The sequence below is a fragment of the Bradyrhizobium sp. HKCCYLRH2060 genome (assembly GCF_051168135.1).
In the GTDB taxonomy this organism is placed as follows: domain Bacteria; phylum Pseudomonadota; class Alphaproteobacteria; order Rhizobiales; family Xanthobacteraceae; genus Bradyrhizobium.
Window position 1 is genome coordinate 171,588 of the sequence record NZ_JBNPUK010000007.1, and the last position, 113,189, is coordinate 284,776.

At 65.6% G+C, this 113,189-nt stretch carries 102 protein-coding genes and 1 tRNA gene (2 of these 103 cut by a window edge); 57 read left to right on the forward strand and 46 right to left on the reverse strand.

Translation table 11 applies throughout. The features are described from left to right. The 3 genes from ACQR10_RS16310 to ACQR10_RS16320 all read right to left on the reverse strand — a co-directional run. Positions 1-581 carry the 5' end (the start) of a PepSY domain-containing protein gene (locus tag ACQR10_RS16310; protein WP_316216209.1) on the reverse strand. It extends 850 nt beyond the left edge of the window, so 581 of the gene's 1,431 nt are visible here — the first part of the coding sequence; its start codon is at positions 579-581; its stop codon lies beyond the left edge, outside the window. 7 nt (positions 582-588) lie between these two features. Then, positions 589-2,979, reverse strand: a complete 2,391-nt coding sequence (locus ACQR10_RS16315; protein ID WP_316216210.1) for a TonB-dependent receptor — start codon at positions 2,977-2,979, stop codon at positions 589-591. 340 nt (positions 2,980-3,319) lie between these two features. Then, a complete protein-coding gene (locus ACQR10_RS16320) occupies positions 3,320-4,189 on the reverse strand; it encodes an NAD(P)-dependent oxidoreductase (RefSeq protein ID WP_316216211.1) in 870 nt (289 codons plus the stop codon). 260 nt (positions 4,190-4,449) lie between these two features. On the opposite strand from ACQR10_RS16320, the gene ACQR10_RS16325 reads away from it, so the two are divergent. The 4 genes from ACQR10_RS16325 to ACQR10_RS16340 all read left to right on the forward strand — a co-directional run bounded on the left by ACQR10_RS16325 (position 4,450) and on the right by ACQR10_RS16340 (position 8,692). Next, positions 4,450-4,896 carry a VOC family protein gene (locus tag ACQR10_RS16325; RefSeq protein ID WP_315803058.1) on the forward strand — a complete coding sequence of 149 codons (447 nt, stop codon included), beginning with the start codon at positions 4,450-4,452 and terminating at the stop codon, positions 4,894-4,896. A gap of 132 nt (positions 4,897-5,028) precedes the next feature. Then, positions 5,029-6,153 (forward strand): Mrp/NBP35 family ATP-binding protein, encoded by a 1,125-nt coding sequence (locus ACQR10_RS16330; protein WP_316180639.1) that lies wholly within the window; start codon positions 5,029-5,031, stop codon positions 6,151-6,153. Positions 6,154-6,332: 179 nt separating this feature from the next. Then, complete coding sequence (locus ACQR10_RS16335; RefSeq protein ID WP_315803060.1) at positions 6,333-7,427, forward strand: TRAP transporter substrate-binding protein; 1,095 nt, start codon at positions 6,333-6,335, stop codon at positions 7,425-7,427. 176 nt (positions 7,428-7,603) lie between these two features. After that, positions 7,604-8,692 carry a TRAP transporter substrate-binding protein gene (locus ACQR10_RS16340; protein WP_316216213.1) on the forward strand — a complete coding sequence of 363 codons (1,089 nt, stop codon included), beginning with the start codon at positions 7,604-7,606 and terminating at the stop codon, positions 8,690-8,692. A gap of 98 nt (positions 8,693-8,790) precedes the next feature. Here ACQR10_RS16340 and ACQR10_RS16345 read toward each other — a convergent pair whose 3' ends face one another. From ACQR10_RS16345 to ACQR10_RS16360, 4 genes are all read right to left on the reverse strand, one after another. Further along, complete coding sequence (locus ACQR10_RS16345; protein WP_315803062.1) at positions 8,791-10,467, reverse strand: TRAP transporter large permease; 1,677 nt, start codon at positions 10,465-10,467, stop codon at positions 8,791-8,793. Positions 10,468-10,490: 23 nt separating this feature from the next. Continuing rightward, positions 10,491-11,072 carry a TRAP transporter small permease subunit gene (locus tag ACQR10_RS16350; RefSeq protein WP_315803063.1) on the reverse strand — a complete coding sequence of 194 codons (582 nt, stop codon included), beginning with the start codon at positions 11,070-11,072 and terminating at the stop codon, positions 10,491-10,493. 317 nt (positions 11,073-11,389) lie between these two features. Then, positions 11,390-12,280, reverse strand: a complete 891-nt coding sequence (locus ACQR10_RS16355; protein ID WP_315803064.1) for a cation diffusion facilitator family transporter — start codon at positions 12,278-12,280, stop codon at positions 11,390-11,392. A gap of 235 nt (positions 12,281-12,515) precedes the next feature. Beyond that, complete coding sequence (locus ACQR10_RS16360) at positions 12,516-12,788, reverse strand: hypothetical protein (RefSeq protein WP_316180645.1); 273 nt, start codon at positions 12,786-12,788, stop codon at positions 12,516-12,518. A 488-nt stretch (positions 12,789-13,276) separates the two neighbouring features. Here ACQR10_RS16360 and ACQR10_RS16365 point away from each other — a divergent pair, with 488 nt between their 5' ends. Beyond that, complete coding sequence (locus ACQR10_RS16365; protein WP_316216214.1) at positions 13,277-15,046, forward strand: tannase/feruloyl esterase family alpha/beta hydrolase; 1,770 nt, start codon at positions 13,277-13,279, stop codon at positions 15,044-15,046. Between the two features lie 124 nt (positions 15,047-15,170). On the opposite strand, the gene ACQR10_RS16370 is transcribed toward ACQR10_RS16365, so the two are convergent. The 8 genes from ACQR10_RS16370 to ACQR10_RS16405 all read right to left on the reverse strand — a co-directional run bounded on the left by ACQR10_RS16370 (position 15,171) and on the right by ACQR10_RS16405 (position 23,339). Then, entirely contained in the window at positions 15,171-17,432 is a 2,262-nt protein-coding gene (locus ACQR10_RS16370) for a DUF2235 domain-containing protein (RefSeq protein WP_316216215.1), read from the reverse strand. Between the two features lie 218 nt (positions 17,433-17,650). Continuing rightward, a complete protein-coding gene (locus ACQR10_RS16375) occupies positions 17,651-18,037 on the reverse strand; it encodes a nuclear transport factor 2 family protein (protein WP_315803067.1) in 387 nt (128 codons plus the stop codon). 228 nt (positions 18,038-18,265) lie between these two features. After that, on the reverse strand, positions 18,266-18,943 hold the full coding sequence (locus ACQR10_RS16380) for a spermidine synthase (protein ID WP_316216216.1): 678 nt from the start codon (positions 18,941-18,943) through the stop codon (positions 18,266-18,268). A 136-nt stretch (positions 18,944-19,079) separates the two neighbouring features. Continuing rightward, a complete protein-coding gene (locus ACQR10_RS16385) occupies positions 19,080-19,901 on the reverse strand; it encodes a DUF2182 domain-containing protein (protein WP_316180652.1) in 822 nt (273 codons plus the stop codon). 36 nt (positions 19,902-19,937) lie between these two features. After that, complete coding sequence (locus ACQR10_RS16390; protein WP_316216217.1) at positions 19,938-20,570, reverse strand: DUF1326 domain-containing protein; 633 nt, start codon at positions 20,568-20,570, stop codon at positions 19,938-19,940. A gap of 182 nt (positions 20,571-20,752) precedes the next feature. Further along, complete coding sequence (gene moaA / locus ACQR10_RS16395) at positions 20,753-21,784, reverse strand: GTP 3',8-cyclase MoaA (protein ID WP_316180655.1); 1,032 nt, start codon at positions 21,782-21,784, stop codon at positions 20,753-20,755. A 210-nt stretch (positions 21,785-21,994) separates the two neighbouring features. Continuing rightward, positions 21,995-22,387 carry a hypothetical protein gene (locus ACQR10_RS16400; protein WP_316216407.1) on the reverse strand — a complete coding sequence of 131 codons (393 nt, stop codon included), beginning with the start codon at positions 22,385-22,387 and terminating at the stop codon, positions 21,995-21,997. 265 nt (positions 22,388-22,652) lie between these two features. Then, complete coding sequence (locus ACQR10_RS16405; RefSeq protein ID WP_316216218.1) at positions 22,653-23,339, reverse strand: HAD-IA family hydrolase; 687 nt, start codon at positions 23,337-23,339, stop codon at positions 22,653-22,655. Between the two features lie 173 nt (positions 23,340-23,512). Here ACQR10_RS16405 and rpiA point away from each other — a divergent pair, with 173 nt between their 5' ends. The 5 genes from rpiA to ACQR10_RS16430 all read left to right on the forward strand — a co-directional run bounded on the left by rpiA (position 23,513) and on the right by ACQR10_RS16430 (position 28,433). Continuing rightward, the gene (rpiA, locus tag ACQR10_RS16410; RefSeq protein WP_316216408.1) at positions 23,513-24,205 is read left to right on the forward strand and encodes a ribose-5-phosphate isomerase RpiA; all 693 of its coding nucleotides are present in this window, start codon (positions 23,513-23,515) and stop codon (positions 24,203-24,205) included. 48 nt (positions 24,206-24,253) lie between these two features. Then, positions 24,254-24,775, forward strand: coding sequence for a DUF2059 domain-containing protein (locus ACQR10_RS16415; protein ID WP_316216219.1), 522 nt, complete (start codon positions 24,254-24,256; stop codon positions 24,773-24,775). A 33-nt stretch (positions 24,776-24,808) separates the two neighbouring features. Continuing rightward, a complete protein-coding gene (gorA, locus tag ACQR10_RS16420; RefSeq protein WP_316216220.1) occupies positions 24,809-26,194 on the forward strand; it encodes a glutathione-disulfide reductase in 1,386 nt (461 codons plus the stop codon). 152 nt (positions 26,195-26,346) lie between these two features. Continuing rightward, positions 26,347-27,141 carry a DUF4336 domain-containing protein gene (locus ACQR10_RS16425; protein ID WP_316216221.1) on the forward strand — a complete coding sequence of 265 codons (795 nt, stop codon included), beginning with the start codon at positions 26,347-26,349 and terminating at the stop codon, positions 27,139-27,141. A gap of 68 nt (positions 27,142-27,209) precedes the next feature. Then, positions 27,210-28,433, forward strand: coding sequence for a caspase family protein (locus tag ACQR10_RS16430; RefSeq protein WP_434912005.1), 1,224 nt, complete (start codon positions 27,210-27,212; stop codon positions 28,431-28,433). A gap of 85 nt (positions 28,434-28,518) precedes the next feature. Here ACQR10_RS16430 and ACQR10_RS16435 read toward each other — a convergent pair whose 3' ends face one another. From ACQR10_RS16435 to ACQR10_RS16450, 4 genes are all read right to left on the reverse strand, one after another. Further along, positions 28,519-28,737, reverse strand: a complete 219-nt coding sequence (locus ACQR10_RS16435) for a hypothetical protein (protein WP_316180663.1) — start codon at positions 28,735-28,737, stop codon at positions 28,519-28,521. 40 nt (positions 28,738-28,777) lie between these two features. Then, positions 28,778-29,188, reverse strand: a complete 411-nt coding sequence (locus tag ACQR10_RS16440; protein WP_315803078.1) for an SRPBCC family protein — start codon at positions 29,186-29,188, stop codon at positions 28,778-28,780. Then, positions 29,185-29,508 carry an ArsR/SmtB family transcription factor gene (locus tag ACQR10_RS16445; protein ID WP_434884380.1) on the reverse strand — a complete coding sequence of 108 codons (324 nt, stop codon included), beginning with the start codon at positions 29,506-29,508 and terminating at the stop codon, positions 29,185-29,187. The genes ACQR10_RS16440 and ACQR10_RS16445 overlap by 4 nt, the downstream gene beginning before the upstream one ends. 194 nt (positions 29,509-29,702) lie before the next feature. Continuing rightward, the gene (locus ACQR10_RS16450; protein ID WP_434912006.1) at positions 29,703-31,415 is read right to left on the reverse strand and encodes a jacalin-like lectin; all 1,713 of its coding nucleotides are present in this window, start codon (positions 31,413-31,415) and stop codon (positions 29,703-29,705) included. Positions 31,416-31,743: 328 nt separating this feature from the next. Between ACQR10_RS16450 and ACQR10_RS16455 the strand changes: the two genes are divergently transcribed. The 5 genes from ACQR10_RS16455 to ACQR10_RS16475 all read left to right on the forward strand — a co-directional run bounded on the left by ACQR10_RS16455 (position 31,744) and on the right by ACQR10_RS16475 (position 36,672). Next, positions 31,744-31,935, forward strand: a complete 192-nt coding sequence (locus tag ACQR10_RS16455) for a hypothetical protein (protein ID WP_316216225.1) — start codon at positions 31,744-31,746, stop codon at positions 31,933-31,935. Between the two features lie 42 nt (positions 31,936-31,977). After that, positions 31,978-32,706, forward strand: a complete 729-nt coding sequence (locus tag ACQR10_RS16460) for a sulfite exporter TauE/SafE family protein (protein ID WP_316216226.1) — start codon at positions 31,978-31,980, stop codon at positions 32,704-32,706. A 793-nt stretch (positions 32,707-33,499) separates the two neighbouring features. Next, on the forward strand, positions 33,500-34,888 hold the full coding sequence (locus ACQR10_RS16465) for a class II 3-deoxy-7-phosphoheptulonate synthase (protein ID WP_315803084.1): 1,389 nt from the start codon (positions 33,500-33,502) through the stop codon (positions 34,886-34,888). Next, entirely contained in the window at positions 34,888-35,241 is a 354-nt protein-coding gene (locus ACQR10_RS16470; RefSeq protein WP_315776898.1) for a diacylglycerol kinase, read from the forward strand. Before ACQR10_RS16465 ends, ACQR10_RS16470 begins: the two co-directional genes overlap by 1 nt. Positions 35,242-35,253: 12 nt before the next feature. Then, positions 35,254-36,672: a nitrilase-related carbon-nitrogen hydrolase gene (locus ACQR10_RS16475; protein WP_316216227.1), complete on the forward strand. Its 1,419-nt coding sequence runs from the start codon at positions 35,254-35,256 to the stop codon at positions 36,670-36,672. Positions 36,673-36,698: 26 nt separating this feature from the next. On the opposite strand, the gene ACQR10_RS16480 is transcribed toward ACQR10_RS16475, so the two are convergent. Beyond that, positions 36,699-37,862, reverse strand: a complete 1,164-nt coding sequence (locus tag ACQR10_RS16480; protein ID WP_315803087.1) for a DUF2865 domain-containing protein — start codon at positions 37,860-37,862, stop codon at positions 36,699-36,701. Positions 37,863-38,015: 153 nt separating this feature from the next. After that, the gene (locus ACQR10_RS16485; protein WP_316216228.1) at positions 38,016-38,324 is read right to left on the reverse strand and encodes a hypothetical protein; all 309 of its coding nucleotides are present in this window, start codon (positions 38,322-38,324) and stop codon (positions 38,016-38,018) included. Positions 38,325-38,714: 390 nt separating this feature from the next. Between ACQR10_RS16485 and cysS the strand changes: the two genes are divergently transcribed. The 4 genes from cysS to ACQR10_RS16505 all read left to right on the forward strand — a co-directional run bounded on the left by cysS (position 38,715) and on the right by ACQR10_RS16505 (position 42,844). After that, positions 38,715-40,124 carry a cysteine--tRNA ligase gene (gene cysS / locus ACQR10_RS16490; protein ID WP_316216229.1) on the forward strand — a complete coding sequence of 470 codons (1,410 nt, stop codon included), beginning with the start codon at positions 38,715-38,717 and terminating at the stop codon, positions 40,122-40,124. 113 nt (positions 40,125-40,237) lie between these two features. After that, positions 40,238-40,741, forward strand: coding sequence for a GNAT family N-acetyltransferase (locus ACQR10_RS16495; protein ID WP_315803090.1), 504 nt, complete (start codon positions 40,238-40,240; stop codon positions 40,739-40,741). Then, positions 40,738-42,351 carry a citramalate synthase gene (gene cimA / locus ACQR10_RS16500; RefSeq protein ID WP_316216230.1) on the forward strand — a complete coding sequence of 538 codons (1,614 nt, stop codon included), beginning with the start codon at positions 40,738-40,740 and terminating at the stop codon, positions 42,349-42,351. Before ACQR10_RS16495 ends, cimA begins: the two co-directional genes overlap by 4 nt. A 115-nt stretch (positions 42,352-42,466) precedes the next feature. Beyond that, positions 42,467-42,844, forward strand: a complete 378-nt coding sequence (locus tag ACQR10_RS16505) for a VOC family protein (protein WP_316216231.1) — start codon at positions 42,467-42,469, stop codon at positions 42,842-42,844. A 3-nt stretch (positions 42,845-42,847) separates the two neighbouring features. Here ACQR10_RS16505 and ACQR10_RS16510 read toward each other — a convergent pair whose 3' ends face one another. Further along, on the reverse strand, positions 42,848-43,450 hold the full coding sequence (locus tag ACQR10_RS16510; protein WP_315803093.1) for a TIGR00730 family Rossman fold protein: 603 nt from the start codon (positions 43,448-43,450) through the stop codon (positions 42,848-42,850). 245 nt (positions 43,451-43,695) lie between these two features. Here ACQR10_RS16510 and ACQR10_RS16515 point away from each other — a divergent pair, with 245 nt between their 5' ends. From ACQR10_RS16515 to ACQR10_RS16575, 13 genes are all read left to right on the forward strand, one after another. Beyond that, positions 43,696-45,669, forward strand: coding sequence for an ABCB family ABC transporter ATP-binding protein/permease (locus ACQR10_RS16515; RefSeq protein ID WP_316216232.1), 1,974 nt, complete (start codon positions 43,696-43,698; stop codon positions 45,667-45,669). A gap of 93 nt (positions 45,670-45,762) precedes the next feature. Then, positions 45,763-46,497 (forward strand): phosphatidylserine decarboxylase, encoded by a 735-nt coding sequence (locus tag ACQR10_RS16520; protein ID WP_316216409.1) that lies wholly within the window; start codon positions 45,763-45,765, stop codon positions 46,495-46,497. 87 nt (positions 46,498-46,584) lie between these two features. After that, complete coding sequence (locus tag ACQR10_RS16525) at positions 46,585-47,475, forward strand: CDP-alcohol phosphatidyltransferase family protein (protein ID WP_315803095.1); 891 nt, start codon at positions 46,585-46,587, stop codon at positions 47,473-47,475. A 110-nt stretch (positions 47,476-47,585) separates the two neighbouring features. After that, positions 47,586-48,305, forward strand: a complete 720-nt coding sequence (locus ACQR10_RS16530; RefSeq protein ID WP_316216233.1) for an RraA family protein — start codon at positions 47,586-47,588, stop codon at positions 48,303-48,305. A 289-nt stretch (positions 48,306-48,594) separates the two neighbouring features. After that, positions 48,595-50,784 carry a hybrid sensor histidine kinase/response regulator gene (locus ACQR10_RS16535; protein WP_315803097.1) on the forward strand — a complete coding sequence of 730 codons (2,190 nt, stop codon included), beginning with the start codon at positions 48,595-48,597 and terminating at the stop codon, positions 50,782-50,784. Continuing rightward, on the forward strand, positions 50,781-51,143 hold the full coding sequence (locus ACQR10_RS16540; RefSeq protein WP_315803098.1) for an Hpt domain-containing protein: 363 nt from the start codon (positions 50,781-50,783) through the stop codon (positions 51,141-51,143). Before ACQR10_RS16535 ends, ACQR10_RS16540 begins: the two co-directional genes overlap by 4 nt. Positions 51,144-51,307: 164 nt before the next feature. Continuing rightward, positions 51,308-52,081 (forward strand): motility protein A, encoded by a 774-nt coding sequence (locus tag ACQR10_RS16545; RefSeq protein WP_315714499.1) that lies wholly within the window; start codon positions 51,308-51,310, stop codon positions 52,079-52,081. Between the two features lie 36 nt (positions 52,082-52,117). Beyond that, the gene (locus tag ACQR10_RS16550) at positions 52,118-52,948 is read left to right on the forward strand and encodes a flagellar motor protein MotB (RefSeq protein ID WP_315803099.1); all 831 of its coding nucleotides are present in this window, start codon (positions 52,118-52,120) and stop codon (positions 52,946-52,948) included. A gap of 278 nt (positions 52,949-53,226) precedes the next feature. Beyond that, on the forward strand, positions 53,227-55,125 hold the full coding sequence (locus ACQR10_RS16555; RefSeq protein WP_316216234.1) for a potassium transporter Kup: 1,899 nt from the start codon (positions 53,227-53,229) through the stop codon (positions 55,123-55,125). Positions 55,126-55,276: 151 nt separating this feature from the next. Then, positions 55,277-57,199 (forward strand): potassium transporter Kup, encoded by a 1,923-nt coding sequence (locus ACQR10_RS16560; protein WP_316216235.1) that lies wholly within the window; start codon positions 55,277-55,279, stop codon positions 57,197-57,199. Between the two features lie 108 nt (positions 57,200-57,307). Next, positions 57,308-57,637 (forward strand): rhodanese-like domain-containing protein, encoded by a 330-nt coding sequence (locus ACQR10_RS16565; protein ID WP_315714496.1) that lies wholly within the window; start codon positions 57,308-57,310, stop codon positions 57,635-57,637. 9 nt (positions 57,638-57,646) lie between these two features. Beyond that, entirely contained in the window at positions 57,647-58,810 is a 1,164-nt protein-coding gene (locus tag ACQR10_RS16570) for an aminotransferase (protein WP_316216236.1), read from the forward strand. Positions 58,811-58,822: 12 nt separating this feature from the next. Then, entirely contained in the window at positions 58,823-59,929 is a 1,107-nt protein-coding gene (locus tag ACQR10_RS16575; protein WP_316180696.1) for a polyamine ABC transporter substrate-binding protein, read from the forward strand. Positions 59,930-60,031: 102 nt separating this feature from the next. On the opposite strand, the gene ACQR10_RS16580 is transcribed toward ACQR10_RS16575, so the two are convergent. The 7 genes from ACQR10_RS16580 to ACQR10_RS16610 form a co-directional block, all read right to left on the reverse strand. Further along, positions 60,032-60,409: a VOC family protein gene (locus tag ACQR10_RS16580; protein ID WP_315803104.1), complete on the reverse strand. Its 378-nt coding sequence runs from the start codon at positions 60,407-60,409 to the stop codon at positions 60,032-60,034. A 158-nt stretch (positions 60,410-60,567) separates the two neighbouring features. Beyond that, complete coding sequence (locus ACQR10_RS16585; protein WP_316216237.1) at positions 60,568-61,500, reverse strand: lipid A biosynthesis lauroyl acyltransferase; 933 nt, start codon at positions 61,498-61,500, stop codon at positions 60,568-60,570. 16 nt (positions 61,501-61,516) lie between these two features. Next, complete coding sequence (locus ACQR10_RS16590; protein ID WP_409997940.1) at positions 61,517-62,791, reverse strand: beta-ketoacyl-ACP synthase; 1,275 nt, start codon at positions 62,789-62,791, stop codon at positions 61,517-61,519. Between the two features lie 38 nt (positions 62,792-62,829). Beyond that, complete coding sequence (locus ACQR10_RS16595; RefSeq protein ID WP_315803106.1) at positions 62,830-64,035, reverse strand: beta-ketoacyl-ACP synthase; 1,206 nt, start codon at positions 64,033-64,035, stop codon at positions 62,830-62,832. After that, the gene (locus ACQR10_RS16600) at positions 64,032-64,502 is read right to left on the reverse strand and encodes a 3-hydroxyacyl-ACP dehydratase FabZ family protein (protein ID WP_315803107.1); all 471 of its coding nucleotides are present in this window, start codon (positions 64,500-64,502) and stop codon (positions 64,032-64,034) included. The genes ACQR10_RS16595 and ACQR10_RS16600 overlap by 4 nt, the downstream gene beginning before the upstream one ends. A 9-nt stretch (positions 64,503-64,511) precedes the next feature. Continuing rightward, positions 64,512-64,793, reverse strand: coding sequence for an acyl carrier protein (locus tag ACQR10_RS16605; protein ID WP_006609130.1), 282 nt, complete (start codon positions 64,791-64,793; stop codon positions 64,512-64,514). A 217-nt stretch (positions 64,794-65,010) separates the two neighbouring features. Then, positions 65,011-65,361: a hypothetical protein gene (locus tag ACQR10_RS16610; RefSeq protein ID WP_315803108.1), complete on the reverse strand. Its 351-nt coding sequence runs from the start codon at positions 65,359-65,361 to the stop codon at positions 65,011-65,013. A gap of 239 nt (positions 65,362-65,600) precedes the next feature. Between ACQR10_RS16610 and ACQR10_RS16615 the strand changes: the two genes are divergently transcribed. Further along, positions 65,601-66,227, forward strand: a complete 627-nt coding sequence (locus ACQR10_RS16615) for a ParB-like protein (RefSeq protein WP_315803109.1) — start codon at positions 65,601-65,603, stop codon at positions 66,225-66,227. A 5-nt stretch (positions 66,228-66,232) separates the two neighbouring features. Here ACQR10_RS16615 and ACQR10_RS16620 read toward each other — a convergent pair whose 3' ends face one another. After that, the gene (locus tag ACQR10_RS16620) at positions 66,233-66,817 is read right to left on the reverse strand and encodes a peroxidase-related enzyme (protein WP_316216238.1); all 585 of its coding nucleotides are present in this window, start codon (positions 66,815-66,817) and stop codon (positions 66,233-66,235) included. A 158-nt stretch (positions 66,818-66,975) separates the two neighbouring features. Next, the gene (locus ACQR10_RS16625) at positions 66,976-68,730 is read right to left on the reverse strand and encodes an ATP-binding protein (RefSeq protein ID WP_316216239.1); all 1,755 of its coding nucleotides are present in this window, start codon (positions 68,728-68,730) and stop codon (positions 66,976-66,978) included. Between the two features lie 488 nt (positions 68,731-69,218). Between ACQR10_RS16625 and ACQR10_RS16630 the strand changes: the two genes are divergently transcribed. The 3 genes from ACQR10_RS16630 (at position 69,219) to ACQR10_RS16640 (ending at position 71,515) form a co-directional block, all read left to right on the forward strand. Then, complete coding sequence (locus tag ACQR10_RS16630; protein ID WP_315714485.1) at positions 69,219-69,740, forward strand: Hsp20/alpha crystallin family protein; 522 nt, start codon at positions 69,219-69,221, stop codon at positions 69,738-69,740. Positions 69,741-69,910: 170 nt separating this feature from the next. Further along, a complete protein-coding gene (gene hpaD, locus ACQR10_RS16635; protein WP_315827378.1) occupies positions 69,911-70,828 on the forward strand; it encodes a 3,4-dihydroxyphenylacetate 2,3-dioxygenase in 918 nt (305 codons plus the stop codon). Positions 70,829-70,996: 168 nt separating this feature from the next. Beyond that, the gene (locus ACQR10_RS16640; protein ID WP_315803113.1) at positions 70,997-71,515 is read left to right on the forward strand and encodes a hypothetical protein; all 519 of its coding nucleotides are present in this window, start codon (positions 70,997-70,999) and stop codon (positions 71,513-71,515) included. A gap of 26 nt (positions 71,516-71,541) precedes the next feature. On the opposite strand, the gene ACQR10_RS16645 is transcribed toward ACQR10_RS16640, so the two are convergent. After that, positions 71,542-71,697, reverse strand: a complete 156-nt coding sequence (locus ACQR10_RS16645) for a hypothetical protein (RefSeq protein WP_315803114.1) — start codon at positions 71,695-71,697, stop codon at positions 71,542-71,544. Between the two features lie 232 nt (positions 71,698-71,929). On the opposite strand from ACQR10_RS16645, the gene ACQR10_RS16650 reads away from it, so the two are divergent. Then, positions 71,930-73,267 (forward strand): sulfotransferase family protein, encoded by a 1,338-nt coding sequence (locus tag ACQR10_RS16650; protein WP_316216240.1) that lies wholly within the window; start codon positions 71,930-71,932, stop codon positions 73,265-73,267. Positions 73,268-73,287: 20 nt separating this feature from the next. On the opposite strand, the gene ACQR10_RS16655 is transcribed toward ACQR10_RS16650, so the two are convergent. The 3 genes from ACQR10_RS16655 to ACQR10_RS16665 form a co-directional block, all read right to left on the reverse strand. Continuing rightward, a complete protein-coding gene (locus ACQR10_RS16655) occupies positions 73,288-75,516 on the reverse strand; it encodes a tetratricopeptide repeat protein (RefSeq protein WP_316216241.1) in 2,229 nt (742 codons plus the stop codon). A 229-nt stretch (positions 75,517-75,745) separates the two neighbouring features. Beyond that, positions 75,746-75,819 (reverse strand) — tRNA-Gln (locus ACQR10_RS16660). A gap of 181 nt (positions 75,820-76,000) precedes the next feature. Further along, the gene (locus tag ACQR10_RS16665) at positions 76,001-76,711 is read right to left on the reverse strand and encodes a TetR/AcrR family transcriptional regulator (RefSeq protein ID WP_316216290.1); all 711 of its coding nucleotides are present in this window, start codon (positions 76,709-76,711) and stop codon (positions 76,001-76,003) included. A gap of 168 nt (positions 76,712-76,879) precedes the next feature. On the opposite strand from ACQR10_RS16665, the gene ACQR10_RS16670 reads away from it, so the two are divergent. Further along, complete coding sequence (locus ACQR10_RS16670) at positions 76,880-79,159, forward strand: arylsulfatase (RefSeq protein ID WP_316216291.1); 2,280 nt, start codon at positions 76,880-76,882, stop codon at positions 79,157-79,159. A gap of 26 nt (positions 79,160-79,185) precedes the next feature. Here ACQR10_RS16670 and ACQR10_RS16675 read toward each other — a convergent pair whose 3' ends face one another. Beyond that, entirely contained in the window at positions 79,186-82,332 is a 3,147-nt protein-coding gene (locus tag ACQR10_RS16675; RefSeq protein WP_316216292.1) for a multidrug efflux RND transporter permease subunit, read from the reverse strand. Beyond that, on the reverse strand, positions 82,329-83,510 hold the full coding sequence (locus ACQR10_RS16680; protein ID WP_409997941.1) for an efflux RND transporter periplasmic adaptor subunit: 1,182 nt from the start codon (positions 83,508-83,510) through the stop codon (positions 82,329-82,331). Before ACQR10_RS16680 ends, ACQR10_RS16675 begins: the two co-directional genes overlap by 4 nt. 146 nt (positions 83,511-83,656) lie before the next feature. Here ACQR10_RS16680 and ACQR10_RS16685 point away from each other — a divergent pair, with 146 nt between their 5' ends. The 7 genes from ACQR10_RS16685 to ACQR10_RS16715 all read left to right on the forward strand — a co-directional run bounded on the left by ACQR10_RS16685 (position 83,657) and on the right by ACQR10_RS16715 (position 90,388). Continuing rightward, complete coding sequence (locus tag ACQR10_RS16685) at positions 83,657-84,118, forward strand: MarR family winged helix-turn-helix transcriptional regulator (RefSeq protein ID WP_315803121.1); 462 nt, start codon at positions 83,657-83,659, stop codon at positions 84,116-84,118. A gap of 375 nt (positions 84,119-84,493) precedes the next feature. Continuing rightward, positions 84,494-84,754, forward strand: coding sequence for a hypothetical protein (locus ACQR10_RS16690; RefSeq protein WP_434912007.1), 261 nt, complete (start codon positions 84,494-84,496; stop codon positions 84,752-84,754). A 259-nt stretch (positions 84,755-85,013) separates the two neighbouring features. Beyond that, the gene (locus tag ACQR10_RS16695) at positions 85,014-87,434 is read left to right on the forward strand and encodes a TonB-dependent receptor (protein WP_434912008.1); all 2,421 of its coding nucleotides are present in this window, start codon (positions 85,014-85,016) and stop codon (positions 87,432-87,434) included. A 2-nt stretch (positions 87,435-87,436) separates the two neighbouring features. Beyond that, on the forward strand, positions 87,437-88,126 hold the full coding sequence (locus ACQR10_RS16700; protein ID WP_434912009.1) for a Fe2+-dependent dioxygenase: 690 nt from the start codon (positions 87,437-87,439) through the stop codon (positions 88,124-88,126). Between the two features lie 11 nt (positions 88,127-88,137). After that, complete coding sequence (gene exbB, locus ACQR10_RS16705) at positions 88,138-89,097, forward strand: tonB-system energizer ExbB (RefSeq protein WP_434912010.1); 960 nt, start codon at positions 88,138-88,140, stop codon at positions 89,095-89,097. A gap of 6 nt (positions 89,098-89,103) precedes the next feature. Then, positions 89,104-89,583 carry a TonB system transport protein ExbD gene (exbD, locus tag ACQR10_RS16710; RefSeq protein WP_316180715.1) on the forward strand — a complete coding sequence of 160 codons (480 nt, stop codon included), beginning with the start codon at positions 89,104-89,106 and terminating at the stop codon, positions 89,581-89,583. A 16-nt stretch (positions 89,584-89,599) separates the two neighbouring features. Beyond that, positions 89,600-90,388, forward strand: a complete 789-nt coding sequence (locus ACQR10_RS16715) for a cell envelope integrity protein TolA (protein ID WP_315803127.1) — start codon at positions 89,600-89,602, stop codon at positions 90,386-90,388. Between the two features lie 21 nt (positions 90,389-90,409). On the opposite strand, the gene ACQR10_RS16720 is transcribed toward ACQR10_RS16715, so the two are convergent. The 7 genes from ACQR10_RS16720 to ACQR10_RS16750 form a co-directional block, all read right to left on the reverse strand. After that, positions 90,410-90,814, reverse strand: coding sequence for a hypothetical protein (locus ACQR10_RS16720; RefSeq protein ID WP_316180740.1), 405 nt, complete (start codon positions 90,812-90,814; stop codon positions 90,410-90,412). Between the two features lie 61 nt (positions 90,815-90,875). After that, positions 90,876-91,556 carry a site-2 protease family protein gene (locus ACQR10_RS16725; protein ID WP_316180718.1) on the reverse strand — a complete coding sequence of 227 codons (681 nt, stop codon included), beginning with the start codon at positions 91,554-91,556 and terminating at the stop codon, positions 90,876-90,878. Between the two features lie 54 nt (positions 91,557-91,610). Beyond that, entirely contained in the window at positions 91,611-92,000 is a 390-nt protein-coding gene (locus ACQR10_RS16730; protein WP_434912011.1) for a GFA family protein, read from the reverse strand. Between the two features lie 97 nt (positions 92,001-92,097). Continuing rightward, positions 92,098-92,844, reverse strand: a complete 747-nt coding sequence (locus ACQR10_RS16735; RefSeq protein ID WP_434881195.1) for an SDR family NAD(P)-dependent oxidoreductase — start codon at positions 92,842-92,844, stop codon at positions 92,098-92,100. Between the two features lie 126 nt (positions 92,845-92,970). After that, positions 92,971-93,705: an SDR family oxidoreductase gene (locus tag ACQR10_RS16740; RefSeq protein ID WP_434912012.1), complete on the reverse strand. Its 735-nt coding sequence runs from the start codon at positions 93,703-93,705 to the stop codon at positions 92,971-92,973. Between the two features lie 137 nt (positions 93,706-93,842). Continuing rightward, positions 93,843-95,666, reverse strand: a complete 1,824-nt coding sequence (locus ACQR10_RS16745) for an IlvD/Edd family dehydratase (protein ID WP_316216298.1) — start codon at positions 95,664-95,666, stop codon at positions 93,843-93,845. Between the two features lie 138 nt (positions 95,667-95,804). Then, complete coding sequence (locus ACQR10_RS16750; RefSeq protein ID WP_316216299.1) at positions 95,805-96,884, reverse strand: LacI family DNA-binding transcriptional regulator; 1,080 nt, start codon at positions 96,882-96,884, stop codon at positions 95,805-95,807. Positions 96,885-97,172: 288 nt separating this feature from the next. Between ACQR10_RS16750 and ACQR10_RS16755 the strand changes: the two genes are divergently transcribed. The 7 genes from ACQR10_RS16755 (at position 97,173) to ACQR10_RS16785 (ending at position 104,984) form a co-directional block, all read left to right on the forward strand. After that, positions 97,173-98,234 (forward strand): ABC transporter ATP-binding protein, encoded by a 1,062-nt coding sequence (locus ACQR10_RS16755; protein ID WP_315803134.1) that lies wholly within the window; start codon positions 97,173-97,175, stop codon positions 98,232-98,234. Between the two features lie 69 nt (positions 98,235-98,303). Continuing rightward, positions 98,304-99,626, forward strand: a complete 1,323-nt coding sequence (locus tag ACQR10_RS16760; RefSeq protein ID WP_315803135.1) for an ABC transporter substrate-binding protein — start codon at positions 98,304-98,306, stop codon at positions 99,624-99,626. A 247-nt stretch (positions 99,627-99,873) separates the two neighbouring features. Further along, the gene (locus ACQR10_RS16765) at positions 99,874-100,830 is read left to right on the forward strand and encodes a carbohydrate ABC transporter permease (RefSeq protein WP_315803136.1); all 957 of its coding nucleotides are present in this window, start codon (positions 99,874-99,876) and stop codon (positions 100,828-100,830) included. After that, positions 100,827-101,762, forward strand: coding sequence for a carbohydrate ABC transporter permease (locus ACQR10_RS16770; RefSeq protein ID WP_434912013.1), 936 nt, complete (start codon positions 100,827-100,829; stop codon positions 101,760-101,762). Before ACQR10_RS16765 ends, ACQR10_RS16770 begins: the two co-directional genes overlap by 4 nt. Before the next feature lie 271 nt (positions 101,763-102,033). Next, positions 102,034-103,017, forward strand: coding sequence for a D-erythronate dehydrogenase (denD, locus tag ACQR10_RS16775; protein WP_315803138.1), 984 nt, complete (start codon positions 102,034-102,036; stop codon positions 103,015-103,017). A gap of 72 nt (positions 103,018-103,089) precedes the next feature. Further along, complete coding sequence (locus ACQR10_RS16780; protein WP_315803139.1) at positions 103,090-104,259, forward strand: acetyl-CoA acetyltransferase; 1,170 nt, start codon at positions 103,090-103,092, stop codon at positions 104,257-104,259. Positions 104,260-104,429: 170 nt separating this feature from the next. Next, positions 104,430-104,984: a GNAT family N-acetyltransferase gene (locus ACQR10_RS16785; RefSeq protein WP_434912014.1), complete on the forward strand. Its 555-nt coding sequence runs from the start codon at positions 104,430-104,432 to the stop codon at positions 104,982-104,984. A gap of 84 nt (positions 104,985-105,068) precedes the next feature. Here the strand turns inward: ACQR10_RS16785 and ACQR10_RS16790 are convergent, their stop codons facing one another. Further along, positions 105,069-105,632, reverse strand: a complete 564-nt coding sequence (locus tag ACQR10_RS16790; RefSeq protein WP_434899110.1) for a DinB family protein — start codon at positions 105,630-105,632, stop codon at positions 105,069-105,071. A gap of 165 nt (positions 105,633-105,797) precedes the next feature. On the opposite strand from ACQR10_RS16790, the gene ybaL reads away from it, so the two are divergent. After that, the gene (gene ybaL / locus ACQR10_RS16795) at positions 105,798-107,540 is read left to right on the forward strand and encodes a YbaL family putative K(+) efflux transporter (protein ID WP_434912015.1); all 1,743 of its coding nucleotides are present in this window, start codon (positions 105,798-105,800) and stop codon (positions 107,538-107,540) included. A gap of 792 nt (positions 107,541-108,332) precedes the next feature. On the opposite strand, the gene ACQR10_RS16800 is transcribed toward ybaL, so the two are convergent. Next, a complete protein-coding gene (locus ACQR10_RS16800) occupies positions 108,333-108,758 on the reverse strand; it encodes a GFA family protein (protein WP_011926088.1) in 426 nt (141 codons plus the stop codon). 264 nt (positions 108,759-109,022) lie between these two features. On the opposite strand from ACQR10_RS16800, the gene ACQR10_RS16805 reads away from it, so the two are divergent. The 4 genes from ACQR10_RS16805 to ACQR10_RS16820 form a co-directional block, all read left to right on the forward strand. Further along, positions 109,023-110,228, forward strand: a complete 1,206-nt coding sequence (locus ACQR10_RS16805) for a CaiB/BaiF CoA transferase family protein (protein ID WP_316216305.1) — start codon at positions 109,023-109,025, stop codon at positions 110,226-110,228. Between the two features lie 4 nt (positions 110,229-110,232). Next, on the forward strand, positions 110,233-111,399 hold the full coding sequence (locus tag ACQR10_RS16810) for an acyl-CoA dehydrogenase family protein (RefSeq protein ID WP_315803143.1): 1,167 nt from the start codon (positions 110,233-110,235) through the stop codon (positions 111,397-111,399). Between the two features lie 346 nt (positions 111,400-111,745). Continuing rightward, positions 111,746-112,882, forward strand: coding sequence for a thiolase family protein (locus tag ACQR10_RS16815; RefSeq protein ID WP_434884404.1), 1,137 nt, complete (start codon positions 111,746-111,748; stop codon positions 112,880-112,882). Further along, positions 112,879-113,189, forward strand: the 5' portion of a protein-coding gene (locus ACQR10_RS16820) for a Zn-ribbon domain-containing OB-fold protein (protein WP_316216307.1). The gene runs 46 nt beyond the window's last position; 311 of the gene's 357 nt are visible here — the first part of the coding sequence; its start codon is at positions 112,879-112,881; its stop codon lies beyond the right edge, outside the window. The genes ACQR10_RS16815 and ACQR10_RS16820 overlap by 4 nt, the downstream gene beginning before the upstream one ends.

Sequence of the window (113,189 nt, forward strand, 5' to 3'; positions counted from 1 at the left end):
TGAACGACGCTGCCGACGTAGTTCCAGGCGCGTTCGAACCGAGTCGTGTCGAGCACGACCTCGCCGGTGCGCGAGGAGACATAGAGCTCGGTGCCGCCGGGATCGTTGAGCGCGATCCGGTGCAACGGACGATGCACGTCGAACCGGTTCGGTACCGTCCATTGGTCGTAGTCGTCCAGAGCTGCAACGGCGGCGCCGTCGGCTTCGAGCCCGCGCCGCTGCGCTGCCGCGCGTGCGATCGACAGGGCGATGTCGGGGGCGCTCACCTCGGCTGTGGCCAGCGTGTCGGCATGAATGGCCGTGCTGCGGCCGGCGGTCGAGATGACATAGACCGGGCCATCCATGCGCTGCACCAGGCGGATGCGGTCTGGATGGTCGATTCCAGCCTTGGCGAGGGCCTCCGCGGGACCGTGCAGCGACATGGCGACGTCGAGCACGGGCAGCGCGGCGAAGCGCTCGCTCTCGGTCTGCGCCGGGAATGGCACGTAGTGCATCACGATCCCAGTCGCGAACCACAGCACGAGCAGCGGACCGAGCGGGATGCTCAGCCAGCGGTGCGTGAGGATCAGCGCCCGGATCATGCGGCCATCAGAACTTGAACGAGGCTTCGACCTCGTAGGTGCGGGGCGCGCCGAGGAAGATCTGGTCGGGATAGAACGGATCGCTCCAGGCCGCGTAGCGCCGGTCGGTGACGTTGCGGACCCGGAAGGCGAGCCGCGTGCTGGTCGCGGTGGCGAACAGCGGCACCTTCGGCAGGTCGATGAAGGCGAACAGGTCGGCCGTGGTGTAGGCGAGCAGTTTCACCGTGTTGGCATCGGTGCTCCAGCGGTCGCCCACGTGGCGGACGGAGAAACCGAGCTCGACCGGCCACCAGCCGGGATTGAGGAAGCGGTAGGAGCCGCCGCCATTGACGATGACGGCGGGGATGTTGGGCGGCGTGTTGCCCGAGAACGAGCCGCCGCCGGCGAGATCATAATCGGCATAGCGGGCGCGGACATAGGCGAAATTGCCCCAGAGCCTGCTCTCCGGCGTCGGCCGCACCGCAGCCGACAGCTCGATGCCTTGCGATTTGACCTTGCCGGCAAGGTTGAGCTGCTGGCCGGCCTGGGCGCTGTAGACGTTGTTGCGCTCGATGTCGAAGGCCGAGAAGGTCCATTCCGCGCGGCCGTTCCATGCGAGCTGCTTGACGCCGGTCTCGTAGCTGCGCGAATCCGACAGCGTCAGGTTCTGCGTCGGAGTGAGGATGAAGATGCTGTCGGCCGAGATGTCGGTTGCCGTCGCATATTGGCTGTAGAACATCGTGCCCGGCAGCGCCTCCCAGGTATAGCCGATGCGTCCCGTGACCGGCTGCCAGCTCTTGGAATAGGGGAAGCCGGGCCGCTCGGCGCCATTGCGGATCCAGTTGCGGTCGAGCGTGAACGGGTTGTAGCGCAGCCCTCCGACCAGCGCGAAGCTGTTGGTCAGCCTCAAGTGGTCTTCGAGATTGAGCGCGACGCTGTCGATCGTGGCGGTCTGAAGCTGTGTCCTCAGCTCACCATAGGTGCCGCGATCGAAGCCGATCAGCGGGACTGAATCGCCGGGAAAATTGGCTGCGCCGGGTCGCGTGAAGTCGGTATGCGAGCTCTCGACCGAGGTGACGAGCCGGTTGGCGAGACCGAAGATGCTGCCGTTCCATATCACGTCGGTGATGTTGCCGACCATGTTGTGGTTGTGATGGACGAAGAAGCGCTCGCGATCGACCAGATTGGTGTTCGCGTTGAAGGCCGAGACCTCGTTATTGTACCAGTCGCGGCTGGCGTTGTAGTTGTAGATCTGGCTCCGCAGCGTGACTGCGTTGTTCAGGTCCCATTCGAAGCCGCTGCGGACCCAGGATTCCTTGATGGTCTTGTGGCCGTCGACCACGTTGTAGTTGGTCGACAGCGTGCGGCCGTCGATCGTGACGGCGCCGAGATCGCTGCCGTTGTAGGCGGAGATCTTGGAGCCCGAGACGATGCCGCTGGTTGCGTTCGCGCCGCTATAGGCCACCGGCACCAGCGGCGTGCCCTCATAGGGCTTGGCCTTGTAGTCCTTGAACTCGGCGGCAAAGAAGGTCTTGAAGCTCTCGGACAGCCGGTAGTCGAGCTGGCCGGAGACATGGACATTCTTGAACTCGGTGTCGTCGATGAAGCCGACCTCCTTGGTCCGGCTGATGTCGAAACGATAGTCCAGGCCCTTGACGGTCGTGCTGCCGCCGGAGCCGAAGCCGCTGCGGAATGTGCCGCGCTGGTCGAAGCCGACGAAGGCCTCGCTCTCGACCGGGCCGCTGTGCGGGGTCTTGGTGACGAAATTGATGGTGCCGCCGACCGCCCCCTGGCCTGAGATCAGCGAGGAGGGGCCCTTGAGAAACTCGACGCGGTCGAGGTTGAAGGTCTCCATCGTCAGCGCGGTGAATCCGGTCGGCCCGATGTTGATGCCGTTATAGAGGACGTTGACCTGGTTGCCCTGGAAGCCGCGCATCGCAAAGCCGACGTCGTTCGGCGCATCGCCGGCGCTGACGCCGGTGGCGCCTTTCACCGCGTCGACGGTCGTGTAGTAGCCCTGCTCGCGCAGCGTCTCGGCGCCGATCACCTCGACCGTCGCCGGCACCTCGCGCGCGGCCAGGCCGAGCCGGCTGCCGGCTGCCGGGATGGCGTTGCCGTTGAGCGGGGTCGCGGTCGCGTTGGTGGCCTGTGAGGGAACGGATGGCGCTGCCTGCGCTGGCGCGGTCCCGCGTTGCTGGACGGGACGGGTGGTCCGGTCCGCCGCTCGGCCAGGCGATCGCGCCCGGTCGGACACTGGCCGCTGCCGGGGTGCGTCGACCGTCACATCCGGAAGCAACGTGTTGGCCGCCGATGTCACGGCGGGGCTTGCCGTTTGCTGCGCGTGAGCCATCGGGCCGGCTGACCAGCCGGCCACAAGCCCCGCCAACGATATCGACCCCCAGATCGTCCGCACGCTCATTCTGATCCCCACCGCAGGTCCGGACTGAGCCGGCGCCTGCGCCCCTGTAACGTTCACGATGCCCGGACGAGGGTTAGCTGAAGCTTGCGAATATGTAATGTTATAACATTACATATAGGCGATTCCGGCTGAGGGTGTCTCGATCTGGTAACACATGCGAACGATTAGCGATTGCAACGGGTATCAGCGAGTCGCAGGGGGCGCAATGGAGCGTTCCGATGCCATTCAGAGCATTTGGCGTCGACGACGGGGCGGGTCCGGCTCGCATACCGGGCCCAATGCAAAACGGCCGCCCGTCGAACCGAGGGCGGCCGCTTGATGGTGTCGACAAGTCCCGGGACTATTTCTCCAGCCGGGCCAGCAGGCTCGACGTATCCCAGCGCTTGCCGCCGAGCTTCTCGACCTCGGAATAGAACTGGTCGACCAGCGCGGTGACCGGCAGATGGGCGCCGTTGCGGCGCGCCTCGCTGAGGCAGATCGACAGGTCCTTGCGCATCCATTCCACCGCAAAACCAAAGTCATACTTGCCATCGTTCATGGTCTTGTAGCGGTTCTCCATCTGCCACGACTGTGCGGCGCCCTTGGAGATGGTCTCGATCACGGCGGGGACGTCGAGGCCGGACTTCTTCGCGAAATGGATGCCCTCGGACAGGCCCTGCACGAGACCGGCGATGCAGATCTGGTTGACCATCTTGGTCAGCTGGCCGCTGCCGGCCGGTCCCAGCAGCTTGCACATCCGGGCATAGGCCGCGATCACCGGTTCGGCGCCGGCATAGGCGTCCGCGGTGCCGCCGCACATGACGGTCAGCACGCCGTTCTCGGCGCCGGCCTGGCCGCCGGACACCGGCGCATCGATGAATTTGAAGCCGGCCTTGGTGGCTGCGGCGTCGAGCTCACGTGCCACTTCAGCCGAGGCGGTGGTGTGGTCGACGAAGGTCGCGCCCTTGGCCATGCCGGCGAAGGCGCCGTCCGGGCCGATCGTGACCGAGCGCAGGTCGTTATCATTGCCGACGCAGCACATCACGAACTCCTGGCCTTCGGCGGCCTGCTTCGGCGTCGGTGCTGCCTTGCCGCCGAACTTGTCGGCCCATTCCTTCGCCTTGGCCGCGGTGCGGTTGTAGACCGTGACCTCGTGACCGCCCTTCTTCACGAGGTGTCCTGCCATGGGAAAACCCATGACGCCGAGACCGATGAAAGCGACTTTAGCCATATGAGCTACCTTGACCTTGGGGTTCTGCCGGCGGCCTTGAGAGGGCCGGGCTGTTCTTGAAAGGAACACATCAGCATCCGGCGCGGGTCGCGGCGGTGCTGGACGCCGCACCATACCGGCTTGCGAGGCGGGGGCAACGGCTTCGTGACGGATGCGAAAGCGCCGCCGCGTGCTAAAGAGGCATCATCATGACGGCTTGCAAAGCCGCCATCCGGCAACGAAATCCAGTCAACCAACGAACCAGCCAGGGAGTGTCTCGCATGGGCGTCAGCGTCGGCGTGCTCGATCATTTCAACATCCGGACCCGCAACCTCGCCGAGACCGTGCGCTTCTATGAAGACGTGCTCGGGCTCGAGAACGGCGCCCGTCCGGACTTCGCCTTTCCCGGCGCCTGGATGTACAGCGAGGGCCGCCCGGTGGTGCATCTGGTCGACATCTCGCCGACCTCCGAGGCACAAAAGCCGGACTCCGGCGTCGTCCACCATGTCGCCTTCGTCAGCCGCGGCTTCGCCGGCATGAAGGCCCGGCTCGCGGAGAAGGGCATGCCGTTCGAAGCGCGGCAGGTGCCGGGCGGGGAGCTGTGGCAGATCTTCGTGCGCGACCCCAACGGCGTGATGATCGAGCTCAATTACGAGGCAGCGAAAGAGCGGGCTGAGGATGCGCCGGTGGAGACCGCCTCCGACATCGGAACCATGGTGGCGTTTTGAGCCGGTCGGCTTTATGAAGCGGCGCAACGCAGGGCCGGAGCGGTGCCGTCGCAGACGACGGAAGATCATGTCCGGCCAACAGGATAGGGCGCGACGATGTGGCGCGTTCTGAGCTATTTCAGGAGACGCGCCGTGAGCGTGACGCAGCAGCAGGTTATCGAGGCACTCAAGCGGGTCCGCTCGCCACGTGGCGTGGCGCTGCCGGACGCCGGCGTGCTGTCGCCGATCACGGCCAATGACGGCAAGGTGTTCTTCTCGATCAATGTCGAGGCCAGCGAGGCTCGCGCCTGGGAAGACACCCGGGCGCAAGCCGAAGCCGCCGTGCGCGCCATTCCCGGCGTGACCATGGCGATGATCGCGCTGACCGCCGAGCGCAAGGCGGGCGCTGCCGCCCCGCCGCCGCGGCAAGGCGGGGTGCAGCCGGTCTCGGCGCATCGTCCGCACCAGCATCCGGCGGACTCGCCGATGTCCCGGCAGGCCGCGATTCCGGGTATCGCGGCCGTCATCGCCGTGGCCTCGGGCAAGGGCGGTGTCGGCAAGTCGACCACCGCGATCAATCTCGCGCTGGGCTTGCGCGATCTCGGCCTCAAGGTCGGGCTGCTCGACGCCGACATCTACGGCCCGTCGGTGCCGCGGCTGACCGGGCTGCAGGAAAAGCCCAAGCTCACCGACGACAAGAAGATGATTCCGCTGTCGCGCTTCGGCCTGTCGATCATGTCCATCGGATTTCTCGTCGACGAGGACAGCCCGATGATCTGGCGCGGCCCGATGGTGATGTCGGCGATCAACCAGATGCTGCGCGACGTCGCGTGGGGCACGCTCGACGTGCTCGTCGTCGACATGCCGCCGGGCACCGGCGATGCCCAGCTGACGCTGGCGCAGAACGTGCCGCTGAAGGGCGCGGTGATCGTGTCGACGCCGCAGGACCTGTCGCTGATCGACGCCCGCCGCGGGCTTGCGATGTTCCGCAAGGTCAACGTGCCCGTGCTCGGCATCATCGAGAACATGAGCTACTTCCAGTGCCCGCAATGCGGCACCCGGTCCGACATCTTCGGTCATGGCGGCGCGCGCCACGAGGCCGAGCGGCTCGGCGTGCCGTTCCTCGGCGAAATCCCGCTGCACATGGACATCCGCTCGACGTCGGACGCCGGCAACCCGGTGGTCGAGAGCGAGCCGAAGGGTCCGCATGCCGCGATCTACAGGACCATCGCCGCGTCGGTGCGGGATCAGCTCAAGGACGCCATCGCCGCTGCTTGATGCACTGCAGCGAAGCGCGTGCGACTATTGGACCGTTTGTCATTCCAACGTCGCGTTTTCGCTTAACCGGTTCCGTGCTAAAGCCCGGCCCGGATCGCCTTCGACCGTGTGCGGCCAATCGCATCGGCGGATAAATGCTTTTTCAACGGGAAACGCCCCCAACAAGGAGATGCCTTAATATGAAGCGTCGTGATTTTCTGAAGGTTTCGGCCGCCGGTGCCGCGGCGACGGCTGCGGTGGCCTCGCCGGCGATCGCGCAGTCGATGCCGGAAATCAAGTGGCGGTTGACCTCGAGCTTCCCGAAGTCGCTCGACACGATCTATGGCGGCGCCGAGTACCTGGCGAAGCAGGTCGCCGAGATGACCGACAACAAGTTCCAGATCCAGGTCTTCCAGGCCGGTGAGCTGGTTCCGGGTCTGCAGGCGCTCGACGCGACTTCCAAGAACACCGTCGAGATGTGCCATACGGTGTCGTATTATTACGTCGGCAAGGACCCGACCTTCGCGATCTTCGCGTCGGTGCCGTTCGGCCTCAACGCCCGGCAGCAGAACTCCTGGCTGTATCAGGGCGGCGGCAACGAGCTCGCCAACGAGTTCTTCAAGAAGTCGGCCAACGTGATCGGCTTCCCCTGCGGCAATACCGGCACCCAGATGGGCGGCTGGTTCCGCAAGGAGATCAAGACCGTCGCCGACCTCTCGGGCCTGAAGTTCCGCATCGGCGGCATCGCCGGCCAGGTGCTGCAGAAGCTCGGCGTCGTGCCGCAGCAGCTCGCGGGTGGCGACATCTACCCGTCACTGGAGAAGGGCACCATCGACGCGGCCGAGTGGGTCGGTCCGTATGACGACGAGAAGCTCGGCTTCCAGAAGGTTGCCAAGTACTACTACTATCCGGGCTTCTGGGAAGGCGGTCCGACCGTCCACGCATTCGCCAACCTCGACAAGTATAACGAGCTGCCGAAGCACTATCAGTCGATCCTCGCCAACGCGACGGTCAACGCCAATACCTGGATGGCCGCGCGCTACGACCAGGTGAACCCGGCGGCGCTGAAGCGCCTGGTCGCCGGGGGCACGCAGCTGCGTCCGTTCACCAACGAGGTGCTCGAAGCCTGTCTCAAGGCGACCAACGAGCTGTGGGGCGAGATCTCGGCCAAGAACGCCGACTTCAAGAAGGTCATCGACGCGATGCAGGCCTACCGCTCGGACGAGTATCTGTGGTGGCAGGTCGCCGAGTACACCTATGACAGCTTCATGATCCGCTCGCGTACCCGCGGCTGATCGTAGCTTCAATCGGCGGATCGACTTGAGCCCGGCCTCGTGAGAGGCCGGGCTTTTGCGTTGCGGCAACGTTTCGCAATGGCACTCCGACGCACTTTGATCCACACTGGAACTGAAGCCTCACAAAGAAGGCTGCTCAGGAAACGAACACAATGACCCCCAGGGAGGGAAGAACTATGAAGCGGAGAGACTTCATCAAGGTGACTGGGCTTGGCGCCGCTGGCGCGGCCGCGATCGCGGCGCCGGCCATCGCGCAATCGATGCCGGAGCTGAAATGGCGCATGCCGACGAGCTGGCCGAAATCGCTCGACACCTTGTATGGCGGCGCCGAGATCATGGCCAAGGTGGTCGGCGAGGCCACCGACAACAAATTCCAGATCCAGCCGTTCGCGGCCGGCGAAATCGTCCCCGGCCTGCAGGTTCTCGACGCCGTGCAGAACGGCACCGTCGAAATCGGCCACACCGCGTCGTACTACTATTTCGGCAAGGACCCGACGTTCACCTTCGGCTCGTCGGTCCCGTTCGGGCCGAACATGCGCCTCAACCAGGCCTGGTACATGCTCGGCGGAGGACGTGAGATCCTCAACGAGTTCTACGCGAAGTACAATGTCGTCTCGCTGCTTGCCGGCAACACCGGTTGCCAGATGGGCGGCTGGTTCCGCAAGGAGCTCACCGGCGTCAACGATCTCAAGGGGCTGAAATTCCGCATCGGTGGCTTTGCCGGCCGCGTGTTGCAGAAGCTCGGCGCGGTGCCGCAGCAGATCGCCGGCGGCGACATCTATCCAGCGCTGGAGAAGGGCACGATCGATGCGGCCGAGTGGGTCGGACCCTACGACGACGAGAAGCTCGGCTTCGTCAAGGTCGCGCCCCACTACTACTATCCGGGCTGGTGGGAGGGCGGACCGATGCTGCTCTCCTTCGTCAACCAGGATCGCTGGAATGCGCTGCCCAAGCACTATCAGAAGGTCCTCGAGCATGCCGGCCACTATGCCAACAACTGGATGATGGCGAAGTACGACCAGAGTAATCCGGCGGCGCTGCGCCGGCTGCTCGCCGCCGGTGCCAAGCTGCATGCGTTCTCGCCGGAGATCATGCAGGCCTGCCTGAAGGCGGCGCGCGAGCTGCACAGCGAGGTCGCGGCCACCAACCCCGACTTCAAGAAGACCTATGAGTCGCTGACGGCCTTCGCCGGCAATGGCTACTCCTGGTTCCAGGTCGCCGAGATCGGCTACGACGCCTTCATGGCGCGCAACTCGCAGAGCTGAGGCCGGCGTCGTATCGCGTCAGGAGGCAGCGACAAAACAAAACCCCGGCGCGTTGCGCCGGGGTTTTTCGTGGGCGGAGCGATTGCGCGCCGCGGCTATCACTGCTTCGGCGGTCCGACATCGATCTGCGGCGGGCCGAAGTCGAGCGGCGGCGCATCGATCTGCGGAATCTCGATCTTGATCGAGTTCGGATCGACGGTCGAGGCCGCGCCCTTGTAGTGCATGACCATCGAGGGGAACAGGATCACCAGCATCACCATGACCAACTGAATCACGACGAACGGCACGGCGCCCCAGTAGATCTGGCCGGTCGTCACCGGCTCCATCCGCTTGCCGGTGACGCGGTCGAGATAGGACTCCTTCGGCGCCACCGAGCGCAGATAGAACAGCGCGAAGCCGAACGGCGGATGCATGAACGAGGTCTGCATGTTGACGCCGAGGATGACGCCGAACCAGATCAGGTCGATGCCGAGCTTTTCGGCCGCGGGCCCCAGCAGCGGAATGATGATGAAGGCCAGCTCGAAGAAGTCGAGGAAGAACGCCAGCACGAACACGAAGGCGTTGACGAAGATCAGGAAGCCGATCTGGCCGCCGGGTAGGGAGGTCAAGAGGTGCTCGACCCAGACATGGCCGTTGACGCCGTAGAAGGTCAGCGAGAACACGCGCGCACCGACCAGGATGAAGACCACGAAGGCCGACAGTTTTGCGGTGGACTCGACGGCCTGGCGGACCAGGTCGAAGCTGAGCCGCCGCTTGATCGCGCCGAGGATGATCGCGCCGGCTGCACCCATCGCGCCGCCTTCGGTCGGCGTCGCGAGCCCGATGAAGATCGTGCCGAGCACCAGGAAGATCAGGAACAGCGGCGGCACCATCACGAAGGTGGTCTGCTGCGCCATGCGGGACAGGAAGCGGTATCCGGTGGTGCGCTCCAGCACCCAGTTCACGACTGCGACGGCGAAGGCAAACACGATGCCGTAGAACATGCTCAGCACGACGAAGTCGGCGCCGTGATATTCCGAGCCGCGCATCATGAACCAGCCGAACACGCAGCTCGCCAGAAACAGCACGCCCAGCGATTTCAGGCCGCGGTCGCCCGAGTCCTCGCGAAAGCCGATCGCATCGGCCGGCAGGCCGGGCGCCGATTTCGGAAAGATCATGCTGGTCAGGAAGGCGTAGAGCGCATAGATCGCGGACAGCACGAGGCCGGGGATGAAGGCGCCTTCATACATGTCGCCGACGGACTTGCCGAGCTGGTCGGCCATCACGATCAGGACCAGCGACGGCGGGATGATCTGCGCCAAGGTCCCGGAGGCGGCGATGATGCCGCTGGCAAGCCGGCGGTCGTAGCCGTAGCGCAGCATGATCGGCAGCGAGATCAGGCCCATCGAGATCACGGACGCGGCGACCACGCCAGTGGTGGCCGCGAGCAGCGCGCCGACGAACACGACCGCATAGGCGAGGCCGCCGCGGATGGTGCCGAACAGCTGGCCGATGGTGTCCAGCAGGTCCTCGGCCATGCCGGATCTTTCCAGCACCAGGCCCATGAAAGTGAAGAACGGAATCGCCAGCAGCGTGTCGTTGTTCATCACGCCGTAGACGCGTTCCGGTAGCGCCTGCAGGAAGTCCGGCCGGAATTCGCCGAGCTCGATGCCGACGAGGGCGTAGAACAGGCCGACGGCGCCGAGCGAGAAGGCTGCCGGATAGCCGAGCAGCAGCATCACGACCAGCGACGCGAACATGATCGGCGCCATGTTGGCGATCAGAAAAGCTGTCATTGAAGTATCCCCCAGCCCGCCGCTTACTTCTTTTCGATCGCTTCGACGAGGTGCTCGACCTCGGCCTCGATCCCGTGGGATTTCGCAGCGTGGGGATCAGGGATGAGCCCGCGCATCACGGCGATGCGCTTGATCAGCTCGGAGATGGCCTGCGCCAGCAGGAACACGAAGCCGATCATGATGAGGGATTTCGCCGGCCATTGCGGCAGGCCGCCGGCATTGCTGGACTGCTCGTTGATTTCGAACGAGCGCAGGAAGAACGGCACGCTGGTGATGATCATCACGACGCAGAGCGGAATCAGGAAGAGCACGTGGCCGACGACGTCGATGGTGTCGCGCAGCCATTTGGGCATCATCGCGTTGACGATGTCGATGCGGATGTGCTCGTTGTCGAGCAGCGTCCACGGCGAGCACAGCAGGAAGACCGCTGAGAACAGCACCCACTGCAGCTCGAGCCAGGAGTTCGACGAGGTGTCGAGCGTCTTGCGGACGATGGCGTTGATCGTCGAGATGATGACGGCGAGCAGGATGAGCCACGCCAGCCGCTTGCCGGTCCAGGTCGTGAACGCATCGATCCCACGGCTCAATTTCAGCAACGCTTGCAACGCAATCCTCCCCCAAATGTCTTGCGACGTCCCATGGCCCGTTCTGGCTGCGCAGCACATGGCGCAACGGCCTATCCGGCCCGGCAGGCTCAAAAACGAGGGCACCATTTCAGCGCCTCGTGTTGCCGTCAATCGGAAAAATGGGCAAAAATGAGCGTTGCCGCAACATGTTGCAGGACTGGCGACGCTGCGCCACAGCTGTCGCAGGTCGCCGGGGCCGGGCGATCGCTGGCCGGCGAATGAAGGTCAACGGGCCGAGCGTGAGGGCGGGGGAGTCCTGGGTGCGGCCGACGGACCACGTCCGGTGCGCAGCGGTCTTACAGCACCACCACGCCGGAATGCTTGGCCTTGTTTTCGGGTTCGACGTGGATGGTGATCCAGCTGTGCTCGTCGTCCTCGCGCAAGGCCGCCTCGATCCGGTCGCAGATCTCGTGCGCCTGGTTGACCGACATCTCTCCGGGCACCACGAGGTGGAACTCGATGAAGGTCAGCTTGCCGGCATGGCGGGTCCGGACGTCGTGCGCCTCCAGCGCCCCGTCGGCATGCGCGCTGATGATCTGGCGGATGCGCGCAAGCGTGGTGTCGGAGACCGCCTCATCCATCAGCCCGCTGGTGGATTCCTTCAGCACCTGCCATCCCGACCACAGGATGTTCACCGCGACCAGCACCGCCAGCGCCGGATCGAGGATCGGCAACTGCAACATCACCGCGAGGCCGAGGCCGACCACGACGCCGCCCGAGGACACGACGTCCGTCAGCAGGTGCCGGCCGTCCGCCACCAGCGCTGGCGATCGCAGCCGCTTGCCGCGCGTGATCAACAGCCAGCACCAGACCGCATTGATCGCGCTCGCCAGCGCGTTCACCGCGAGGCCTTCCGCAGGCGCCGAAAACGCGCGCGCATTGAAGAAATTCCCGTAGGCCTCATGGATGATGAGCAGCGCCGCCACGACGATCATGACGCCCTCGATCACCGCGCTGAAGTACTCGACCTTGTGGTGGCCGAACGGATGGTTGGCATCCGCGGGCTTGGCGGCGATGCGCACCGCGCCGAGCGCGACCACGGCGGTGACGACGTTGACGATGCTCTCGACGGCATCGGAGTAGAGCGCGACCGAGCCGGTGATCCAATAGGCAAGATATTTCAGGCCGAGCACGATCGTTCCGACCACGAGGCTGCCGATGGCGAGCTTGAGCGATTGCGAGGCCATGATGTCCTGATCCGATCCCGCGCTGGGGTACTCAACGCTGCGGCGGAACGCAACCAGGGTGGAAGCGGTTCGGTGTCGGGAAGGAGCTGATGCCCCCGGTTTTTATGGCCGTCGAGACCGCCTATAGCGGCGGTGTCGCTCCGATGGAGAAGTGATCTGTGGAAAACAGAAAGGTCGCGCCCACGGACATGGGCGCGACCTTGTCGGCAAACGCCAACAGGAATGACGCCGCCGACTACTTCTCTTTGATGACCGTGGTGGTGCTGGTGGAGCTGCCGACCGTGCCCTCGTCCTCGCAGACCTTGGTCTGGCGGATGCGGTCCTCGGCTTCCACGCGGCTGGTGAACGCCATCGGTCCGATCTGCGTGACGACCTCGCGGTCGGCGGGGCGTGTGGTGGTGATGGTGCAGCGATGGCTCGGTCCCTGCACGATGTAGTATTCGTCAGCAAGCGCCGGAGCGACCGATCCGATGATCACTGCGCCGGCAAGAAGAAGGGGTGCTTTCATCGTCGCCTCTCTTTTCCAAGAACAGCCAAAAGGGGAGCGAGGGGGCGATGAGGAGATCTTGTCCTCATCGTTCGACGCTCTCCGCGTTTGCAACTCGGTCGACTGGTCGGGGTTCCGGCACGCCAGACGCAGCCTGTGTTGATGCGATGCAGTGTCGGCAACGATGGACGCGAGATTTCGTCAGGGCGCAGCGACGCCAGCGCAGGCCCGCGGTGGCTCGCTGGTCGATGTCGGCTGCGACGCGGACGATCGCGCAAAGTCTCCGCGGCGGGATCCCTGACATGCCGGTGGCGAAGCTGAGCGAACGGTCTGTGCTCGGCCGATCCGCACATCGTTTCCCAAAACGCGGGCACGCGACGCGAAGATATTTGCAGACCGGCTCGGCTTGAGCGGTGACGTTCTTCCGGGCTTCACATTCTGATGCGACCTTATGTTGTGGGGCGGCCCACATGCGCCGTCGGCTCAGACGGGGAAGCGGGGACTCGGACATGCTTGGGTTGCGTCTTTTCGGCTTGATCCTGGGAGGCCTGACCGCGATCGCGGAGATCGCGACGCCGTGTGCGGCAACACCGTGCAGCAACCTGCAGACGCTCGCGCTCGAGCATACCACCATCACGCTGGCGACCGACATCACGAGCGGCGTCTTCACCGTTCCCGGGAGCAATCCGGCGCAAGACATCACGGGCCTGCCGGCGTTCTGCCGCGTCGCCGCGACGATCGCGCCGACCGTGGATTCGGCGATCAAGATCGAGGTCTGGCTGCCGGCGTCGACGTGGAGCGGGCGGTTTCTCGGCCTCGGCAGTGGCGGATTCGGCGGCTACTACGACTATGGCGGCCTCGCGTTCCGCCTCAAGGCCGGTTACGCTGTTGCCTACACCGGTCTGGGAACCGGGACCTCCGGATGCACCGTTCACTACTGCGGATCGGACGGCAACAAGGGCAACGCGCTCGCGATCGCTCTCGGCGACAAGGCGACCCCGAGCCTGGGGCTCTACGGGCATCCCGAGCGGATCACGGATTTCGGCCATCGCGCGGTCCACCTGATGACGCTGCGCGCCAAGGAGATCGTACAAGCATACTATCAGCAGAGCGCGACCAGGGCCTATTTCTTCGGCTGCTCGACCGGAGGCCATAGCGGACTGATGGAGGCGCAACGCTATCCCGAGGACTATGACGGCATCCTGGTCGGCGCGCCGGCCTACAACCGCACGCACCTGTATGCGACGACGCCGCTCGGATGGCGCAACACGCATGCGACGCCGGGACGGCAGATGCAGGCGGGTCAGATGTCGCTGATCAACAACGCCATACTGGCACAATGCGCGGGACGAGACGGCGGAGTCGCAACGGACCAGTTCCTGACCAATCCGCGGCGCTGCCGGTTCGATCCGAAGGTCCTGCAATGCACCGGCGGCGACGTGCCACCGGCATGCCTGACCGAGGAACAGGTCACGACGATGCAGAACTATTATGCCGGCACGGTCGACCCGGTGACCGGTGAAAGGATCGTCCCGGGCTTTGCGCCCGGCAGCGAGACCGAGGACCTGTCAGCGAAGGGGATCATGCTCAAGCAGCAGCTTCCCGAGCCGCTGTTCGATGGCCCCCTTTATTGGGTCTATGGTCCGACCTTCGGGCAGCCCGGCAGTGCCGTGAACTACACGAACTTCGACATCCATCGCGACCTGCCGGCTGTGGAGGACATGCTGGCCGAGCCGCTGAACGCCACCAGCCCGGATCTCACGGCCTTCCGGGAACGCGGCGGCCGGCTCATCATGTATCAGGGGTGGGCCGATGAGCTTGTGATGCCGCAGAACACGATCGACTACTTCAACTCGCTTGTGAAATTCGACAGCCCGTCCTTCGCGACGCGGCGAGGAGACGAAGCGCAGGTCGGTGCTGACGTCGCGGAAGATCGGTTCGGCGGCGATCACGTGCGAGCCGGGCTGCAGCGAACCCTGAGCTACGCCCGCCTGTACATGGTGCCGGGCATGTATCACTGCGGCGGCGGACCTGGCCCCAACGCGTTCGTCTTCCTTCCGGCGCTCCAAGACTGGGTCGAGAACGGCACGCCGCCGGGGTCCGTCGTCGCGACCAAGTACGTCAACGACACGGCGCCCGATGTGCAGATGACGCGGCCGCTCTGTGTGTTCCCGAAGATCGCGCGATACAACGGCCGCGGCAGCACCGACGACGCGGCGAGCTTCTCTTGCGTCGAGGGTGGGCACCGTCATGACCACGGGCCGCACGACGAGCAGTGAGGCAGGTGTTTGAACACAGCGAAGCGGCTCGCCGACAATCGATGATGACCTCGTCCCTGCATCAGAGAACCGCGATCGACGTCGCGATGTCGATACGCCGGTCCACACCGTCGGCGATGGTGATTCACAGCAGCCTGACGCTCACCTTCGCCTTGCCGGTGTTGTTCGGATAGAATGCATCGTACATCCAGGGCAGCCCGATCACCGCGTCGTTGACATAGAGGAACAGCTCGCCGCCGCGGTCGGCCTTGAACCTCGCCTTGTAGGCTTGAGGTGTCGTGTTGGGCGCGGGAACGGGGTCGAGGAAATATTCGTCGACGCCGGTCTCGCCGACCCTGGCGATCAGCCGATACCACGGCCGGAACAGAACGCGGCGCAGCAGGATGCCTGCGTAGAACTTCAAGCGGGCGTAGCCCTGGACCGTCGAGGTGCGATAGCCGGCGGGCGTGACCGGCCGCCCGGCGTCCTCCCACGGATCGGTCATTGTGACGATGATCTCGTAGGAGAAGCCGGGACGGACGCTCAAGCCGGTGGGCGCGCAGACCGCGTCGGTCGAGAAATCCCGGGCATCCTGCGGAATGCCCTTGTCGACCGCGACGAGCTCGCGCGCGGGCGTACCATGGCAGAAGGCGCCCATCGAGTCCGCGGCGTTGAACAGGAAATGGCTGATCAGCGTGGCCGCAAGCCAGACGGTGCCGACAGCGAGGAAGAACGGGCCGGCATGCCGCTTGCCGTTCCTGATGACGAACTGATAGGCGCGATTGGTCCGGAGCGCGTAGATGGTCCGATGCACCAGGCCGGACGGCATCGGGGGCGATGCGCGTTCGCGCCAGATCACGCGCATCCGGTCGCCGATGCGGTCGCTGAGGCCTGTCCCGAGCGCGGTCAGCACGACCAGGATGATGATCCCGAGGGCGAACCATTCGGGATTGGCGGCGTACCAGTCCGTCCACCAGTGCAGGGAGTTCGGCAGGAACGATTCGACCAGCCGGACCGCTTCGGAGACCATCCTGATGGGAGAGTCGTATTCGTGCGTGCGATTGAGGTCGTGGAACAGCCAGAAGGCCGCGAGGTGGAGGGAGGCCGCCAGCGTTGCGAAATAGGCGAGGCGCCTGAACCACACCAGATTCCACAGCTTCTCCTGGGCCGCGAACCGGGCGGCCGCGCCGGCCGGCGTCTCGAACGTGGTCGGCCCGAGCGGCGTCAGCGTGCCGTCGTAGCGGACGATCAGGTAGTTGTCGGGCAGCCCGATGGGCGCGTAGGCGTTGCAGCCGCTGTCGATGCGGTCGAAGACGCTTTCGTGAATCTTCGGCATCGGCACCTGCACGCCCGCGGCTGGGTCGTTGCAGAGGTCCGACACCTTGCGCGGGCCGTAGCGATAGTAGGAGCCGAGCCCGGAGCGCGAGTTGTACAGGCGTCCGTCCTTGTCCTGGGACGTGACGATCGACCTGATCGCATCCGGATCGGCCTCGGGCGCGGTCTTGAAGATCAGGCCGCGCTTGATGGCCTCGCCGACCAGCCAGGTCAGCGGGACGTAGGAGACGGAATCGTCCGGATAGCCGCCGCCGACATTGCCGTGCATGCCGACGAACCAGACCTGAACCAGCCGTTCGTCATCGATCGTCCTGGCATCCTGCGGCTTGGTCTCGCCGGCCTCGGTCCAGAGCACCGGATGGAATGTCGTTCTCTCGTCGTCGAGCGCGAGCGCGTGGCGCGCGCATGTCACCCGCGGGTTGAGCACGCGATTGGGCAGCTCGAGCGGCCACACCCAGTTGGAGATGCCTCGCGTCATCTCGTCGATCGGCAGTCCGTAGGCGGCGACGGTGTCCCACAGCCCGATGAACTCGATCGCCGGGAGGCGTTTTCGCTCGAGGAGGTCGAGAGATTTGCGGCCCATGATGCGGTCGATCACCGGCACCAGCACATGATCGCGAAGCCAGCGGAACGGCACCTCGATCCGCCAGATCGAATGGTAGCCCTTGGCGCGATAGGCGCGATAGGCCTTCACGGCGCCATCGTGCAGCTCGGCCTCGGTGCCGGCAACGATCAGGCCCTGGTCGAGCATCAGCGCGGCCAGCACCCGCACGGTGAAAGCGCCGCGGCTGAAGCCGAACAGATAGATCTTCGAGCCATGCTCGTGGTCGTAGTTGCGACAGACGAACTTGTAGGCGTCGAGGATGTTGCGCTTGAGACCGAAGCCGAACGCGCCGCCGAGCAGGGCGAGAGGGACGAACGACGATGTGCCGACGCCGTCGTCGTACTTGGCCGCCTGGGCATTGCTCTGCAGGTCGAGCGCCTGGAACATGCGCCAGACGTTGGTCCGCCACACGCTCGACGCGGCGTTGCCGGTCCCGTCGGACAGGATGATGATCTTGGGACTCGCCATGCAAAGGACCCCGCTCGACATTCCCCCGGTCGAGAGCCGGGAGCGTAATACGGACGATCGGGAAAGCAACCTGAGATGGTGTGAGGCTTTCGGCGGCGTGGCCGGAGGATGCGGGACGCCGCTGCAGCGACGCGGCGACCCGAGGACGAAAATGCACTGCGCTGCCACCGAAATGCCGACATCACCGAAATGCGGTTGCCGTCGCCGTTCATCGCCCTTCAGGCGGGGTTGATGTGCTCGACGAGATGTGCGCGCGAGGGCGCTCGGTCGAAGGGATCGCTGAAATATTGCGTCTCATGCACCACTTTGCCGTCGCGGAATTCCATGATGCTCACCACGTAGGAGGGCACGCCGTCATAGGTCAGGACCAGTTCAGTGACCCAGAGATCGCCGCCGCCGATGATCCGCTGCACTGTGAAGCGCTTGTGGTTGGGCTGGACGAAGCGGCTTTCCTGAATGTTGCGCCGGCTGCGGATACGCTCGCCCGATTGCGGATAATCGAGCACGGCATCGTCGCGATAGATGGCGTGCTCGGCGTCGAAATCGTTGGCGTCCGATGCATCCCAATGGTGCTGCAGGGCAGCGCGCGTGGCGCGGTCGTCCATGGCAATCTCCCATTCAGGCACGCGCTCTCGTTGCAGAGCGTCCGTCGACACGCCAGAGAACGGCGCATCCTCGCGGCGTTCGCGCGTTGATGCGGGCATCCGCCGGCTTCGCAGCCGTGATGCATCATAGGACGATGGCTGGCGCCTCACCACTCCGATGCGAACGGCGGGAGATGCGAAGGAACGAGCTCTCCGCCTGAGTGGCTCCCCGCAACAACGCTGCCGCCGTCACGCCGGCCGCGTCGCGATCCAGATCACGTGGCGGGCGCCGCCGCCGCGGCCGGTGGCGCGGATGTTGATCTCCTCGGCGGCAAAGCCTGCTTTGCGCAGCCGCGGCGTAAAGCGCTCGTCCGGGTGTGACGACCACACCGCCAGCACGCCGCCGCGGCGCAGGGCGGTGAAGGCGGTGCGCAAGCCCGAGGAATCATACAGCGCGTCGTTGGATTGCCGCGTCAGGCCCTGGGGGCCGTTGTCGACATCGAGCAGGATCGCATCATAGGCGCTGCGCCCCGCGGTGATCAGCTTCACGACGTCGCCCTCGTGGATGTCGACGCGCGGATCGGCGAGGCTCGCGCCGGACAAGTCGGCCATCGGGCCGCGGGCCCAGGCGATCACCGCGGGCACCAGCTCGGCGACGGTGACGCGGGCCTGCGGACCCAGCACCTTCAGCGCGGCGCGCAAGGTGAAGCCCATGCCGAGGCCGCCGATCAGCAGCCGCGGAGCGGGCGCGGCCTTGATGCGGGCGCAGCTCAGGGTCGCCAGCGCCTCTTCGGATCCGTGCAGCCGGCTGTTCATCAGCTCGTTCGCGCCGAGCTTGATCGAGAACTCCTTGCCGCGCTGCATCAGCCGCAGCGGCTCGCCGCCGCCGGGGACGTCCGCGGTGTCGATCAGCTTCCAGGGAATCACGGGCGTCTCGCGTCAGTTGGATTACGCTATGTCAGGCGGCAGAGTCGTCGCGCTGGGCCGCTGCTTACCACATTGCCTGCATCCAGCACCAAGGGCGACGCCACTGTTGCGACGGCCTGCATGGCGCCGTCGCGCATCATTGCGGTGGCGACACCAGCATCCAGACGCCCGCGGCACTGAAGGCGATCCCGGCCGCGCGCGCCACCCATCGTCCGAACGGAGCGACTTTCTCAAACAGCACGAGCAGGGTCAGGAGGGCGATCCACGTTACGTTCATGACGCCACCGACGAATAGCAGCGCCATCAGAGCCCAGCAGCAGCCGACGCAATAGCCGCCGTGCCGGAGGCCCAATAGCAGGCACCCGCGCAGGTCGCCGCGAAAGCCGCCGTGGCGCATCAGGAACAGGAGCGGCGACTGGCATTGGACGAGGCAGGCGCCCTTCAGCGGTGTCCACTGATAGACGCCCGCGGCGATCAGCACGGTGGCGCCGAGCACGTGGCTGTCGATCGCCATCCGCGAATCCAGCAGGGCCGTCCGCTCCACACCCCATTGCAGCACGGTCGCCAGCAGCGAAAAGCCGCTCCAGGCGAGCAGATAGCCGGCCGCAAACCAGCCGGTCGCAGCGAACGGCTGGCCCTGTGCGCGGCCCTGCCGACCGACACGGGCGTACATCAGGATCATCGGCGCGGCCGACGGCGCCATCATCCCGACCATCATCACCGCCCACATCAGGAACACATAGGCGAACTCGATCGCGCGCCACGACTCGCTGGCCGGCAACATGATGCCGATGCCGGCCGGGATCATGCGGAAACCGGTCATGTCCATGCCGCCCATGTCCATGTCGTTGGCGAGCCAGACAACATAGGCCCATGACAGGGCGACCATGATTGCGATCGCGCCGCCGACGATCCAGCGATCGCGCCGCAGCACGGCTTCCAGGGCGCTGCCGGTCATCTGCAAGGCGGGTTGCCGGCCTTGCGCCACGTCGAATTAGGCCTGGTTGGACCAGCTGATCGACGCGTACAGGCCGTTCTTGCCGGAATTGTCCCAGCGCATGCCGTGATCATTGTAGGTGTTGCCCGCCGCGCCGACGGCCAGCGCCATCCTGTCCGGGCTGACGGGGTGGCCGATGTTCACCCACATCTCGCCGCTCGGATGCATGGTCGGCAGCGGTTCGACGGACATGTGCAGGATGTCGGCGATCTCGGCGGATCGCGTCTTGCCGTCGATCCGGAAGGTGATGGCGGCTTTGCGCACGCCGAGATTGGTGCTGATCAGCGGCGTGAACGCAGCCATCGGGCCGCCGGCGGCGCCGGTGAAGATCGCGGCCATCGCCTCGGTCTGCGGATCGTCGGCGCGCTGATCGACGTAGGCGGCGATCGACCAGTCTCCCTCCGCCATCACGCCGGGCGCATGGAGCATCACCGCCGCGTTGAGGCCGTCAAGCGCGACATCGCCATAGCGGCCGGTGTCGATGTGGAACAGCAGCGGCACGTTGCAGAACCTCTCGGTCGGCTGCGCGGTCAGGGGAGGCGCGGCCGACATCAGGCACGGACACAGCAGGCTGCAGCTGCAATTCTCGAAATAGTCACCGGACAGGTGCCAAGCGACTGGGTCTGCCATCGCCGCCTCCCGCTAGGTCTCACCGACAACGTGCTCTGGAACGCACGATCTCAGGTTGAAAGCTACGCCGCGTCGGGACGTGCCGCAAGCCGGTCATTTGTTCCTCTCCACGTCAGGGGGGCCGGCCCACTGACTGGCTCCGGCCGCGATCGGTCGCAGGCCGCGGTGGTCGAGGACTCCGGTCAGCCGCCCGTCACGCTCATGTGCCGGCTGACGCTCGGGCGGTTGTGGCGGCGGTCGATGATGAAGTCGTGGCCCTTCGGCTTCAGGCCGATGGCGCGGTCGATCGCGTCGCTCAGCTGCTCGTCGCTGGCCGAGGCGCGCAGCGGCTTGCGCAGGTCGGAGGCGTCCTCGTGGCCGAGGCAGGTGTGCAATGTGCCGGTGCAGGTGACGCGGACGCGGTTGCAGCTCTCGCAGAAATTATGCGTCATCGGCGTGATGAAGCCGATCGTGCCGCCGGTCTCCGCGACGCGGACGTAGCGGGCGGGGCCACCGGTGGTCTCGTCGAGATCGGTCATGGTGTAGGTCTGGGCAAGACGCCCGCGCAGCAGCGACAGCGGCAGATACTGGTCGATGCGGCCTTCGCCGATCTCGCCCATCGGCATCACCTCGATCAAGGTCAGCGCCATGCCCTTGCCATGCGCCCAGTCGATCAGCGCGGGGATCTCGTCCTCGTTCATGTTCTTCAGCGCGACCGCGTTGATCTTCACGGCGAGACCCGCAGCGCGCGCCGCCTCGATGCCGGCCAGCACGCGGTCGAGGTCGCCCCAGCGGGTGATGGCGCGGAATTTGTCCGGGTCCAGCGTGTCGAGCGAGACGTTGATGCGGCGGACGCCGCAATCGGCGAGCTCCGCGGCGTATTTGGCGAGCTGCGTCGCATTGGTCGTCATCGTCAGCTCGCCGAGCGCGCCGCTCTTCAGGTGCCGCGACAGCGAGCGTACCAGGCCCATCACGTTGCGCCGGACCAGCGGCTCGCCGCCGGTGAGCCTGAGCTTCTTGACGCCCTTGTGGATGAACGCCGAGCACAGCCGGTCGAGCTCTTCGAGCGTCAGCAAGTCGGCCTTCGGCAGGAACGTCATGTCCTCGGACATGCAGTAGAAGCAGCGCAGGTCGCAGCGGTCGGTCACCGAGACGCGCAGATAGCTGATGCGGCGGCCGAACGGGTCGGTCATCGGGCGCGTCAGGGCGGTGTCACTCAACGTCTCTGCGGTCATGGAAAGCCTTGATGGAAAGCCTTGATGCAAGCCTTGGCTGGTGGCGGCCCAGGTGGCGGCGATGCCACGCGGCGGCCGCGCAAACGCGGCCGGATGTCGGTCTCACGACAATCTAATCATGATCGCCGCGCCTCACAATCATCGACGTTGAAACGTCGATGCTGCAATGCAGCTTCGCCTTGGCAAGGGGACGCGCGGGACGATGGCCCGTTATTGCCGTCCCCGCGCGGGGGCGGGGAAGGCGGACCCGGTGGTCGCCGGTGCTTCCGGCGCAGCGGCGGATTTCGGCGGCTTCGGCTTCTTTGGCCGCATGTGCTTGACGGCCTTGGGCGGCGCACCCGGCATCGGCTGCAGCTCGGCCACGACCGGGCTCGGATCCATCACCACCGGCGGCGAGGTGTTGAAATCGCCGGAGTTGCGGATCACCTGCACCGGGATGGTCGCGGGCTGGTACTTGTCCATCGTGAAGGTGACGCTGAAGCCGGCATCGGGCGCCGGCACCGAGACGGTGCAGGGCGTCTTGCAGCCCGGTCCGAGCGAGGTCTTGGCGTCAGCGCCCGGCGGCACGGAGTCGAGCTGCACCGGTACCTCGGGCGCGGCCATCTTGAAGCTGTCCATGGAGAAGGACGAGCAACCGGCCAAGCCGGCTCCCGCAACCGCAATTGCGATGACACGCCGCATCATGATGTCCGCCCCACAACCCTGCGGCCATCGGCCGCAATCCCAGGGCGACCATAGGAGCGTCAGAACAGCGGCGCAACTGCGGTCAACCCTATTCTCAACAGAACGTTAACGCACCCCAAGGTGCGGATTCAGGTCGATCGGGCAGGGAGTTAGGGCACGATGCGGCAGTCGAATCGCAAGCTGGCTAGGCGATCCTGAGCGAGGGGCTGAGGGCCGTGACGGCTGCCGGCAGCTCGCGCATGTGGTCAATCAGGTGGTCCGGATTGAGCTCCGCGATCGGTACGTCGGTATAGCCGAAGGTGCAGCCGATCACCGGCACGCCGGCGCGGCGGGCGGCGCCGACGTCGGTGCCGGCATCGCCGACCATGATCGCGGCCCCGACCTCGCCGCCGGCCTGCGCGATGGTCTGGCGCAGGATCGTCGGATCCGGCTTGGCAACGCCGAACGTGTCGGCGCCGCAGATCGCGGCGAAGCGGGAGGACAGGCCGAGCTGGTCGAGCAGCCGCCTGGACAGCCATTCCAGCTTGTTGGTGCACACCGCGAACTGGCAGCCGCGGCCGGCGAGCTCGTCGAGCGCCGCCTCCAGCCCCTCGAAGGGGCGCGATTCGATGGCGATGTTCTCGGCGTAGAAATCGATGAAGTCGACCGTAAGCCGCTCCATGTCGGAGGGACTGGCGAAGCGGCCTTCCGCCTCCAGCCCGCGCTCGAGCAGCTTGCGCGCGCCGTGACCGATCATCTTGCGGGCCGAGGCCAGCGGCACCGGCCGCAGCCCTTCGCGCTGCAAGATGTGGTTCAGCGCGTTGATGAGATCCGGCGCCGTGTCGATCAGGGTGCCGTCGAGATCGAAGACGATGGTGCTGGAGATGAGCATCGGTATCCGCTAGCGGCCGGCTTGCGTCCGTGCAAGGGCCTCGCAACGGCTTTTTGTCCGATTTCGTGGCCGGCGAGAGCTAGGCCCCGCGTCAAAACATCGCTAGATATGCGCCGGCTTTCGGCCCCGGCTTGTGGGGGCCCTGGGTGTGAAGGGCGGGTTCCTTGGTCGACATGGATGCATTGAAGCGGCAGGCGGCGGCGCGTGCGCTGGAGGAGGTCGAGAGCGGCATGAAGCTCGGTCTCGGCACCGGTTCGACCGCCAAGCATTTCGTCGATCTGCTCGGGGAAAAGGTGCGCGCCGGCCTCAAGATCGTGGGCGTGCCGACCTCGGAGGCGACGCGCGCGCAGGCGCAAGCGTGCGGCGTGCCGCTGACCACGCTCGACGAGATCGACCGGCTGGACATCACCGTCGACGGCGCCGACGAGATCGATCCGGCGCTCGATATGATCAAGGGCGGCGGCGGCGCGCTGCTGCGCGAGAAGATCGTCGCCAGCGCCTCGGATCGCATGATCGTGATCGCTGACGACAGCAAATGGGTGGCGCGGCTCGGCCGCTACCCGCTGCCGGTCGAGGTGGTTCCGTTCGGCCTCGCTGCGACCCAGCGCGAGATGAGTGACGCCTTCGCCACGGCCGGCGTGTCCGGGCCGATGAGCCTGCGCAAGTCCGCAGACGGCCACGTTTTCGTCACCGATGGCGGCCACTGGATTATCGACGTCCGCCTTGGGGAGATCGTGGATCCCCCGCGCCTGGCGGACCTTTTGAGCGCAATTCCGGGCGTGGTCGAGCATGGGCTGTTCATCGGCCTCGGCAGCACGGCGATCCTGGCAGGCGCACAGGGAATTCGCGTTATCCAGCGGCCCTGAGCGCGGCACGAGGCTGCGCTCAGGGTGGCAACTCACAGGAGACTTGGAATGAAGAGCGTGTTCAGAATCTTGCCGGCCGCCGGACTCGTGCTGGCCCTGGCCTCGGCAAGCCCGGTTGCGGCACAGGGCCAGGCACCGGCGCTGAAGCCGGCCTCGCCCGCCTGCATGGCCGGCGCGCGCGAGATTCTGGGGATGAAGAACGCGGCTGCGATGTACGCCAATGCCGTCCCCGGCATCGTGCAGCAGACCAAGCAGGCGCTGCTGCAGTCCAATCTCAACTACCAGAAGGACCTCGACGAGGTCGCCGTGGTGGTCGCGCAGACCTATGCCGGCAAGGAGAAGGAGATCGGCGAGAAGATGGCGCAGATCTACTGCAACGAGTTCTCCGACCAGGAGATCGCCAACCTCGTCGCTTTCTACAAGTCAGCCATCGGCCAGAAGCTGCTTGCGGCGGAGCCGAAGGCGATCCAGATGAGCATGCAGGCGATGAACCTGTGGGCGGCGGAGTTCTCCGACACCGTCACCGCACAGTTCCGCGCCGAGATGCGCAAGCGCAACAAGCCGATCTGAGGCTTGCGGCCGAAAGGCCAGGTCGGGGGAGAGATGGCTGAATTCGACGTCGACCTGTTCGTGATCGGTGGCGGCTCGGGCGGCGTGCGCGCCGCCCGCATCGCGAGCGGCTATGGCGCTCGCGTTGTTGTCGCCGAGGAATACCGCATGGGCGGCACCTGCGTGATCCGCGGCTGCGTGCCCAAGAAGCTGTTCGTGATCGGCTCGCATGTCCGCCAGGAGATCGCCGACGCCGCGGGCTTCGGCTGGACCATCCCGACCGCGACCTTCGACTGGCCGACGCTGATCAGGAACAAGGACAAGGAGATCGCGCGGCTCGAGGCGGCCTACACCAGCAACGTCGAGAAGTCCGGCGCCAGGATCGTCAAGACCCGCGCGGTGCTCGAGGACGCCCACACCGTGCGGCTGACGACCGGCGAGACCATCCGCGCCAAGTACATTCTCATCGCGACCGGCGGCGCGCCCAACCACGGCACGCCGATTCCCGGCATCGAGCACGTCATCTCGTCCAACGAGGCGTTTCATCTCGACGAGCTGCCGCGCCGGATCGTGATCCAGGGCGGCGGCTACATCGCGCTCGAGTTCGCCTGCATCTTCGCCAATTTCGGCTCCGACGTGACCGTGGTCTATCGCGGCGACAACATCCTCCGCGGCTTCGACGAGGACGTCCGCAAGCATGTCCGCTCGGAGATGGAGAAGGAAGGCATCACCATCCTTACCGGATGCACCGTCACCAGCGTCGACAGGCACGGCCAGGACTACACCACCCATCTGTCGAACGGCTCCAGCATCGCCTCCGACAAGGTGATGTTCGCGATCGGCCGCCATCCGGCGGTGGCCAATCTCGGCCTGGAGAAGGCCGGCGTCGCCATCAATCCCCGGAACGGCGGCATCGCGGTCGACGCGTTCTCGCAGAGCTCGGTGCCGAGCATCTACGCGATCGGCGACGTCACCCATCGCTTCAACCTGACGCCGGTTGCGATCCGCGAGGGCCACGCCTTTGCCGACACCGTGTTCGGCGGCAAGACCGTGCGCGTCGATCACGCGGACATTCCGACCGCCGTGTTCTGCCAGCCTGAAGTCGGCACCGTCGGCCTGACGGAAACCCAGGCGCGCGAGCTGTACGACCGCGTCGACATCTACAAGACGAATTTCCGCCCGATCAAGGCGACGATGTCCGGCCGCGACACCCGCGTGCTGATGAAGCTCGTCGTCGACGGCACCAGCGACCGCGTGCTCGGCTGCCACATCGTCGGCGACATGGCTGCGGAGATCACCCAGGCCGTCGCCATCGCCATCAAGATGAAGGCGACCAAGGCCGATTTCGACGCCACCATCGCGCTGCATCCCTCGGCTGCCGAGGAGCTGGTGACGATGCGCACGGTGACCGAGCGCCACGTGCGGCAGGCGGCGGAGTAGGACGCCGTCTGCTTCTTGGCGCTCGTGCGCAGCCGGCCTCCGTAGCGACTGCGGTGGCCAGTGCTCACGGTCTGACGACGGTCCACACCATGGCCGATCGGGCTTGCCATCTTGGAGCCGTTCAGTGAACGGGCGGTTGGAGAGCGACCAGCATGTCCCAGGATGATTGCCTTGCGACCTATCCGCCGCTCAACACCCTGAAGCCCGTTGCCGAGAACATCTGGATCGTCGACGGGCCCGTGATCCGCTTCGGCATTCCCGGGCTGAAATTTCCGTTTCCCACCCGCATGACCGTGGTGCGCTGCGCCTCCGGCGATCTGTTCATCCACTCGCCCACGCCGTTGACGCCGGCGCTGCGGGCCGAGATCGACCGGGAAGGCCGCGTGCGCGACATCATCGGTCCGAATCGCATCCACTATTGGTGGATCCCCGACTGGCAGGCGGCGTTTCCCGACGCGGCGATCTATCTGGCACCTGGCATTCGCGCGCAGGCGAAGGGCCGCATCGACTTCGAGGGCAGGCCGCTGGATCGCAGCACTGGCTATCCGTGGGATGATGAGATCGCGACCTTGCCCGTCCTCGGCAGCTATATGACGGAGGTCGTGTTCTTCCATCGGCCGTCGCGCACGCTGATCCTGACCGATCTGATGGAGAATTTCGAGCCGGCCAAGATCGGCGCCGGCCTGGCGCGCTACCTGAGCTGGATCGGGGGCGTCGGTCCGCCGCATGGCGGCCTGCCGCGCGATCTCCGGCTGACATTTACCTGGCGGCACCGACGCGAGTTGCGGGCGGCGGTCGAGACCATGCTGGCGTGGCACCCCGAGCGGATCGTGATCGCCCATGGCGCCTGGCACCCGGCTGACGGCACCGAGATCCTGCGCGAGGCATTCTGCTGGTTGCTGCGGCCTCGAACGGCCGGCATGGCCTCACGAGACCGGCCGTCGTGAAGCCGTGCTTTTCTCCTCCCGCGACGGACGTATAAGCTCGTGCCATCGAGGTTGGCGAGGGCGGACGGATGCGGCAATGGATGAGGCTGGTGCTGGCCGGATGCAGCGTGCTGTTCCTATGCAGCCCGGCGCTCGCCGACACCCGCATCGCGCTCGTCATCGGCAATTCGGCCTATCGCGCCGTCAGCCGGCTCGACAATCCCAGACATGATGCCGCGCTGATGGCGCAGACGCTGGCCGGGCTCGGCTTCACCCTGGTCGGCGGCGGCGCCCAGCTCGATCTCGACGAAACCGCGATGCGCAGGGCCGTGCAGGAGTTCGGCGCCAACGCGCGCGGCGCCGACGTCGCGCTGGTGTACTACGCCGGTCACGGCGTGCAGGTGCGCGGCGCCAACTATCTGGTCCCGGTCGACGCCAATCCGACCCGCGAGGCCGACGTCGATTTCCAGATGCTCGACGTCAATGTCGTGCTGCGGCAGATGGAGAGCGCGGGCACCAAGCTGAACCTCGTCATCCTCGATGCCTGCCGCAACAATCCGTTCGGCGGCCGCGGCCTGCGCGACGCCGGCAGCGGGCTTGCGCAGATGCGCGCGCCGGAGGGCACGCTGATCTCGTTCGCGACCCAGCCCGGCAACGTCGCGCTCGACGGCCGCGACGGCAACAGCCCGTTCACGAAGGCCCTGGCCGAGACGATCAAGCAGCCGGGTCTCGACATCTTCAAGACCTTCAACCAGGTCGGCCTGGAGGTGAAGCGGGCGACCGCTGGAAGCCAGCAGCCCTGGGTGTCGAGCTCGCCGGTCGACGGCGACTTCTACTTCGCGGGCCAAGCGTTCGCGCCGGCCTCGACCGCGCAGCCGGCGCCGTCGTCATCCGATCCGGCCGAGCGGGCCTGGGCGGTGACGCAGAACACCACCAGCATCGCCGTGCTCGAGGATTTCGTGCGCCAGTTCGGCAGCACGCCATACGGCTCGATGGCGCGCGCCCGCATCGAGGAGCTGAAGAAGACCCAGACCGCGGCGCGTCCAACCGACTCTCCGACGGAGCGCGCGCAAGCCATTCTGCCCAATCCGCATCTCGTGCCGCGCGTGGTCAAGCGCAACGTCTCGCAGGGCTATCTCAACCTGCGCAGCGAGCCCGGGCAGAAATCCAGCATCCTGACCCGCATTCCGGCCGGCGAGACCGCGATGGTCGGCGGCTGCGTGATGCCGGGCGACGGCATCAGCCGGTTTCCGTCGTGCCGGGCGGTGTGGAACGGCGTCGTCGGCTGGGTGTCGTCGAACGGGCTGGAGTGAGCAGTCCCGCACCCTCAGCGCATCGCCGCTCAGATCGCGCTTGTACACCACCCCGCTCGCAATGACGGGCCAAGCTGCTGTCTCGTCAACCGGCCTGCCGCGCGTTGCGCGGTCGTGCGAGATAGGGCAGCGCGAACATGTAAAGCCCCGTGCAGAGCAGCACGATCAGCGGGACAAGCGCGAGCAGGCCGATCCAGAAGGCCGGCTGCGTCTGCGTCATCGCCGCGATGTTGACGATGACGCCGAGCGTGAAGGCGATGGACACCCAGCGATGCACCTGCCGGATCGTGTTGCTCCAATTCATCTGTTTCTTTCCTTGATGATGAGTTTTCGTCCGGTTCGGCTCAGTCGAGCCGCGCCAGAGTCTGCTCCAGGCCGTCGAAGAACTTCGGCCAGCCGTAGCTTGCGCCCTGATAGGCGCGGGTCTGATCCGGTCCGAAGCCGGTCTGCTCCATGCGCAGATGCGTGCCCGCCGCCGTCGGCGTCAGCGTCCAGGTCACGACGCTGTCGAGGCCGAGGGCGGCCCAGCTGTAGGACAGCGTCCTGTGCGGCTCGACAGTCGTGACCTGGCAATCAACCACGCCCCAGTCGGCCTTCAGCTTGAAGCGATGACCGGCCGCCGGCACGAAATCATTCGCCATCAGCCACTCCGCGATCAGATGCGGCTGCGTCAGCGCGCGCCAGAGCTTTTCCGGTGGATGCGCGAACTCGCGTTCGACGACGACGGTGCGGGTTTCCGGCGCGGCTTTCGTCATTGATCCATCCTGTTGAGAAGATTTTCCAGGTCATCGAACCGGCTCTCCCAGAACGCGGCCATGCGGCTGGTCCAGTCGAGCAGGGGGGCGAGCGCCTTCGGCTGCGCGCGATAATGCGTCTGGCGGCCTTCGTGGCGCTCGCGCACAAGGCCGGCTTGCTTGAGCACGCCGAGATGTTTCGACACGGCTGGTTGCGACACGCCGGCCTTGGCCGTCAGCGCGCCGACGGTCTGCTCGCCATGCCGGCACAGGCCCTCGAAAATGGCCCGCCGGGTCGGGTCGGCAAGTGATCTGAACAGGAGGTCGGGCGATCGCGCCATTTTATCCATAACCCGTTGGTTATGAATAAACTCATAACCGCAAAGTTATGAATAGGTCAAGCATGAATTCTCGTTGGAGCGATCGGTCCGCAAGTTCGACGGGTGGGGCGCGGACGGCTTCGGTGGACTTCCGGGACCACCGCAGCATGATCCGGCCGGCGCGACCGCCCGGATCATCTGCGTTCATGGTCGGCTCAAGGCGTCAGCGTCCATTGCTGCGATCCCGCCGCCGAGGCCGAGGTGGTCAGCAGCTGGTTGCCCACGGAGGTGGCGTTCTGGCTCGTGACCTCGACCGGATAGCTGCGCACCGCGATCGTGCCGGCCGCGGCGTCGTAGCGGAAACGCTGGTTGTTGTTGCCGGTGCAGGTCCAGATGACGAGTTGCGCGCCGTCGCCATAGCTGCCGTTGTTGTCGAGGCAGTAGTGCGGGTCCTGCATGCTGCGGATCATGCCGCTGGCATCGTCGTAGCTCCAGGTCTGGTTGGCGGCGCCGGTGCAGTACCACTGGATCACGGCGGTGCCGTCGGCCATCGCGCCGCCGCTGGCGTCCATGCACAGCGCCGACGTGCGATTGACGATGCGGACCGGCTGGCGCGCTGGCGCTGTGGCGGTGGGGACCGGCGCGTAGACGACGCCGAGCTTGTCGATCTCGTCGCCGGACCGGCCGTGGAAGCCGGTGATCTGCCAGCCGCTCGGTGCGGTGTAGCTGGTGCAGCTCGACGTCGTCGTGCCGCCCGACAAAGTGCGGCCCGCGCTGGTGCCGAACGCGACCCGGAAGATGCGCGTGTGGCCCTGATACTGATCACTGCACAGATTGACCGAGGTGAGATATTCGCCGCTGCCGAGCGCCAGGCTCTGCGCCGTGCCGCCGGTGCCGCCATGGCTGTAGACATAGCCGTTGGACAGCGTCAGCTCGACCTGGTCGACCCGGGCTCCGGTGCGGATGGTCAGCTTGCTCGCCACCGGGTTGGCCGGCAGCGCCGAGACGTCGTTGTAGCTCGTGCCATGCGGCCCGCCGAACTGGTCGCTCAGCCTGCGGCTCGCGGCCGTGGCGAAGCTCCAGTCGACCTCGACCGGATGATGATCGGAGAGCTGCGCGCCGTTCGAGTCCAGCGCGTCCTGGCGGTCGGCATAGTTGGACGCCTGCAGGTTCAGGAAGCCGTTGTTCCGCCACAGCACCTTGTCGACGATCTCGCAATCCGGCCGCGCCGTCTGGGTGCCGCCGCAGACCAGCGGGTCGCCGATCGGCGGCACGCTGCCGCCGCGCACCGTCTCGATCCAGGCATCGCTGAAGCCGTGATGCAGGAATTCCCACATGTTCTGGCCGGCCCGGGTGTAGCGCGTGTTGGTGTCGCCCATCACCATGACGGCGTTGCCGGCCGAGTTCGCCTCGATGTAGCTCAGGATCTGCGCCACGTCGGACTCGCTGTAGGCGAGATCGGTGGAGGACGTGCCGGACTGGGCGTGCAGGTTGTAGAAGTCGAGATAGACGCCTTCGGCCAGCCGCGTGCGGACCAGCGAGAAGCCCTTCGGCGTCAGCGCGTCCGAATCGGCGCGCTTGGTCCAGGTCACGCGATCGAGATCGTCGAACGAATAGGTGCTGAGCGTATTCATGCCGTCGCCGATGCCGGCCGTGCCCGAGGTCGGCGTGCGATAGGGATGGTTGTCGCAGGTGTCATAGAGCGCCGCGTGCCAGAGAAAATCTTCCTGCACGTTGACGATGCCGAACTGGCGCAGATAGCAGCTGATCACGCGCGAATGCGCGTCGCTGCCGCCATTGTAGGCGGTCGGCGTTTCCGCCACGTTGTAGGTCAGCGTGCTGAACGTTCCGTCTGCGGCGTGCAGCGCGCTGCCGAGCAGGCTGGTGCATCCAAGCGCGATTGCGCCCGCCCATAGGCGAAGTGTCATTGGTCGATTCCCCTCGATGATGCCGGATAGCGGGGCGCGCGATATCACCTGCCGCGTGTCGGCCTGATGACGGATCGATGCATGTTCTGCGCGCGGCGTGTCGGGATGGCAGATGCGAGCGGGGGTTGCGTCGTGTGCGCACGACCGATCCGCCTGCGCTCTGCGATCGACCGCGGCCATGGCAGCGGTTGCGAATGACGAGCGCCGAGGAACTGACCGACGCCGACTCCTCCTCGCCCTGCACGGAAACACGCCGCACGCCATACTCTGCTCGGGGGACGCTGAGGGGACGCTGAACTGCTAGCAAGCCCGGCATCAGGTGATGGAGATGACGGACATGCAGCCAAACGAGGCTCGGCCGCGGCGCAAGCTGCCGATGATCCCCCGCGCGGTGTTGGCCGCGAGCGTCCTCGCCGTCTTCCTGTTCCTGCACGTCGTCGCAGCCACGATGCTGCGGGGCGATGCCACGCGAAGCGGAGCGCAGGCCGATGGGACTGCAACGCTCCAGCCCTACGATTGACGATCCCCGCTCATTTTCAACTTCATCAGCCGGAGCTATTTCATGGCCGGATCAGGATCATTTCTGCTGCTCAGCGCCGCCGTTTTCTTTGGTGCCTTCGTTTCCGGCCTGGCCGGGTTCGCCTTTTCCGCCGTGGCCGGCGCGATCCTGCTGCACAGTCTGCAGCCTTTGGAGGCCGTGCCGTTGATGATGGCGTGCAGCGTCGGCGTGCAGGCGACGAACCTCTGGGCGCTTCGCAGCAGCATCCGCTGGAAGGACAGTTTCGTCCTGATCCTGGGCGGCCTGCTGGGCGTCCCCCTCGCGCTTTGGCTGCTGCACAATGCGGACGCGCGCGTGTTTCAGCAGGTGTTTGGCGCGACGATCGCGATCTACGCCGGCTACATGCTGTTCAAGCCGGCGCTGGGCAGCCTTCAACCGATGAACCGAGGCCGCACCGCGATCGTCGGCTTCGGCGGCGGTCTCATCGGCGGCCTCACGGCGATGCCGGGTGCGCTGCCGACGATCTGGTGCGAGATGCACGGCCTGCCGAAGACCGAGCAGCGCGGCGTCGTCCAGCCGTTCATTGCCGCGATTCAGCTCGCCTCGCTGGCGACGATGCTGGCCCGGCAGGATCTGTCGTCCAAGGTGATCATCGATCTCGCCTTGAGCATCCCGGCGCTGTTCGCCGGCACTGCGCTCGGCATCCTCGCCTTCCGCAGGATCAACGACGCGCTGTTCAGGAAGATGATCCTGGGCATCCTGCTGCTGTCGGGTCTGTTGCTGGTCGTATGACGGAGAGGCGTCGTCCCCTTCGCGCGCAGCCAAGCTATCGTTGCTGCATTCCGGGACGTGCCGCGAAGCGGTGCGGGTCCGGACTACTCCCGATCGCGGTCATGGACAAAAGATTTCTCTTTACGAATATCAGAAATCATGCTTTAGTGTCGCCATCCCGCCTCACTCGGAAGGGGCGTTGCGCGCGATCGTCACGACACGCGGGGCGGGGAGCGATGGCCGCGAGGGAGCCGCAGCATGTCTTCGGGCGTGCGGACGAACGGCTCGGCGCGGACGTGAAGTCGCAGCGTGCTGACACCCCGACGCTGGTGTCACGTTACGCGGAGCCTCGCTTCGCGTGGCAATGGTGGCCAACAAGCCCGGCGCACCAGGCAGACTGCGTATAAGCGTGAAGACCGTCGCGCAGGGAATGCCGGTTGACCGGCTGAACCTGTGGTACCTGCCGCCTGCACTTTCTTCCGCAGGCGGGCCATGGGCGAGGCCATCGTCCGGCATTCCCTGCGCCCTCCGACTATTGGAGGGCGAACGAGGTCCAGCATAGCTCGGGCGCAGCCGCGTCGCGGGAGCGTGTTGCATGTCTTCACCGCCGGCGGCTTGGGGCTCGCGGACACGGGAGCAGGCATGCGGCTCCGGGATCACCCGGAATCTCAACCCGGTCAGAATCCTTTCGCTGCCGCAATGGCTTGGCCGGACGACTTAAATTCCAGATGGCAGTCCGGGGACAGGCTGTGTATAAGGCGCGCGCCGCCGTGCGGGGAACAAGTGTGCGGCCGTCTAGAGGGAGTAGAAAGCCATGACGGAGCGCTGGAGCCCGGAGAGCTGGCGGTCCAAGCCGGTGCAGCAGGTGCCCGACTATCCCGACCAGAAGGCGCTGGCCGAGGTCGAGGCGCAGCTTGCGACCTTTCCGCCGCTGGTGTTCGCCGGCGAGGCGCGCAACCTGAAGAAGGCATTGGCGCGGGTGGCGGCGGGCGAGGCGTTCCTGCTCCAGGGCGGCGATTGCGCCGAGAGCTTTGCCGAGCACGGCGCCAACAACATCCGCGACTTCTTCCGCGTGCTGCTGCAGATGGCGGTGGTCATGACCTATGCCGGCGCGGTGCCGGTGGTGAAGGTCGGCCGCATCGCCGGCCAGTTCGCCAAGCCGCGCTCCTCGCCCACCGAAAAGATCGATGGCGTCGAGCTGCCGAGCTATCGCGGCGACATCGTCAACGACACCGCCTTCACCGCCGAGGCGCGTATCCCCAATCCGCAGCGTCAGCTCGACGCCTACCGGCAGTCGGCGGCGACGTTGAACCTGCTGCGGGCGTTCGCCACCGGCGGCTTCGCCAATCTCGGCAGCGTGCATCAGTGGATGCTCGGCTTCGTCAAGGATTCCCCGCAGTCGCGCCGCTACAAGGAGCTCGCCGACCGCATCTCGGAGGCGCTCAACTTCATGCGCGCCTGCGGCCTCGACCTCGAGAGCCATCCGGAGCTGCGCGCCACCGATTTCTACACCAGCCACGAGGCGCTGCTGCTCGGCTACGAGCAGGCCTTCACCCGTGTCGATTCCACCACCGGCGACTGGTACGCGACCTCTGGCCATTTCATCTGGATCGGCGACCGCACCCGCCAGCTCGATCACGGCCATGTCGAATATTTCCGCGGCATCAAGAACCCGATCGGCCTGAAATGCGGCCCATCGCTGAAGCCGGACGAACTGCTCAAGCTGATCGACATCCTCAACCCCGACAACGAGCCGGGACGGCTGACGCTGATCAACCGCTTCGGCGCCGACAAGGTCGGCGATCATCTGCCGGGACTGATCCGCGCGGTCCAGCGGGAAGGGCGCAAGGTGGTGTGGTCGTGCGATCCGATGCACGGCAACACCATCACCTCGACCTCGGGCTACAAGACGCGGCCGTTCGACCGCATCGTGTCCGAGGTGCGCGCGTTCTTCGCGGTGCATGCCGCGGAGGGCACCCATGCCGGCGGCATCCATCTCGAGATGACCGGCAAGGATGTCACCGAGTGCATCGGCGGTGCGCGCGCGATCACCGACGAGGATCTCAACGACCGCTATCACACGGTGTGCGATCCCCGGCTGAACGCCGAGCAGTCGATCGACATGGCGTTCCTGATCGCCGAGCTGTTGAAGCAGCAGCGCGGCGGCAAGTCCGCACCGATGCCGGCGGTCGCGGGCTTCTGATGCTGCGTTTGTGGCGCGCGACGGTCAACTCGCGCAACGGCCTGGCCTTCGCGCTGCGCTCCGAGCAGGCGGTGCGCGAGGAGGTCGTCGCATTCCTGCTGGCGCTGCCGCTCGCCTATGTGATCGGCGCGACGCCGATGCGCAGCGTCGAGCTGGTCTGCGCGGTGGTGCTGGTGCTGGTCGTCGAGCTGCTGAACACCGCGATCGAGAAGCTCGCCGACCGCCTGACCACCGAGCACGATCTGCAGATCGGCCGGGTCAAGGATCTCGGCTCGGCCGCAGTCGGCGTCGCGCTGCTGATGTCGGGCTGCTTCTGGCTGTTCGCGATCGCCGAGCGGCTCGGGCTGCTGTGAATGAGTTGAGCGATGGCCGCTGACTTCTTCAGGATCACGCTGGCCCAGCTCAACCCGACGGCCGGCGACATCGCGGGAAATGCCGCGAAGGCGCGCGAGGCGCGGGCGAGGGCGGCGGCCGACGGCGCCGATCTCGTGGTGCTGCCGGAGCTGTTCCTGGCGGGGCATCCATCCCGGGACCCGGTGCTGAAGCCGGCATTTCAGGCCGCGTGCCGGGCCGCGATCGAGGCGCTCGCGCGCGAGACCGCCGATGGCGGGCCGGCGGTGCTGATCGGCACGCCCTGGACCGAGGACGGCAAGCTCTACAATGCCTGCGTGCTGCTCGACGCCGGCCGCATCGCCGCGACGCGCTTCAAGGCCAACCTGGCCGATGGTGATCAGAAGCGCGTGTTCACGCGCGGCCCGGCGGCCGGCCCGCTCAGCGTGCGGGGCGTCCGCATCGGGGTCGCGATCGGCGAAGACATCTCGCTCGAAGACTCCTCGAACTACGAAAACGTCGTCGAGACGCTGGCGGAAACCGGGGCCGAGCTCATCGTCGTGCCGAGCCGCTCATGCTACGTGCGCAGCGGCGGCGACCGGCGCCTGTCGGCCGCCGTGGCCCGCGTCACCGAAAGCGATCTGCCGCTCGTCTGGCTCAACCAGGTCGGCGGTCAGGACGGCGAGGTGTTCGACGGCGCGTCCTTCGCGCTGAACGCCGATCTCTCGGCGGCGGCACAGCTCCCGGGCTTCGTCGCTGAAGTCGCGACCTTGGCATGGAGCAGGGGAGACGATGGCTGGCAGTGCCGGGGACCGGTCACCACGCTGATCGAGGGCGAAGAGGCGGACTACGCGGCCCGCGTGCTCGGCCTGCGCGACCACGTCGAGAAGCACGGCTTCACCGGCATCGTGCTCGGCCTGACCGAAGCCATCGAGTCGGCGCTGGCCGCAGCCCTGGCGGTCGATGCGCTCGGGTCCGGCAAAGTCCGCGGCGTGATGCTGTCCGGACCCGGCACGTCGCAGGCGTCGCTGGATCAGGCCATGGCGGTCGCGGCGCGACTCGGCTTCGCCGCCGAGCGGGTACCGATCGCGGCCGCCGTCGAAGGCTTCGAGCGCGCGCTGCCCGGGCCGCTTGCGGGAAGCGCCCGTCATCAATTGCTGGCCCGCGTCCGCGCGACGCTGCTGATGGCACTGGCGAGCCTGTCCGGCGCGCTGGCCGTTGTCGTCGGCGCCACGGCCGAGATCGGCGACGTGGCTGGCGGGTTTGCGCCGCTCGAAGGCATCGGCCCGGCACAGTTGCGTCGTCTCGCAGCATTGCGAAACCGCTGGCGGTTCGCTGACGCGCTGGGACCGTCGGGCGAGGTCATCTCGCCCGCTCTGATCACGAGTCCGCTGGAGGCGCGCGACGACCGGGCGCTTGCTGACCGCGCGTCATCAGACGCGTTCGAGGGATGACGCCCATGGCCCGGCGACTGACTCGATCAGCGCTGCGGGATGAAAGTCGGTCCGACCGTGCGGATCTGCTTGTCGCCGCCAGCGCTGGTCGTGATGTCCGCGGTCGCTGGCGCTGCGGCCTCGGCCGGCGCGGCACCCTTCCTGGCGGCGTTCGCCGGCGCCCTGCCGGTCTGGCGCTGCTGCATGCGCTTGGCGCTCTCCTCGGTGACGATGATGTCGCCCTGCTCGGCGGCGGTGGCTCGGTCGTCGATCGACTTCAGTGCCTCCGCCCAGGTCTGGCCCGGCGCCTTGCAGGAACAGCTCGGGTTGAACTCGGTGCGGAACTTGAAGGCGTTCGGCAGCGCGGTATAGGGCTGACCGTTGACCGAGACCGCCTGGTTCATGTCTTCGCCGGGATTGCGATAGGTGAACAGCGTCGCGTCGGCGGCAGGGCATTGCGCCTTGCAGGCGCGCTCGTCGTCGGCGAAGCGGCCGGGAACGGTGGCAAACGAGATCGGGAAATAGGCGCCGTCGCAGCTGCGCACGCACACGGTCCGAAAGGTGCCCTGCGGCGCCGCGAGATCGGCGCTCGGCGGCGGCAGCGATGCGGCGGGATTGCTGTCGGCCCCGCCGCCGAACAGGCTGGTCAGGAAGTTGCCGCCGCCGCTGCGATTGGCGTTTGCATTGGCATATTGCTGGTACTGCGGGCCGCAATTGTTCTGGCCGAGGGCAACCAGCACCGAGCGGCGCTGGTTGTCGCGCTCACCGCCGAACCCACCGCTGCGCAGACGCTCCAGGCTGCCCATGATCTGGTCCAGGTTGGAGCGCATCTGCTGGATCTGGTTGTTCACTGGCTGGCATTCGGCCGCGCGGCCGTTGAAGATCGAAAAGAAGCCGGGGCTGTCGCAACCCATGCGCTTGGCCTGCATGCTGACGCGGTCGAGCTCGCCTTGCTGCTTGGCGGCCGCGTCCTGATAACGCCGGATCTGGTCCTCACGCGCGGGATCGCCGCCACCGCCGCGATCGATCGAGGCGAGCTGCGCTTCCAGACGTGGGCAGATCGGATTGACGCCGGCCTGCGGCCCGGGCGGGCCCGGCGGCATCTGCGCATAGGAATCGGAGCTGGATTGCGCCAGGGCGTGCGAGCCGGTCAGGGTCAGTCCGAGCAGCGCAGAGAGGGCCAACAGGCGCGGAGACAGGGATGCGATCAAGATGCGGTATTCCGGTCCATGGGTGCAGCCGCGGGACTAGCACAGAATTCGGAAAAATCGCGGCAGCGGCGGGCATCCCATAGCCGCTTTGTCGGGCATCGTCACGTCGTTTCCGGGGCGCCGAGGTGGCGGGAACAGCCGTTCCCGGCCGTCTCAGCGCTGGCAGGTGATCGCGACAAAGTCTCTGCAGCCGCCATGGGCGCAGTTTGCGCCGGCTTTCGGCACCGATCCGGTGATTTCATCGGGGTCGACGCGGCGATAGGAGGAGGCCTGTGCAAAATCCCGTGATTGGCAGTACGAGCGCGCAGCCGAGGCGCCGCAGCGGTCGCCCTTGGCGAGGCACTGGTCGACGCCGTAGCCGTCGGCTTCGTTGGCGATGATGAAGATGCGGCTCTCCGCCGTGGCGGCGGTCGCGGCGGCGAGGAGAACACAGCAGGCGAGCAGCGCCGGGGAGATTCGCATGGTGCACCGGTGGGTGTAGGAGACAACTCATGGTTAGGCCCAAAAGGTTAAAAATGATTAACCATGAGGCGGGGCGCGAGCATTTGGGCAGTGAAAGCGGCCGTTTTGCGGCTCTTGACGGAGACAGCCTGCTGCATCATGGTGAGTTTCATGAACGGTTTCCTCGCCATCTGCTGCATTTGCCGCGAGATTACGCGCTAGCGATCCGCTGGCTGAGGCCGTCTTTTCTCAACAGAGATGATCAGGACGCCCGGCCGGTAGGTCGGGAGCGTGATTCGTGCCGTTGCCGTCCGCTCGCGGTCGGTCGTTCGGCGTAGGACACCCGTTGCGCCTCGTCATGGACCTGTCGGTCCGGCGAGGCGGTGAGCACAGGGCATTCGGGGACGGACCATGGACTTGCGTTTGTACGACACCGCATCGCGGGAGAAGCGCCCCTTCGTGCCGCTCGATCCCGACAACGTCCGCATGTATGTCTGCGGACCGACGGTCTACGACTTCGCCCATATCGGCAATGCGCGCCCGGTGATCGTCTTCGACGTGCTGTTCCGGCTGCTGCGGCATATCTATGGCGAGAAGCACGTCACATATGTCCGCAACATCACGGATGTCGACGACAAGATCAACGCCCGCGCCGCGCGCGACTTTCCCGGGCTGCCGCTGAACGAGGCGATCCGGAAGGTTACCGAGGTGACGGCCAATCAGTTCCGCAGCGACGCGGCTGCGCTCGGCAGCCTGCCTCCGACCTTCGAGCCACGCGCCACCGAGTTCGTGCTGCCGCGCCCCGATGGCAAGGCGGATATGGTGACCCTGATCAAGCAACTGATCGCGCGTGGCCACGCCTATGAGGCGGGCGGCGAGGTGTTGTTCGACACCCGATCAATGCCGGACTATGGCGCGCTGTCGGGTCGCAAGCTCGACGAGCAGCTTGCCGGCGCGCGCGTGGCCGTCGATGCACATAAGAAGAATCCCGCCGACTTCGTGCTGTGGAAGCAGTCGTCGGAGGACGAGCCGGGCTGGGACAGCCCGTGGGGCCGCGGCCGCCCGGGCTGGCACATCGAGTGCTCGGCGATGAGCGCGGCCTATCTCGGTGAGGTCTTCGACATCCATGGCGGCGGGCTCGACCTGATCTTCCCGCATCATGAGAACGAGATCGCGCAGTCGCGTTGCGCCCATGGCACCTCAGTGATGGCGAACTACTGGCTGCACAACGAGTTCGTCCAGGTCGAGGGCGCGAAGATGTCGAAGAGCCTCGGCAATTTCGTCACCATTCGCGACCTGCTGGCGGACTGGCCCGGCGAGGTGCTGCGCCTCAACATGCTCAAGATGCATTATCGTTCGCCGGCGGACTGGACGGTCAAGGGCCTGGAGGAGAGCGCCAAGACGCTCGACGACTGGTATCGCGTTGCGGCCGATGCGCCGGGCGAGCAGCCGGAGCCTGAGATCATCGCGGCGCTCGTTGACGATCTCAACACGCCGCTGATGATCGCAGAGCTGCACGCGTTGCGGAGCCATGCGGCGTCCGGCGGCGAGTTGGATCGCGCTGCCTTTGCCGGCTCGCTTCGCTTTGCGGGTTTCCTGTCGGAGACCGCCGTGCAATGGGAAGCGCGAAAGCAGCAGGCCAAGGGCGTGGACGCCGCCGAGGTCGAAGGCCTGATCGCCGAGCGTACCGCGGCCCGCGCGCGGAAGGACTTCAAGGAGTCCGATCGCCTGCGCGACGCGCTCGCGGCGATGGGCGTTGTATTGAAGGATGGCAAAGGCGCCGACGGCAAGCCGGTCACGACCTGGGAGATTGCGCGATGAGCAAGCCCGACACCCCGTTTCCGCGGCACTGGCTGTACTACATCCTGCTCAAACTGGTGCTGATCGCGGGCGCAGTAGCGCTGGTCACGAAACTCTACGGCATGTGGTGACACATGGGACAGGCTCTCCCGAGGCCCGCACTGCGGCCGTTTCTTCCGGCTGATACGCCGCTGCTCGCCGCGATCTTCGTCGCCAGCATCCAGGGGCTGACAGGTGACGACTACAGCGAGGAGCAGCAGGAGGCCTGGGCGTCCGCTGCGGAGGATGAGACGGGCTTCGGCAAAAGGCTGGCATCCGAGCTCACCTTGATTGCGACCCTGCAGGGCTCGCCGGTCGGCTTCGCCGCGCTGAAGGGCAACGATCACATCGACATGCTCTACGTCCATCCGAACGCGGCCGGGCAGGGCGTCGGGGCCCTGCTATGCGACGCGCTAGAAAAGCTGGCGGGCGCGCGCGGCACGACCGGTCTGTCGGTCGACGCCAGCGACACGGCGGTCGAATTCTTCCGCAAGCGCGGCTATGTCGCGCAGCAGCGCAACAGCGTCTCCATCAATGGCGAGTGGCTCGCCAACACCACGATGAAGAAGACGCTCGGCTCCGGGGGAGCGCAGGCATGAGCAGGGCAGGCACAAGCAGAGAACGACTTTATCTGTTCGACACCACCTTGCGCGACGGTGCGCAGACCAACGGTGTCGATTTCACGCTGGCCGACAAGCAGGCGATCGCGCGCATGCTCGACGATCTCGGCATCGACTATGTCGAGGGCGGCTATCCCGGCGCCAACCCGCTCGACACCGAGTTCTTCGCCGCCAAGCCCAAGCTCGGCCATGCCCGCTTCACTGCCTTCGGGATGACGCGCCGGGCGGGACGCTCGGTGTCCAACGATCCGGGCGTCGCCGCACTGCTGGAGGCCAAGGCGGACACGATCTGCTTCGTCGCGAAGTCATCCGCCTATCAGGTGCGCGTCGCGCTGGAGACCACCAACGAGGAGAACCTCGCCTCGATCCGCGACAGCGTGACGGCCGCAAAGGCAGCAGGGCGCGAGGTGATGCTCGATTGCGAGCATTTCTTCGACGGCTACAAGGAGAACGCGGAGTTCGCGCTGGCCTGCGCACGCGCGGCCTATGAGGCCGGCGCACGCTGGGTCGTGTTGTGCGACACCAATGGCGGCACCATGCCGCACGAGATCGAAGCGATCGTCGGCGAGGTCGCCAAGCAGGTGCCGGGCGATCACCTCGGCATCCACGCCCATAACGACACCGAGCAGGCAGTCGCGAATTCGCTGGCCGCGGTCCGCGCCGGCGCGCGCCAGATCCAGGGCACCTTGAACGGGCTCGGCGAGCGCTGCGGCAACGCCAATCTGTGCTCGCTGATCCCGACATTGAAGCTGAAGACCGAGTTCTCTGAGCGCTTCGAGATCGCCGTCTCCGACGAGCAGCTCAGCGGCCTCATGAAGGTCTCGCGGACGCTCGACGACATGCTGAACCGCGCCCCGAACCGGCACGCGCCTTATGTCGGCGAGAGCGCCTTCGTGACCAAGACCGGCATTCATGCCTCGGCCGTGCTGAAGGATCCGCAGACCTATGAGCACGTGCTGCCCGAGAGCGTCGGCAATCGCCGCAAGGTGCTGGTATCGGACCAGGCCGGCCGCTCCAACGTGATCGCAGCACTGGAGCGCGGCGGCATTCCCTTCAGCAAGAGCGATCCGAAGCTCACGCGCCTGGTCGAGGAGCTGAAGGAGCGCGAGGCCGCGGGCTATGCCTACGAATCTGCCAACGCCTCGTTCGAGCTGCTGGCGCGGCGTACACTGGGCTCGGTCCCGGAGTATTTTCGCGTCGAGCAGTTCGACGTCAATGTCGAGCAGCGCTACAACGCGGTCGGCGAGCGCGTCACGGTGGCGCTGGCCGTCGTCAAGGTTGACGTCGCCGGCGAGCGGCTGATCTCCGCGGCCGAAGGCAACGGTCCGGTCAATGCGCTCGACGTCGCGCTGCGCAAGGATCTCGGAAAATACCAGGGCTACATCGACGGCCTCAAGCTGATCGACTATCGCGTCCGCATCCTCAATGGCGGCACCGAGGCGGTCACGCGCGTGCTGATCGAAAGCGAGGACGAAAAGGGCGAGCGCTGGACCACGGTCGGCGTCTCGCCCAACATCATCGACGCCTCGTTCCAGGCGCTGATGGATTCGGTGTTCTACAAGCTGGTGAAGTCGGGCGCGCCGGGGTGAGGTGATGCATCCGTCATGGCGAGCGAAGCGAAGCAATCCGTGGCTGAATGCACGACTCTGGATTGCTTCGTCGCCTCGCTCCTCGCAATGACGTGGAGAGGGCAGGAGCAAACGCATGATCGACCACGTCTCCGTCGGCGTCAGCGATCTCGCCCGCAGCGCGCGGTTCTACGAGCGCGCGCTGGCGCCGCTTGGTTTGACGCGCCTGATCGAACGTCCCAGCACGATCGGGTTCGGCAAGGCCTATCCGGAATTCTGGATCAATCTGCGCGCCGGCATGGCGCGGGTGTCCGCCGAGACAGGCTCGCACCTGTGCTTCCGTGCCAGGAGCTCCGCCGACGTTGATGCATTCCACGCCGCGGCGCTGGAGGCAGGCGGTGTCTCGGACGGCGCACCGGGGCTGCGGCCGCATGACCGCGTGCGCTATTACGCGGCGTTCGTGCTCGATCCCGACGGCAATCGGATCGAAGCGGTGACGTTTCCGGCCGAATAGGGATCAGAGCCGCTTGGCGATCTCAGGCGCCATCTCGGTCTCTTCCTTGGCGACGCGGGCGGCGGCCTCGCGCAGGCGCGGCAGGATGTCCTCGACGCGTTCGGCCTTGAGCAGCTCGATTTGGAAGCCGGGGCGGATGAACTCGGTCTCGCGCATGTGGGCCAGCAGCGCGAACAGCGGTTCCCAGAAGCCGTCGATATTGGCCATCAGCACAGGCTTGGCGTGGCGTCCGAGCTGCTTCCAGGTCAACTGCTCGACCAGCTCTTCGAGCGTGCCGATGCCGCCGGGCAGGGCCACGAACGCGTCGGAGTGCTCGAACATCAGCCGTTTGCGCTCGTGCATGTCCGGCGTGATGATGAGATCCTTGAGCGGCATCATGACCTCCTTCTTCACCAGGAAGTCCGGAATGATGCCGGTGACGTCGCCGCCATGGTCGAGCACCGCCTTGGCAACCGCACCCATCATGCCTATGGAGCCGCCGCCATAGACGAGCCTGACGCCGTTCTCGGCGAGCGCCTTGCCGAGTGCCTTCGCCGATTCGATGAAGCTGGGATTCGTCCCCGGGCCGGAGCCGCAATAGACGCAAACGGTGCGGATTTCAGTCATTGGAGCGGTGTGACACTGCAGTTGAAAGGCGTCAAGACGAGGGCGGAGGACGTGGATTCGCGGGCTTTCACGGGATGATGCAGGCTGAATGGGTCCATTTGTCCGAAAACGAGTATGCAAATACTGCGCCGCGGTAACGGATTCCGTCGACGTACCGGTGCATCCGGCGCCGGGACACTCTATATGACGCAGGCAACGCCCCGGCATCACAACATGCCAAAACACTCGCTGTTCCAGAACGTTTGATGCCGCCCGATTCCTCCTCCGAAGCAGCCGCCAACCAGCCGTCATCGTCCCTCGAGCAGGGAACGCTGGCCGGTACGCTGCGCCATTTGTGGCCCTTCATCTGGCCGAGCGATCGCGCCGATCTGAAGATGCGCGTGCTGTGGTCCGTGGTGCTGCTGCTCGCGGCCAAGGTGGCGACGCTGGTTCTGCCTTTCACCTTCAAGTGGGCGACCGACGCGTTGACCGGCGCCAACACCGCGCCGATCGCGCCCGATAACTGGGCGTTCTGGCTGGTGGCCTCGCCGATCGTCATGACGGCAAGCTACGGCGGGATTCGGGTGCTGATGGCGGTGCTGACGCAGTGGCGCGACGGTATTTTTGCCCGTGTCGCCATGCATGCGGTGCGCAAGCTCGCGACCATCACCTTCGTCCACATGCACGAATTGTCGCTGCGCTTCCATCTGGAGCGCAAGACCGGCGGCCTGACCCGCGTGCTCGAGCGCGGCCGCAACGCGATCGAGACCATCGTGCGCATGGTGATCCTGCAGCTGATCCCGACCATCGTCGAGGTCTCGCTGCTGACCGCGGTGCTGCTGTGGCAGTTCGACTGGCGCTACGTGCTGGTCACGCTGACCATGGTCGCGGCGTATCTCTATTACACCTACATCGCGACCGAGTGGCGCATCGAGATCCGGCGCCGCATGAACGACTCGGATACGGACGCCAACACCAAGGCGATCGACTCGCTGCTCAACTACGAGACGGTGAAATATTTCGGCGCCGAGGCGCGCGAGGCGGAGCGCTACGACCGTTCGATGGAGCGCTACGAGCGGGCCAGCGTGAAGACCTATACCTCGCTGGCGGTGCTCAACGCCGGGCAGGCCGTGATCTTCACGGTCGGGTTGACGGTGGCCATGCTGATGTGCGCCCAGGGCGTGCGCCAGGGACGCAACACCGTCGGCGACTTCGTCATGATCAACAGCATGATGATCCAGCTCTATCAGCCGCTGAACTTCATGGGCATGGTCTATCGCGAGATCAAGCAGGCCATCATCGATATCGAGAAGATGTTCGGCGTGCTCACGCGCGATGCCGAGGTGAACGACGCGCCCGGAGCGGCGCCTTTGCTGGTCACCTCCGGCAACGTCCGCTTCGAGGACGTCCGCTTTGCCTATGAGCCGGAGCGGCCGATCCTGCAGGGCCTGAGCTTCGAAGTGCCGGCGGGCAAGACGGTCGCGATCGTGGGTCCGTCCGGCGCCGGCAAGTCGACCATCTCCCGGCTGCTGTTTCGGCTCTACGACGTCTCCGGCGGCCGCATCCTGATCGACGGCCAGGACATCCGCGATGTTACCCAGGTGTCGCTGCGCGCCCAGATCGGGATGGTCCCGCAGGATACCGTGCTATTCAATGACACCATCCGCTACAACATCCGCTACGGTCGCTGGGACGCGGACGACGCCGCCGTCGAGGAGGCGGCGAGGCTGGCCCAGATCGACGGTCTGATCCGGATGGCGCCGAAGGGCTACGAGACCCAGGTAGGCGAGCGCGGCCTCAAGCTCTCCGGAGGCGAGAAGCAGCGCGTTGCGATTGCCCGCACCATCCTGAAGGGGCCGCCGATCCTCGTGCTGGACGAGGCGACCTCGGCGCTGGACAGCCATACCGAGCACGAGATCCAGGAGGCGCTTGATGGCGTGTCGCGCAACCGCACCTCGCTCGTGATTGCGCACCGGCTTTCGACCATCGTGGCGGCCGACGAGATCATCGTGCTCGACCGGGGGCGCATCGCCGAGCGCGGCACCCATGCCGAGCTGCTGGCCAAAGGCGGGCTGTATGCCGGCATGTGGAACCGGCAGCGCGAGGCCGAGGAGGCGCGCGAAAAACTGGCGCAGATCGGCGACGATGCGGCGGCGCCCAACCGCAATCCACCGGATCGGAGCGAGCCAAACGCGGCCGGGCCCGATCGGACCGGACAGGTGGCGAGTGCCGCCGAATGATGCCGCGAGCCGCCCTGATCTGAACTCAAGACTGCATTAAGGATTCATTTTGACCTTCGCCGGCCATCGACCTAGTCAAGGCGGCGGTCCGCTCTGAGGTCAGGGCGACAACATTCAACGAAGCAGGCCATGTCGATCAGCAATTCCATCCGCGCTCAGATCCCGCCGATCCATCCGGAAGGTTATCCCTTCATCGGGGGATTTGCCCTCGTCAGCCTGATCCTGTTCTGGATATTCACCCCGCTCGGCTGGATCGGCACGCTGCTCACCGTCTGGTGCGCGCTGTTCTTCCGCGACCCGATCCGGGTCACGCCGCAGCGGGAAGGGCTGGTGGTGGCGCCGGCCGACGGGCGCATCTCCATGATCACGCGCGCCCTGCCGCCGGCCGAGCTCGGCCTCGGCGACCGACCGCTGCTGCGGGTGTCGATCTTCATGAGCGTGTTCAACGTCCATGTGAACCGCAGCCCGGTGGCCGGCCGGATCGAGAAGATCTCCTACCGTCCGGGCGCCTTCATCAACGCCGAGCTCGACAAGGCGAGCGAGGACAATGAGCGCAACTCCCTCGCGATCTCGACGCCGCATGGCCGCATCGGCGTGGTCCAGATCGCAGGCCTCGTGGCGCGCCGGATCGTGTCGTTCGTGCGCGAGGGGCAGACCATTGGCGCGGGCGAGCGCTTCGGCCTGATCCGCTTCGGCTCGCGGCTCGACGTCTATCTTCCTGACGGCACTGAGGTTCTGGTCTCGGAGGGGCAGACCGCCATCGCCGGCGAGACGATCCTGGCCGATTTCGACGTGCCCGTGCCCGGCCTGACGTTCCGGAGCCAGTGAACCGTCGCTGCCCGCTGGTGACCCATTAAGGAGACCTTGAGCCGTGTTCAGGCACAAGGTCCCGGACAAACCACACGTGGTGTGATCATGAGCTTCGATCTGAACTCTCCCGAACTGCGCCGCCGCCGTTTCCGCCCGATCCCGGTGCGGCTGCTGGTGCCGAACATGATCACCTTGCTGGCGATCTGCGCCGGCCTCACCGCAATCCGGCTGTCGACCGAGGGGCGGATGGAGCTCGCCGTCGGCGCCATCGTCTTCGCCGCCTTCCTGGACGGCATCGACGGTCGCATCGCCCGCATGATCAAGGGCCAGTCGAAGTTCGGCGCCGAGCTCGACAGCCTGGCCGACTTCGTCAATTTCGGCGTGGCGCCCGGCCTGATCCTGTACTTCTGGCAGCTCCATGAGCTGCACGACGGCGGCTGGATCGCCGCCATGATGTACGCCATCAGCGGCGGGCTGCGGCTGGCGCGCTTCAACGCCAGCATCGACGATCCCAACAAGCCGCCCTTCGCCGCCAATTTCTTCACCGGCGTGCCGGCCCCGCTCGGCGCCATCACCGTGCTGCTGCCCGTCTATCTGGCGTTCCTGGACCTGCCGAGGCCGCCGGCGCTGCTGACGGCGTTCTACACGCTGCTGATCGCCTTCCTGATGGTGTCGCGGCTGCCGGTGTTCTCCGGCAAGACCGCGCGGATGCGCGTCTCGCCCGAACTCGTGCTGCCGGTGTTCGCCGCGGTGGTGTTCTTCGTCGCGCTGCTGGTGGTCTATCCCTGGCACATCCTGTCGGCCGGATCGATCCTCTACATCCTGAGCCTTCCGTTCGGCTGGCGGCTGTATCGGCAGCAGGCGGCGCGGCACGCCGCGGTCCTTGGTGCCGCGGCTGCAGCGTCGCACGCCTCGTCTTCATCCACGACGGCTTTTGCGCCGACCGGCGTGCCGGCGGCGGAGCAGGGGCAGCGGCCGCCGGAACGGCTGCACTGAGCGCAGGGCGCCCCGACCGAGCCCGCGCTTTGCCGGCTTCGGCGCCTCAGTTATACCGGATGGCCAAGGACGGCCCGCGAATGCCGTCCGCATCATCCGGAGAAACGCCCGTGACAAGCACTGCCGCCGCGCCCCTCGCTGCTTCCGTCCTCGAGGCGCTCGCGCGCTATGACACGCCGACCATCTGCAACGCGATGGAGATCGTGGCGCCCGAGCGCCGCCTGATCGGCTACACGACCAAGCCGCTGGTGTGCCCGTTCCCGGACCTGCCGCCCATGGTCGGCTACGCGCGGACGGCGACGATCCGGTCCGTCGTCAAGTCGGGCCTGCTGGCGGACGAGCAGGCGAGGCGGCGCACCGACTACTACGAATATGTCGGCACCGGTCATGGTCCGCGCATCGTCGTGATCCAGGATATCGATGGCCCCGACATCGGCTACGGCGCGTTCTGGGGCGAGGTGCAGAGCAACGTCCACAAGGCGCTCGGCTGCCTCGGCGTGATCACGGATGGATCGATCCGCGACATCCCGCAATGGGCTGCCGGCTTCCAGGCTCTGGCGGGCTCGATCGGTCCGTCGCACGCGTGGGTGCATGCCGAGAGCTTCGGCGGCGAGGTCCGCGTCGCCGGGATGACCGTGCGCTCGGACGACCTGATCCACTCCGATCGCCATGGTGCGATCGTCATCCCCGCCGACATCGCCGCGAAGCTTCCCGAGGCGGCCGAGCTGTGCGCGCGCCGTGAAACGCCGATCCTGGACATCGCGCGGTCTGCGGATTTCTCGCTCGAGAAGCTCAAGGCCGCCTTGAAGCGGTCGGCGGAGATTCATTGAGCGTCGCTTCGCTCCGGTCCAAATGAGCGAGCCGTGCCGCTCGACGGTGCGGCTCGCCGGCCTTGCGCAGGGCGCTCGCCGAACTGCGACGCTGCAACCGCATCCGGATGACTACGGGGGGACGACTGAGCTTCGGCCGAAAATGTCGAACGCGGTGACGAATTACCCGCAAACAGGCCGGGACTCGCCGAAGGTTAAGCGGCCGTCGCTCGTTGAGAAGATTTTATCCATCAAGCTTTACCTGATGGCTAGCCCGTCCCGATAGGCATGTCGCCCGAGGGCGAAGGACATGCGCAGGCTGATATCGAAATCGAGGCCGTTGTTCGGGCGGGTCGACCGGACCGTCGACAGGATGGTTCGGCTGATCGGACATTTCGGCAGTGCCGCGATCGGCCTCTCGGCGATCGCGCTGGTGTGGGCCGGCATCTTCTACACGATCTCCGAAGAGTATACGCGCACCGAGCAGTCGGCGCTGAAGAACGGCGCCAATCTGGCCCGCGCGTTCGAGGAGCAGATCATCCGCTCGATCCGCGCGGCAGATCAGACCTTGCTCTACGTCCGCGACTCCTATGCCAGGGACCCGCACAACTTCGACATGTCGCTATGGTCGAAGAACAGCCAGTTCCTGTCCGACTTCTCGTTTCAGGTCGTCGTGATCGGCAAGGACGGCATCATGCTGTCTAGCAACATCGATCCGAAGATGCGCGGCCTCGACCTGCGCGACCGCGAGCACTTCCGCGTTCATGCCGACGGCAAGGATGATTTTCTCTTCATCAGCAAGCCGATCTTCGGCCGTGTCTCCAACAAATGGTCGATCCAGTTGACCCGCCGCATCATCATGCCGGACGGTTCGTTCGGCGGCGTGGTGGTGGTCTCGCTCGACCCCGAATATCTGTCGAGCTTCTACAATTCGGTCGATCTCGGCAAGAAGGGCAATGTCACACTCCTCGGTCTCGACGGCATCGTGCGCGCACGGGCCTCGGCCGGTCCGGGGGGCGTGGGATCCTCGCTCGCCGGCAGCCCGGTGATGAGCGCCATTCAGCACAGAAGCAGCGGCTTCTACACCTTCAAAAGTCTGATCGACGGCATCACGCGCATCTACTCGTTCCAGCGCATCAAGGATCTGCCGCTGGTGGTCATCGTCGGTCAGGCCTCCGAGGAGATCTTCAGCGCCTTCAAGCTCAACCGCGATCGTGATCTGCTGGTCGGGGCGTTGCTGACGGTGGTCATCGGCATCATCACGATCCTGATTGCGCGCTATCAGGCGGGACTTGCCGCCTCACGCGATGCCGCCGAGGCAGGTACGCGGGCGCGCTCCGAATTCCTGGCGATGATGAGTCATGAGATCCGCACGCCGATGAACGGCGTCATCGGCCTTGCCGATCTCTTGCTGTCGGCGGACCTCGCGCCGGAGCAGCGCAAGATCGCGACAACCTTGCGCGAGTCGGCCGATTACCTGCTGCAACTGCTCAACGATGTCCTCGATTTCTCCAAGCTCGATGCCGATCGTCTGGAGATCGAGCACATCGAGTTCGACCTGCACCGGTCGGTGACGGCGACCGCCGAGTTGCTGGTGTCCCGCGCCAGGGAAAAGGGCCTGCAACTGACGACGTCGATCGCGCCGGACGTGCCGAACTACGTGGTCGGCGATCCCGCGCGGCTGCGCCAGGTGCTGTTCAACCTGGTCGGCAATGCGCTCAAATTCACCGAATCGGGCGGCGTCCATATCGATGTGCGTGCCGAGAACCTTGCCGGGCCGAACCTGACGCTGGTGTTCTCGGTCGCCGATACCGGCGTCGGCATTCCCGCAGACGCCGTCAGCCGGCTGTTCAAGCAGTTCTCGCAGGTCGACAATTCCATCTCGCGCCGCTTCGGCGGCACCGGTCTGGGGCTCGCGATCTGCAAGCGCCTCGTCACCTGCATGGGCGGCGACATCAAGGTGCAGAGCAAGGTGGGCGAGGGCAGCACTTTCACCTTCTCGATCCAGGTCCAGCCGCAGCCGGACGTCGAGCAGGTGAGCGCGCCCGAGGCGACCATCGTGCCGGTCGGCGAGACGATCGCCGAGGAACGTCCGGGCAGCCTCGCGCCGCTGAAGATCCTCGTTGCCGAGGACAATCTGACCAATCAGTTCGTCATCAAAAAGCTCCTGGACAAGCTTGGTCACGGCTACGACATCGTCGAGAACGGCACGCAGGCGATCGCAGCCGTGCAGAAGCAGCCTTACGACCTCGTGCTCATGGACATGATGATGCCCGAGATGGACGGGCTCACGGCGACGCGGATGATCCGTTCGCTGCCGCCGCCCGCGCAGGACATCTACATCGTCGCTCTGACGGCCAACGCCACCAGCCAGGATCATCTGGCGTGCACCGACGCCGGCATGAACGACTTCGTGACCAAGCCGGTCACGCGCGATCGACTGAATGCCGCTCTGCTTCGCGCGGCCGCTGCTACACACAAGGAAAGGCTTGTCGCATGACCGACTGGGTGCAATTCGACGAATCCGTCTATCAGATCCTGGTCTCCGAGCTCGGCGAGGAGGATGCGCTGGAGGTCCTGCGCACGTTCCTCGACGACACGTCCGGAAAGTTCGGCACGCTTGCGGCCAAGTTCGAGGATCGCCTCGAACTCAGGCGCGAGGCGCATTCGATCAAGAGCTCGTCGGCGACGTTCGGTTTCTCGGCGCTGTCGCGCCTGTCGCGCGAACTCGAGGTGGGATCGGCGACGATGGAGCCGGCGCAGATGCTGGAGATGGTCCACAAGATGCAGCGATCATTCGATCAGTCAGCCGTCTTCGCCGCGGCGAACCTGCTCAAGTCCGGATCGTCGGTCGCTTGAGCGAGGTCGGCGTCGTCTGCGGCGCTGCCGTTTACCTTTCATTATGCCTACCGAATTCAGTAACTCGTCCTTAATGGCGGACATTTAGTGTCGTGACATGCGGTCCAGAAGCACCGCGTCGGTCCGGCAGGGTCCGTGGTTTGCGTACGCGGTGGAGTTGACTCATGGATATTATGACGAGTGCGGGGCTCGTGGCTGGCGTGATCGTCATCGCGACGATGATGCTGCTGGGCGGCGATCTCGAGATGTTCGTCAGCGAGCACGCCGCAATCATCATCTTCGGCGGTTCGATCGCAGCCACCATGATTCGCTTCCCGCTGGGCGTCATGCTGCACGGTGTTCCGCTTGGAATGAAGTACGCTTTCACCATGAGCCGCCTGTCGGCCCGCGAGCTCGTCGACGAGCTCGCCCGCATCGCCGAGATCGCGCGCAAGCAGGGCCCGGTCGGCCTGGAAAAGGTCGAGACCGACGAGCCGTTCCTCGCCAAGGGAATCCGATACGTGGCCGACGGCTACGACCTCGAATTCATCCGCGACAATCTCGAGCGTGACCGCGACAATTTCCTGATGCATCTGGACGAAGGCAGCAAGATCTATCGCGCCATCGGCGACTGCGCCCCGGCGTTCGGCATGGTCGGCACGCTGATCGGCATGGTGCAGATGTTCGCCAACATGACCGACCCCTCGAAGCTCGGCCCGTTCATGGCGACCGCGCTGCTCGCGACCCTGTACGGCGCGCTGGTGTCGAACCTGATCTGTCTGCCGATCGCCGACAAGCTGCATGGCAAGCTGCTGGACGAGGAAACCAACCGGACGCTGATCATCGACGGAATCCTGATGATCCGCGACTCCAAGAGTCCCGCCCTGGTCCGCGAAATGCTCCTGGCCTATCTGCCGGAGAAGCATCGCCACGCCGAAGGCGAGCCCGTGCCGGCCTGATCGGCTGCGGCGGGGCGATCCGGGGTGGGGTAGGCAATGGCCAAGAAGAAGAGGGGCGATGCGCATGGCGGCGGTCACGGCTGGTTCGTGACCTTTGCCGACCTGATGGGACTTCTGGTCAGCTTCTTCGTGATGCTGGTCGCGTTCTCGACCATGGACAACGCCAAGCTGAAGGTCGTCGCAGGCTCGATGCGCGACGCCTTCGGCGTGCAGACCGAGTCGCGCTATTCGGGCATCGTGGAATCCGACGGCCTGCCGACCCGGCCGAAGCTCAAGAACGCCGCCCACATCTCGCCGGAGGAGACCGCGCGCGAGCCGAGCCCCGAGCAGGAGGAGCGCCAGCATACCAATGGCGCCAAGCTGAAGATCGATCGCCAGTTCGCGCTGGCGTCCGCCTCGCTGCGCCAGGCGCTGCAGGACATGCCGGAGATGACCGAGATCTCCAAGCACATCATGTTCGAAGAGACCAAGCAGGGTCTCAACTTGGAGATCGTCGACCAGGACGGGCGGTCGATGTTCGCTGATGGCTCGAAGGTGCCGTTCGACCGCACGCGACGCCTGATAGAGAAGCTGGCTGCCCCGCTCAAGGCGACCCCGCTTCGGGTCCAGATCACCGGCCACACGGCCGCCGGCTTCGTTCCCGCCCGCAGCGACTATGGCGGCTTCGACCTGTCGGCGGACCGCGCCAATGCGGTGCGCCAGATCCTGGAGCGGGAAGGGCTGCCGGCGAGCCACATCTATGCCGTCTCCGGCAAGGCGGACACCCAGCCGCTGTTTCCCGACGACCCGTCGCTGGCAGCCAACCGCCGCGTGACGATCACCCTGATGCGGGAAGACCCGCCATTGCCGCCCGATCTGAAGCCGTAGCCGGGATGCTTCGTGCCGCATCATAATGCCGCATGGCGGCTTGCGAACGGCAACGAAGAGCATCAGCGGGCACTTGATTCGCCGGGGGTAGATCCGACATCTGCCTCAGGATGCCTGGGCTAAAGGCACTTGCCGCGATGCGGCATGCGACATCCGTGTCAGCCATGCCGTTTGGTTGCGACCTGGGAACAGCGGTCTGCTTACGCTAGAGACTTGACCTGCGAACGGTCTACGTTCACACGCGCCGGGCCAAACAGGGAAGATGCGTTCCGAGCAACATGACGGCCAGCGCGACATCGACCGAAGGACAGGACACCGCGAGCACGTCGGGGTTCTGGGGGCTGACGCTAGGCAGCATCGGCGTGGTGTTCGGAGACATCGGCACCTCGCCCCTCTACGCCTTTCGTGAGGCCGCGCACGGCGCCGCTCAGGGGCAGCCGGTGTCGCGGATCATCGTGCTCGGGGTGCTCTCGCTGATCCTCTGGTCGCTGTTCATCGTGGTGACGGCCAAATACGTCCTGCTGCTGCTCCGCGCCGACAACAACGGCGAGGGCGGAACGCTGTCGCTGATGGCGCTCGGACAGCGGGCCTTGGGTCGGCGCAGCCTGTTCCTGATGTCGCTGGGTGTGATCGGCGCTTCGATGTTCATCGGAGACTCGATGATTACGCCGGCGATTTCGGTGTTGTCGGCGGTCGAAGGCCTCAAGCTCGCGGCGCCCGCGCTCGAGCACTACGTCGTGCCGCTGACCGTGTTCATCCTGGTCGTACTGTTCGCGGTCCAGAGCAAGGGGACGGCGCGCGTCGCCTCCGCCTTCGGCCCGGTCATGGTCACATGGTTCACCACCCTCGCCGTGATGGGACTCGTCCACATCCGCGACGACCCCTCCGTGCTCGCGGCGATCAATCCCTATTATGCGGTGCAGTTCCTGCTCTCGCACGGCACGATCGGCCTGGTCACCCTGGGCGCGGTGTTCCTCGCGGTCACCGGCGGCGAGGCACTCTATGCGGATCTCGGTCATTTCGGCCGCAAGCCGATCCAGTCGGCCTGGCTGTTCTTCGTGCTTCCGGCGCTGCTGATCAACTATTTCGGGCAGGGCGCACTGGTGCTGTCCGATCCCGCCGCGATCGAGAATTCGTTCTACCGGATGGTGCCCGAACTGCTGCTGCTGCCGCTGGTGGTGCTGGCCACCGCCGCGACCGTCATCGCGAGCCAGGCCGTGATCACGGGCGCCTATTCGCTGGTCAGCCAGGCGGTCCAGCTCGGCCTGCTGCCGCGTTTCGAGGTGCGCTATACGTCCGAGAGCCATGCCGGCCAGATCTATCTGCCGCGAGTCAACCGGTTGCTGCTGATCGGCGTGCTGCTGCTGGTGCTGCTGTTCCGGACCTCGAGCAATCTCGCCTCCGCCTATGGCATCGCAGTGTCCACCACCATGGTCGCCGACGGCATCATGGGCTTCGTGGTGATCTGGAAGCTGTGGAACTTGCGCGCGGCCGTGGCGGCCGCCGTGATCGCTCCCTTCGTCATCGTCGACATGACCTTCTTCAGCGCCAACCTGCTGAAGCTGCTCGAAGGAGCCTGGGTTCCGCTGCTGTTCGGTGCCGCGATGGTCGTGACGATCTGGACCTGGCGGCGTGGTTCGGCGATCCTGGTGCTCAAGACGCGCAAGATCGAGGTTCCGCTGGATGACCTGATCACCAGCCTGGAGAAGAGGCCTCCTCACATCGTCAAGGGCACGGCGGTGTTTCTCACCAGCGACCCGACCTCGGTGCCGACCGCATTGCTTCACAATCTCAAGCACAACAAGGTGCTGCACGAGCACAACGTGATCCTGACCATCGAGACCGCGCAGACGCCGCGGGTCGATGTCTCGGAGCGCGTGCGCATGGAGACGATCAGCGAGAAGTTTTCCAAGGTGCGGCTGCGCTTCGGATTCATGGAATCCCCGAACGTGCCGCGCGCGCTCGCGGTGGCGCGCAAGCTCGGCTGGCAGTTCGACATCATGTCGACGTCGTTCTTCGTCTCGCGCCGCTCGTTGAAGCCATCGTCCCAGTCGGGCATGCCGACCTGGCAGGACCATCTCTTCATCGGTCTGAGCCGGTCGGCCAACGACGCCACGGATTATTTCCAGATTCCCACGGGCAGGGTCGTCGAAGTAGGTACCCAGGTAACGATTTGATCGGCTGGACTTCCCTGACGGCTCGTGCATGCTTAAATGCATGGCTGAGGCGCATTCCCGACGGGTCCGTCGTAACGCGCTGCCGCTATAAGCCGCGCGCTCTGCCGCGTTGTGCAGTGAAGCATTAACGAGTCCTCGAGGGGGCTACCCCATGACAGTCGACGTCGCAGCTACGCCCGCGGAAGCGCCGGCGACCAACGGGCATGGCAACGCCCATTCCACGGCGAGCTTCGCGGCGCTGACACTGGGAAGCATCGGTGTCGTCTATGGCGACATCGGCACCAGCCCGCTGTACGCGTTGCGTGAAGCGGTCTTGGCTGCGAGCAGCAGCGGCGAGCCTGCGCCTCACGCCGTGATGGGGGTGATCTCGCTCATCCTGTGGGCTCTCATCGTCGTCGTGACCCTCAAATACGTCGTGATCCTGCTGCGCGCCGACAACCACGGCGAGGGCGGCACCCTGGCGCTGATGGCGCTCGCCCAGCGCGGAGTCGCGCGCGGCGCCAGCATCATCGTGCTGCTCGGCATCATCTCGGGCGCGCTGTTCTATGGCGATGCGGTGATCACGCCGGCTCTGTCCGTGCTGTCGGCGATCGAGGGCATCAAGCTGGTCACGGCGGCGTTCGAGCCCTACGTCGTGCCGTTGACCGTCGTGATTCTGGTCGCGCTGTTCGCTGTCCAGGCGCGCGGAACGGCCAAGGTTGCTGCGTTCTTCGGCCCGATCATGCTGATCTGGTTCCTGGTGATCGGCATCGCGGCGCTGCCGCCGATCCTGCGCCATCCCGAGGTGCTGTGGGCGATCAACCCGCTGAATGCCGTGACCTTCATGCTGCATCACGGCATCATCGGCTTCATCACGCTCGGCGCGGTGTTTCTGGCCGTCACCGGCGCGGAGGCGCTGTATGCCGACCTCGGCCATTTCGGCAAGCGGCCGATCCAAACCGCCTGGCTGTTCATCGTGCTGCCGTCGCTGGCGCTGAACTATCTGGGGCAGGGCGCGCTGGTGATCGCCGACGCGAAGGCGATCGAGAACCCCTTCTTCCTGATGTTTCCGGACTGGGCGCTGATCCCGATGGTCGCGCTCGCCACCATGGCGACCGTCATCGCGAGCCAGGCCGTCATTACCGGTGCCTATTCGCTGACGCGTCAGGCGATTCAGCTCGGCCTGCTGCCACGCTTCGAGATCCGCCACACCTCCGAGGCGCATTCGGGCCAGATCTACATTCCGCGCATCAACAAGCTGCTGCTGATCTCGGTCATGCTGCTGGTGCTGATGTTCAAGTCATCGAGCGCGCTCGCCTCGGCCTACGGCATCTCGGTCACCGGCACCATGGTCGTCACCGCCATGATGGGCTTCGTCGTGATCTGGAAGGTCTGGCGATGGTCGCCGATTGCGGCGGCCGCCCTGATCGCGCCGTTCCTGTTCCTGGATCTGACCTTCCTGGCGGCGAACCTCCTGAAGGTGTTCGAAGGCGGCTGGGTGCCGCTGGCGCTGGGCGGCTTCGTGATGACGCTGATGTACACGTGGCGGCGCGGCAGCCGGCTCTTGTTCGACAAGTCGCGCAAGCTCGAATTCCCGCTCGCCGATCTCGTGACCATGCTTGAGAAGCGTCCGCCACAACGGGTGGCCGGCACCGCCGTGTTCCTGACCAGCGATCCCTTGAGCGCGCCGACCGCGCTGATGCACAGCCTCAAGCACTACAAGGTGCTGCACGAAAAGAACGTCATCCTGACGATCGAGACCGCGCCGACGCCGCGCATCGAGCCGTCCGAACGGGTTCGCCTCGAGCAGATCAGTCCGACGTTTTCCAAGGTGACGTTGCGCTTCGGCTTCATGGAATCGCCCAACGTGCCGCGGGCACTTGCGATCGCGCGCAAGCTCGGCTGGCAGTTCGACATCATGTCGACCTCGTTCTTCCTGTCGCGACGTGCGCTGAAGCCGGCTGCGCATTCAGGCATGCCGCGCTGGCAGGATCACCTGTTCATCTCGATGAGCCGCTCCGCCAACGACGCGACCGACTATTTTCAGATCCCGAGCGGACGGGTGGTGGAGGTCGGCACCCAGGTTACGATCTGAGCTCGAGACCCGTCTCCTCAGCGTGCCGAAGCGCTTGATTTTCGGTGCGTCTGGGGTGAGTTTGGCGACCGGATCGGGGCCGATATGGCCCTGCTGAAGGCTTGGAGGATGGGCGTGGCTGTTGTGCACGATTTGACCCCGCAGGACGTGGCCCAGGGGATCGCGGAAGGGCGAATTCTTCTGGTTGACGTGCGCGAGCCGAATGAAGTTTCTGCGGAAGCCTATCCCGACGGCGTCGTCGTTCCGCTGTCGGGCTTCGACCCGAAGCTGATCCCGGATCCGCAAGGCAAGGACGTCGTGTTCGCCTGCCGCTCCGGCAAGCGCTCGGTGACGGCCTCGCTGGCCGCGCAGGCCGCCGGTCTGCCCTACGACAAGCATCTCCAGGGCGGTATGCTCGGCTGGAAGGCGGCTGGCCTGCCGACCAGGACTGGCGGCTGACAGGCGATCATGATCTCGCAGAACAAGGTCTTTGCCGACCTGCCCGTCACCATTTTCGAGCAGATGTCGCAGCTCGCGCGCGACAACGACGCGATCAATCTGGGGCAGGGCTTTCCCGACGATCCGGGTCCGGAGGATATCCGCCGTGCCGCGGCCGACGCGGTCCTCAACGGCTACAACCAGTATCCGTCGATGATGGGCCTGCCGGAGCTGCGCCAGGCCATCGCCGCGCACTACAAGCACTGGCACAAGCTCGATCTCGATCCGATGAGCGAGGTCATGGTCACCTCCGGCGGCACCGAGGCGCTGACGTCGGCGATCCTGTCGGTGGTGGAGCCGGGCGACGAGGTGATCTGCTTCCAGCCGGTCTATGACTCCTATCTGCCGATCATCCGCCAGGCCGGCGGCATTCCGCGCCTCGTCCGTCTGGAGCCGCCGCACTGGCGGCTGTCGGAGGAGATGCTGCGGCAGGCGTTCTCGCCAAAGACCAAGGCGGTGCTGTTCAACAACCCGCTCAACCCGGCCGCGGTGGTCTACCCGCGCGAGGATCTCGAGCTGCTGGCGCGCTTCTGCCAGGAGTTCGACGCGGTCGCGATCTGCGACGAGGTCTGGGAGCACGTCGTGTTCGACGGCCGCGCGCACGTCCCGCTGATCACCATTCCCGGCATGCGCGACCGCACCATCAAGGTCGGCTCGGCCGGCAAGATCTTCTCGCTGACGGGCTGGAAGATCGGCTTCGTCTGCGCCGCGCCGCATCTGCTGCGCGTCGCCGCCAAGGTGCATCAATTCCTGACCTTCACGACGGCACCGAATCTGCAGGTCGCGGTCGCCTACGGGCTCGGCAAGTCCGACGACTATTTCATCAACATGCGCAGCGAGCTCGCGCGCAGCCGCGACCGGCTCACGGCCGGTCTCGAAAGCCTGGGCTTTCCCGTGCTGAAGGCGCAGGGGACCTACTTCCTGACCGTCGACCTTTCGCCGCTCGGCCTCAACGAGACCGACGAGCAGTTCTGCCGCCGCATCGTCAACGACTACAAGGTGGCCGCCATCCCGGTGTCGGCGTTCTACGAGACGAATGCCGTGACGTCCGTGGTGCGGTTCTGCTTCGCCAAGAAGGACGCCACCCTGGATACGGCGCTGGAGCGCCTCTCGGACGCCATCCACCGGCGCTAGGAGACACGAGTGATGACGCGCGGCTGCATGGGTTCGGCTCTGGCGCTGGCTGTCGCGGCGCTGACGCTCACGGGGGCGGCCGGTCGCGCAGAGGAGCGCGTCGTCAACTTCTACAACTGGTCGAACTACATGGCGCCCGGTGTCCTTGACGACTTCACCAAGGAGACCGGCATCAAGGTGGTCTACGACACATTCGACGCCAACGAGACCCTGGAGACGCGGCTGCTCGCCGGCAAATCCGGCTACGACGTCGTGGTGCCGACCGCGTACTTCCTGCAGCGCCAGATCAAGGCCAAGATATTCCAGCCGCTCGACAAGTCGAAGCTGCCCAATCTCGTCAATGCGTGGCCCGCCGTGACCGAGCGTCTGGCGACCTACGACCCCGGCAATCAGTTCGCCGCCAACTACATGTGGGGCACGACCGGGATCGGCTACAACGTCAAGGCGGTCGAGAAGATCCTGGGGCCCGGCGCGCGGATCGACAGCTGGGACATGGTGTTCAAGCCGGAGAACCTCGCCAAGTTCAAGGACTGCGGCGTCCACATGCTGGATTCCGCCGACGACATCTTTCCGGCGGCGCTGAACTATCTTGGCCTCGACCCGAACTCGACCAGGCAGGCCGATCTGGAGAAGGCGGCCGAGGTGGTCGGCAAGGTCGCACCATCCGTGCGCAAGTTTCATTCGTCGGAATACTTAAGCGCGCTCGCCACCGGCGAGATCTGCCTCGTCGTCGGCTGGTCCGGCGACATCATGCAGGCGCGCAGCCGCGCGGAAGAAGCGAAGAACGGCGTCGAGATCGGCTACGCAATCCCGAAAGAGGGCGCGCAGATGTTCTTCGACAATTTTGCGATTCCCACTGACGCTCCGCACGTGGCCGAAGCCTATGCGCTGATCAATTATCTCTACCGGCCCGAGGTCGCGGCCAAGAACTCCGACTTCCTGTCCTATGCCAACGGCAACCTGGCGAGCCAGAAGCTGATCGATCCAAAAATCTTTGGCGACAAGAACATCTATCCGGATGAGACGACGCTGAAGAAGCTGTTCGTCATCACCGCCCGCGAGCCCGCGACGCAGCGCGTCATCAACCGGCTCTGGACGAAGGTGAAGACCGGTCGGTAGCCAGCGCTGCTGCCGGCATTGCGAACGCTGCGAAGCAATCCAGGGCTGAGAAGAAGATCTGGATTGCTTCGTCGCGTTGCTCCTCGCAATGACTCCGCGGGATTACCCCAGCCGATGCATCGCGCAGAGCTTGTTGCCGTCGAGGTCGCGCAGATATGCCAGATAGAGTTTGCCGGCGGAGCCTTCACGAACGCCGGGCGGATTTTCGCAGCTGGTGCCGCCGGCTTCGAGCCCGGCCGCATGCCAGGCGTCTGCCTGCTCAGGTGAGTTGCAGGCAAAGCCGATCGTGCCGCCATTGGCGTGCGTGGCCGGCTCACCGTTGATCGGCTTCGACACCCCGAAAATGCCGGTCGGCGTGATGTAGAAGATGCGGTGGCCGTCGACCCGTGCCGGCCTCACGCCGAGCGTTCCGAGCAGCTTGTCGTAGAAGGCCTTGGCCTTGTCGAGGTCGTTGGTGCCGATCATCACATGCGAAAACATTCGCGCTTGTCCTCCCTGGAGCTTCCGAACAGCCGTCGGATACGCGACCAAGGTAGCGAGCGTCGATGGATGAGGTAAGCGTTTTCTTTGAAGGGCCCGTCAGCGGTAAATGGTGCTGCAGCGCTGCTTCCCCGCAGCGGAATTTGTCCGGGCGCGGGCTACCGCCAGCGTCGATGCAGCCAGAGCCATTGCTCGGGATATTCGCGCACCCAACTCTCGACGACGTCGGTGATCGCCTGCGTCGTGCCCTGGATGTCGATCTGACCATCGGCCGTCCGGACCGGCTTCACCTCCTCCGATACTTCGGCGCGGAAGCGGTTGCCGGGAAGGCGGATGATGCGGACGCCGTGCACGGGGCAGTCGACCTGGCGTAACAGACGGGCCAGCATCGGATTGGCGCGGGTCTTGCGGCCGAAGAAGGTGACCTCGACGCCACCGGTCAGGTACTGATCGACCAGCATGGCAACGTGCTGGCCGTTCTTCAGCGCCTGTGCCAGCCGCAGCGGCGCGTCGCGGCCGGCCGGGACCAGTGTGCCCATCTTGACCTGCCGTATCTCCTGGATGATGCGGTCGGCGGCGGCGATGTTGGGCCGGCGATAGAGGATCGCCGTATCGAGCTTATGGGCGACCGCCGCCAGCGCCGGCATCTCCCAATTGGCGAGGTGGCTGGCAAAGATCAGCGCCGGCTTGCCGTCGAGACGGAGCTGATGAAACAGCTCATGGGTGCGCGGCGACAGCTCGATCCGGCTGCGCTCCGGATGAGCCTCGTCGTAATCCCAGATCTTGTCGAGATGGGCGAACTCGGCGCCGACGCGGCCGAGATTGTCCCACACGCCGGCGAGGATTTTCTCGATCTCCTCGGGCGATTTCTCCGGAAAGGCCGCCGTGAGATTGTCGCGGCCGATGCGCTGCTCGCGCAGCCGCGGACCGATCCACTGCGCGAGGCGCGCGAAGCGGTCGGCCGTCTTCTGCGGATCGAAATAGCGCGTGGTCCTGAGCATGCCGACCGTCAGCGCGCCGACGGCGGACGCCCCGGCCGACTTCACGGCTCGGCGGATCACGAGCTTGGTCCGGAGGGGCAGGAGACTCATCGATGTGACAGGCGGATCAGGCCGGTTCGCGCGTCAGGATCAGCGAGGCGTTCTGGCCGCCGAAGCCGAACGAATTCGACATCACGGTGGTGACGCGCGCATCGCGGGCCTTGTTGCCGACGACGTCGAACAGGATCGCGGGATCCGGAATGTCGTAGTTGATGGTCGGCGGAATGCGCTGATGCTCGAGCGTCTGCAGCGAGAAGATCGCCTCGACCGCGCCGGCCGCCGAGATGGTGTGGCCGACCATCGACTTGTTCGACGACACCGGGATCTTGCCGGTGTGCTCGCCGAACACGGCGGAGACGCCGACATATTCCATCTTGTCGTTCTCGGGCGTGGCGGTGCCGTGGGCGTTGATATGGTCGATCTGCTCCGGCGCCATGCCGGCATCGGCGAGCGCCTTGCGGATGCAGCCGATGATCGGCTTGCCGTCCGGCGAGGAACGGGTGCGGTGGAAGGAGTCGGTCAGCTCGCCGCAGCCGGCGACGACGCCGAGGATCTTGGCGCCGCGCGCCACGGCCGCGTCGTAGCTTTCCAGCACCAGCGCACCGGCGCCCTCGGCCATCACGAAACCATCGCGGTTCTTGGAGAACGGCTTGGAGGCGGCCTGCGGCGGGTCGTTCTGGGTCGACAGCGCCGACAGCAGCGAGAAGCGCACGAGCCCTTCCGGATTGACCGAGCCTTCGGTGGCGGCGCATAGCGCGACGTCAGTCTCACCGCGCCGGATGGCTTCGACGCCGAGCTGGATCGCGGTCGCGCCGGAGGCGCAGGCAGTCGACAGCGAGATCGGCGAGCCCTTGGTGCCGAAGGTGTCGGACAGCGAATCGGCGACGGAGCCGAACAGGAAGCGGTGGTGATAGTTGACGAACTTGCCGCCGCCGCAGACCTTCAGCAGGTCGTCATAGGTGAACTGAGTGCCGCCAACCTCATGCGCGAGCTCCAGGCGCTGCGGCCACTCGATCTCGACGGGCGCCACGGCGAGAAACAGCGGGCCCGGGAAGTCGCCCTTGCTGCCGATTCCAGCCTGCGCGATGGCTTCCTCGACGGCCATGTGGCCGAGCCGCTCGGACAGGCCCGTCGACGTGAACGGCGCCACGGGGACGAAATCGACCGTGCCGGCCATGGTCGTCTTCAAGCCGTCGATCGGAAAGCGCGTGATGGTGCGGATGCCGGACTCGCCGGCCACGAGCTTGTTCCAATTATCGGACTTGCCGGCCCCAAGGGAGGTGACGATGCCCATCCCGGTCACGACCACGATGGGGCGTCCAAACTTGTCGCGTACACTCATGATGTCCCCCGTCGCGTCTTCTTAAGGCCGTACCGTGTTCACTTGACTGCTTCGACCAAGGCCATGCCTTCGCCGCGGTAGTGGCCGGCGCCGACCACCACGATCTGGGTCGGAGCCTCCTTCATCTCTGCCTCCACACCCGAGGCGTCGCCCGGTGCGAACAGGGCGCCGCGCGAGATCGAAAGTGCGGCAAGCGCCAGACCAAGCGCGAAATGCGCTTCCATCGTGTGGCCGAAGCGGGTCCCGCTCGAGCGCACCGCGAACGCCTTGTGATGGTCGAGGAAGGCGCGCTCCTCCGAGGTCACCGGCTCCGCACCGGTCGCGCCCGTGATGATGGCGCCGGGGGCCTCGTGGACGTCGAGCGCCGACCATAGACGGTCCAGCGTTCCGGTCACCGCGCCTGCCTCCTTGCGGCGGGCGCGGTCGGCGACGACCTTGCTGAGCCGCGCCAGCGGCTTGGCGCCGCGGGCCTCCGCATGCGGCTTGGATTCCAGCACCAGGAACGCGCCGGCCGATCCGAGCGCGAAGCCCGGATGGTCCTTGCGGGACCAGACCGGCTTGAATTCGTTCTTCAGATTGTAGTCGCCGAACTCGTACAGCACGAGCAGATCCTTGCGCTCGCCATTGTGCGAGCCGCCGACCAGCGCGATGTCGCTCTGGCGGCCGGCGATGCGGGCCAAGGCGATCTTGAACGCGTCGACGCCCGCAACCTCCTCGCCCATGAAGGTGCGCGAGGTGCCGCAGACGCCGTGCGAGATCGCGATGTTGCCGGCGAGCAGGTTGGACAACTGCGCCAGGAACAGGGTCGGGCGCAGGTCGCTCATCAGCCGGTCGTTCAGGAAGCCGGGCGTGCAATTGCCCTGGGCCTCCGCGTTGAGGATCGCGGTGTCGACGGAGATGTCGCGCTCGCCGCCGCCCGCGGCCACGATCATGTCCATCCGGGACAGGATGTCCTTGTTGCCCTTGAGGCCGGCGGAATCCAGCGCAAGCCCGGCGGCATAGGTGCCGATGCGCTGCCACGCCTCCATCTGGCGCTGCTCCTTCTTCGGGATCTGCGCTTCCAGATTCACCTTGGCCCAGGGATGCACGATGTAGGGTGCAAAACCCTGCTCGTCGACGTTGATCTGGCCGGCGTTGAGGGCCTCCCAGTTCGCATCGAGTCCCTCGCCGAGCGAGGTCGCAAGGCCGATACCGGTGATCCAGACTTCGACGGGCTCGGAGGTCACGGCTGTCGTCTCACTCATCGCTGTAGGACCTGTTGCGGAAAGCCGACGCGCTCGGCGACGGCGTCCATGTGTCCGCGCAGCTCCGGATTGGGGAAGGGGACGTGGCTGAAGGTGATCGTCGCGTTCGAGCGTAGCTTGCCGCCGACCTTCACGCGCGCTTCGGTCATGGCATAGCCGGAGCCCTCGTGCAGCACGTTGGCCTCGACGGTCAGCACCTCGCCCGGCGACACGAAGCCGCGCATCTTGGCCTCCTTGACCGCGGCGAGGAACGGCATCCGCTCGAACTTCATGAGCGCGAGCAGCAGCCAGCCCGATGTCTGCGCCATCGATTCGATCAGGAGAACGCCGGGCATGATCGGATAGCCCGGGAAATGCCCTTCGAAGATCGTGCTTTCGGTGGGGACCTTGGCTTCGACGGTGATGGCCTTCTCGTCCAGCCGAAGATCGAGAATGCGGTCGATGAGCAGGAAGTATTCGATCTGCATGGCAGGCGCTCACGCGCCCTTGGCGGCGACCAGCTCGTCGATGCGGGCGCACAGGTTCTTCAGCACGAAATACTGCTCGGTGCTGGCTTTGCCGTCGTTGACTTCCTGCGTCCACTTCTCGAGCGGCAGCTTGATCCCGAAGGCCTTGTCGATCGCAAACGCGATGTCGAGGAAATCGAGGCTGTCGATGCCCAGATCGTCGATGGCGTGGCTATCCGGCGTGATCGTGTCGCGCGGGATGTCGCAGGTTTCAGCGATGATCGTGGCGACCTGATCGAATGTTGAGGACATCACTAAGCCTTTGATATTTTGGAGCTAATCCGGTAGGTGGCGACGGGAGGACACCGCGCCCCCGGGGGCGTCTGATGCGAGCCCTTTTACCCCCGTCGCCCGGGGAGTCGTGTGCCCGTATATCGGAGCGACGCGGTGAGTTCAATGGAGCCGGACACGGCGGTTGTGGCGGGATTGTGATGCCCCGCCGGCCGCGGCAGCCGCGTCCAGCAGGGGATCAGGGCGTGTAGGTCTCAGTGATGATGCGGGCGCAGTCGCGCCGTCCGGTCAGCAGGCAGTCCTGGGTCTTGCGCAGGTCGGCAATGCTCATCGCCAGCCAGATGCCGATCGCGGTCAACGCAACCGTGAAGGCGATGGCGGCGATGTTGGCCAGGATGCGGTGGCGGAAGTCATCGGGCTCCTCACGCGGCTGCTCATACCGGGAGAGATCGAGTGTCGGCTGCTCGCGCCGGTGCAGCTGAATCGGCGGACTGCCGCCCTCGGCCGCGCGCCGCACCGGACTGCTGCGCGGCCGGAACGGCACCACGCGATGCTCTTCCTCCGCTGCAATGGGGCGCTGGGACTTCATGCCTCGACTCCGATGGTCCTTTTTAGCACGCGGGCCCAACCTCTCACAAAGAAACTTTGCCATAATTGAGCTGCATCAGCAAAACATCTCCCTCCTCGGATGCATCCAGTCGGCGCCTGCTCCGCGGGTGATTGGAACCTGCCACGGTCGGTCCGAACGGCGTCGCAGCTCGGGGAAGATGCGCTGGAACGGCTCGGCAGGCGTGGCATAATGCTGATCATCCCCCTGGAAGCCCAGCCATGGCCAATACCCGCGAGCCGCTGCTTCATCCCGTGCCGATCCTGTCGCTGCGCCCGACCCAGATGACCGTCGGCATGCGCGAGGTGAAGGAGAAGCGCGAGCGCTGGCGCGAGCACAAGTCGAAGAAGAAGCAGGCCGAGCTGCTCGGCAAGCACATGATCCCGGTGGTGCTCGGTCCCGACGAGCGGCACTACGTCGTCGACCACCATCACCTCGCCCGCGCGCTCCATGACGAGGGCGTCAAGGATGTGCTGGTCACGGTGATCGGCGACCTCTCGATGGTCGATCGGGAGGCGTTCTGGGGCGTGATGGATAACAAGCGCTGGGTCTATCCTTACGACGCCAAGGGCGTGCGGCGGCATTTCAAGGACCTGCCGAAGACCGTCGCGAATCTGAAGGACGATCCGTTCCGCAGCCTGGCCGGTGAGCTGCGCCGCGCCGGCGGCTTTGCCAAGGACACGACGCCGTTCAGCGAGTTCCTATGGGCCGACTTCCTGCGCCGCAAGGTCAAGCGCAAGACGGTCGAGACCCATTTCGCCGCCGCCATGGAGCACGCGCTGGCGGCCGCAAAGAGCCACGACGCGGTCTATCTGCCCGGCTGGTGCGGGCCGGCGTCGGACGACTGATCGCCTCACTTGGTCTTCGGCAGCCGCCCCATCAGGTAGAACTCGTCGTTGGGCCGCATGCCTGTGACATTCGCCATCCGGTTCGACAGCGCGAAGAATGCCGCGATTGCGGCGATGTCCCAGATGTCGTCGTCGCTGAAACCGTGGCCGGCCAGCGCCTTGAAATCGGCGTCGCCGACGGTCTGCGCCTCGAGCGCCACCTTCATCGCGAAATCGAGCATCGCCCGCTGCCGCGGCGTGATGTCGGCCTTGCGGTAGTTGATCGCGATCTGGTCGGCGATCAGGGGACTCTTGGCGCGGATGCGCAGGATCGCGCCATGCGCGATGACGCAATACTGGCACTGGTTGGCGCTCGAGGTCGCCACCACGATCATCTCGCGCTCGGCCTTGGTCAGCCCGCCGTCCTTATCCATCAGCGCGTCGTGATACGCAAAGAACGCGCGGAACTCGTCCGGCCGGTGCGCGAGTGTCAGGAACACGTTGGGCACGAAGCCGCTCTTCTCCTGCACGCCGAGCAGCCGGGTGCGGATGTCGTCCGGCAAGGCGTCGATTGCGGGAACGGGAAAGCGGCTGATGGGAGCTTGCGTCATGGCAACGGGTCCGGCGTGCGTGGCAGGGGGCGAACCTTAGTCGATCGCCGCGCAGGCGCAACGGTCCAGCTCAGCCCATCACCTTGCTTTTGGCGACGTGGCCGCAACGCCTCCTCGGGGCGTCGTCGACCGGGATTTGAGAGCGGCGGCCGCCGTGTTTAGCGCAGCGGCTTCTTCAACAGGGAGAAGCGGTCCGGATCGAGGCCCATCGAGGGCTGCAGCATTGGCGCGTCCAGCGATGCGGACATATTTCCTCGATCCCCGAGGTTGCCGGCGCCGCCGTCGCCGCTCGAGGCGTCCCGGCTCGAGGTCGCTCCGCGCCAGCGCTCCAGCACGGCACTGACGAAATGCATGTCGTGTCCGGCATTCACCGAGCGGACGGTGGCGATCGTCGCCTCGCTGCGCGGCAATTGATGCAGCGGCACCTCCTTGAAGCGCAGCCGGGTCGGCAGCGCGACGCCTTCGCCGAACGCCAGCACCTCGCGGGTGCCGAGCGAGGGGACGAAGGAGAGCAGGTTGGCGGCGGCGTCCGACACCGCCGAGCGCAGCAGCGACTGGTCGCGCTCGTTGGCGAGGCGCATCGTGAACAGCGTGTTGCACTGGGAGATGATGGTGGCGTCGAGCTCGGCCGGCCGCTGGGTGATCAGGCCGAGATAGACGCCGTATTTGCGGCCTTCCTTGGCAATGCGCGAGATCGCCTTGCGGGTCGGGCCGAAGCCGATCGAGCGGTCGGCGGAGGCGTAGCGGTGGGCCTCCTCGCAGACGAACAGCAGCGGCGAGACGCCGTCGCTCCACAGCCCGAAATCGAACGCCATGCGGCACACCACCGACACGACGGAATCGACAACCTCGGCCGGGAAGCCGGCGAGCTGCATCACCGTCATCGGCCGGCCGTTGGCGGGCAGGCGGAACAGGTGGCTGATGACCTCGGCCATGGTGTCGCCGCCGACATTGGCGTTGTCGAACATGAAGGCGTAGCGCGGGTCGTTGCGTACGGTCTCGATGCGCGAGATCAGCTTGTGATAGATGATGCGCGAGGAGCGGTTCTCGAGCTTGCCCATCCGCTCGTCGATCAGGTTGATCAGGTCGACGAGGCGGTAGGGCACCGGCGTATCGACGGTGTAGCCGACCATCTTGGGGTCGACGCGCTTGAGCCCGATGCGGTCCGTGTTCTGGTACTGGGTGTAGATGCCCTTCGCCAGCGGGATCACTTCGGCCAGGATGTCGAGCTCTTCCGGCACGCCGGGCCGGCCGCCGAACAGGACGTCGACGATCTCCTCGAAATTGAACAGCCAGAACGGCAGCTTCAGGTTGCGCGGGTTCAGCACCAGCGCCTTTTCACCAAAGCAGCGGCCGTATTCGTTGTGGACGTCGAGCAGGAAGATGCGCAGGTTCGGCCGCGCCTTCAGGATCTCGTTGAGCAGCAGCGACACGCCGGTCGATTTGCCCACGCCGGTCGATCCAAGCACCGCGAAATGCTTCGACAGCATTTCCTCGACATTGACACAGGCGCGCACGGAGGTGTCCTGCTGCAGCGCGCCGATGTCGATGTGGTCGCCGGCGGTCGGCGTGTAGATCGTGCGCAGCTCCTCGCTCGTGATCATGTCGACGGCGTCGCCGATGGTCGGGTAGTGGGTGACGCCGCGTTGGAACTTGGGCCGTTCGGCCGGCCCGAGAATCTCGCCGAGCAGGTCTACCGACGCCGTCGCGACGTATTCGCTGGCATGCGAGAGGTCCTCGCTGGTCACCTCGGTGATGATCGCAATGATCGTGGCGCTCGGGCAGCGAATGCTGATGAAACGGCCGACTGTCGCGCGGATATCGGAGACGTTCATCTGCTGTTTCGACAGAATGCCGACGCGGGCCTGGGAGCCCCGCACCGAGATCACGCGTCCGAAGGATGTCACGGTCATGAAACCTGTGGTGAAATTGTTGAGCTGACACCTTCTCTGCTGGGACTGGAAAATTTGTTAAGCGGGCAATGTTTGTGAACGCGCCGGCGCCCGGTCCGGCCGTCGGAGGGTCGCGCGGAGCGTTGCGATCGCGCCTCCTCAATGGGGCCTAACACTTTGGAGTGTAAGGATTTCTGCATCCTTCCCTAAAGCGTTGCGCGAGCCGTTCGGGTTAACGTCCGGTTCACCATCTCCAAGGCTCTTCCTTCAGGGCTCTTCGGCGCTGGACGCCCCGACCCCGAAAGCAACCTGGATGGGTTGCCGCACCGATCCGAAAGCCGTCCGGCCGCTCAGCGATTTGATCGCAATCAATCTGGAACCCGGGCGTGCCGGCTATATCTTTCCCGTCAAGCGCGAGGGAGCGGATGCCGGCCGATCTCGTCGGATGACATTGGTCGCGCCCATGCCGTTGCAGACCTGATCCTCGCGTGAAGCAGGAGGATGATGTTATGGCTGAACCTACCAAGCTGCCCGTCAACACCGAGAAGGCAGGTGCGCCCTCCATGCAGGGATGGCGGCCGTTCGAGAACCTGCGCCGCGAGATCGATCGCGTGTTCGAGGACTTCCATGGCGGGATCTGGCGCACACCGTCGCTGTTCGACCAACTGCCGGGTCTGGCCCGCGCACGGTCCTTTGCCGTGGCGCCGGCGGTCGACGTCGCCGAGCACGACAATGCCTATGAGGTCACGGCTGAGTTGCCCGGCCTCGACGAGAAGAACGTCGAGGTGAAGGTTGCGAGCGGCGTGCTCTCGATCAAGGGCGAGAAGCAGGAGGACAAGGAGGAGAAGAAGAAGGACTATTACGTCCGTGAGCGCAGCTTCGGCTCGTTCGAACGCTCCTTCCAGATCCCCGACGGCGTCGACACCGACAAGATCGAGGCCGTGTTCAAGCAGGGGGTGCTCAAGGTCACCCTGCCGAAGAAACCCGAGGTACAGAAGGCCGCCAAGACCATCGACATCAAGGCGGCGTGACCGCATCCTGTGGCTTTCTGTCCCATGATCATGGGACAGACGATGGATCGGACGCCGAGGAAGGGCCGCGCGCGCGGCCCTTTTTTTCGCGGAGCTGCAGGGGTAATCTGCCTCCCAAGCAAACGGTCGGCGATGCCGGACCGGGGAACGACCGGAAGGGAGACGAGAGGATGGGCAAGCTCGCACTGGCGGCCAAGATCACGCATGTGCCGTCGATGTATCTCAGCGAGCTGGATGGTCCGGCCAAGGGCAAGCGACAGTCGGCGATCGACGGTCATATCGAGATCGGCCGGCGCTGCCGCGAGGCCGGCGTCGACACCATCGTCGTGTTCGACACCCATTGGCTGGTCAATGCCGGCTACCACATCAATTGCGCGCCGCATTTCGAAGGGCTCTACACCTCGAACGAGCTGCCGCACTTCATCGCCAACATGACCTATGAATACGACGGCAACCCGGAGCTGGGCCACATCCTCGCCGAGGGCGCCAACGCCCATGGTGTTGCCACCATGGCCCACGATGCGACGTCGCTGGCGCTGGAATACGGCACCTTGGTGCCGATGCGCTACATGAACCCCGACCGCCACTTCAAGGTCGTCTCCGTCTCGGCGCTGTGCACCTCGCATTATCTCGCCGACAGCGCCAAGCTCGGCTGGGCGTTCCGCCGCGCGGTCGAGGATCATTACGACGGCACGGTCGCCTTCTTCGCCTCGGGCTCGCTGAGCCACCGCTTCGCCCAGAACGGCACCGCCGACGAGTATCGCGACCGGATGTTCAGCCCGTTCCTGGAGCGGCTCGACCACGAGGTGATCCAGATGTGGGAGCACGGCGAGTGGCCGGATTTCTGCGACATGCTGCCGGAATATGCCAGCAAGGGCCATGGCGAGGGCTTCATGCACGATACGGCCATGCTGCTGGGCGCGCTCGGCTGGAACCACTACGACCGCGGCGTCGAGGTGGTGACGCCGTTCTTCCCGTCATCGGGGACGGGCCAGATCAACGCGGTGTTTCCGGTCTCACCGATGCCGCAGGCGCTGGACGACGTCGGCCGGCCGCGCGCCGCCGCGCTCGCGGGCGGTCGGCTGTAGCGCCGCTCACCAGACCTCCGGATGCCGGAGCATCTCGATGATGTCCTCCGGATAGACCTGATCGGCGGTCGCCGTGAGCCCGGCTGGTCGCCGCCATTTGCTCGGTGTTGAACCGCGGCGTCGGCGGCGCGACCAATGCGGGATGGACCGGAGGCCGGTGACCGCTCAATGCTGACGAGAATTCTGTTGCTGACCGCGATGCTCATCGTGCCGGGCATGGCGGCGGCGCAAGTGCCGCATCGCGAGGCCTGCAACGTCGAGGCCGACATCATCGACCGCGATCCGAACGGCGCCAATGTCCGCGCGGAGCCAGGCGGCGGCATCGTCAATGCCTTGAAGAACCCGACCAGCGACGGCTGGATCGTCGTGCATCTCACCGCGCAGCAGGGTGACTGGTTCGAGATCGACCGGGCCGTGCTGAACGACGTCGAGCAAGGCAAGGAGACCGTGATCTTTCAGGGCAGGGGCTTCCTGCATCGGAGCATCGTCGGCGCCGGCGGCCTGCAGAACGGCGCGGCCATCTACCGCGATCACGCCACATCGAGCGCGAAGCTCGACCCGCATGCGAGCGGTGACCAGGCGGTCGAGCTGCTCGGCTGCTTCGGCGACTTCGCCAGGATCCGCGTCAAGAAAGGCGTCGGCTGGACGCGGCAGCTCTGCACCAACATGGTGACGACCTGCTCGTGAGCGGCTGCGCCCTCTGATGCGATCCTTCAGGCCGCGTGGCGTTGATGCGACAGCCGCTCGCGCTCGCACCGGCACTCGGCCGCGAACTGGCGCAGCCGCTCGATCGTCAGCGTGTCGGTGATGCTGCGCGCGAGTCGCTCGGCGCGTTCGATCTGGTCTTCGAGGTCCATCAGCTTGGTCATGTCCCGTCTCCCTGGCCAGACAATTTGAAGCAAATTGCATCGTTCCGGCCGGATGAGGATCGTGGTGAATGACGGGTTAATTCCGTGATCGGGCGCACCTTGGCGAGATCGTGAAGTCGAGGAGACGATGCGAGGCGGGGACCGGCAGGACAGCGTCGTCGACGCAGCGCAAGCGTCGCATTCAGCCTCGATCGTGGCGCCTCTGTTGTGATCGGGCGGGCCGTTCGCTAGCATGGACGCCTCACCGCCCCCAGGGAAGCGTTCCATGCCTCGCCGGAAAGTCGATTCCGACGAAACCATCGTCGTCGCTCCAGAGCTGCGCTCGCCCAAGGCCGCACAGCTCCTGACGAGGATGCTCTCCCTGGATCGCGAACTTGGCGCGAGGCAAGTGCTGGACGTCGATCAGTTGCTCGACCTGGCGCAAAGCCGCGTCGGCTCGGTGCCGCTCGGGACGCACAGCGAACTTCATCTCGAAGGGATCAGGCGCCTGGCAGGCTCGATCGCACGCGATACCCACTATGACGATCTCGGCCGCTACATGGCGAGCCACTACATCTATGGCTGGCTCGAGCGGTATCTTCAGTTCGAGCAGGATCTGGCCGACTTCCCCGACATCGTCGACGTGCCCGTTGCAAAGCCGCTGTTTCTCGTCGGTTTCGGCCGGACCGGAAGCACGTTTCTGCATCATCTGCTGGCCCTCGATCCCCAGGCGCGGGCACCGCGGCTCTGGGAGTTGCAGGAGCCGTCGCCACCGCCTCGTCGGGAGACGTATGAGACGGATCCGCGGATCGACCGGCTTCGCGTGCACGCCGATTTTAGGTCGGCCGTGATGCCGGATCTGCACAAGATCCATGAGTTCGCCCCCGCGGCCCCCGAGGAGTGCCAGCTCATGATGTGGCACGGCCCGCAGCACATGATCCTCGGGCTGAGGTCACCGGACTATTGGCAATGGTTCCGAGGGGTGAGTCCGGCAGAGTTGGACATGCTGTACGCCGGCTACAAACGTCAGGTTCAGCACCTGCAGCTGTTTCATCGCGGCGAGCACTGGGTCAGCAAGTCGCTGGCTCATGCGCAGTTCTTTCCGGTGCTGTTCAAGAGCTTTCCCGACGCGCGGATCGTTCGGCTGCATCGGGATCCCTGCCAGATCATTCCGGCCCTCGCCAGCCTGATCGGGCAGATGCAGATCGCCTATACGCCGCGCCTCGATGCCCACGACCTCGGCCAGCGCATGCTCGAGCTGTTCGAGCAGTCGATGGCCCGGATGATGCAGGCCGACGAGGAGGCGAGATCCGGCCAATTCATCGATGTCCTGTTCGAGGATTTGACTCGCGACCCGATCGCGACCGTTCGCACCATCTATGCGAAGTTCGGCTACGATTTCACGGGCGAGTTCGAGGCCCTCATGCGACGGCACTTGCAGGCGGAGTCCATCAGCCGCCGTTTCAAGCATGTCTACTCGCTCGAGCAATTCGGATTGTCGCGGGCGCAGGTGCTAGCCCGGTCGGAAGAGTATCTCGCATGGGTGGAACGGCGCACGGGCGCGAGGCTCTGCCGGCCCGATCGGTCCTGATCCAATCAAAACAGGAAACGCTAGCGGATCGGCGCTTGCCGGCAATAGTCGCGCCAGAACGTCCGATATCCCTGTTCCACATGCTGCGTGTAGAGCGCGCCGTTTCCGGCCGCTGAATGCGAGACCCTGGCCGGCAGCTCGGCGCGGAGCGCGGCAAGCTCGGCAGGCCGCGAGCAGAATTTCAGCGCTGTCGCGAGATAGCTTTCGTCGTCATCGGCGACCCACGCGTCCAGGCCCACTGCCTTGGCGATCGCGCCGCCCGCGCGGGCGGCAGGGCCGCTGCCGAGCTTGGTGACCACAGGCACGCCCATCTGCAGCGATTCCCAGGTCGAGATGCCGCCATTCTGCGGGAACGGATCGAGCGAGATGTCGATCTCGGAGAACATCGAAAGATGCTCCTGGCGCGTCGTCTTTCCTGCACAACGGACGCGGTCCGCGGCGATGCCGTGAGCGACGAAGCGCGCAACCAATCGGTCGCGCAGCAGGGGATCGCCCATCGAGTGGTTCTTGACGACGATGATCGAGCCGGGCGTTGCAGCCATCAGCTGCGACCAGAGTCTGAGAGCAGGTTCGGACATCTTGTCGATGCGATTGAACACGCCGAAGGTGACGTGGCCGTTACGAAGCATCGGCAGCGGCGATGGCGGAATGGGAGGCGGGGGTTCGATCGTGATCAGCGACGGCAGGTCGTAGATCTTTTCGGCGAACAGATGCCGGACCGCGGGTGGAATCGTCACCGGATCGGCCAGCAGATAATCCATGACGGGCAGGCCCGTCCCGGTGACGCTGCCGACGGCCGAGACCTGGACCGGGGCGGGCTTGCGCGCAAACATCGTGAGCCGGTGGCCGGCGGAATGCCCCGAGAGGTCGACGAGGATGTCGACCTTGTCGGCCTGGATCTGATCGGCGAGCTTGTCGTCGCCCCACAGCGAGGCGTCGACAAAGCGATCGACCAGCGAGCGGCACAGGTCGGTCTTCGCGTCCTTCATCGGCGAACAGGAATAGGCGAGGATTTCGAACTTGTTGCGATCGTGGTGGCGCAGGAGGGGGAGGAAGGCAAAGGCCGCTGAATGGTCGCGGAAATCGGACGAGACGTAGCCGACGACAAGCCGCCGGTCGGGGTCGATGTTTCGCACGCCGAGCGCGCGGCGCTCTAACCGCGAGCCGATCGCATCCCACCAATATCTCCGCGCTTCCTGAAGACGTTCCACCCCGGTGTCGGGCAGGAAATCCAGCGCGAAGATCTTCTTGGTGATCGCGTCCTCATGGTTCGGTCGGATCGCGAGCGCGCGGTCGTAATGTTCGATCGCCGTGGCGGTGTCGCCCTGCGCTGCAGCGCAGACGCCGAGCAGGGTCCAGGCGATCTCCGAGTCCGGGTTCTGTGCCAGCACCTTGTTGATAACGGAGATCGCGAGCGCGATATTGCCATGGACGAGAGTGACCGCGGCCTTGCCGCAAAGTGCTTCTTCCAGCAGCGGCTCGAGCGCGAGCGCGGCGTCGAAATCGGCTTCCGCCTGGTCGAACTTGCCCATCTCCTGATACGCCCGGCCGCGCTGGGCGAGCACGGCGGCGGCCTTCGGATTGATCGCCAGCGCCGCATCCAGCGCGGCCAGCGCGGAATCGAACTCCCGCAGGTTCATGCTGGCCACGCCCTTGCCGAACAGGGCCGTCAGCAACCGCGGCTGCAGCGCCAGCGCGCGATCGAAGTTCTGACCGGCCTCGTCGTTGCGGCTCGTGAACAGCAGCGCCATGCCGCGATTAGCGTAGGCCTCGGCATAGTCGGGCTTCAGGGCAATGGCGCGGTCATGCGCTGAGATCGCCTCCTCGAAACGGAAGAGGCTCATCAGCGCGTTGCCCAGATGCGTGAGCGCGGCCGGGAAGTTCGGCCTGAGCGCGATGGCGCGCTCGAAGCGGGCGCGAGCGTCCTCGTGGCGGCCGAGCCGGGACAGCGACAGGCCGAGATCAGACTGGGCGTCGGCCGAGCGCGGGTCGATCTCGGTCGCGCGTGTCAGCACGCGCACCGACTGGTCGAAGCGGCCGCAGTCCCGCTCGGACACGCCGAGCAGATGCAGGGCGCCGAAATGGTGCGGCAGGTCCTGCAGGATCTGCTGGCACAGGGCCTGAGCCTCCGGATGCCGGCCCTCGCGGTAGGCCTTGACCGCTGCCGGCAGCAGCACGTCCGCCTGTTTCTTGGCCCGCTTTTGCAGCCTTGCGTTCTGGAAGGCGCGGGAGCCGACGCTGCTTTGCAAGTGCTTTCCTCCACGGAACCGGTCCATTGCTCGCAATGGTTGTTCCGTTCTCGCCGATTCGCAATGAGCAGACGTTAACGCGCGGGACCGCGCGCCGAAGGGGTGGCGGACGCCGCAATGTGCCCGCGCCTGGGGACGCGATCTTGCGCCTAGGGCAACCGGCCCGGGTGCTTCTCAGACTAGAAGGATGGGGCCGTCGTGCTTCAGGCCGTCGTGGCAATGATCAAGCTGGCTGGGGAACCTGGATTCGAACCAAGACAAACAGAGTCAGAGTCTGTTGTGCTACCGTTACACCATTCCCCAACGGAATGCCCTGCAGTTTCAAGCAATTGCCGGACTGTTTGGCACCGTTCTGCGCGCCGGCCGGCAAAGCTCGGGCGGCGGCGACGCGTCCTTCTACCCGCATGTATCAGGCTTTGGCAAGCCGCTGGATGACGGATTTCCAACGTGCTCTGCCGCCCGTCGCGCCACGGGCTGGCCGGGTCTAGCGCTCGCCTCTCGCGGCCCGCGGCTTTCGTGGCGCGCCGTCCGGGCCGCCGCGCACCAGCAGGACCAGACAGGCACCGAGCCGTTCCGCAATCTCGTCATCGTCGATCGACAGCGGGCCGGGATCGTTGAGGATGGCGTTCACCAGGGTGCCGAGCACGACCTGGACGCCGAAGGCGACCGTCTTTCGCGCGTCCGCTGTTCCCGACCGCGTGCGTGACGCCGCGCCGGCGCGCCCGCCCCCAGGCAGCAGCAGCGCCGCACGCTCCGACAGTGCCTGTGCCAGCTCCTTGAAGCCGCTCCAGTGGTTCGCGCCGCGCTCGCTGCGCACCAGCGCGGCGCGCAGCACGCCCTTGTGACGGCGCATCCACAGCACGGTGCCGCGCACCAGCAGGTGGCATTGCCGGCTCAGGTCGCCCGCGCGGGCGGGATCGGGCGGCTGGAGTCTCGAGAGCTGCTTCCGCCCGTCCGCCAGGGTGAGCGCGAGCAGGGCGTTGAAGTAGGCCTCCTTGCTGTCGAACCGGCTGTAGAAGGCGCCGACCGTTGCCCCGATATGCGCACAGAGGTCGCTGATCGACAGCTCCGCGAGGCCGCACGTGTGCAGCAGCTCCGCGCCGGCCGTCAGCAGGGAAAGCGTCGTCTCGCGGCTGCGCTGCTGCCGCGACGGGGTGACGCCGGGCAGGTGGTCCGGCGCGATCCGCTGAGGCATGTCGCTGGCTCCCTCTAGAACAATAATCATAATTATGATTATGATCTGAGGCAAGCCTGGCCGTGCCGCCCCTGCCCGGGACGTCGCGGATCCCAGAGCCATCAGAACGATACAACTCGTGCGGGCTGCCAGGCGCGGCCGGGACGCGAGCAAGAGGGAGGACGAGGCATGAGCGAGCCCGCATTCGGTGGCACGATCGGCAGGACCATTGCAGGCTCCAGGCCGTGGTGGCCGGCGCCGCAGCAGCCGCCGAAGGGCGCGCCCAACATCCTGGTGGTGCTGTTCGACGATGTCGGCTTTTCCGATTTCGGCTGCTACGGCTCGCCCATCCGCACCCCCGCGATCGACGCGCTGGCCGCGCAGGGCCTGCGCTATTCGGGCTTCCACACCACCGCGATGTGTTCGACCACGCGGGCGGCGCTCCTCACCGGCCGCAACCATCATTCGGTCGGCGTCGGCTGCCTTGCCAATTTCGACTCGGGCTATCCCGGCTATCGCGGCAAGATCGCGCGCGAGGCAGGGACGCTGGCGGAGATGCTGCGCACCCATGCCTATCGCAACTACATGGTCGGCAAGTGGCACGTGACGCCCTTGACCGAGAGCGGCGCGACCGGGCCGTTCGACGGCTGGCCGCTGGGGCGCGGCTTCGACCGCTTCTACGGCTTCCTCGACGCCGAAACCGATCAATATGCGCCGGAACTCGTGCTCGACAACGCCCATGTCAGTCCGCCCGGCAGCTACGCCGACGGCTATCACCTGACTGCCGATCTGGTCGATCAGACCATTCGCTTCATCGCCGACCACACCGCCGACCGACCGGAATTGCCGTGGCTGACCTGGCTCGCACTCGGTGCCTGCCACGCGCCGCACCAGGCGCCCCGCGAGATCATCGAGAGCTACGACCCGGCCTTCGCTCATGGCTGGGACGCCGAGCGCGCGCAGCGGCTGGCGCGGCAGAAGGCGATGGGGCTGGTGCCGGAAAATACCGATCTGCCGCCGCGCAATGACGGCGTGAAGGCCTGGGACGCGCATTCCGACGACGAACGGCGCGTCTTCACCCGGCTGCAATCGGCCTTCGCCGGCATGCTCGATCATGCCGACCAGCATCTGGCGCGGCTGCTCGCCTTTCTCGACAAGACCGGCCAGCGCGACAACACGCTCGTGATCGTCATGTCCGACAATGGCGCCAGCCAGGAGGGCGGCCCGCTCGGCTTCGTCAACGCGATGGGACCATTCAACTTCAAGCCGGAGCCGGTCGCCGAGAAGCTCGCGCGGATCGACGACATCGGCGGGCCGGATACGCACGCGAACTTCCCGCATGGCTGGGCGATGGCGTCGAACACGCCGCTGCGCCGCTACAAGCAGAACACCCATGGCGGCGGCATCCGCGATCCCTTCATCGTCTCCTGGCCGCAGCGCATCGCGGCGCGCGGCGAAGTCCGCCACCAGTTCGTCCATGCCTGCGACCTCGTGCCGACCCTGCTCGACCTGATCGGCATCGATGCGCCGGCCACGATCGCGGGTGTGCCGCAGATGCCGCTCGAGGGCGTGAGCTTCGCCGCCTCCATCACCGATCCGTCCGCGCCGTCGAAGCCCGTGCCGCAATATTTCGAGATGTTCGGCCATCGCGGCCTCTGGCACGACGGTTGGAAGGCGGTGGCGTTTCACCCCACCGGTACGCCGTTCGACAACGACAAATGGGAGCTATTCCATCTGGCGCAGGATTTCTCCGAGACGCATGATCTCGCCGCCGCCGAGCCGGAGCGGCTCGCGGCACTGGTGAAGCTGTGGTGGGAGCAGGCGGAGGCGCACCAGGTGCTGCCGCTCGACGATCGCTTCGGCCCGCGCTTTGCCGAGAACGCCGCGCGTTTCCACGGTGCGCGTACGCGCTTCACGTTCCACGCCGGCATGGGCCATGTGCCGACCGACGTCGCCCCCGACGTGCGCAGCCGCGACTATCTGATCGAGGCCCATGTCGAGATCGATGCAGAGGGCGCATCCGGCGTATTGATCGCCCATGGCGATGCCACGTCAGGCTACAGCCTCTACGTCAAGGACGGCCATCTCGTGCACGATCTCAACATCGGCGGCCGCCACGAGATCGTCAGATCGGTTGGCCCGGTGCCGGCGGGATCGCATCGCCTGGGCGTGCGCGTCGAACGTCTGAGGCGGCAGACCGAGCCGGCCAAGGGCGCGCGCACCGGCCTGAGCCAGTACACGTTGCTGATCGACGGCGAGGAGGCCGGCGCGTTGACGACGCAGCTGGCCTTTCACACGCTGATCTCATGGTCGGGGCTCGACATCGGCCACGATCGCGGCAGCCCGGTGTCGGACTACGCGGCGCCGTTCGCATTCACCGGACGGCTGTCGCACGTGACCGTGACGATGCAGAACGAGCAGAGCCTGGATGGCGAAAGCGTCGGCAACGCCGAGATGGCGCGACAATAGTTGACGACCAGGGAAGCGGCGGATCGTTATTCCGCCGCTTCCTTCACGGCGCCGCCGGGAGCGGCCGCGTCGGGCTCGTGGTCGATATGCGTGCGGCCCCAGCGCGCGAAGGCGTTGTTGACCTTGTCGAGATAGAGATAGATCACCGGCGTGGTGAACAGCGTCAGCATCTGGCTGACGATCAGGCCGCCGACCATCGCATAACCGAGTGGCTGGCGGATCTCCGAGCCGGTGCCGTTGCCGAGCATCAGAGGCACGCCGCCGAGCAGGGCTGCCATCGTTGTCATCATGATCGGACGGAAGCGCAGCAGGGCGGCTTGGCGGATCGACTGCTCGGGCGGCAAGTGCTGGTCGCGTTCGGCGGCGATGGCGAAGTCGACCATCATGATGCCGTTCTTCTTCACGATGCCGATCAGGAGAATGACGCCGATCAGCGCAATCAGGCTGAAATCGTAGCCGAACGCCATCAGGATCGCGAGCGCGCCGACGCCGGCCGAGGGCAGCGTCGAGAGAATCGTGATCGGGTGGATGTAGCTCTCGTAAAGGATGCCGAGGATCAGATAGACCACGACGAGGGCGGCGAGGATCAAGAGCGGCACGGTCGACAGCGACTGCTGGAACGCCTGCGCGGTGCCCTGGAAGCTCGAGTTCAAGGTTGCGGGCGCGCCGAGCTCGACCATCGCGCGCTGCACCGCATCGGTGGCCTGGCCGAGCGCGACGCCCTGGGCGAGGTTGAAGCTGATCGTGATCGACGGGAACTGACCTTGGTGGCTGATCGACAGCGGCCTCACCGGCACGTTGGTCCAACTGGCGAAGGTCGAGAGCGGCACCTGGTCGCCGGTGGTCGGCGACTTCACGTAGAGCTTGTTGAGCGTGTCGATATTGCCCTGCAGCTCAGGCAGGATCTCCAGGATCACGCGGTAGGAGTTGAGCTGGGTGAAGTACTGCGCGACCTGTCGCTGGCCGAAGGCGTCATACAGCGTGTCGTCGATCAGCTGCGGCGAGATGCCGTAGCGCGAGGCGGTGTCGCGGTTGATCGTGAGCTGCACGGTGGTGCCGTCGGCCTGCTGGTCGGTGGCGACGTCGCGCAGCTGCGGCAGCGAGCGCATCTTCTCCAGGATCTTCGGCGCCCACTCGTTGAGCTCGGAGAGATTGGAGTCCTGCAGCGTGAACTCGAACTGGGTTCGGGACGGCCGGCCGCCGAGGCGGACGTCCTGCGCGGCCTGCATGTAGAGCCGGGCTCCCTCGACCTTCTCCAGCTGCGGCCTCAGGCGTGTGATGATCTGCTGCGCCGATGCATCACGCTCGTCACGCGGCTTCAAGGTGATGAACAGATTGCCGGTATTGCCGGCGCGGCCGGAGCCGCCGATCGCCATTGCGACGCTGGCCACGCCCGGATCATCCTGCACGATCTTGGCCAGCGCCTCCTGGCGCGACTGCATCGCCTTGAAGGAGATGTCCTGCGACGCCTCCGACGCGGCGGTGATCAGGCCGTTGTCCTGCTGCGGGAAGAAACCCTTGGGGATCAGCACGAACAGGTAGATCGACAGGCCGAGCGTGGCGAAGAACACCATCAGCGTGGTGAAGCGCCAGCGCAGTGCGATGTCCAATCCCTTCTCGTAGGCCCTGAGCAGCGCCTCGAAGCCGCGCTCGCTCCACTGGTAGAATTTGCCATGAGCCTGGTGGCCGCCGCGCAGGAAACGCGAGGCCATCATCGGCGTCAACGTCAGCGAGACGAACATCGAGACGAAGATCGTCATCGCCAGCACGACCGCGAATTCGCGGAACAGGCGCCCGATGATGCCGCCCATCAGCAAGAGCGGGATCAGCACGGCGACCAGCGAGATCGAGATCGAGACAATGGTGAAGCCGATCTCCTTGGCCCCCTTGTAGGCGGCAGCCATCGGGGACTCGCCTTCCTCGACATAGCGAGAGATGTTCTCGAGCATGACGATGGCGTCGTCGACGACGAAGCCGACCGCGATCGTCAGCGCCATCAGCGAGAGGTTGTCGAGTGAATAGCCGACCCCCCACATCATCGCGCAGGCGCCGAGCAGGGCGAGCGGCACGGTGATCGTCGGGATCACCGTGGCCCAGAAGCTGCGCAGGAAGATGAAGATGACCATGACCACCAGAAAGATGGTCAGGAGCAGCGTGAACTGGACGTCTTCGACCGCGGCACGGATGGTCGTCGTGCGATCCGACATCAGCTCGACCTTGATGGCCGGCGGGATCGCCGCAACCAGGCGCGGCAGCGTCGCCTTGATCTTGTCGACGGTTTCGATGACATTGGCGCCAGGCTGCTTGAAGACCACCAGGAACACGCCGCGCTTGCCGTTGGCCCAGGCGGCCTGCTTGGCATCCTCCGGTCCGGTCACCGCCCGGCCAATGTCACGGATGCGCAACGGACCGCCATTGCGGTAGGCGATGATGACGTCGTTCCAGTCCTTCGACTCGGTGAGCTGGTCATTGGCGTAAATGGTGTAGGCCCGACGCTCGCCGTCGATGTTGCCCTTCGGGCTGTCCACCGTGGTGATCGCGATCTGGCTGCGCACGTCCTCCATCGAGAGGCCCTTGGCGACCAGCTTGGCCGGGTCGATCTGGATACGGATCGACGGCTTCTGCTGGCCGCCGATGATCACCTGGGCAACACCCGAGATCTGGCTGATCTGCTGCGCGAGCTGCGCATCGACGGAGTCGGAGACCGTCGTCAGCGGCAGCGTCTCGGACGTGGCGGACAAAATCAGGATCGGCGCGTCCGCCGGGTTGACCTTGCGGTAGGTCGGCGGCGACGGCAGGGTCTTGGGCAACTGGCCCGAGGCGGCGTTGATGGCGCCCTGGACGTCGTTGGCGGCGCCGTCGATGTTGCGATTCAGGTCGAACTGGATCGTGACCGATGCAGTGCCCAGGTAACTGGTCGACGTCATCTGGGCGATGCCGGGAATCTGTGCGAATTGCCGCTCCAGCGGCTGGGCGACCGAGGTCGCCATGGTCTCAGGGCTGGCGCCCGGCAGATTGGCGGTCACCTGGATGGTCGGGAAGTCGACCTGCGGCAGCGGTGCGACCGGCAGCAGCGGGTAGGCAACTAGGCCAATGAACAGGATACCTGCCATCAGCAGCGAGGTGCCGATGGGGTATTTGATGAAGGGTGCCGAGATGCCGCCGCCGTTCATTCCTGCCGGACCTTAGCTGGCGCCGGCTCCGAGCTGGCCACCGCGGTGGTCACGACCGAGCCTGGCTGCACTTTGAATTGACCGCCGGTAATCACCTGCTGGCCGGGCGTCAGCCCTTCTTCGACGACGGTCCGGCCATCGAGCGAAACGCCGACCTTCACCTTGCGCAGCTCGGCCTTGTTGTCCGGGCTCACCGTGTAGGAATACAGCCCGCTGGTCGAATGCTGGACCGCGTCGTCAGGAACCACCGTGGCGTCCTTCAGCGTCCGCACCAGGAGCCGCGTCGAGACCGACTGTCCGGGCCACAGCACGTGGTCCTTGTTGTCGAACACCGCTTTCAGCCGGATCGTTCCGCTGGACGTGTCGACCTGGTTGTTCACGACCATCAGCTTGCCCTCGGCGAGCTGCTTCCTGCCGTCTGTGGTGAACGCGATCACCTTCAACGGGGCGGTCTTCTGCGCCTCGTTGATGTAGGGCAACTGCTCTTCCGGCGCGGTGAAGATCACCGCGATCGGTTCGATCTGCGCGATCGAGACGATGCCGGTCTGGCTCGAGGCGTTGACGATGTTGCCGATGTCGACCTGGCGGAGGCCGGCGACCCCGGAGATCGGCGCCTTGACCTGGGTGTAGCTGAGCTGGGTCTGGGCATTGGCGATCGCGGCGTCGTCGGCGGCGATCTGCGCCGTGAGCTGTGCGACGGTGGCGCGCTGGGTGTCCTGCTGCTGCCGGGTCGCGAACTCGCCGAGCTTGGTGGTGCGCTGCAGGTCGAGATTGGCGTTGTTGAGATTGGCCTCGTCCTGCGCCCGCTTGGCCTTGGCCTGGTCGAGCGCGGCCTGGAACGGCCTCGGGTCGATCTCGACCAGCAGGTCGCCTTCCTTGACGAGTTGGCCTTCGGTGAAGGCGATCTTGTCGATCTGGCCGTCGACGCGGGTGCGGACCTGGACGGTGTTGAAGCCTTGCACGGTCCCCAGGCCGGTGAGGAAGACCGGAAAGTCCGTCTTCTCGACCGGCACGGTCGAGACCCGAACCGCCTGCGGTCGGGCCGATTTCTGCTCAGCGGTTTTCTTCGCTGCCTCGGCGCCCTGATGACGCTGCCAGCCATAATAGCCGGCGCCGCCGAGAGCCGCGACAAGCAGGATCCAACCGAGGGTTCGTGATGTCTTCATGCTGGCCCACATGCTGAGACGAACAGGATAACCGGTCTTTAAAACCATTCCCAGCATGCCAGATATAGTACGCACGCAATTAATGTGTAAACACACGAGCGCGTGGACAAACCTAAACAATCGGCAAGCTTCGAGGGATCGCAAGGGAGTTCACAGCCATGTCGCTGGATATGAGACGGCAGCTCGTTACGCAGCTTGTCGAAAGCTCGCGCATCCTGCGCAACTATATTGATCATCGTGCCAAACAGCGCGGCACGACCCGCGCCCAATGGGTGGTGCTGTTTCGGCTGCGCGCGCATGAGGGGATGTCACAGGTCGATCTCGCAGAAGTGCTGGAACTGCAGCCGATTTCACTGGTGCGTCTGCTCGACAGGCTGGTGGAGCAGGGGTTGCTGGAGCGCAGGCACGATCCGAGGGATCGCCGCGCGAACCGTCTCCATCTCACCGCCGCGGGACGAGAGCTCGTCGATGATCTCGACGAGCTGCGCGATGCGATCGCCGGCGACGTTCTGCACGACATTCCGGACGAGGCCGTCGCCACCAGCCTGTCGACGCTCAGGGACCTGAAGGATCGGATCAAGACGCTGTCCGATCCGAAAGCCGAGGTGGCGCTCAAATAGCCGAGGCGCAGCGCAGACCGGTCTCATCTTGAGTTGTGTCGTATCGTAAAACATCTTGAGTGCGAAAAGCCGCGGACAAGCTTGGCCTTGCCGCGCAGCGTGGCCTGCGCGAGAGCAGGGCGGTCTGTGGCGATCCTCTGCCGCCATCGTCGGGCAGCGCGCCGCTCCGGACCATTCGCGGGCCGCGCGGGTCTCTCGTGCGAACGCCGCACTCCGACCTATTCTCGCCGTCTTGTCGCGCCCGATGGGAGCTGATTAGAAGCCGATGAGTCCGGCCGCCGTCATGGCGCAGTCGGGCAGCGGCAGGATTCAACCGGAGCGATGCCGCGTCGTCCGACGATGCGCCGTGCGACGATAGCGAATGGGGAGCTCACGATGGAAGAACTGAATGGAAAGATGCTCGCGTGCCAGATCCTGGTCACTGGCCTGATCGCGCGCGTCGCCAACGAGCAGCGCGATCCGTTGCGCTTCCTGAGCGATTTTCGCGATGAGATCAGGGCCGTCGTCAAGGGCGTGCGGATCGCGGGGATCGATGATTCCGACCGCGTGCGCCAGATCGCGGTGCAGACCGTAGACGAGCTGTTCTCGTTAATGAAGCCGCCGAGCAGCGACGAGTCGGCTGGCTCGTCGAACTGACCTGCGCCGGAGTTGCGCGCGACGCAGTGGTGATTCGACGACAGCGCGAGTCAAAATCGCGCTGTTTAGAACGATTTCAAGTTCCGTATGTTGTTAGTTGAGCATTTTTAGAATTGTTTTGATCTGGAACTATTCAAGGCCAAATTAGGGCTCCTCAAATTGACCCCCTGAAACGCGTCCGATACCAACGACACATCGTCGCGCTGCGAATGATCCGCGTAAGCGACGTGGAATGAAAATCTGGGGCGCGTGAAAATAAATGGGACAGGTGAGAGCACCGCGTTCGCTGCGTGGGATCGCAGCGATGAAGTTCAATGACGGACGAGGAGAGGGGCCCTCCGTCACCAAGGTGTCGGCGGTGGCCGGGCTGATGGCGGTGGCAGCGATGTCGTCGGCCGAGGCGCAGCCGACATCCGACCTGCCGCCCGTCAACGTCGATGCGCCGATCGCGCGGGCCAAGCCGACGTCCTCCAAGCCGACCGCCGAGCAGGTCCGCGCGCGCAATGCCCTGCGCCGCGCGGCGGCCCGCCAGCAGGCGGCGCAGCAGGCCGCGGTCGCGTTTCCGAACGCAGGCGGCCTGTCCGCGCCGGACGCCAACCCCTACGCGGACGCAGCCGAGCCCTACAAGGTCAACCGCGTGCAGGCATCGGGCAAGTTTCCCGAGCCGCTGCTGAACACGCCCAAGACCATCACGGTGATGAGCAAGGAGGTGCTGCAGGACAAGCACGTCACCGCGCTCAAGGAAATCGGCCGCTCGACCGCCGGCGTCACGCTCGGGTCGGGCGAGGGCGGCAATGCGTTCGGCGACCGCTTCTTCATCCGCGGCTTCGACGCTCGCAACGACGTCTTCATCGACGGCATCCGCGATCCCGCGGTGTCGATCCGCGAGAACTTCTTCACCGAGCAGATCGAGATCCTGCGCGGCCCGGCGTCGTCCTATGCCGGGCGCGGCACCGCCGGCGGCGCCATCAACATCGTCACCAAGCAGGCTGGCGATACCAACTTCAAGCGGATGGATACCGAGTTCGGCACCGATCAGCAGAAGCGCGTCACGCTCGACGTCAACCAGGTGATCTCGCCGACCGTCTCGGTGCGCACCGGCGGTCTGTTCCAGGACTCCAACGTCGCCGGGCGCAACTTCGTCACCGACGACCGCTGGGGCGCCTTCCTCTCGACCAAGTGGACGCCGATCGAGGATCTGAAGATCACGACCAACTATGTCCACACCGATCTCTCCGGCTATCCGGATTTCGGCGTGCCCTACTACAAGCAGGGCAACGTGCCGGTGACCTCGGCCGGCATTCCGCGCGGCACCTGGTATGGCTTCCTCAATCGCGACTTCCAGACCGCGCGGCAGGATTTTGGCACCGCCGCGGCCGAGTACAAGGTCAACGAGGCCATCACGCTCAGCAGCAAGTTCCGCGGCGAGCACTCGCTGCTCAACTATATCGGCACGCTGCCGCAGAATCCGAACACGACCAACGCGAATCCGCTGCTCTGGACCACCACGGCCAGTGCGCAGAGCCGCTATCAGACCGTGGACGTCTGGGCCAACCAGAACGACGCCACGTTCAAGCTCGATACCGGCGGCGTCAAGCACACCGCCGTGCTCGGCACCGAGTTCTCGAACGAGAACATCTCGATCGACCGCTACACCGGACTGTCATCGGAGCTGTTCGGCGGCGGCTCGACCAGTAACGGCGCCGTCACCGGCGTCAACGTTTACTCGCCGCAATATACCTACATTCCGTTCAGCAACACACCGTCGCTGTCCGGCAACCCGACGCGCTACGGCGTCAACACCAACAGCGTCTACGCGATGGATACCGCCAATTGGCGGGACATCATCATCCTGAACGGCGGGGTGCGCTATGACGGCTACAACATGAGCTCGTCGACCAATTCGCCGAAATACCTCAAGATGAACGCCGACCTGGTCAACTACAATGTCGGCCTGGTCTACAAGCCGATGCCGATCGGCAGCATCTACGCGGCCTATGCGACCTCGGCCAATCCGTTCGGCTCCGAGCTCGACGCCACCGGTACCGACTACGGCGGCGTGCCCGCCAACACCGCAGTCCTGCTCGGACCCGAGCGCAACAAGGCGGCCGAGCTCGGCACCAAATGGGAGCTGGTCGATCGCCATCTGCTGGTCTCAGCTGCGCTGTTCCAGACAACCAAGGACAATGCCCGCGAGACCGTCGGCGGCCTGCTCACCTCGGGCGCGGCCTACCGCATCCAGGGCATCGACATCGAGGCGGAAGGCAAGCTTACCGATCGCTGGAGCATCTTCGGCGGCCTGGTGCTGATGCAGTCGAAGGTCACGCAGAGCGGCGTCGCCTCCAACATTGGCCTGCAGCTCGCCAATATCGCCCACCAGTCGTTCAGCATGCTGTCGAAGTACAAGCTCGACAATGGCTGGGAGATCGGCGGGCAGGCGGTCTACCGCTCCAAGGTGTATGGCGGCACCTTCGCGGCCAACACCGGCAACGAGCTGCCGAGCTACTGGCGCTTCGACGCCTTCGTCGAGAAGCAGCTCGACAAGAACTGGACGATGAAGCTCTACGCGCAGAACCTGACCAACAAGCTGTACTACGACACGCTGTATCGGAGCGCGGTGCCGTTCGTCGCCGTGGCGCCGGGGCGCGCCTTCTACATCGTCACCACTGCGAAGTTTTGATCATGCTGATCTGCATCCCGGACGTTCTGTCCAAAGACGAGGTGGCCGACTTCCGCCGCATCATGGATGCGGCGGATTGGGAGGACGGCCGCTCGACGGCCGGGGCGCAGTCGGCCATGGTCAAGTGCAACGAGCAATTGCCGCCCGGCGGCGAGGCGGCGCGGGTGCTGGGCCAGCGCATCATCACGGCGCTGACGAAAAATCCGCGCTTCCTGTCGGCGGCGATCCCGCTGCAGATCTTTCCGCCCTTGTTCAACCGCTACACCGCCGCGCGGGGCGACCATTTCGGCATCCATGTCGACAATGCCGTGCGTGGCGATCCCTTGACAGGCCTGCGCATCCGCACCGATCTGTCGATGACCTTGTTCCTGGCCGAGCCCGACAGCTATGACGGTGGCGAGCTTGTGATCGAGGACACCTACGGCTCACACGAAGTCAAGTTGCCCGCGGGGCAGGCGGTGCTGTATCCGTCATCGAGCCTTCACATGGTCACGCCGGTCACGCGCGGCGCCCGGGTCGCCTCTTTTTTCTGGATGCAGAGCATGATACGGGATGCCCACGTCCGGAGCATGATCTTCGATCTGGACACGGCGATCCAGAGCTTGGCGGAACGCCTCGGGAGGGACGATCCCGATGCTGTCAAGCTGACCGGCATCTATCACAATCTGATCCGGCAGTGGGCCGAGGTCTAATGGGCCGAGATATGATGACATCGTTCCTCGTTAGGTTTGCAATCGTCCTGTCATGTCTGTCTGTTGCTGCGGGGCTACCTGCACATGCGCAGCAGGAGCCGGCCAGGTCCGCGCCGGCGGTCTCGACCGATCTCTCCGCGCCGGCACCGGGCACAGCGCAGACGATGGCTCCTCCTGCGTCGGGCCAGACGGCCGCAACGACCGCTGCGCCGGCGGGAAGTGAGAGCGCCACCCGAGCTGGCAAGTCGGTGAGCACCGGGCTCGACGAGCTGTCACCGCTCGGCATGTTTCTCAAGGCCGACATCGTCGTCAAAGCGGTCATGATCATGCTGGCGCTGGCCTCGGTCGCGAGCTGGACGATCCTGATCGCCAAGAGCCTCGAATTTTCCGTCCTGCGTCGCCGGCTGGCCGGGGCGTTGCGCAAATTGTCCGCGGCGAAGTCGCTGGCCGAGGCCCAGCTCGCGCTCGGACAGGGCAAGAACGTCGCGACCGTGCTGCTGCAGGCTGCGATCGCCGAGGCGCGGCTCTCGGCCGGGCTCGGCAGTGACGAGGGCATCAAGGAGCGCGCGGCCTCGAGCTTCACCGAGATCGTCCGCGCCGAAGCGCGCCGCGTCCGCACTGGCATGGGCCTGCTCGCCACCGTCGGCGCGATCTCGCCGTTCGTCGGGCTGTTCGGCACCGTCTGGGGCATCATGAACAGCTTCATCGGCATTTCCAAATCGCAGACCACCAACCTCGCGGTGGTCGCGCCGGGTATCGCCGAGGCGCTGCTGGCGACGGCGATCGGTCTGGCCGCGGCGATTCCGGCCGTGATCATCTACAATCACTTCTCGCGCGTCACGAAGGGGTATCTCGAGCTCGTCAACCGCGCCTCCGGCACGACCGGACGATTGCTGTCGCGCGATCTCGATCGCGGCTCCCGCGATCTCGATCGCAGCCATGGCGGTCTTCACGTCCGGGCGGCGGAGTAGCCGACGATGGCCGTCTCGCTCTCCGAAGGCGATCTCGACGACGATTTCGACGAGACCCACGACATCAACGTGACGCCGTTCATCGACGTCATCCTGGTGCTCTTGATCATCTTCATGGTGGCCGCGCCGCTCTCGACCGTCGACCTGCCGATCGACCTGCCGTCCTCGAGCGCCACGCCGCAGAAGAAGCCGGACAAGCCGACCTACGTCTCGATCAAGCCGGACCTCACGCTGGCGATCGGGGAAAATCTGGTCAAGCGCGTCGATCTCGTGCGCGATCTCGATGCCATGACCGATCGGCCGAAGGACCGGCCGATCTTCCTGCGCGCTGACAAGCTGGTGCCCTATGGCGAGCTGATGGGAGTTCTGGAGCTGCTGCGCGCCGGCGGCTACACCAAGATCAAGCTGGTGGCCCTGGAAGCGCCGCCAGCCGCGGCTGCCCAGGGACTTGCGGCAGCGCCGCCGGCCCAGCCCGCGCAGCCGTGAGGAGCGCCGACGTGTGATGAGCGACCTCGACGTCGGGCACTCCCCCTCGCGCCGTCTCTGGTTTCTGGCGATCATGGGCGCGCTGATGCTGCATGTCGGCGGGGCCGCGCTGGCGCTGACACATCTGAAGGACGACGAGGACGTCGGCGGCCTCGGCGCGGCGGGCGCCGAGGTCATCGACATCGATATGGGCTCGCCGAAGGTCGACGACGACGAGGTTCCGGTCGGACAGGACTCGGTGGCGCAGACCGCCGCTCCGCAGATGCAGGAGCAGAAGGCCGAGGTCGAGCAGACCGATCTGCAGAAGGATGTCCCGACCACGACCGAGGAGGCCGACCGCGAGGTCACGACCTCTGACGTGAAGAAGCCGACCGAGGAGCAGAAGGTCGCGACGGTCCAGACGCAGGCGTCAGAGGCACAGGAAGCCTCGGAGGACAGCGCGCGCAAGGCCCTGGACGAGAAGGTTCCTGAAGCCGAGAAGACCAAAGCGCCGAATGCCGGCATCGGCAAGGACGTGCAAAGGTTGACGGCCAATTGGGGCCGCAAGATCAGCGCCTATTTCGAGCTGCACAAGAAGTATCCATCCGGAAAGAAGACCGCTGCTCAGCTCAAGCTGGCGCTCGTGCTCAACCGGCTCGGCCGTGTCGTCTCGGTGGACGTCAGGGAAACGTCCGGCGATCCGGAGTTCGATCAGGCCGCCGTCAGCATGGTCCGCCGTTCGGATCCCGTGCCAAAGCCTCCCGCGGGCCTCACCGACGACGAGTTCTCCTTCATCCTGCCGGTCAAGTTCAACCCGCCGAAATGAGCGGGTGGGGTTCGGCTGGCCTCACTGCCAATACAGTCTGATCCCGACATAGACCACGCAGAGCGCGGCGAAGATCAGCCCGACCGGCAGCTTGCGCGGAGCGGTCGTCCCGCTTTGCGCCGCCTTCGGCTTCGGCGGCAGCTTGCGGAAGGCGGTGACATTGTCGGTCACCGGCTCCGCTGTGACCGGCTTGACCTCGGGCGGGGCGCCGCCGCCGCCCATCTCGGCATAATAGGCCTTGTACATCTCGCGGATGGTGGCCTCGGTCGCCTCGTCCTCCGGCATGTCGCCAAGGCGGGCCTTGTAGCTGGCCAGGAATTCCTGCGCCGCCGGCGGCAGGCCGGAGGCGCCGTTCAGCTTGGCGATCATCTTCCAGGTCGCGAAATCGGCACGGGCGCGGGTGTCGGCGCGGCGTGCGATCATCATGTCAGCGGCTTTGACCAAGAGTGCCTCGGGGCTCGTTCGTTACCATCCCTGACGGGTAGATCTAGACATTACCCGTCAATAGCAGAAGCAGCTGCTTCAGAGAATCGGTCGTGGCGCGGAGCAGCCCCGACACAAGATCAAGATTGAGACCGAACTGGGAACCCGCCAGCGGCAGGAGGATCAGGCATCCGATCAGAATCAGCATGCCGTACGGCTCGAGCCGGGCCAGCGGCCGCGCCAGCACCGCCGGCAGGACACCGACCGCGACCCGGCCCCCGTCGAGCGGCGGTATCGGGAGCATGTTGAACACGGCGAGCAGAATGTTGAACGAGAAAATATTCCATAGATTGCTCGCCACCCACCGCGCGGCCTCAGGTGGAACAAGCGGAAGGGCGTGGAACGCCAGTCCCGCCGCCAGCGCGAGCGCGATGTTGGTGGCGGGTCCCGCCAGCGCCACCATCACCATGCCGGCGCGGAGCGGCTGCAGATTGCGAAAATCGACCGGCACCGGCTTGGCGTAGCCGAACAGGAACGGCGAGCCGGACAGCAGCAGCATGCCCGGCAGCAGAATCGTGCCGAACGGATCGATGTGCCGGACCGGGTTGAAGCTGACGCGACCGAGTCGCAACGCGGTCTCGTCGCCGAACCGCCAGGCGACGAAGGCGTGAGCAGCCTCATGAAAGGTGATGGCGATGATGATCGGCAGGATCCAGACGGAAATGCCGTAGAGCGAGATGTTCAAGGATCGGGTTTCCGGACGCGTTGTGCCCTACATAGGCACGATGGTTCCTTGATGCTACGCGGGATTTTCCGGAAATTGCGGCAGTCCGTCGCTGAGCTGCACCCAATCGATCTTTTCCGAGACCCAGATGTGCTCGGTCGGGGCAAAGGCGTTGCGGTCGTCGAAGCAGGCCAGGGCCACGCCGACCACCGGGCGCGTGGTGCGCCATGAGAACAGCCTGACTCCGCAGCGCGGGCAGAACATGCGGTCGAGCGCGTCGGAGGAGGGGAAGCGCGCGGTTTCGCCGGTGATCGTCAAAGCGTCGTGCGAGAACAGCGCGCGGGCGAAGAACGGCGCGCCCGTCGCCCGCTGGCAGTTGCGGCAATGGCAGACGCGCACATTGATCGGCTCGCCCGTGCATTGGAAGCGCACCGTGCCGCAGAAGCAGCCGCCGTGGTGGGTCATCAGGCAAGCTCCATGGATCGGGACATCCGTATCGCCAGCGAGACGAAGGTGGGCCCATCGCCGTCTGCGTTGGCACCTTTGCTCGCCCCGCCGCAAACTAATAGGTCGCGCGGCCGCCGGAAATGTCGAACACGGCGCCGGTCGAGAATGAACACTCCTCCGAGGCCAGCCACGACACCAGCGCGGCGAGCTCTTCCACCAGCACGAAGCGGCCCTTCGGGATCTTCGACAGCATGAAGTTGATGTGCGCGTCCGTCATCTGGTCGAAGATCGCGGTCTTCGCCGCCGCCGGCGTCACCGCATTCACCGTGATGTTGTGCTGCGCCAGTTCCTTGCCGAGCGACTTGGTCAGCGCGATCAGTCCGGCCTTGGACGCCGAATAATGCGCGGCATTCGGGTTGCCCTCCTTGCCGGCGATCGAGGCGATGTTGACGACGCGGCCATAGCCCTGCTTCAGCATCACCGGCACGATCGCCTTGGCGCAGATGAAGGGACCGTCGAGATTGATGCGCAGCACCTTGCGCCACTCATCGAGATCGGTCTCCCACACCGTCTTGTTGATGCCGGCGATGCCGGCATTGTTGACCAGGATGTCGATGCTGCCGAACGCGGCCAGCGTCGCGTCACGCGCGCCTTCGACCGCTTTGGTGTCGGTGACGTCGACCTGCAGCGCCAGCACCTCCGGACCGATCTCCTGCGCGGTCTTCTCCGCCAGCGCGATGTCGTGATCCCAGATCGCGACCTTGGCCCCGGAGGCCCTGAAGCGCTCGGTGATGGCGCGGCCAAAGCCCTGCGCGCCGCCGGTGACGACGGCGCAGCGATTGGCGAGATCGATGTGGTTCATGAAGAAAGACTCCTCTTTCGACCCTCATGGTGAGGAGCGCGGAGCGCGTCTCGAACCATGAGGCCCCTGACATCCGGGCCTCATCCTTCGAGACGCCGCTGCGCGGCTCCTCAGGATGAGGAGAAGCTACAGTGTCCAGCCGCCGTCGATGGTGTGCGCGACGCCGGTCGTGAACGCGCTCTCGTCGCTGGCGAGATAGACCGCGAGATGGGCGATCTCCTCCGCCGTGCCGAGCCGGCCCATCGGTTGGCGCGAGATGAACATATCGAGCCCGTTCGGGCCGGCCGAGGCCGCCCGTCCGAGCATCGAGGGCGTTTCGATCGTGCCGGGGCAGATGCAGTTGCAGCGGATTTTCTTGCCGACGAAATCGGCTGCGACCGAGCGCGTCAGCGCCGCCACCGCCGCCTTGGTCGCGCCGTAGACGTAGCGGTTCGGTGCCGCCTTGAACACGCCGGCGGCGGAGGCGATGTTGACGATGGCGCCGCCGCCCTGATCGAGCATGTCAGGCAGGAAGGCGCGGATCGTGCGATGCATCGACTTGACGTTCAGGTCGAACGAGAAATCCCAGTCGTCGTCGGAGCAGTCGAGGATGGTGCCGTTGTGCACGAAGCCGGCAGCGTTGAGCAGGATCTCGACCTTGCCGACGCGATCGGCCATCGCGTTCACGGCCGCGGTGTTGCGCACGTCGAGCGTCGCGACCTCGGCAATGCCTTCGCTCTTCAGCGTGCTCAGGCCGTTCTCATCGATATCGGTGGCGAACACGGTCGCGCCCTGATGCGCGAAAGCGATCGCGCAGGCGCGGCCGATGCCGGCTGCGGCGGCGGTGACAAAGGCGCGCTTGCCCTTGAGGCGGTCGGACATGGGGTCTCCCTTGGGATGCTCGTTGATTCTTTCGTCATTGCGAGCGCAGCGAAGCAATCCAGGGCTGCGCGCGCGGCTCTGGATTGCTTCGTCGCTTCGCTCCTCGCAATGACGGTGGCCGGCTTTGCGCGGCGTGTCTAGTGATTATGCCTTGCCACCCCGACAGTGCCAGCGATGTTGTGATAGCGCGTGGCAAGCTCCATGCAGGCGCCGGTGGCCTGCTGGCCGACGGTGTTGCGATAGAGCTCCTGCCACGGCGTCTGGTTGGCGGGGTGTGGGAAGCCGCCCTTGGCCTTCAGCTCGGCGCGCCGCGTCGCAAGCTCCTCGTCCGAGATCAGGATGTTGGCCGAGCCCTTGTTGAGGTCGATGCGCACGCGATCGCCGGTCTTGAGGATTGCGAGCCCGCCATCGGCGGCGGCCTCTGGCGACGCGTTGAGAATTGACGGTGAGCCCGAGGTGCCGGATTGCCGGCCGTCGCCGATGCAGGGCAAGGACAGGATGCCGCGTTTGATCAGCGCTGCCGGCGGCTGCATGTTCACCACTTCGGCGCCGCCGGGATAGCCGATCGGGCCGGCGCCGCGGATGAACAGCACGCAGTGCTCGTCGATCTCGAGCGATGCATCGTCGATGCGGTCGTGATAGTCCTCCGGACCCTCGAACACGATGGCGCGGCCCTCGAAGGCGTTCGGGTCCTTCGGATTGACGAGATAGCGGTCGCGGAACTCCTTGGAGATCACGCTGGTCTTCATGATCGCGGAATCGAACAGGTTGCCGCGCAGCACCAGGAAGCCGGCATCCTTCACCAGCGGCTTGTCGTAGGACCAGATCACGTCGTTGTCCGGCTTGGCGGCGTCGCGGCAATTGTCGCCCATGCTGCGGCCGTTGACGGTCACAGCATCCTCGTGGATGCGCTTGTGCCGCATCAACTCGCCGATCACGGCCGGCACGCCGCCCGCGCGATGGAATTCCTCGCCGAGATAGAAGCCGGCCGGCTGCATGTTGACGAGCAGCGGTACGTCGTGGCCGACCTTCTGCCAGTCGTCGATGTCGAGCTCGACGCCGACATGGCGCGCCAGCGCGTTGATGTGGATCGGCGCGTTGGTCGAGCCGCCGATCGCGGAGTTGGCGACGATGCAGTTCTCAAATGCCTTGCGCGTCAGGATGTCCGACGGCTTCAGGTCTTCCCACACCATGTCGACGATGCGCGTTCCGGTCTCGTAGGCGATCTGGCCGCGCTCGCGATATGGAGCTGGAATCGCGGCGCAGCCGGGCAGGGACATGCCGAGCGCCTCGGCCAGCGCATTCATCGTCGAGGCCGTGCCCATGGTGTTGCAATGGCCGACCGACGGCGCCGAGGAGGCGACGATCTCCATGAACTCCTCATAGCCGATCTCGCCGGCGGCGAGCCGTTCGCGCGACTTCCACACCACGGTGCCGGAGCCGGTGCGCTGGCCCTCGTGCCAGCCGTTCAGCATCGGGCCGCCCGACAGCACGATGGCGGGGATGTTCACGGTCGCCGCGGCCATCAGGCAGGCCGGCGTCGTCTTGTCGCAGCCGGTGGTCAGCACCACGCCGTCGAGCGGATAGCCGAAAAGGATTTCGACCAGGCCGAGATAAGCGAGGTTGCGGTCGAGCGCGGCCGTCGGGCGCTTGCCGGTCTCCTGGATCGGATGGGTCGGAAATTCCATCGCGATGCCGCCGGCGGCGCGGATGCCCTCGCGGACGCGGTGCGCCAGCTCGATGTGGTGGCGGTTGCAGGGCGAGAGATCGTTGCCGGTCTGGGCAATGCCGATGATCGGCTTGCCCGACTGCAGCTCAGCCCGGGTCAGGCCGTAATTCAGGTAGCGCTCGAGATAGAGCGCGGTCATGCCCGGATTGTGCGGATCGTTGAACCACGCCTGCGAGCGCAGCTTGCGGCTCTTGTCAGCGCCGTTGCCGGCATGCCCGTTCGAGTTCGTCATGTGTTTTCTCCCGCAGTGCAAACGTGGCGAGGCCGGTCCGTCGTCTGTGCGCCATCGGCCCGCTGTCGAGGATCGCCTACGTCTTTCGTTCAAGTCGTTGTTGGTTCGAGTGGTTCTAGTGCATGGTTTTTGGTTGCGCTACCATTTTGTTCCGGAAGCGCGCCCCGACGCAGGCTGCGGATTTGCGGTGCCGCGCTGCAAGGTCGAGCTCTGCCGTTCGATCACCTCGAAGCCGAGATCGACGACACGCTGCGCCACGGGACGGCCTTCCACGGCGTCCATGATCATCGTCGCCGCACGCCGACCCATCTCGTAGCGATTGGTGCGCACGCTGGTGAGCGTCGGAACCGCCGCGGCCATGAACTCCATGTCGTTGAAGCCGACGATCGCGATCTGCTCGGGCACCGCGATGTGCCGGCGCTGGCATTCGAACAGCACGCCGAGCGCGAGATCGTCATTGGCGCAGAACACCGCGTCGAGATCCGGCGCCTTCATCAGCAGATCGGAGAACAGGCTGCCGCCCATCGTGGTCGAGGTCGGAACAGGCGCCGTGACGATGAGACGCGGGTCGAACAAACCGGCCCCCTTCATCGCGTTCTGATAGCCCTGCAGCCTGCGCTGCACCCTTGGGTCCATGCGGGCGCCGATGAAGCCGATGCGGCGGCAGCCCTGCGCGAGAAGGTGTGAAATGGCTGCAAAACAGGCATCGACGTGCGAAAATCCGATCATCATGTCGATCGGGTCGGCGCCGAGCTCCATGATCTGCACGACGGGACAGTCTGCCGCCTGGATGATCAACCGGCTCTCCGCCGTCTGGTCGAGACCGGTCACGATCAAGCCGGCCGGCTTCTGCATCAGGAACAACCGCAGCAGGCGCTCCTCCTGCAACACGCTGTAGCGGGTGTTGGCGAGCTGGATGCTGTAGCGGCTGCCTTCGAACGCATCATAGATGCCGCGCAGCACGTCGGAGAACACGTTGTTGGTGAGGGACGGTATCAGCACGCCGATCACTTCGGTGCGCTGCGATGCGAGCGCGCGCGCGGCGAGGTTCGGCACGTAGCCGAGCTCCTTGGCGGCGCTCTCGATCCGCGTGCGGCGGCCGGCCGAGACCGTGGCGGGATTGCGGAAGAAGCGTGACACCGTGATCGGGCTGACGCCCGCCAGTGCCGCAACTTCGGTCAGCCGGACTTTGCCCGGCTCGATGCGTTTCCGTCCCATGCCTCGCTCATAGCATAGGCGGTCTGGTACACAAGCGATATTGACAGCGCTATCACGCGGTTGCTAAGCGAGACATTGCGGAAGCGAACTGAACTGCGGACAATGCCAGCCGAGCTGGCCCTGTTTCGGAGCCAGTCGGAGCGACCGGAGCCAACAACAAGACCACCAAGAACAAGACTGCACGACCAGGACTACAAAACGACAAACGGCCTGATCAAACGGCCGAGAACAACGGTCAGAATGCCGCCGGCAAGCAGCCAATGCTGTCGGTCTTTGAGGAGGAAATTGATGTCGTCGGTGCAAATTCGCGACGTGCGCAAATCATTCGGCGGATTCGAGGTGCTGCACGGCGTGACGATTCCGATCGAGGATGGCGAGTTCGTCGTGCTGGTCGGGCCGTCCGGCTGCGGCAAGTCGACGCTGCTGCGCATGCTCGCAGGGCTCGAGAACATCACCTCCGGAACCATCTCGATCGGCGAGCGCGTCGTCAACAACGTGCAGCCGAAAGAGCGCGACATCGCGATGGTGTTCCAGAACTACGCGCTCTATCCGCACATGACCGTCGCCGACAACATGGGCTTCTCGCTCAAGCTGCGCGGCGCACGGCCCGAGGACATCAAGAAGGGCGTCGCGCGCGCCGCCGAGATCCTGGCGCTGACGCCGCTGCTCGACCGCTATCCGCGCCAGCTCTCCGGTGGCCAGCGCCAGCGCGTCGCGATGGGCCGCGCCATCGTGCGCGATCCGCAGGTGTTCCTGTTCGACGAGCCGTTGTCGAATCTCGACGCCAAGCTGCGCGTCGCGATGCGCACCGAGATCAAGGAGCTGCATCAGCGGCTCAAGACCACCACCGTTTACGTCACTCACGACCAGATCGAGGCCATGACGATGGCCGACAAGATCGTCGTCATGCATGACGGCATCGTCGAGCAGATGGGCTCGCCGCTCGATCTCTACGACAAGCCGGACAACCAGTTTGTCGCCGGCTTCATCGGCTCGCCGGCGATGAACTTCCTCAACGGCCACCTCAAGTCGAACGGCTCGGTCTATGTCGAGACCGACAACGGCGCCAAGCTGCCGCTGCTGACCGCGCCGGCCGCCTCCGACGGTCGCCCCGTGGTCTACGGCGTGCGGCCCGAGCATCTGGAGCTTGCCGATGACGGCATCGAGGCCGAGGTCGTCGTCGTCGAGCCGACCGGCTCGGAGACGCAGATCGTCGCCCGCATCGGCACCCAGGACATCATCGCGGTGTTCCGCGACCGCCACGAGGTCAATCCCGGGGAGAAGATCCATTTGCGCCCGCGCGCGTCGGCGGCGCATCTGTTCGACAAGGACAGCGGCCGGAGACTCTGATCCGGGCGCTCGAGGCGCAGAACTGACAACAAACAAAACAAGCAAATACTCAACGGGAGAAAACTTCAGATGACTCATTTCCCCACCGATCGCCGGTCCCTGCTCAAGGGTGGCGCGACCTTGCTGGCGGCCGCGGCGACGATGTCGGCCGACGAACTGCTCGGCTATGCCAAAGCCTGGGCGCAGACCTCGCCGTGGAAGCCGGAAGCCGGTGCCAAGATCAATCTTCTGCGCTGGAAGCGCTTCGTCGAGGCCGAGGACGTGGCCTTCATGAAGATCGTCGATGCGTTCCAGAAGGCCAACAACGTCACCATCAACGTCTCCAACGAATCCTACGACGACATCCAGCCGAAGGCCTCGGTCGCCGCCAACACCGGTCAGGGCCTCGACATGGTGTGGGGCCTCTACACCTTGCCGTTCCTGTTCTCCAACAAGGTCACCGATGTCAGCGACGTGGCCGACTATCTCGGCAAGAAGTGCGGCGGCTGGACCGACTCGGGCAAGGCCTACGGCATGCTCGACGGCAAGTGGATCGGCATCCCGGTGGCGGCCACCGGCGGCCTCGTCAACTACCGCATCTCGGCGATGGAGAAGGCCGGCCACAAGGAGTTTCCGAAGGATCTCGCGGGCTTCGCCGACCTTGTGAAGGGCATGAACAAGAACGGCACGCCGGGCGGCATGGCGCTCGGCCACGCCTCGGGCGACGCCAATGGCTGGCTGCACTGGGCGCTGTGGGCGCATGGCGGCAACCTGATCGACAAGGACAACAAGGTCGTCATCAACTCGCCGGAGACCGCCAAGGCGCTCGAATACGTCAAGGGCCTGTACGACAATTTCGTGCCGGGCACCGCGTCGTGGAACGACTCGTCCAACAACAAGGCGTTCGTGGCCGGACAGCTCTATCTGACGGTGAACGGCATCTCGATCTACGTCGCGGCGAAGAAGGACAATCCGGAAGTCGCGAAGGACATGAACCACGCGCATCTGCCGGCGGGCCTCGACGGCAAGACCCGCGAGCTGCATCTCGGCTTCCCGATCCTGATCTACAACTTCACCAAGTTCCCGCAGACCTGCAAGGCGTTCACGGCCTTCCTGCTGGAGCCGGAGCAGTTCAACCCGTGGATCGAGGCGGCGCAGGGCTACCTGTCGCATTTCCTCAAGGCCTACGACGCCAACCCGATCTGGACCGCCGATCCGAAGAACACGCCGTATCGCGACGTCGCGGCGACGGCTGTCACGCCGGCCGGCGTCGGCAAGCTCGGCGAGGCGGCAGCCGCCGCGATCGCCGACTTCGTCGTGGTCGACATGTTCGCGAACTACTGCACGGGCCGCGAGGACGTGAAGACGGCGATGGCGAGCGCCGAGCGCTCCGCCAAGCGCATCTTCCGCTGAGGTGATGACTGCGTAGGGTGGGCAAGGGCGCAACCCGCCGTGCTCGCCGTCATTGCGAGCGAAGCGAAGCAATCCAGGGCAGTGCGCTCGACTCTGGATTGCTTCGTCACGGAGCCTGCCCACGGGCTCGCCGACGGCGAGACCCGGGGAGCTTCTCGCAATGGCGGACCAGAACCATCCGTCCCGAACGCCGGTGGGCATGCTGCGGTTTGCCCATCCCAAGGTTCGAAGGGAGCTGCTCGATACGATGAGTACCATTCAGACTTCGCTGCCACGTGGCGCGGCCGTGACCGGCGAGCCCTCCGCGTGGGAACGCATCAAGACCAACCGCAACTTCGTCGCGCTCTGGTTCATGCTGCCGGCGGCAGCATTCCTGATCCTGTTCCTGGCCTATCCACTGGGCCTCGGCGTCTGGATGAGCTTCACCGACGAGAAGATCGGCCGCGCCGGCGTCTTCGTCGGGCTGGAGAACTACGAGTGGCTGTGGGATGACGCGATCTTCTGGCTCGCGGTGTTCAACACGCTGCTCTACACGATCGTCGCAAGCGCCATCAAATTCGCGATCGGCCTCTATCTGGCGCTGCTGTTGAACCGGCGGATGCCGTTCAAGGCCATGGTCCGTGCGATCGTGCTGGTGCCTTTCATCGTTCCGACGGTGCTGTCGGCGATCGCGTTCTGGTGGATCTACGATTCCCAGTTCTCCATCATCTCCTGGTCGCTGATCAAGCTCGGCCTCATCAGCCAGAACATCAACTTCCTGGGCGACACCAACTGGGCACGCGCCTCCGTGATCATCGCCAACATCTGGCGCGGCGTACCGTTCGTCGCGATCACGCTGCTGGCCGGCCTGCAGACCGTCTCGCCCTCCCTGTATGAGGCCGCCACGCTCGACGGTGCCACCAGCTGGCAGCGCTTCCGCTTCATCACCTATCCGTTGCTGACCCCGATCATCGCGGTGGTGATGACGTTCTCGGTACTGTTCACCTTCACCGATTTCCAGCTGATCTGGGCGCTGACCCGCGGCGGTCCCGTCAATGCCACCCACCTGATGGCGACCTTGAGCTATCAGCGCGGCATCATCTCCGGCCGCCTCGGCGAGGGTGCAGCGATCGCCACCGCCATGATCCCGTTCCTGCTCGCGGCGATCGCGATCTCCTGGTTCGGCATGCAACGGCGCAAATGGCAGCAAGGATCCGACCAATGACCGAGACTGCTGCGCTGCAATCCAAGACGCAATCCAACGCCACGACGTCGGCGGCCGCGCTCGCGGCCGACGACGACAGCGAGGGCATGAGCTATCTCGAGTCGCTGCCGCGACGGCTGATCACGCTGTATCTGCCGCTCGGCATCATTCTCCTGGTGCTGCTGTTCCCGTTCTACTGGATGGGGCTGACGTCGATCAAACCGGACGAGCAGCTGATCGACATGGAGAAGTACAACCCGTTCTGGGTGGTGCATCCGACCTTCAAGCACATCTCGAAGCTGCTGTTCGAGACGCAGTATCCGCGCTGGCTGTGGAACACGATGTATGTCGCGGTCGGCGCCACCACGCTGTCGATCTTCGCATCCGTGCTCGCGGCCTATGCGATCGTGCGGCTGCGCTTCAAGGGCGCCGACACGGTGGGCGTGCTGATCTTCTTCGCCTATCTGGTGCCGCCGTCGATCCTGTTCATCCCGCTGGCCTCGGTGATCCAGGCCTACGGGCTGTTCGACTCGCCGCTGTCGCTGATCCTAGTCTATCCGACCTTGCTCATCCCGTTCTCGACCTGGCTGCTGATGGGCTACTTCAAGACGATCCCCTTCGAGCTCGAGGAATGCGCCCTGATCGACGGCGCCAGCCGCTGGCAGATCCTGGTCAAGATCGTAGTGCCGCTCGCCGTGCCCGGCCTGATCTCGGCCTTCATCTTCTCGTTCACCTTGTGCTGGAACGAGTTCATCTACGCGCTGACCTTCCTGCAGTCGACGCCGAACAAGACCGTGCCGGTCGCCATCGTCAACGAGTTCGTCGACGGTGACATCTACAAATGGGGATCGCTGATGGCCGGCGCCCTGGTCGGCTCGCTGCCGCTGGTCATCCTTTACGCCTTCTTCGTCGAGCATTATGTGTCGGCCATGACCGGCGCGGTGAAGGAGTAGGGCGCTCGCACAGCACTTCAATCTCACCGCACGGGCGGTGCACCCTCTCCCCTTGTGGGAGAGGGTGGTGACGCGCGAAGCGCGCCGCCGGGTGAGGGGTCTCTCTCCGCGATGGCGGAGTTTGTGGGACCAAACCCCTCACCCAAGCGAGCGTGCGGCACCGGCAGTGTAGCCCTCTCCCACAAGGGGAGAGGGCGCAGTCATGAGCACCGCTTTGCGTCGATGATCGTCGTCGCGCATGGTGAAACAACAAGAAACAAGGAGCATCCCCTTGCATATTCTCGTTCTCGGCGCCGCCGGCATGGTCGGACGCAAGCTGGTCGAGCGTCTGGTCCGCGACGGCCGCCTCGGCCAGGCGGCCATCACCCGTATGACCTTGCAAGACATCGTCGCGCCGGCGAAGCCCGACACGCCCATCGCGGTCGAGACCATCGCCGGCGACTTTGCCGTGCCGGGCTTCGCCGAGAAGCTGGTCGCCGCGCGTCCCGACGTGATCTTCCATCTCGCCGCGATCGTTTCCGGCGAGGCCGAGCTCGATTTCGACAAGGGCTACCGCATCAATCTCGACGGCACGCGGATGCTGTTCGACGCGGTCAGGCTGATCGGCGACGGTTACAAGCCGCGCCTGGTCTTCACCTCGTCGATTGCGGTGTTCGGCGCGCCGTTCCCCGACGCCATCGGCGACGAGTTCGTCAATGCGCCGCTACTCAGCTACGGCACCCAGAAGGCGATCGGCGAGCTCCTGCTGGCCGACTACAGCCGCCGCGGCTTCTTCGACGGCGTCGGCATTCGCCTGCCGACCATCTGCATCCGCCCCGGCGCGCCGAACAAGGCCGCCTCGGGCTTCTTCTCCAACATCCTGCGCGAGCCGCTCGCCGGCAAGGAGGCCGTGCTGCCGGTGTCCGAGGACGTCCAGCATTGGCACGCCACGCCGCGTTCGGCGGTCGGCTTCCTCCTGCATGCCGCGACGATGGACACCGCGAAGATCGGCCCGCGCCGCAATCTCACCATGCCCGGCCTGACGGCCACCGTCGGCGAGCAGATCGCCGCGCTTCGGCGCGTGGCGGGCGACAACGTTGCCAACCGCATCCAGAGGGTTCCGGATCCCTTCATCATCGGCATCGTCGCCGGCTGGCCGCGGAATTTCGAGGCCAAGCGGGCCCGCGAGCTCGGCTTCACCACCGAGGAAAAGACGTTCGACGACATCATCCGGATTCACATCGAGGACGAGCTCGGTGGTAAGTTCGTGGCCTGAGAACGCCACCAGCCTCTGGACTCCAATGGCGCAAAGCGCCATTTGAGCAGGGAGACATTCGGGAGAGAAATCATGACCGCCAGCATCGTCGGATGGGCGCATACGCCGTTCGGAAAGTTCGACGCCGAGACCGTCGAGAGCCTCGTTGTCAAGGTCGCCAATGAGGCGATCGCCGACGCCGGCATTTCGGCAGGCGACGTCGACGAGATCGTGCTCGGCCATTTCAACGCGGGCTTCTCGCCCCAGGACTTCACCGCCTCGCTGGTGCTGCAGGCCGATCCTGCGCTGCGCTTCAAGCCCGCGACGCGGGTCGAGAACGCCTGCGCGACCGGCTCGGCCGCCGTGCACCAGGGCATCCGCGCCATCGCCGCCGGTGCCGCCAAGATCGTGCTCGTCGTCGGCGTCGAGCAGATGACCCGCACGCCCGGGCCGGAGATCGGCAAGAACCTGCTGAAGGCGTCCTATCTGCCGGAGGACGGCGACACCGTCGGCGGCTTCGCTGGCGTGTTCGGCAAGATCGCGCAGGGCTATTTCCAGAAGTACGGCGACCAGTCCGACGCGCTGGCGCTGATCGCGGCCAAGAACCACAAGAACGGCGTCGCCAATCCCTATGCGCAGATGCGCAAGGATTTCGGCTTCGAGTTCTGCCGCTCCGAGAGCGACAAGAACCCCTATGTCGCCGGCCCCCTGAAGCGCACCGACTGCTCGCTGGTGTCCGACGGCGCCGCCGCTTTGGTGCTGACCGACAGCGAGACCGCGAAGTCCTTCGCGAAAGCGGTGAACGTGCGCGCCACCGCGCACGCGCAGGATTTCCTGCCGATGTCCAAGCGCGACATCCTCGCCTTCGAGGGCTGCACCGTGGCCTGGCAGCGCGCACTGGAAAAGGCCGGCGTCACGTTGTCCGATCTCTCCTTCGTCGAGACCCACGACTGCTTCACGGTCGCCGAGCTGATCGAGTACGAGGCGATGGGCCTCACCCCGAAGGGGCAGGGCGCCCGCGCCATCAAGGAGGGCTGGACGCTCAAGGACGGCAAGCTGCCGGTCAATCCGTCCGGCGGCCTCAAGGCCAAGGGTCACCCGATCGGCGCCACCGGCGTCTCCATGCACGTCATGACGGCGATGCAGCTCACCGGCACCGCGCCCGAAGGCATGCAGCTCCCCAACGCCAAGCTCGGCGGCATCTTCAACATGGGCGGCGCCGCGGTGGCCAACTACGTGTCGATTCTGGAGCCGACGAAGTAGGCTACGTTTCAAGAGGAGCCATCCACCGTCATTGCGAGCGCAGCGACGCAATCCAGGGCCGCGCGCGGGATTCTGGATTGCTTCGTCGCTTCGCTCCTCGCAATGACGGTGACCCAGGGGGGGGCTTCAAGGCAGGGTAATCTGGTCGTCAGCCTCCTCAGTGATCTGTCATGATCATCCAAACCGACCGCCTCATCTTGCGCAAATGGTGCGACGATGATCGCGCGCCGTTTGCGGCGATGTCGGCGAATACCGCGGTGATGCGATACTTGCGCGCGCTGCCGACGCGGCAGGCCTGCGATCAGTGGATCGACTTTCAGATCAAGCATTGGGCCGAGCACGGCTTCGGTTTCTGGGTGGTCGAAGACCGCGCCACCGGCAGCTTCCTCGGAGCAACCGGCTTATTCCGCGTGTTCTTCGATGCGCCGTTCACGCCGGCGGTCGAGATCGGTTGGCGGCTCGCGCGCGCGGCCTGGGGGCGGGGGATCGCGACGGAAGCCGCGCGCGCATCGCTCGCCTTCGGCTTCGATCGGCTCGGTCTCGATGAGATCATCGCCTACGCCGCGCCGGCCAACGAAGCCTCGCAGAACGTCATGCGCAAGCTCGGCATGATCAGGGACGAGGCCTCCGATTTCGATCATCCGCGCGTCGAGGCGGACAGCCCGTTGCGCCGGCAAGTGATGTACCGGCTCCCGCGCGCCCTGTGGGAAGGCGCCTCGCGCTGATCTCTCCTCCTCGTCGTTCCGGGGCTCGCGCAGCGCGCGCTCCGGAATGACGGAGAGAGTGTGCGTCGTGCGCAGTCATCGGGGCTACGGCTTCCAGATCTTCTCCTCGCTGAACCCCAGCTCGGCGAAATCCTTCGCGCGCAGGCCGGCGTCATCGGCCGGAAAGAACTCATCCAGCTGCGGTGGCTTGACGGACGTCGCCGACAGCATCGCATGCGCCTGTCCGCGGTGATGGATGTCGTGCTGGAACAGATGCAGCAGCAGCCGGTCGCAGCGCTCGTTCTGCACCCGGCTCTCGCGGTTGATGCGGACGGTGTCGTCGAGCCGGGCCGGCGTCAGCGCCTCGCAGAATGCGATCAGCCGGCGGTCCATTGCGCCCTGCGCCTTGACGAGATCGGAGAGACGCGGGAACGGCACCTGGTTCTGCCACGCCATCGGGCCGAGCCAGCCGCCTTCCAGCGCGTCGATGTAGAACAGGTCGATGATGTAGATGTGGTTCAGCGTCCGCTGCAGGCTGGGGAAGAAGCCCGCGCGCTCCGCGGCGAAATCCTCGGCGCTGAGCTGGCCGCAGGCGGTCAGCAGCCGGTGATTGGCCCATGAATTATTATAGGCGAAGGCGCGAAACGTCTGGACGAGATCGGCGGGCATTGGGACAGGGCACCCCGTGATGGCTCGCTTCACATCATACGGAACTGATCACGCCATTCACCACCGATTTCCGCAGCCGTCCGTGCACCATCCCCATGCGCATTTGCGGAACTCTGCCACAATTGGTCGCGGTGCATCGCTGCGCCTCCTGTGCAACAAGTTGAGATGCCGCACGACACACCCCTCATCGCGACCATCGTCGCCGGCCTTGGACTGGCCTTCGTCTTCGGAGCGCTCGCGCAGCGGTTCCGGTTCCCGCCGCTGGTCGGCTACCTCCTCGCCGGCGTTGCCGTCGGCCCGTTCACACCCGGCTTCGTCGCCGACCAGGCGCTGGCGACCGAGCTCGCCGAGCTCGGCATCATTCTCCTGATGTTCGGCGTCGGCCTGCATTTCTCGCTCAAGGACCTGATGTCGGTGCGCGCCATCGCCGTGCCCGGCGCGATCGTGCAGATCACGGTGGCGACCCTGATGGGCATGGCCTTGAGCTGGGCGATGGGCTGGTCGATCGGCGGGGGCCTCGTGTTCGGTCTCGCGCTCTCGGTCGCCAGCACCGTGGTGCTGCTGCGCGCGATGCAGGAGCGCCGGCTGATGGACACCGAGCGCGGCCGCATCGCGGTCGGCTGGCTCATCGTCGAGGATCTCGCGATGGTGCTGGCGCTGGTGCTGATCCCGGCCTTTGCCAGCCTGCAGAACGGCAATGGCGACGTCGCCGCCGCCGATCCACTCGCCGCCCGCTTCGGCCTCGGGCTGACCGGCGTGCTGCTGCTGACCTTCGTCAAGATCGGCGTGTTCATGGCGGTGATGCTGCTGGTCGGCCGCCGCCTGATCCCGTGGATCCTGCACTACATCGCCCACACCGGCTCGCGCGAGCTGTTCCGCCTCGCCGTGCTCGCCATCGCGCTCGGCGTCGCCTTCGGATCGACAAAGCTGTTCGGCGTGTCGCTTGCGCTCGGCGCCTTCTTTGCCGGCATGATGCTCGGCGAGTCGCCGCTGAGCCAGCGCGCCGCGCAGGAATCGCTGCCGCTGCGCGATGCCTTCGCGGTGCTGTTCTTCGTCTCCGCCGGCATGCTGTTCGATCCGGGAAGCGTGATCCGCGAGCCCTGGCCGCTGCTCGCCACTTTGTTCATCATTCTGTTCGGCAAATCGGTTGCCGCTTTCCTGATCGTGATCGCGTTCCGCCGTCCGGCTTCGACCGCGTTGACCATTTCCGCAAGCCTCGCCCAGATCGGCGAGTTCTCCTTCATCCTCGCCGAGATCGGCGGCGCCTCGAACCTGCTGCCGAAAGCGGGCCGCGATCTCATCCTCGCCGGTGCCATCATCTCGATCATGCTCAATCCGCTGATGTTCGCTGCGCTGGATTGGCTGCTGCCGCGGCTGCGGCGCCGTCGTACGGATGAGGCTGCAACGCCAGCGCCGAAGCCTGCCGAGATCCCGGTGACTCAGTTGACCGAGCACACGATCATCATCGGATACGGCCGCGTCGGCCGTCTGGTCGGCGAGGCCCTGCGGCAGCGTGGGCACGCGTTCCTCGCGGTGGAGACCTCCGAGGACATCCTGAAGCAGCTGAAGGAAGCCGGTGTCGAGACCATCACCGGCAACGCGGCCCGGAGCAACGTGCTTCGTGCGACCAATCCGGCTGGCGCGCATGCGCTGGTGATCGCCATCCCCGAGGCGTTCGAGGCCGGGCAGATCGTCGAGCAGGCGCGCGCCGCCAATCCAGCCCTGCACATCGTGGCGCGCGCGCATTCCGATGCCGAAGTCGAGCACTTGAAGTCGCTCGGCGCCGACAGGGTCATCATGGGCGAGCGCGAGATCGCTCGCGGCATGATCGAGGAGCTGGACACGCGGCCGCCTGATCCAGCGCCCGAGCTGGCGCCGCAGCGAGCGGCGGAGAGTATCCCGATTTGAGCTGATCACGCCGGCGGGCGATGTCGCTACAAGTCTTCGGGACGCGGCTTTGCCAACAATGCCTTTTCCGCCGCGGCAACCTCACTCTCAGTGTCATTCCGGGGCAATCGTCAAGGCGCTTGCGCGTTGACGATTGAACCCGGAATCCCGAGCTGGTTTGCACGAGATGCAAGACAAGATCGAGATTCCGGGTTCAAGGCCTGCGGCCTTGCCCGGAATGACGGTGGCTGTGGTTGCGCCGAGCGGCGAATTTTGCCTGCGCGATCAAGCTGATTTGGCGTGTCCAGTCCCTGAGCGAAAAATATAGTTGTTTCGCTTTTCCAGAAAGTATGGTTCACTCCCGCCATCCTGCTTCGCCACGAGGGGCGCTTCGCGATCGTCACGAACGTTGAGGCAGGGATGCGGTGGCCGCGACGTGTCGCAGCGCAGCTTGGCTCGCGTGGACGAACGGCAGGTTGCGGACGTGAAGTCGCGTGGTCCCGGCATCCCGACGCTGATGCCAAGCCTGCGGGTGATGATGAGCCCAAGGGCGACGGTGGCCAAAAGCCGGTGCACCGAGGAGAGCGCGAAATAAGCGTGAAGACCATCGCGCAGGGAGGGCCGGGTTGATCCGGCTGAACCTGTGGTTCTCTCCCCGTGCTTTCTTTCGCACGGGGGCCACGGGTGCCAGTCGGCACCCGGCCTTCCCTGCGCCCTCTTTTTCAAGAGAGGGCCACATCGATCAGCAGAGCTCGGACAAATCCTGTCGCGAGGCCGGTGATGCTTGCCCGCCTGTTGAAAGCGAACCTTGGCTCACTCCGGCATCATCTCGCCGGAGCCGCCGAACTCGGCCGGAAAATCCTTCAGCTTCGGCAGGCCGTCCTTGATGGGCAGCACGCTCTCCGCGTAGTTCACGTGGACGCCGGGCGTGAACTTCAAGGTCGGAATGGTCGCGGCATAGACGTCGATCATGCCGAGCGGCGGATGGTCGGTCATCAGATGACCGCCGCACTTGGTGCAGTACTTGCGGTGGCTCATGTCGGTCTTGTGATAGGTGCCGATCGCCTCCGCGCCCTTGGTGACGCGCACGTTCGAAGGCTTCCACAAGGTGAAGGCGTTGACGGGGCCGGCCGACCAGGAGCGGCAGGACGAGCAGTGGCAATAACCCATCGCCTCCGGCTCGCCATCGGCCTCGAGCTCGACCGTGCCGCAGAAGCATTTGCCCTGATACAGCGTCATGACAGCGTTCTCCCTCAATCGTCTTTTTGGATGTTGGACTGCCATGCTGACACAGCTGCCCGGCGAAAGGGAATCGCAGAATGCAGGTGTTGGCACGGAACATCTGGTGCGATGCAACGGCGGGCGTCCGGCAGTGATCCGCGCGGCGGAATGTTGCGACGGCGCAATCCCACGCATGGCCCCATACGCGCGCGCCCGCTTGCCCCGGAACCGGGTGTGCCGTTAGCTCTGTCCATAACGACGAACGAGGGAGCTGACGCCGCGATGGGACCGCTTGCCGGCATCAAGGTCATCGACATGACCACCGTGCTGATGGGGCCGTATGCCGCCCAGACGCTCGGCGACTACGGCGCCGACGTGATCAAGGTGGAATCACCCGACGGCGACGTCACCCGCAAGATCGGCCCCTGGCGTCATCCCGGCATGGGGCCGGTGACCCTCAACACCAACCGCGGCAAGCGCGTGATCTGCCTCGACCTCAAGAAGCCGGCGGGACGGGAAGCCGTGCTGCGCATGGTCAAGGATGCCGACGTCCTGCTCTACAACATCCGTCCGCAGGCGATGGCACGGCTCAACCTCGGCTACGAGGTGGTCGCCGCGCTGAATCCACGGCTGGTCTATGCCGGCGTGTTCGGCTTCGGCCAGAACGGACCTTATGCGGCCAAGCCGGCCTATGACGACCTGATCCAGGGCGGGGCGGCGCTGTCTCACCTGATGGCCGTCGCCGGCGACGGCACGCCGCGCTATGTGCCGAATGCCCTGGTCGACCGCATCGTCGGCCTGACGGCGGTCGGCGCAATCTGCGCCAGCCTTGTGCATCGCGACCGCACCGGCCGCGGCCAGCGCCTGGACGTGCCGATGTTCGAGACCATGTCGGCCTTCATCATGGGCGATCACATGGGCGGTCTCACCTATGAGCCGCCGCTGGACCGCGGCGGCTACGCCCGGCATCTGTCGCAGGACCGCCGGCCCTACAAGACCGCCGACGGCCACATCTGCGTGATCGTCTACAACGACAAGCAATGGGACGCGTTCTTCGAAGCATCCGGCCGCACCGACCTCCGCGCCGATGACCGCTTCAACAGCTTTGCCCGTCGCGCCGCCAACATCGACATCGTCTATGCCGAGCTCGCGCGCATCTTCCAGACCCGCACCACGGCGGAGTGGACCGCACTGCTGGACAAGGCGGACATTCCGGTGATGCCGATGCACGATCTCCAAAGCCTGCTGAACGATCCGCACCTCGTGGCGACCGATTTCTTTCCCGTGGTCGAACATCCGACCGAAGGCCCGATCCGCAGCACCCGCGTTTCCGCGACCTGGTCCGAGACCAAGGCCGAGCCGCAGCGTCTGGCGGCGCGGCCGAACGAGCATGGCGCGCAGATCCTGCACGAGCTTGGTTTCTCGGACGAGGAGATCGCCGCGATGATCCGCGACGGCGTGACCACGCCGGCGCCTGCCAGGGAGTGAGACGATGGATTTCGCGCTCTCCGCCAACCAGGAATCGATCCGTGATGCGGTGGCCAAAATCTGCGCGCGCTTTGACGATGCCTACTGGCTGAAGAAGGACAAGGAGGGCGGCTTTCCCGCCGACTTCCACAAGGCGCTGGCCGAGGCCGGCTGGCTCGGCATCTGCATTCCCGAGGAGTATGGCGGCTCCGGTCTCGGCATCCTCGATGCCGCGATCATGATGCGGACCATCGCGGAGTCGGGCGCCGGCATGTCCGGTGCCTCGGCGATCCACATGAATGTGTTCGGGCTCAATCCGGTCGTCGTGTTCGGGACCAAAGAGCAGTGCGCGCGGATGCTGCCGCGCATCGTCGATGGCAGCGAGAAGGCGTGCTTCGCCGTGACCGAGCCGAACACCGGCCTCAACACCACACAGCTCAAGACGCGCGCCGTGCGCAAGGGCGACCGCTACATCGTCAACGGCCAGAAGGTGTGGATCTCGACCGCGCAGGTCGCCGAGAAGATCCTGCTGCTGGCGCGGACCACGCCTCTGGAGGAGGTGCAGCGCCCGACCCATGGGCTCAGCCTGTTCTACACCGATTTCGATCGCGGCCGCATCAAGGTGCACGAGATCGAGAAGATGGGCCGCAAGCCGGTCGACTCCAACGAGCTGTTCTTCGAGGATTTTGAAATTCCAGTCGAGGATAGGCTGGGCGAGGAGGGCCGGGGCTTCGACTACATCCTGCACGGCATGAACCCGGAGCGAATCCTGATCGCGGCCGAAGCCGTCGGCCTCGGCCAGCTCGCGCTGTCGCGCGCGTCAGCCTATGCGCGGACGCGCAACGTGTTCAACCGCCCGATCGGCCAGAACCAGGGCATCCAGCATCCCCTGGCCAAGAACTGGATGGAGCTGGAGGCGGCCTGGCTGATGGTGCTGCAGGCCGGCTGGCAATATGACCAGGGCATGGCGTGCGGGCCAGCGGCGAACGCCGCCAAATATCTCGCTGCAGAGGCCGGCTTCCACGCCTGCGAGCAGGCGGTGATGACTCACGGCGGCTTCGGCTACGCGCGCGAGTACCACGTCGAACGTTACCTGCGCGAATCCCTGATCCCCCGCATTGCCCCAATCAGCCCGCAACTGATCCTGAGCTTCATCGCCGAAAAGGTCCTCGGCCTGCCGAAATCGTATTGAGGATGAATTGCACTGAGATGGCGAACGCAGGCGTGATGGACGCACAATGCCAGCATTCCCTCCCCCCTTGTGGGGGAGGGGCAGGGAGGGGGGTACCCCACAAAGACTCGTTGTGTGGCTACCCCCACCCCCAACCCCTCCCCGCAAGGGGGAGGGGAGCGCAGTTGTCCTCGGAGCATCATCCTCGATCAAAAATAGACTCTGTACGTCAGACCTCGTCATTCCGGGGCGCGACGAAGTCGCGAACCCGGAATCTCGAGCTTGTCGTGCACGATCGTCTCTCATTTCGAGATTCCGGGTTCATCGCTGCGCGATGCCCCGGAATGACGGGGGAGCGAGTGGCACGATGACCTACATCACCGGCACCGGCCTCACCTCGTTCGGCCGTCACGACGGCCGCTCCTCGCTCGACCTGATGAGCCTGGCCGCGCAGCTTGCGCTCGACGATGCCGGGCTGACACGGCGTGACATCGACGGCATCCTGTGCGGCTATTCCACGGTGTCGCCGCACATCATGCTTGCCACCGTGTTCGCCGAGCATTTCGGCATCACGCCCTCCTATGCCCACGCCGTGCAGGTCGGCGGCGCCACCGGCCTCGCGATGGTGATGCTGGCGCATCATCTGGTCGAAGCCGGCGTCGTCAGACACATGCTCGTCGTCGCCGGCGAGAACCGCCTGACCGGGCAGAGCCGCGACGCCTCGATCCAGGCGCTGGCGCAAGTCGGCCATCCCGACTATGAGTTGCCGCTCGGGCCGACGATCCCTGCCTATTACGGCCTCGTCGCCTCGCGCTACATGCACGAATACGGCGTCACCGAACAGGATCTCGCGGAGTTCGCCGTCCTGATGCGGACGCACGCGCTGGATCATCCCGGTGCGCAATTTCACGAGTCCATCACGGTGGCCGACGTCATGGCATCGAAGCCGGTCGCGCGGCCGCTGAAGCTGCTCGACTGTTGTCCGGTCTCCGACGGCGGCGCGGCCATCATCATCAGCCGCGAGCCGACCGGAGCGACGGCGGTGCGCGTGCGCGGCTGCGCCCAGGCGCACACGCATCAGCACGTCACGGCGGCCCCGGCCCTGAGCGAGCTCGGCGCCGAGATTGCGATCGCGAAGGCGAAGGCAGCAGCGGGTGTGGACATCAAGGACGTCGACTACGCCGCCGTCTATGACAGTTTCACCATCACGCTCTGCATGCTGCTCGAGGATCTTGGCCTCGCCGGCCGCGGCGAGGCGGCGGCGCGGGTCAGGGCCGGTCATTTCAGCCGCGACGGCGCCGTGCCGCTCAACACCCATGGCGGCCTCTTGAGCTACGGCCATTGCGGCGTCGGCGGTGCCATGGCGCATCTGAGCGAAGCGCATCTGCAGATGACGAGGCGCGCCGGACCTCGCCAGGTGCGCGAAGCAGAGCTGGCGCTGCTGCACGGCGATGGCGGCGTGCTGTCGTCGCATGTCAGCATGTTCTGGGAGCGTGTGCGATGAGCGAATCGGCGGACTGGACCAGGGGTGTTGCAGCGATTCGCTTTCAGCGCTGTGCGTGCTGCGCCCACCTGCAGTATTTCCGCCGCGACTTCTGCGCGGCCTGCGGCTCGCTTGCGCTCACCGATCACGCGGCGACAGGCGAAGGCACCATCTATGCGGCATCACTCGTCTGCCGCGCGGCGACGCCGGAGACGCGCGCGCACGTGCCCTACAACATCGTGCTGGTGGATATGCGCGAGGGCTTTCGCATCATGGCCCATGGCGACCACGAACTTGCGAACGGCGATCCCGTCACGGCCCGCTTCGT

Excerpts from the sequence above, each read along its gene's own strand:
- ACQR10_RS16750 (WP_316216299.1), bottom strand. The coding sequence starts at position 96,884 with ATGGGACGGAAACGCATCGAGCCGGGCAAAGTCCGGCTGACCGAAGTT.
- ybaL (WP_434912015.1), top strand. The coding sequence starts at position 105,798 with ATGCCGCACGACACACCCCTCATCGCGACCATCGTCGCCGGCCTTGGA.
- ACQR10_RS16385 (WP_316180652.1), bottom strand. The coding sequence starts at position 19,901 with ATGACCGGCAGCGCCCTGGAAGCCGTGCTGCGGCGCGATCGCTGGATC.
- ACQR10_RS16695 (WP_434912008.1), top strand. The coding sequence starts at position 85,014 with ATGGGACAGGTGAGAGCACCGCGTTCGCTGCGTGGGATCGCAGCGATG.
- ACQR10_RS16685 (WP_315803121.1), top strand. The coding sequence starts at position 83,657 with ATGTCGCTGGATATGAGACGGCAGCTCGTTACGCAGCTTGTCGAAAGC.
- ACQR10_RS16550 (WP_315803099.1), top strand. The coding sequence starts at position 52,118 with ATGGCCAAGAAGAAGAGGGGCGATGCGCATGGCGGCGGTCACGGCTGG.
- ACQR10_RS16505 (WP_316216231.1), top strand. The coding sequence starts at position 42,467 with ATGATCGACCACGTCTCCGTCGGCGTCAGCGATCTCGCCCGCAGCGCG.
- cysS (WP_316216229.1), top strand. The coding sequence starts at position 38,715 with ATGGACTTGCGTTTGTACGACACCGCATCGCGGGAGAAGCGCCCCTTC.
- ACQR10_RS16595 (WP_315803106.1), bottom strand. The coding sequence starts at position 64,035 with ATGAGTGAGACGACAGCCGTGACCTCCGAGCCCGTCGAAGTCTGGATC.
- ACQR10_RS16810 (WP_315803143.1), top strand. The coding sequence starts at position 110,233 with ATGGATTTCGCGCTCTCCGCCAACCAGGAATCGATCCGTGATGCGGTG.
- ACQR10_RS16360 (WP_316180645.1), bottom strand. The coding sequence starts at position 12,788 with ATGAAAGCACCCCTTCTTCTTGCCGGCGCAGTGATCATCGGATCGGTC.
- ACQR10_RS16345 (WP_315803062.1), bottom strand. The coding sequence starts at position 10,467 with ATGACAGCTTTTCTGATCGCCAACATGGCGCCGATCATGTTCGCGTCG.
- ACQR10_RS16430 (WP_434912005.1), top strand. The coding sequence starts at position 27,210 with ATGCGGCAATGGATGAGGCTGGTGCTGGCCGGATGCAGCGTGCTGTTC.
- ACQR10_RS16670 (WP_316216291.1), top strand. The coding sequence starts at position 76,880 with ATGAGCGAGCCCGCATTCGGTGGCACGATCGGCAGGACCATTGCAGGC.
- ACQR10_RS16590 (WP_409997940.1), bottom strand. The coding sequence starts at position 62,791 with ATGAGTGTACGCGACAAGTTTGGACGCCCCATCGTGGTCGTGACCGGG.
- ACQR10_RS16355 (WP_315803064.1), bottom strand. The coding sequence starts at position 12,280 with ATGGCCTCGCAATCGCTCAAGCTCGCCATCGGCAGCCTCGTGGTCGGA.
- rpiA (WP_316216408.1), top strand. The coding sequence starts at position 23,513 with ATGGATGCATTGAAGCGGCAGGCGGCGGCGCGTGCGCTGGAGGAGGTC.
- ACQR10_RS16665 (WP_316216290.1), bottom strand. The coding sequence starts at position 76,711 with ATGCCTCAGCGGATCGCGCCGGACCACCTGCCCGGCGTCACCCCGTCG.
- ACQR10_RS16675 (WP_316216292.1), bottom strand. The coding sequence starts at position 82,332 with ATGAACGGCGGCGGCATCTCGGCACCCTTCATCAAATACCCCATCGGC.
- ACQR10_RS16535 (WP_315803097.1), top strand. The coding sequence starts at position 48,595 with ATGCGCAGGCTGATATCGAAATCGAGGCCGTTGTTCGGGCGGGTCGAC.
- ACQR10_RS16440 (WP_315803078.1), bottom strand. The coding sequence starts at position 29,188 with ATGACGAAAGCCGCGCCGGAAACCCGCACCGTCGTCGTCGAACGCGAG.
- ACQR10_RS16425 (WP_316216221.1), top strand. The coding sequence starts at position 26,347 with ATGTCCCAGGATGATTGCCTTGCGACCTATCCGCCGCTCAACACCCTG.
- ACQR10_RS16475 (WP_316216227.1), top strand. The coding sequence starts at position 35,254 with ATGGCCGCTGACTTCTTCAGGATCACGCTGGCCCAGCTCAACCCGACG.
- ACQR10_RS16470 (WP_315776898.1), top strand. The coding sequence starts at position 34,888 with ATGCTGCGTTTGTGGCGCGCGACGGTCAACTCGCGCAACGGCCTGGCC.
- ACQR10_RS16735 (WP_434881195.1), bottom strand. The coding sequence starts at position 92,844 with ATGAACCACATCGATCTCGCCAATCGCTGCGCCGTCGTCACCGGCGGC.
- ACQR10_RS16780 (WP_315803139.1), top strand. The coding sequence starts at position 103,090 with ATGACCGCCAGCATCGTCGGATGGGCGCATACGCCGTTCGGAAAGTTC.
- ACQR10_RS16745 (WP_316216298.1), bottom strand. The coding sequence starts at position 95,666 with ATGACGAACTCGAACGGGCATGCCGGCAACGGCGCTGACAAGAGCCGC.
- ACQR10_RS16625 (WP_316216239.1), bottom strand. The coding sequence starts at position 68,730 with ATGACCGTGACATCCTTCGGACGCGTGATCTCGGTGCGGGGCTCCCAG.
- ACQR10_RS16585 (WP_316216237.1), bottom strand. The coding sequence starts at position 61,500 with ATGAGTCTCCTGCCCCTCCGGACCAAGCTCGTGATCCGCCGAGCCGTG.
- ACQR10_RS16545 (WP_315714499.1), top strand. The coding sequence starts at position 51,308 with ATGGATATTATGACGAGTGCGGGGCTCGTGGCTGGCGTGATCGTCATC.
- ACQR10_RS16610 (WP_315803108.1), bottom strand. The coding sequence starts at position 65,361 with ATGAAGTCCCAGCGCCCCATTGCAGCGGAGGAAGAGCATCGCGTGGTG.
- ACQR10_RS16605 (WP_006609130.1), bottom strand. The coding sequence starts at position 64,793 with ATGTCCTCAACATTCGATCAGGTCGCCACGATCATCGCTGAAACCTGC.
- ACQR10_RS16630 (WP_315714485.1), top strand. The coding sequence starts at position 69,219 with ATGGCTGAACCTACCAAGCTGCCCGTCAACACCGAGAAGGCAGGTGCG.
- ACQR10_RS16455 (WP_316216225.1), top strand. The coding sequence starts at position 31,744 with ATGACGGACATGCAGCCAAACGAGGCTCGGCCGCGGCGCAAGCTGCCG.
- ACQR10_RS16815 (WP_434884404.1), top strand. The coding sequence starts at position 111,746 with ATGACCTACATCACCGGCACCGGCCTCACCTCGTTCGGCCGTCACGAC.
- ACQR10_RS16320 (WP_316216211.1), bottom strand. The coding sequence starts at position 4,189 with ATGGCTAAAGTCGCTTTCATCGGTCTCGGCGTCATGGGTTTTCCCATG.
- ACQR10_RS16405 (WP_316216218.1), bottom strand. The coding sequence starts at position 23,339 with ATGCTCATCTCCAGCACCATCGTCTTCGATCTCGACGGCACCCTGATC.
- ACQR10_RS16415 (WP_316216219.1), top strand. The coding sequence starts at position 24,254 with ATGAAGAGCGTGTTCAGAATCTTGCCGGCCGCCGGACTCGTGCTGGCC.
- moaA (WP_316180655.1), bottom strand. The coding sequence starts at position 21,784 with ATGACCGCAGAGACGTTGAGTGACACCGCCCTGACGCGCCCGATGACC.
- ACQR10_RS16580 (WP_315803104.1), bottom strand. The coding sequence starts at position 60,409 with ATGTTTTCGCATGTGATGATCGGCACCAACGACCTCGACAAGGCCAAG.
- ACQR10_RS16460 (WP_316216226.1), top strand. The coding sequence starts at position 31,978 with ATGGCCGGATCAGGATCATTTCTGCTGCTCAGCGCCGCCGTTTTCTTT.
- ACQR10_RS16790 (WP_434899110.1), bottom strand. The coding sequence starts at position 105,632 with ATGCCCGCCGATCTCGTCCAGACGTTTCGCGCCTTCGCCTATAATAAT.
- ACQR10_RS16565 (WP_315714496.1), top strand. The coding sequence starts at position 57,308 with ATGGGCGTGGCTGTTGTGCACGATTTGACCCCGCAGGACGTGGCCCAG.
- ACQR10_RS16495 (WP_315803090.1), top strand. The coding sequence starts at position 40,238 with ATGGGACAGGCTCTCCCGAGGCCCGCACTGCGGCCGTTTCTTCCGGCT.
- ACQR10_RS16650 (WP_316216240.1), top strand. The coding sequence starts at position 71,930 with ATGGACGCCTCACCGCCCCCAGGGAAGCGTTCCATGCCTCGCCGGAAA.
- exbB (WP_434912010.1), top strand. The coding sequence starts at position 88,138 with ATGATGACATCGTTCCTCGTTAGGTTTGCAATCGTCCTGTCATGTCTG.
- ACQR10_RS16435 (WP_316180663.1), bottom strand. The coding sequence starts at position 28,737 with ATGAATTGGAGCAACACGATCCGGCAGGTGCATCGCTGGGTGTCCATC.
- ACQR10_RS16450 (WP_434912006.1), bottom strand. The coding sequence starts at position 31,415 with ATGACACTTCGCCTATGGGCGGGCGCAATCGCGCTTGGATGCACCAGC.
- ACQR10_RS16765 (WP_315803136.1), top strand. The coding sequence starts at position 99,874 with ATGAGTACCATTCAGACTTCGCTGCCACGTGGCGCGGCCGTGACCGGC.
- ACQR10_RS16690 (WP_434912007.1), top strand. The coding sequence starts at position 84,494 with ATGGAAGAACTGAATGGAAAGATGCTCGCGTGCCAGATCCTGGTCACT.
- ACQR10_RS16785 (WP_434912014.1), top strand. The coding sequence starts at position 104,430 with ATGATCATCCAAACCGACCGCCTCATCTTGCGCAAATGGTGCGACGAT.
- ACQR10_RS16510 (WP_315803093.1), bottom strand. The coding sequence starts at position 43,450 with ATGACTGAAATCCGCACCGTTTGCGTCTATTGCGGCTCCGGCCCGGGG.
- ACQR10_RS16445 (WP_434884380.1), bottom strand. The coding sequence starts at position 29,508 with ATGGCGCGATCGCCCGACCTCCTGTTCAGATCACTTGCCGACCCGACC.
- hpaD (WP_315827378.1), top strand. The coding sequence starts at position 69,911 with ATGGGCAAGCTCGCACTGGCGGCCAAGATCACGCATGTGCCGTCGATG.
- ACQR10_RS16575 (WP_316180696.1), top strand. The coding sequence starts at position 58,823 with ATGACGCGCGGCTGCATGGGTTCGGCTCTGGCGCTGGCTGTCGCGGCG.
- ACQR10_RS16645 (WP_315803114.1), bottom strand. The coding sequence starts at position 71,697 with ATGACCAAGCTGATGGACCTCGAAGACCAGATCGAACGCGCCGAGCGA.
- ACQR10_RS16340 (WP_316216213.1), top strand. The coding sequence starts at position 7,604 with ATGAAGCGGAGAGACTTCATCAAGGTGACTGGGCTTGGCGCCGCTGGC.
- ACQR10_RS16570 (WP_316216236.1), top strand. The coding sequence starts at position 57,647 with ATGATCTCGCAGAACAAGGTCTTTGCCGACCTGCCCGTCACCATTTTC.
- ACQR10_RS16485 (WP_316216228.1), bottom strand. The coding sequence starts at position 38,324 with ATGCGAATCTCCCCGGCGCTGCTCGCCTGCTGTGTTCTCCTCGCCGCC.
- exbD (WP_316180715.1), top strand. The coding sequence starts at position 89,104 with ATGGCCGTCTCGCTCTCCGAAGGCGATCTCGACGACGATTTCGACGAG.
- gorA (WP_316216220.1), top strand. The coding sequence starts at position 24,809 with ATGGCTGAATTCGACGTCGACCTGTTCGTGATCGGTGGCGGCTCGGGC.
- ACQR10_RS16515 (WP_316216232.1), top strand. The coding sequence starts at position 43,696 with ATGCCGCCCGATTCCTCCTCCGAAGCAGCCGCCAACCAGCCGTCATCG.
- ACQR10_RS16730 (WP_434912011.1), bottom strand. The coding sequence starts at position 92,000 with ATGACCCACCACGGCGGCTGCTTCTGCGGCACGGTGCGCTTCCAATGC.
- ACQR10_RS16755 (WP_315803134.1), top strand. The coding sequence starts at position 97,173 with ATGTCGTCGGTGCAAATTCGCGACGTGCGCAAATCATTCGGCGGATTC.
- ACQR10_RS16640 (WP_315803113.1), top strand. The coding sequence starts at position 70,997 with ATGCTGACGAGAATTCTGTTGCTGACCGCGATGCTCATCGTGCCGGGC.
- ACQR10_RS16740 (WP_434912012.1), bottom strand. The coding sequence starts at position 93,705 with ATGTCCGACCGCCTCAAGGGCAAGCGCGCCTTTGTCACCGCCGCCGCA.
- ACQR10_RS16680 (WP_409997941.1), bottom strand. The coding sequence starts at position 83,510 with ATGTGGGCCAGCATGAAGACATCACGAACCCTCGGTTGGATCCTGCTT.
- ACQR10_RS16800 (WP_011926088.1), bottom strand. The coding sequence starts at position 108,758 with ATGACGCTGTATCAGGGCAAATGCTTCTGCGGCACGGTCGAGCTCGAG.
- ACQR10_RS16620 (WP_316216238.1), bottom strand. The coding sequence starts at position 66,817 with ATGACGCAAGCTCCCATCAGCCGCTTTCCCGTTCCCGCAATCGACGCC.
- ACQR10_RS16375 (WP_315803067.1), bottom strand. The coding sequence starts at position 18,037 with ATGGACGACCGCGCCACGCGCGCTGCCCTGCAGCACCATTGGGATGCA.
- ACQR10_RS16760 (WP_315803135.1), top strand. The coding sequence starts at position 98,304 with ATGACTCATTTCCCCACCGATCGCCGGTCCCTGCTCAAGGGTGGCGCG.
- cimA (WP_316216230.1), top strand. The coding sequence starts at position 40,738 with ATGAGCAGGGCAGGCACAAGCAGAGAACGACTTTATCTGTTCGACACC.
- ACQR10_RS16325 (WP_315803058.1), top strand. The coding sequence starts at position 4,450 with ATGGGCGTCAGCGTCGGCGTGCTCGATCATTTCAACATCCGGACCCGC.
- ACQR10_RS16715 (WP_315803127.1), top strand. The coding sequence starts at position 89,600 with ATGAGCGACCTCGACGTCGGGCACTCCCCCTCGCGCCGTCTCTGGTTT.
- ACQR10_RS16720 (WP_316180740.1), bottom strand. The coding sequence starts at position 90,814 with ATGATGATCGCACGCCGCGCCGACACCCGCGCCCGTGCCGATTTCGCG.
- ACQR10_RS16700 (WP_434912009.1), top strand. The coding sequence starts at position 87,437 with ATGCTGATCTGCATCCCGGACGTTCTGTCCAAAGACGAGGTGGCCGAC.
- ACQR10_RS16315 (WP_316216210.1), bottom strand. The coding sequence starts at position 2,979 with ATGAGCGTGCGGACGATCTGGGGGTCGATATCGTTGGCGGGGCTTGTG.
- ACQR10_RS16560 (WP_316216235.1), top strand. The coding sequence starts at position 55,277 with ATGACAGTCGACGTCGCAGCTACGCCCGCGGAAGCGCCGGCGACCAAC.
- ACQR10_RS16370 (WP_316216215.1), bottom strand. The coding sequence starts at position 17,432 with ATGGCGAGTCCCAAGATCATCATCCTGTCCGACGGGACCGGCAACGCC.
- ACQR10_RS16770 (WP_434912013.1), top strand. The coding sequence starts at position 100,827 with ATGACCGAGACTGCTGCGCTGCAATCCAAGACGCAATCCAACGCCACG.
- ACQR10_RS16600 (WP_315803107.1), bottom strand. The coding sequence starts at position 64,502 with ATGCAGATCGAATACTTCCTGCTCATCGACCGCATTCTCGATCTTCGG.
- ACQR10_RS16540 (WP_315803098.1), top strand. The coding sequence starts at position 50,781 with ATGACCGACTGGGTGCAATTCGACGAATCCGTCTATCAGATCCTGGTC.
- ACQR10_RS16805 (WP_316216305.1), top strand. The coding sequence starts at position 109,023 with ATGGGACCGCTTGCCGGCATCAAGGTCATCGACATGACCACCGTGCTG.
- ACQR10_RS16400 (WP_316216407.1), bottom strand. The coding sequence starts at position 22,387 with ATGGCCGCGCCCGAGGTACCGGTGCAGCTCGACTCCGTGCCGCCGGGC.
- ACQR10_RS16365 (WP_316216214.1), top strand. The coding sequence starts at position 13,277 with ATGCTTGGGTTGCGTCTTTTCGGCTTGATCCTGGGAGGCCTGACCGCG.
- ACQR10_RS16335 (WP_315803060.1), top strand. The coding sequence starts at position 6,333 with ATGAAGCGTCGTGATTTTCTGAAGGTTTCGGCCGCCGGTGCCGCGGCG.
- ACQR10_RS16555 (WP_316216234.1), top strand. The coding sequence starts at position 53,227 with ATGACGGCCAGCGCGACATCGACCGAAGGACAGGACACCGCGAGCACG.
- ACQR10_RS16615 (WP_315803109.1), top strand. The coding sequence starts at position 65,601 with ATGGCCAATACCCGCGAGCCGCTGCTTCATCCCGTGCCGATCCTGTCG.
- ACQR10_RS16525 (WP_315803095.1), top strand. The coding sequence starts at position 46,585 with ATGAGCTTCGATCTGAACTCTCCCGAACTGCGCCGCCGCCGTTTCCGC.
- ACQR10_RS16465 (WP_315803084.1), top strand. The coding sequence starts at position 33,500 with ATGACGGAGCGCTGGAGCCCGGAGAGCTGGCGGTCCAAGCCGGTGCAG.
- ACQR10_RS16390 (WP_316216217.1), bottom strand. The coding sequence starts at position 20,570 with ATGGCAGACCCAGTCGCTTGGCACCTGTCCGGTGACTATTTCGAGAAT.